Origin of the sequence: Streptomyces sp. NPDC088732 (genome assembly GCF_044751205.1) — a bacterium.
Classification (GTDB): Bacteria; Actinomycetota; Actinomycetes; order Streptomycetales; family Streptomycetaceae; genus Actinacidiphila.
Map to the genome: position 1 here is coordinate 112,711 of NZ_JBIVLI010000012.1, position 111,225 is coordinate 223,935.

Annotated in this window: 103 protein-coding genes and 1 riboswitch (2 of these 104 cut by a window edge); of the genes, 57 read left to right on the plus strand and 46 right to left on the minus strand. The window is 73.0% G+C overall.

Translation table 11 applies throughout. The annotated features are described in order from the left end of the window. Positions 1-493 carry the 5' portion of an NAD-dependent epimerase/dehydratase family protein gene (locus ACIP9H_RS21335; RefSeq protein ID WP_401594272.1) on the minus strand. The gene continues 371 nt to the left of window position 1, outside the view, so the window shows 493 of its 864 coding nt (coding positions 1-493); its start codon is at positions 491-493; its stop codon lies beyond the left edge, outside the window. Between the two features lie 120 nt (positions 494-613). Here ACIP9H_RS21335 and ACIP9H_RS21340 point away from each other — a divergent pair, with 120 nt between their 5' ends. After that, positions 614-1,486, plus strand: a complete 873-nt coding sequence (locus tag ACIP9H_RS21340; protein ID WP_401594275.1) for a helix-turn-helix transcriptional regulator — start codon at positions 614-616, stop codon at positions 1,484-1,486. A gap of 594 nt (positions 1,487-2,080) precedes the next feature. Here the strand turns inward: ACIP9H_RS21340 and ACIP9H_RS21345 are convergent. Both ACIP9H_RS21345 and ACIP9H_RS21350 read right to left on the minus strand, forming a co-directional pair. Beyond that, positions 2,081-2,617, minus strand: a complete 537-nt coding sequence (locus tag ACIP9H_RS21345; protein WP_401960197.1) for a GNAT family N-acetyltransferase — start codon at positions 2,615-2,617, stop codon at positions 2,081-2,083. 10 nt (positions 2,618-2,627) lie between these two features. Then, the gene (locus ACIP9H_RS21350) at positions 2,628-3,845 is read right to left on the minus strand and encodes an MFS transporter (RefSeq protein WP_401960199.1); all 1,218 of its coding nucleotides are present in this window, start codon (positions 3,843-3,845) and stop codon (positions 2,628-2,630) included. Between the two features lie 127 nt (positions 3,846-3,972). On the opposite strand from ACIP9H_RS21350, the gene ACIP9H_RS21355 reads away from it, so the two are divergent. The 11 genes from ACIP9H_RS21355 (at position 3,973) to ACIP9H_RS21405 (ending at position 14,376) form a co-directional block, all read left to right on the plus strand. Then, positions 3,973-5,181 (plus strand): ROK family protein, encoded by a 1,209-nt coding sequence (locus tag ACIP9H_RS21355; protein ID WP_401594285.1) that lies wholly within the window; start codon positions 3,973-3,975, stop codon positions 5,179-5,181. 325 nt (positions 5,182-5,506) lie between these two features. Then, positions 5,507-5,637, plus strand: a riboswitch (FMN riboswitch). Positions 5,638-5,834: 197 nt separating this feature from the next. Then, on the plus strand, positions 5,835-6,899 hold the full coding sequence (gene ribD, locus ACIP9H_RS21360; RefSeq protein WP_401594360.1) for a bifunctional diaminohydroxyphosphoribosylaminopyrimidine deaminase/5-amino-6-(5-phosphoribosylamino)uracil reductase RibD: 1,065 nt from the start codon (positions 5,835-5,837) through the stop codon (positions 6,897-6,899). Next, a complete protein-coding gene (locus ACIP9H_RS21365; protein ID WP_401594288.1) occupies positions 6,900-7,517 on the plus strand; it encodes a riboflavin synthase in 618 nt (205 codons plus the stop codon). It abuts the gene before it with no gap. Next, a complete protein-coding gene (locus ACIP9H_RS21370; RefSeq protein WP_360914799.1) occupies positions 7,514-8,170 on the plus strand; it encodes a nicotinamide mononucleotide transporter family protein in 657 nt (218 codons plus the stop codon). The genes ACIP9H_RS21365 and ACIP9H_RS21370 overlap by 4 nt, the downstream gene beginning before the upstream one ends. Beyond that, positions 8,167-9,456 carry a bifunctional 3,4-dihydroxy-2-butanone-4-phosphate synthase/GTP cyclohydrolase II gene (locus ACIP9H_RS21375; RefSeq protein ID WP_401594292.1) on the plus strand — a complete coding sequence of 430 codons (1,290 nt, stop codon included), beginning with the start codon at positions 8,167-8,169 and terminating at the stop codon, positions 9,454-9,456. The genes ACIP9H_RS21370 and ACIP9H_RS21375 overlap by 4 nt, the downstream gene beginning before the upstream one ends. A gap of 84 nt (positions 9,457-9,540) precedes the next feature. After that, a complete protein-coding gene (gene ribH / locus ACIP9H_RS21380; RefSeq protein ID WP_401594295.1) occupies positions 9,541-10,026 on the plus strand; it encodes a 6,7-dimethyl-8-ribityllumazine synthase in 486 nt (161 codons plus the stop codon). Positions 10,027-10,058: 32 nt separating this feature from the next. Continuing rightward, a complete protein-coding gene (locus ACIP9H_RS21385; protein WP_401594298.1) occupies positions 10,059-10,331 on the plus strand; it encodes a phosphoribosyl-ATP diphosphatase in 273 nt (90 codons plus the stop codon). 117 nt (positions 10,332-10,448) lie between these two features. Continuing rightward, positions 10,449-11,303, plus strand: coding sequence for an ATP phosphoribosyltransferase (hisG, locus tag ACIP9H_RS21390; protein ID WP_401594301.1), 855 nt, complete (start codon positions 10,449-10,451; stop codon positions 11,301-11,303). Next, positions 11,300-11,806 carry a PH domain-containing protein gene (locus tag ACIP9H_RS21395; RefSeq protein ID WP_401594304.1) on the plus strand — a complete coding sequence of 169 codons (507 nt, stop codon included), beginning with the start codon at positions 11,300-11,302 and terminating at the stop codon, positions 11,804-11,806. The genes hisG and ACIP9H_RS21395 overlap by 4 nt, the downstream gene beginning before the upstream one ends. Before the next feature lie 135 nt (positions 11,807-11,941). Continuing rightward, the gene (locus tag ACIP9H_RS21400) at positions 11,942-13,282 is read left to right on the plus strand and encodes a hemolysin family protein (protein ID WP_401594307.1); all 1,341 of its coding nucleotides are present in this window, start codon (positions 11,942-11,944) and stop codon (positions 13,280-13,282) included. Further along, positions 13,279-14,376, plus strand: coding sequence for a hemolysin family protein (locus ACIP9H_RS21405; RefSeq protein ID WP_401594310.1), 1,098 nt, complete (start codon positions 13,279-13,281; stop codon positions 14,374-14,376). The genes ACIP9H_RS21400 and ACIP9H_RS21405 overlap by 4 nt, the downstream gene beginning before the upstream one ends. 69 nt (positions 14,377-14,445) lie before the next feature. On the opposite strand, the gene ACIP9H_RS21410 is transcribed toward ACIP9H_RS21405, so the two are convergent. Together ACIP9H_RS21410 and ACIP9H_RS21415 are read right to left on the minus strand one after the other, a co-directional pair. Next, the gene (locus ACIP9H_RS21410) at positions 14,446-16,350 is read right to left on the minus strand and encodes an AAA family ATPase (protein WP_401594313.1); all 1,905 of its coding nucleotides are present in this window, start codon (positions 16,348-16,350) and stop codon (positions 14,446-14,448) included. Between the two features lie 381 nt (positions 16,351-16,731). After that, positions 16,732-17,358 (minus strand): uridine kinase, encoded by a 627-nt coding sequence (locus ACIP9H_RS21415; protein WP_401594316.1) that lies wholly within the window; start codon positions 17,356-17,358, stop codon positions 16,732-16,734. A 76-nt stretch (positions 17,359-17,434) separates the two neighbouring features. Between ACIP9H_RS21415 and ACIP9H_RS21420 the strand changes: the two genes are divergently transcribed. Then, positions 17,435-18,601, plus strand: coding sequence for a M24 family metallopeptidase (locus ACIP9H_RS21420; protein WP_401594319.1), 1,167 nt, complete (start codon positions 17,435-17,437; stop codon positions 18,599-18,601). A 134-nt stretch (positions 18,602-18,735) separates the two neighbouring features. Next, positions 18,736-19,131, plus strand: a complete 396-nt coding sequence (locus ACIP9H_RS21425) for an STAS domain-containing protein (RefSeq protein WP_401594322.1) — start codon at positions 18,736-18,738, stop codon at positions 19,129-19,131. A 3-nt stretch (positions 19,132-19,134) separates the two neighbouring features. Here ACIP9H_RS21425 and ACIP9H_RS21430 read toward each other — a convergent pair whose 3' ends face one another. From ACIP9H_RS21430 to ACIP9H_RS21440, 3 genes are all read right to left on the minus strand, one after another. After that, the gene (locus ACIP9H_RS21430; RefSeq protein WP_401594325.1) at positions 19,135-20,208 is read right to left on the minus strand and encodes a DUF3048 domain-containing protein; all 1,074 of its coding nucleotides are present in this window, start codon (positions 20,206-20,208) and stop codon (positions 19,135-19,137) included. Positions 20,209-20,560: 352 nt separating this feature from the next. Then, positions 20,561-21,301, minus strand: a complete 741-nt coding sequence (locus ACIP9H_RS21435) for a lysophospholipid acyltransferase family protein (RefSeq protein ID WP_401594328.1) — start codon at positions 21,299-21,301, stop codon at positions 20,561-20,563. Positions 21,302-21,443: 142 nt separating this feature from the next. Further along, positions 21,444-21,860, minus strand: coding sequence for a DUF4395 domain-containing protein (locus ACIP9H_RS21440; protein WP_401594331.1), 417 nt, complete (start codon positions 21,858-21,860; stop codon positions 21,444-21,446). Positions 21,861-21,947: 87 nt separating this feature from the next. On the opposite strand from ACIP9H_RS21440, the gene ACIP9H_RS21445 reads away from it, so the two are divergent. From ACIP9H_RS21445 to ACIP9H_RS21465, 5 genes are all read left to right on the plus strand, one after another. Then, a complete protein-coding gene (locus ACIP9H_RS21445; protein ID WP_401594334.1) occupies positions 21,948-22,361 on the plus strand; it encodes a TlpA family protein disulfide reductase in 414 nt (137 codons plus the stop codon). A 195-nt stretch (positions 22,362-22,556) separates the two neighbouring features. Continuing rightward, positions 22,557-23,162: a flavin reductase family protein gene (locus ACIP9H_RS21450; protein ID WP_401594337.1), complete on the plus strand. Its 606-nt coding sequence runs from the start codon at positions 22,557-22,559 to the stop codon at positions 23,160-23,162. 200 nt (positions 23,163-23,362) lie between these two features. Further along, on the plus strand, positions 23,363-24,148 hold the full coding sequence (locus tag ACIP9H_RS21455) for an electron transfer flavoprotein subunit beta/FixA family protein (protein WP_401594340.1): 786 nt from the start codon (positions 23,363-23,365) through the stop codon (positions 24,146-24,148). Positions 24,149-24,192: 44 nt separating this feature from the next. Then, a complete protein-coding gene (locus ACIP9H_RS21460) occupies positions 24,193-25,155 on the plus strand; it encodes an electron transfer flavoprotein subunit alpha/FixB family protein (RefSeq protein WP_401960210.1) in 963 nt (320 codons plus the stop codon). Between the two features lie 154 nt (positions 25,156-25,309). Beyond that, positions 25,310-26,584: a DUF6986 family protein gene (locus ACIP9H_RS21465; RefSeq protein WP_401594024.1), complete on the plus strand. Its 1,275-nt coding sequence runs from the start codon at positions 25,310-25,312 to the stop codon at positions 26,582-26,584. Positions 26,585-26,783: 199 nt separating this feature from the next. On the opposite strand, the gene ACIP9H_RS21470 is transcribed toward ACIP9H_RS21465, so the two are convergent. Beyond that, the gene (locus tag ACIP9H_RS21470; RefSeq protein ID WP_401594031.1) at positions 26,784-27,770 is read right to left on the minus strand and encodes a LacI family DNA-binding transcriptional regulator; all 987 of its coding nucleotides are present in this window, start codon (positions 27,768-27,770) and stop codon (positions 26,784-26,786) included. 86 nt (positions 27,771-27,856) lie between these two features. Between ACIP9H_RS21470 and ACIP9H_RS21475 the strand changes: the two genes are divergently transcribed. Beyond that, entirely contained in the window at positions 27,857-28,864 is a 1,008-nt protein-coding gene (locus ACIP9H_RS21475) for an ROK family protein (RefSeq protein ID WP_401594022.1), read from the plus strand. Between the two features lie 370 nt (positions 28,865-29,234). After that, entirely contained in the window at positions 29,235-30,275 is a 1,041-nt protein-coding gene (locus ACIP9H_RS21480; RefSeq protein WP_401594019.1) for an NUDIX domain-containing protein, read from the plus strand. A gap of 98 nt (positions 30,276-30,373) precedes the next feature. Here the strand turns inward: ACIP9H_RS21480 and ACIP9H_RS21485 are convergent, their stop codons facing one another. Next, the gene (locus ACIP9H_RS21485) at positions 30,374-31,735 is read right to left on the minus strand and encodes a dipeptidase (RefSeq protein ID WP_401594016.1); all 1,362 of its coding nucleotides are present in this window, start codon (positions 31,733-31,735) and stop codon (positions 30,374-30,376) included. Positions 31,736-31,889: 154 nt separating this feature from the next. On the opposite strand from ACIP9H_RS21485, the gene ACIP9H_RS21490 reads away from it, so the two are divergent. Together ACIP9H_RS21490 and ACIP9H_RS21495 are read left to right on the plus strand one after the other, a co-directional pair. After that, complete coding sequence (locus ACIP9H_RS21490; RefSeq protein ID WP_401594013.1) at positions 31,890-33,119, plus strand: geranylgeranyl reductase family protein; 1,230 nt, start codon at positions 31,890-31,892, stop codon at positions 33,117-33,119. 75 nt (positions 33,120-33,194) lie between these two features. Beyond that, positions 33,195-33,848 carry a DUF4230 domain-containing protein gene (locus tag ACIP9H_RS21495; protein ID WP_401594010.1) on the plus strand — a complete coding sequence of 218 codons (654 nt, stop codon included), beginning with the start codon at positions 33,195-33,197 and terminating at the stop codon, positions 33,846-33,848. Here the strand turns inward: ACIP9H_RS21495 and ACIP9H_RS21500 are convergent. Continuing rightward, positions 33,841-34,290, minus strand: coding sequence for a nitroreductase family deazaflavin-dependent oxidoreductase (locus ACIP9H_RS21500; protein WP_401594008.1), 450 nt, complete (start codon positions 34,288-34,290; stop codon positions 33,841-33,843). The genes ACIP9H_RS21495 and ACIP9H_RS21500 overlap by 8 nt on opposite strands. A 127-nt stretch (positions 34,291-34,417) precedes the next feature. Between ACIP9H_RS21500 and ACIP9H_RS21505 the strand changes: the two genes are divergently transcribed. Genes ACIP9H_RS21505 through ACIP9H_RS21515 form a run of 3 tightly spaced genes read left to right on the plus strand, consistent with a single transcriptional unit; the run spans position 34,418 to position 37,138 of the window. Then, positions 34,418-35,140 (plus strand): TetR/AcrR family transcriptional regulator, encoded by a 723-nt coding sequence (locus ACIP9H_RS21505; RefSeq protein ID WP_401594005.1) that lies wholly within the window; start codon positions 34,418-34,420, stop codon positions 35,138-35,140. A gap of 58 nt (positions 35,141-35,198) precedes the next feature. Then, the gene (locus tag ACIP9H_RS21510) at positions 35,199-36,476 is read left to right on the plus strand and encodes a sensor histidine kinase (protein WP_401594003.1); all 1,278 of its coding nucleotides are present in this window, start codon (positions 35,199-35,201) and stop codon (positions 36,474-36,476) included. Continuing rightward, positions 36,473-37,138 (plus strand): response regulator, encoded by a 666-nt coding sequence (locus ACIP9H_RS21515; protein WP_401594001.1) that lies wholly within the window; start codon positions 36,473-36,475, stop codon positions 37,136-37,138. The genes ACIP9H_RS21510 and ACIP9H_RS21515 overlap by 4 nt, the downstream gene beginning before the upstream one ends. Positions 37,139-37,193: 55 nt before the next feature. On the opposite strand, the gene ACIP9H_RS21520 is transcribed toward ACIP9H_RS21515, so the two are convergent. Continuing rightward, positions 37,194-38,687: an MFS transporter gene (locus ACIP9H_RS21520; RefSeq protein WP_401593999.1), complete on the minus strand. Its 1,494-nt coding sequence runs from the start codon at positions 38,685-38,687 to the stop codon at positions 37,194-37,196. Positions 38,688-38,773: 86 nt separating this feature from the next. On the opposite strand from ACIP9H_RS21520, the gene ACIP9H_RS21525 reads away from it, so the two are divergent. Next, complete coding sequence (locus tag ACIP9H_RS21525; RefSeq protein WP_401593996.1) at positions 38,774-39,166, plus strand: MarR family winged helix-turn-helix transcriptional regulator; 393 nt, start codon at positions 38,774-38,776, stop codon at positions 39,164-39,166. A gap of 35 nt (positions 39,167-39,201) precedes the next feature. Here ACIP9H_RS21525 and ACIP9H_RS21530 read toward each other — a convergent pair whose 3' ends face one another. The 4 genes from ACIP9H_RS21530 to ACIP9H_RS21545 form a co-directional block, all read right to left on the minus strand. Continuing rightward, positions 39,202-39,669 (minus strand): DUF4442 domain-containing protein, encoded by a 468-nt coding sequence (locus ACIP9H_RS21530; RefSeq protein ID WP_401593993.1) that lies wholly within the window; start codon positions 39,667-39,669, stop codon positions 39,202-39,204. 57 nt (positions 39,670-39,726) lie between these two features. Continuing rightward, on the minus strand, positions 39,727-40,473 hold the full coding sequence (locus ACIP9H_RS21535) for a maleylpyruvate isomerase family mycothiol-dependent enzyme (RefSeq protein ID WP_401593991.1): 747 nt from the start codon (positions 40,471-40,473) through the stop codon (positions 39,727-39,729). 47 nt (positions 40,474-40,520) lie between these two features. After that, the gene (locus ACIP9H_RS21540) at positions 40,521-40,877 is read right to left on the minus strand and encodes an SCO4225 family membrane protein (RefSeq protein ID WP_401593988.1); all 357 of its coding nucleotides are present in this window, start codon (positions 40,875-40,877) and stop codon (positions 40,521-40,523) included. 81 nt (positions 40,878-40,958) lie between these two features. After that, entirely contained in the window at positions 40,959-42,203 is a 1,245-nt protein-coding gene (locus ACIP9H_RS21545; RefSeq protein ID WP_401593986.1) for an MFS transporter, read from the minus strand. Positions 42,204-42,220: 17 nt separating this feature from the next. Between ACIP9H_RS21545 and ACIP9H_RS21550 the strand changes: the two genes are divergently transcribed. Continuing rightward, positions 42,221-43,444 (plus strand): ROK family protein, encoded by a 1,224-nt coding sequence (locus ACIP9H_RS21550; protein WP_401593983.1) that lies wholly within the window; start codon positions 42,221-42,223, stop codon positions 43,442-43,444. A gap of 17 nt (positions 43,445-43,461) precedes the next feature. Here the strand turns inward: ACIP9H_RS21550 and ACIP9H_RS21555 are convergent, their stop codons facing one another. Next, positions 43,462-44,358: a DUF2797 domain-containing protein gene (locus ACIP9H_RS21555; RefSeq protein ID WP_401593980.1), complete on the minus strand. Its 897-nt coding sequence runs from the start codon at positions 44,356-44,358 to the stop codon at positions 43,462-43,464. Positions 44,359-44,506: 148 nt separating this feature from the next. Here ACIP9H_RS21555 and ACIP9H_RS21560 point away from each other — a divergent pair, with 148 nt between their 5' ends. From ACIP9H_RS21560 to ACIP9H_RS21570, 3 genes are read left to right on the plus strand one after another with little or no spacing between them, the layout of a single operon-like run. Then, positions 44,507-44,818, plus strand: coding sequence for an SHOCT domain-containing protein (locus tag ACIP9H_RS21560; RefSeq protein WP_401593977.1), 312 nt, complete (start codon positions 44,507-44,509; stop codon positions 44,816-44,818). After that, complete coding sequence (locus ACIP9H_RS21565; RefSeq protein WP_401593975.1) at positions 44,815-45,585, plus strand: ABC transporter ATP-binding protein; 771 nt, start codon at positions 44,815-44,817, stop codon at positions 45,583-45,585. The genes ACIP9H_RS21560 and ACIP9H_RS21565 overlap by 4 nt, the downstream gene beginning before the upstream one ends. Next, complete coding sequence (locus ACIP9H_RS21570; RefSeq protein ID WP_401593972.1) at positions 45,582-48,146, plus strand: ABC transporter permease; 2,565 nt, start codon at positions 45,582-45,584, stop codon at positions 48,144-48,146. Before ACIP9H_RS21565 ends, ACIP9H_RS21570 begins: the two co-directional genes overlap by 4 nt. Positions 48,147-48,213: 67 nt before the next feature. On the opposite strand, the gene ACIP9H_RS21575 is transcribed toward ACIP9H_RS21570, so the two are convergent. Both ACIP9H_RS21575 and ACIP9H_RS21580 read right to left on the minus strand, forming a co-directional pair. Beyond that, positions 48,214-48,765 carry an ATP-binding protein gene (locus tag ACIP9H_RS21575; protein ID WP_401593969.1) on the minus strand — a complete coding sequence of 184 codons (552 nt, stop codon included), beginning with the start codon at positions 48,763-48,765 and terminating at the stop codon, positions 48,214-48,216. Positions 48,766-48,957: 192 nt separating this feature from the next. After that, positions 48,958-49,269, minus strand: coding sequence for a hypothetical protein (locus ACIP9H_RS21580; RefSeq protein ID WP_401593967.1), 312 nt, complete (start codon positions 49,267-49,269; stop codon positions 48,958-48,960). 102 nt (positions 49,270-49,371) lie between these two features. On the opposite strand from ACIP9H_RS21580, the gene ACIP9H_RS21585 reads away from it, so the two are divergent. The 3 genes from ACIP9H_RS21585 to ACIP9H_RS21595 all read left to right on the plus strand — a co-directional run bounded on the left by ACIP9H_RS21585 (position 49,372) and on the right by ACIP9H_RS21595 (position 53,307). Next, complete coding sequence (locus tag ACIP9H_RS21585; RefSeq protein ID WP_401593964.1) at positions 49,372-50,532, plus strand: PLP-dependent cysteine synthase family protein; 1,161 nt, start codon at positions 49,372-49,374, stop codon at positions 50,530-50,532. A gap of 92 nt (positions 50,533-50,624) precedes the next feature. Next, on the plus strand, positions 50,625-52,004 hold the full coding sequence (locus ACIP9H_RS21590) for a hypothetical protein (protein ID WP_401593961.1): 1,380 nt from the start codon (positions 50,625-50,627) through the stop codon (positions 52,002-52,004). A 136-nt stretch (positions 52,005-52,140) separates the two neighbouring features. Continuing rightward, entirely contained in the window at positions 52,141-53,307 is a 1,167-nt protein-coding gene (locus tag ACIP9H_RS21595) for a hypothetical protein (RefSeq protein WP_401593959.1), read from the plus strand. A 39-nt stretch (positions 53,308-53,346) separates the two neighbouring features. Here ACIP9H_RS21595 and ACIP9H_RS21600 read toward each other — a convergent pair whose 3' ends face one another. Continuing rightward, the gene (locus ACIP9H_RS21600; RefSeq protein ID WP_401593957.1) at positions 53,347-54,216 is read right to left on the minus strand and encodes a DeoR/GlpR family DNA-binding transcription regulator; all 870 of its coding nucleotides are present in this window, start codon (positions 54,214-54,216) and stop codon (positions 53,347-53,349) included. Between the two features lie 282 nt (positions 54,217-54,498). On the opposite strand from ACIP9H_RS21600, the gene ACIP9H_RS21605 reads away from it, so the two are divergent. After that, positions 54,499-56,805, plus strand: coding sequence for a hypothetical protein (locus tag ACIP9H_RS21605; protein ID WP_401593954.1), 2,307 nt, complete (start codon positions 54,499-54,501; stop codon positions 56,803-56,805). Here the strand turns inward: ACIP9H_RS21605 and ACIP9H_RS21610 are convergent. The 4 genes from ACIP9H_RS21610 to ACIP9H_RS21625 form a co-directional block, all read right to left on the minus strand. Beyond that, complete coding sequence (locus tag ACIP9H_RS21610) at positions 56,775-59,213, minus strand: right-handed parallel beta-helix repeat-containing protein (protein ID WP_401593951.1); 2,439 nt, start codon at positions 59,211-59,213, stop codon at positions 56,775-56,777. The two genes, ACIP9H_RS21605 and ACIP9H_RS21610, sit on opposite strands and share 31 nt — an antisense overlap. A gap of 111 nt (positions 59,214-59,324) precedes the next feature. Beyond that, positions 59,325-59,930 (minus strand): hypothetical protein, encoded by a 606-nt coding sequence (locus ACIP9H_RS21615; protein WP_401593948.1) that lies wholly within the window; start codon positions 59,928-59,930, stop codon positions 59,325-59,327. Positions 59,931-60,068: 138 nt separating this feature from the next. Beyond that, positions 60,069-60,905, minus strand: a complete 837-nt coding sequence (locus tag ACIP9H_RS21620; RefSeq protein WP_401593946.1) for an MOSC domain-containing protein — start codon at positions 60,903-60,905, stop codon at positions 60,069-60,071. Positions 60,906-60,972: 67 nt separating this feature from the next. Next, the gene (locus tag ACIP9H_RS21625) at positions 60,973-61,512 is read right to left on the minus strand and encodes a DUF6643 family protein (protein ID WP_401593943.1); all 540 of its coding nucleotides are present in this window, start codon (positions 61,510-61,512) and stop codon (positions 60,973-60,975) included. Positions 61,513-61,861: 349 nt separating this feature from the next. Here ACIP9H_RS21625 and ACIP9H_RS21630 point away from each other — a divergent pair, with 349 nt between their 5' ends. Beyond that, complete coding sequence (locus ACIP9H_RS21630) at positions 61,862-62,977, plus strand: glycosyltransferase (RefSeq protein WP_401593940.1); 1,116 nt, start codon at positions 61,862-61,864, stop codon at positions 62,975-62,977. Here ACIP9H_RS21630 and ACIP9H_RS21635 read toward each other — a convergent pair. Further along, the gene (locus ACIP9H_RS21635; protein WP_401593937.1) at positions 62,950-64,176 is read right to left on the minus strand and encodes a glycosyltransferase; all 1,227 of its coding nucleotides are present in this window, start codon (positions 64,174-64,176) and stop codon (positions 62,950-62,952) included. The two genes, ACIP9H_RS21630 and ACIP9H_RS21635, sit on opposite strands and share 28 nt — an antisense overlap. Positions 64,177-64,284: 108 nt before the next feature. Between ACIP9H_RS21635 and ACIP9H_RS21640 the strand changes: the two genes are divergently transcribed. Both ACIP9H_RS21640 and ACIP9H_RS21645 read left to right on the plus strand, forming a co-directional pair. Beyond that, positions 64,285-65,082 carry a glutamate racemase gene (locus tag ACIP9H_RS21640; RefSeq protein WP_401593935.1) on the plus strand — a complete coding sequence of 266 codons (798 nt, stop codon included), beginning with the start codon at positions 64,285-64,287 and terminating at the stop codon, positions 65,080-65,082. A gap of 88 nt (positions 65,083-65,170) precedes the next feature. Beyond that, entirely contained in the window at positions 65,171-65,698 is a 528-nt protein-coding gene (locus ACIP9H_RS21645) for a hypothetical protein (RefSeq protein WP_401593932.1), read from the plus strand. 57 nt (positions 65,699-65,755) lie between these two features. On the opposite strand, the gene ACIP9H_RS21650 is transcribed toward ACIP9H_RS21645, so the two are convergent. Continuing rightward, the gene (locus ACIP9H_RS21650) at positions 65,756-67,153 is read right to left on the minus strand and encodes a GH1 family beta-glucosidase (RefSeq protein WP_401960226.1); all 1,398 of its coding nucleotides are present in this window, start codon (positions 67,151-67,153) and stop codon (positions 65,756-65,758) included. Positions 67,154-67,198: 45 nt separating this feature from the next. After that, the gene (locus ACIP9H_RS21655; protein ID WP_401593925.1) at positions 67,199-68,242 is read right to left on the minus strand and encodes a LacI family DNA-binding transcriptional regulator; all 1,044 of its coding nucleotides are present in this window, start codon (positions 68,240-68,242) and stop codon (positions 67,199-67,201) included. Between the two features lie 146 nt (positions 68,243-68,388). Between ACIP9H_RS21655 and ACIP9H_RS21660 the strand changes: the two genes are divergently transcribed. Then, complete coding sequence (locus tag ACIP9H_RS21660) at positions 68,389-68,919, plus strand: hypothetical protein (RefSeq protein WP_401960228.1); 531 nt, start codon at positions 68,389-68,391, stop codon at positions 68,917-68,919. A 39-nt stretch (positions 68,920-68,958) separates the two neighbouring features. Here the strand turns inward: ACIP9H_RS21660 and ACIP9H_RS21665 are convergent, their stop codons facing one another. Then, a complete protein-coding gene (locus ACIP9H_RS21665) occupies positions 68,959-70,023 on the minus strand; it encodes an O-antigen ligase family protein (protein WP_401960231.1) in 1,065 nt (354 codons plus the stop codon). A gap of 155 nt (positions 70,024-70,178) precedes the next feature. Here ACIP9H_RS21665 and ACIP9H_RS21670 point away from each other — a divergent pair, with 155 nt between their 5' ends. The 3 genes from ACIP9H_RS21670 to ACIP9H_RS21680 all read left to right on the plus strand — a co-directional run bounded on the left by ACIP9H_RS21670 (position 70,179) and on the right by ACIP9H_RS21680 (position 73,548). After that, entirely contained in the window at positions 70,179-70,664 is a 486-nt protein-coding gene (locus ACIP9H_RS21670) for an NUDIX hydrolase (protein ID WP_401593917.1), read from the plus strand. An 85-nt stretch (positions 70,665-70,749) separates the two neighbouring features. After that, positions 70,750-71,544 (plus strand): 3-hydroxybutyrate dehydrogenase, encoded by a 795-nt coding sequence (locus ACIP9H_RS21675; RefSeq protein ID WP_401593914.1) that lies wholly within the window; start codon positions 70,750-70,752, stop codon positions 71,542-71,544. Positions 71,545-71,640: 96 nt separating this feature from the next. After that, positions 71,641-73,548, plus strand: a complete 1,908-nt coding sequence (locus ACIP9H_RS21680) for a helix-turn-helix domain-containing protein (protein ID WP_401594029.1) — start codon at positions 71,641-71,643, stop codon at positions 73,546-73,548. Here the strand turns inward: ACIP9H_RS21680 and ACIP9H_RS21685 are convergent. Beyond that, the gene (locus ACIP9H_RS21685) at positions 73,539-73,931 is read right to left on the minus strand and encodes a VOC family protein (protein WP_401593910.1); all 393 of its coding nucleotides are present in this window, start codon (positions 73,929-73,931) and stop codon (positions 73,539-73,541) included. The two genes, ACIP9H_RS21680 and ACIP9H_RS21685, sit on opposite strands and share 10 nt — an antisense overlap. Positions 73,932-74,046: 115 nt before the next feature. Continuing rightward, a complete protein-coding gene (locus tag ACIP9H_RS21690) occupies positions 74,047-75,423 on the minus strand; it encodes an MFS transporter (protein ID WP_401593907.1) in 1,377 nt (458 codons plus the stop codon). A gap of 302 nt (positions 75,424-75,725) precedes the next feature. On the opposite strand from ACIP9H_RS21690, the gene ACIP9H_RS21695 reads away from it, so the two are divergent. Next, the gene (locus tag ACIP9H_RS21695; protein WP_401593905.1) at positions 75,726-77,945 is read left to right on the plus strand and encodes an NADP-dependent isocitrate dehydrogenase; all 2,220 of its coding nucleotides are present in this window, start codon (positions 75,726-75,728) and stop codon (positions 77,943-77,945) included. Between the two features lie 75 nt (positions 77,946-78,020). Here ACIP9H_RS21695 and ACIP9H_RS21700 read toward each other — a convergent pair whose 3' ends face one another. Both ACIP9H_RS21700 and ACIP9H_RS21705 read right to left on the minus strand, forming a co-directional pair. After that, positions 78,021-78,752, minus strand: a complete 732-nt coding sequence (locus tag ACIP9H_RS21700) for an SRPBCC domain-containing protein (protein WP_401593902.1) — start codon at positions 78,750-78,752, stop codon at positions 78,021-78,023. Between the two features lie 86 nt (positions 78,753-78,838). Continuing rightward, positions 78,839-79,480, minus strand: coding sequence for an ArsR/SmtB family transcription factor (locus tag ACIP9H_RS21705; protein ID WP_401593899.1), 642 nt, complete (start codon positions 79,478-79,480; stop codon positions 78,839-78,841). A 301-nt stretch (positions 79,481-79,781) separates the two neighbouring features. On the opposite strand from ACIP9H_RS21705, the gene ACIP9H_RS21710 reads away from it, so the two are divergent. From ACIP9H_RS21710 to ACIP9H_RS21725, 4 genes are all read left to right on the plus strand, one after another. Then, on the plus strand, positions 79,782-80,624 hold the full coding sequence (locus ACIP9H_RS21710) for a nitrilase-related carbon-nitrogen hydrolase (protein WP_401593896.1): 843 nt from the start codon (positions 79,782-79,784) through the stop codon (positions 80,622-80,624). 17 nt (positions 80,625-80,641) lie between these two features. Beyond that, a complete protein-coding gene (hydA, locus tag ACIP9H_RS21715) occupies positions 80,642-82,042 on the plus strand; it encodes a dihydropyrimidinase (protein WP_401593893.1) in 1,401 nt (466 codons plus the stop codon). Positions 82,043-82,072: 30 nt separating this feature from the next. Next, positions 82,073-83,095: a TIGR03842 family LLM class F420-dependent oxidoreductase gene (locus tag ACIP9H_RS21720; protein WP_401593891.1), complete on the plus strand. Its 1,023-nt coding sequence runs from the start codon at positions 82,073-82,075 to the stop codon at positions 83,093-83,095. A gap of 70 nt (positions 83,096-83,165) precedes the next feature. Beyond that, on the plus strand, positions 83,166-84,698 hold the full coding sequence (locus tag ACIP9H_RS21725) for an NCS1 family nucleobase:cation symporter-1 (protein ID WP_401593888.1): 1,533 nt from the start codon (positions 83,166-83,168) through the stop codon (positions 84,696-84,698). A gap of 40 nt (positions 84,699-84,738) precedes the next feature. On the opposite strand, the gene ACIP9H_RS21730 is transcribed toward ACIP9H_RS21725, so the two are convergent. The 6 genes from ACIP9H_RS21730 to ACIP9H_RS21755 form a co-directional block, all read right to left on the minus strand. Beyond that, positions 84,739-86,382: a PucR family transcriptional regulator gene (locus ACIP9H_RS21730; RefSeq protein WP_401593885.1), complete on the minus strand. Its 1,644-nt coding sequence runs from the start codon at positions 86,380-86,382 to the stop codon at positions 84,739-84,741. A gap of 104 nt (positions 86,383-86,486) precedes the next feature. Continuing rightward, positions 86,487-87,341, minus strand: a complete 855-nt coding sequence (locus ACIP9H_RS21735) for an amidohydrolase family protein (protein WP_401593882.1) — start codon at positions 87,339-87,341, stop codon at positions 86,487-86,489. Further along, the gene (locus tag ACIP9H_RS21740) at positions 87,338-87,649 is read right to left on the minus strand and encodes an L-rhamnose mutarotase (RefSeq protein WP_401593879.1); all 312 of its coding nucleotides are present in this window, start codon (positions 87,647-87,649) and stop codon (positions 87,338-87,340) included. The genes ACIP9H_RS21735 and ACIP9H_RS21740 overlap by 4 nt, the downstream gene beginning before the upstream one ends. Further along, positions 87,646-88,650 carry an aldo/keto reductase gene (locus tag ACIP9H_RS21745; RefSeq protein ID WP_401593877.1) on the minus strand — a complete coding sequence of 335 codons (1,005 nt, stop codon included), beginning with the start codon at positions 88,648-88,650 and terminating at the stop codon, positions 87,646-87,648. The genes ACIP9H_RS21740 and ACIP9H_RS21745 overlap by 4 nt, the downstream gene beginning before the upstream one ends. 11 nt (positions 88,651-88,661) lie before the next feature. Further along, a complete protein-coding gene (locus ACIP9H_RS21750; protein ID WP_401593874.1) occupies positions 88,662-89,426 on the minus strand; it encodes an SDR family NAD(P)-dependent oxidoreductase in 765 nt (254 codons plus the stop codon). Continuing rightward, positions 89,423-90,763 carry an enolase C-terminal domain-like protein gene (locus ACIP9H_RS21755; RefSeq protein ID WP_401593871.1) on the minus strand — a complete coding sequence of 447 codons (1,341 nt, stop codon included), beginning with the start codon at positions 90,761-90,763 and terminating at the stop codon, positions 89,423-89,425. The genes ACIP9H_RS21750 and ACIP9H_RS21755 overlap by 4 nt, the downstream gene beginning before the upstream one ends. A 260-nt stretch (positions 90,764-91,023) precedes the next feature. Between ACIP9H_RS21755 and ACIP9H_RS21760 the strand changes: the two genes are divergently transcribed. From ACIP9H_RS21760 to ACIP9H_RS21770, 3 genes are all read left to right on the plus strand, one after another. Beyond that, on the plus strand, positions 91,024-92,076 hold the full coding sequence (locus ACIP9H_RS21760; RefSeq protein WP_401593868.1) for a sugar ABC transporter substrate-binding protein: 1,053 nt from the start codon (positions 91,024-91,026) through the stop codon (positions 92,074-92,076). Positions 92,077-92,191: 115 nt separating this feature from the next. Beyond that, the gene (locus tag ACIP9H_RS21765; RefSeq protein ID WP_401593865.1) at positions 92,192-93,778 is read left to right on the plus strand and encodes a sugar ABC transporter ATP-binding protein; all 1,587 of its coding nucleotides are present in this window, start codon (positions 92,192-92,194) and stop codon (positions 93,776-93,778) included. 2 nt (positions 93,779-93,780) lie between these two features. Beyond that, on the plus strand, positions 93,781-94,827 hold the full coding sequence (locus ACIP9H_RS21770) for an ABC transporter permease (protein ID WP_360911771.1): 1,047 nt from the start codon (positions 93,781-93,783) through the stop codon (positions 94,825-94,827). A gap of 30 nt (positions 94,828-94,857) precedes the next feature. Here ACIP9H_RS21770 and ACIP9H_RS21775 read toward each other — a convergent pair whose 3' ends face one another. Together ACIP9H_RS21775 and ACIP9H_RS21780 are read right to left on the minus strand one after the other, a co-directional pair. Further along, positions 94,858-95,289: a nucleoside deaminase gene (locus tag ACIP9H_RS21775; protein WP_401593862.1), complete on the minus strand. Its 432-nt coding sequence runs from the start codon at positions 95,287-95,289 to the stop codon at positions 94,858-94,860. Between the two features lie 2 nt (positions 95,290-95,291). Next, on the minus strand, positions 95,292-96,167 hold the full coding sequence (locus tag ACIP9H_RS21780; protein WP_401593859.1) for a TIGR03619 family F420-dependent LLM class oxidoreductase: 876 nt from the start codon (positions 96,165-96,167) through the stop codon (positions 95,292-95,294). Positions 96,168-96,261: 94 nt separating this feature from the next. Here ACIP9H_RS21780 and ACIP9H_RS21785 point away from each other — a divergent pair, with 94 nt between their 5' ends. Further along, positions 96,262-96,741: an Lrp/AsnC family transcriptional regulator gene (locus ACIP9H_RS21785; RefSeq protein WP_401593856.1), complete on the plus strand. Its 480-nt coding sequence runs from the start codon at positions 96,262-96,264 to the stop codon at positions 96,739-96,741. Between the two features lie 67 nt (positions 96,742-96,808). On the opposite strand, the gene ACIP9H_RS21790 is transcribed toward ACIP9H_RS21785, so the two are convergent. Beyond that, complete coding sequence (locus tag ACIP9H_RS21790; RefSeq protein ID WP_401593853.1) at positions 96,809-98,872, minus strand: phosphocholine-specific phospholipase C; 2,064 nt, start codon at positions 98,870-98,872, stop codon at positions 96,809-96,811. Between the two features lie 300 nt (positions 98,873-99,172). Between ACIP9H_RS21790 and ACIP9H_RS21795 the strand changes: the two genes are divergently transcribed. The 4 genes from ACIP9H_RS21795 (at position 99,173) to meaB (ending at position 105,107) form a co-directional block, all read left to right on the plus strand. Then, entirely contained in the window at positions 99,173-99,943 is a 771-nt protein-coding gene (locus tag ACIP9H_RS21795; protein ID WP_401593850.1) for a potassium channel family protein, read from the plus strand. 97 nt (positions 99,944-100,040) lie between these two features. Further along, positions 100,041-101,936 carry a methylmalonyl-CoA mutase family protein gene (locus ACIP9H_RS21800; protein WP_401593848.1) on the plus strand — a complete coding sequence of 632 codons (1,896 nt, stop codon included), beginning with the start codon at positions 100,041-100,043 and terminating at the stop codon, positions 101,934-101,936. Beyond that, positions 101,936-104,119 carry a methylmalonyl-CoA mutase gene (scpA, locus tag ACIP9H_RS21805; protein ID WP_401593845.1) on the plus strand — a complete coding sequence of 728 codons (2,184 nt, stop codon included), beginning with the start codon at positions 101,936-101,938 and terminating at the stop codon, positions 104,117-104,119. Before ACIP9H_RS21800 ends, scpA begins: the two co-directional genes overlap by 1 nt. Before the next feature lie 4 nt (positions 104,120-104,123). Further along, entirely contained in the window at positions 104,124-105,107 is a 984-nt protein-coding gene (gene meaB, locus ACIP9H_RS21810) for a methylmalonyl Co-A mutase-associated GTPase MeaB (RefSeq protein ID WP_401593843.1), read from the plus strand. 16 nt (positions 105,108-105,123) lie between these two features. On the opposite strand, the gene ACIP9H_RS21815 is transcribed toward meaB, so the two are convergent. From ACIP9H_RS21815 to ACIP9H_RS21835, 5 genes are all read right to left on the minus strand, one after another. After that, positions 105,124-105,414, minus strand: coding sequence for a hypothetical protein (locus tag ACIP9H_RS21815; RefSeq protein WP_401593840.1), 291 nt, complete (start codon positions 105,412-105,414; stop codon positions 105,124-105,126). A 155-nt stretch (positions 105,415-105,569) separates the two neighbouring features. Next, positions 105,570-106,169: a CGNR zinc finger domain-containing protein gene (locus ACIP9H_RS21820; protein WP_401593837.1), complete on the minus strand. Its 600-nt coding sequence runs from the start codon at positions 106,167-106,169 to the stop codon at positions 105,570-105,572. Positions 106,170-106,239: 70 nt separating this feature from the next. After that, positions 106,240-107,133, minus strand: a complete 894-nt coding sequence (locus ACIP9H_RS21825; protein ID WP_401593834.1) for an alpha/beta hydrolase — start codon at positions 107,131-107,133, stop codon at positions 106,240-106,242. A 27-nt stretch (positions 107,134-107,160) separates the two neighbouring features. After that, positions 107,161-107,592 carry a flavin reductase family protein gene (locus ACIP9H_RS21830; protein ID WP_401593831.1) on the minus strand — a complete coding sequence of 144 codons (432 nt, stop codon included), beginning with the start codon at positions 107,590-107,592 and terminating at the stop codon, positions 107,161-107,163. A 316-nt stretch (positions 107,593-107,908) separates the two neighbouring features. Next, positions 107,909-108,718, minus strand: coding sequence for a DUF6597 domain-containing transcriptional factor (locus ACIP9H_RS21835; protein WP_401593828.1), 810 nt, complete (start codon positions 108,716-108,718; stop codon positions 107,909-107,911). Between the two features lie 74 nt (positions 108,719-108,792). Here ACIP9H_RS21835 and ACIP9H_RS21840 point away from each other — a divergent pair, with 74 nt between their 5' ends. Then, a complete protein-coding gene (locus ACIP9H_RS21840; RefSeq protein ID WP_401593825.1) occupies positions 108,793-109,272 on the plus strand; it encodes a TIGR03086 family metal-binding protein in 480 nt (159 codons plus the stop codon). A 381-nt stretch (positions 109,273-109,653) separates the two neighbouring features. Continuing rightward, positions 109,654-111,225, plus strand: partial view of an FAD-dependent oxidoreductase gene (locus ACIP9H_RS21845; RefSeq protein WP_401593822.1) — the 5' portion only. Its footprint extends 456 nt past the window's final position; only the first 1,572 of its 2,028 coding nucleotides appear in the window; the start codon lies at positions 109,654-109,656; its stop codon lies beyond the right edge, outside the window.

Below are 111,225 nucleotides of genomic sequence, written 5' to 3' on the forward strand. Positions count from 1 at the left end.
GCACGTCCAGGCCCGCCGTGCGGTGCAGGTCCAGCAGGCCCCGCTCGGCCTCCGCCTTCGACTCCGGGTACGGGCCCCACAACGGGCCGCCCGGCAGCGGCTCGTCGTCCTCGAGCGACGGCCGGCCCCGGCCCGGTCCGTACACCAGGTTCGTGCCTGCCTGCACGAAGCGTGCCGCCCCGGCCCCGGCCGCCAGCCGGGCCAGCGCCAAGGTCGCCTCCCGGTTGACCGCCCACGCCCCGTCCCCCGCATCGCCGCGGAACACCGCGGCAAGATGCAGCACGGCGTCCGCCCCCGCGAGCGCCTTCCGCACGTCCTCCTCGTCCCGCAGATCGCCCGTCACCACCTGCGCTCCCCGCCGGGCGAACGGTGCGCCGCGCTCCGCGTCCCGCACCAGCACCCGCACCTCGTCCCCCGGGCGCCGCCACTGCAGCAGCCTCGGCACCAGACGGCTGCCCACCCGTCCCGTGGCGCCCGTCACCAATGTCAGCATCGATGTCTCCTCTCGCGACGGGCCCAGCCTCCAGCGGTCCGGTGCGGCAGGGGAGAGACCTCCTGATCCCGGGACCGGCACGCCCTGGATACGGCCGCGCCCCGGGGCGATCCTGGAACCGTGGACCCGCACCCCGACCTCAGCCCCGTCCTCGACCGCGCAGGACTCGCCGACTTCCTGCGCCGCCGCCGCGCCCGCCTGGCCCCCTCCGACGTGGGCCTGTCGGCCGGCGCCCGGCGGCGCACGTCGGGACTGCGCCGTGAGGAGGTCGCGCAGCTGGCCGGCATGTCCCCCGACTACTACACGCGGCTGGAACAGGCCCGCGGCCCCCGGCCCTCCCGGCAGATCCTCGGCGCCCTCGCCCGGGCCCTGCGGCTCTCCGACGACGAACGCGACCACCTCTTCCACCTCGGCGGCGAGGAACCGCCCCGCGACGCACACCGCTCCACCCACGTACGGCCCGGGCTCCTGCTCGTCCTGGACCGTCTCCACGACACGCCCGCGCAAGTCGTCGGCGACCTCGGCGACGTGCTTGCCCAGAACGCCATGGCCGCCGCCCTCGTCGGCGACGTCTCGGCCCGGCCGCCCGCCGAGCGCAACCTCGTCCGCCGCTGGTTCACCGACCTCGCGGCGCGCGAACTCTTCCCGCCCGAGGACCACCACGACCTCGGACGCGCCCACGTCGCGCATCTGCGCGCCGTCCTCGCCGCCCGCCCCCACGATGCGGCCGCGGCCGCCCTCGTCGCGGAACTCCGTGCCGCGAGCCCGGAGTTCGCCGCCCTGTGGGCCACGCACGAGGTCGCGGTCCGGCGCTTCGCGACCAAGCGGTTCCGGCACCCGGTCGTGGGGATGCTCGAACTCGACTGCGAGGTGCTGGTCAGTGCGGAAGGGGGGCAGCGGCTCATTGTGCACAGTGCGGGGGTGGGGACGGAGTCGTACGAGCGGTTGCGGTTGCTGAAGGTCGTGGGCCTGCAAGACCTGGCGGTCGGCTGACCTGGCTGCGTGAGGCTTCTGCCTGGGTTTTTTCCCCACCCGCCCTCCCGAGTGCCCGGCGCGGTAAGTGCGGGCCCTGCGCTGCGTGCGTTGTGGGGTCGGCGCCGCTCCGGGATCCGTCCTCGGCGCTCGCGGTTTACGCCTGCAATTCGTGTACTGCGGTCGCCGCTCGTCGCCTGCGGGCGGACCCCGGCGCACCCCCTCCCGGGGTCGTTGGGGCGACTTACGGCCGGTGGGGGTGCTGTAGGCGGTGACGGCTGCGTACTTGGACGGCGCGGCGCCTACGGGTGCCCGAGCACGGTGCCGCTTCAGACCACCCTCCGCGGATCAGGCGCATGGCGAGACGGAGGGGGCGGGGGAGGTGGGGGCACCTCCCAGCGGTAGCTGGGGGAGGGTGGCGTTCTGGACACTGGAGCATATTTGGGTGCACAACCCGGGGCAGGCAGCGGAGAGCGCCTGAGGCACCTAAATGTGCTGTCCAGAATGGCAGCCCCGGAGGGCCCGCACCCGGCCCCCCAATAACTTGCGTCGGGGCGCCCTGACTTCACAGGGCACACGGGCGGGAGGGCGGGGGAAAAACCCGGGGGAAACGCCCTACGGGGAGGGCCAGTCCGTGCGGAGGAGGGCGTACTCGACCTCCCCGTGTTCCGCGCCCGCCAAGGGCACCTCCCACTGCTCGTGAAAGACCCGCACAAAGGACAGCCCCGCGTTCTCCATCACGCGCCGCGACCGCGCGTTGACGAACATCGTCTCCGCGTACACGCGCCGCGCCCCCAGGTCCGTGAAGGCCTTGGCCACCAGCGCGCGGGCACCCTCCGTGCCGTAGCCGCGGCCCCACGCGGCGCGCCGCAGCCGGTAGCCGAGTTCGAGGTCGTCGGCGGGGCCGCCGTCGCGCGGGGTGAGGGCGAACCAGCCGATGAACTGCCCGGTGGTCCGCTCCTCGGCGGCCCACACCTGGGAGCGCGCGAAGCGCGGGAGGACGTCGTGGCGGATGACGTCGGCGGGGGTGGGGCTGCCGAGGTAGCGCATGACCTCGGGGTCGCTGTCGAGGCCGATGAGGTGGTCGGCGTCGGTGTCGCTGTCGGTGAAGTGCCGTAGGCGCAGCCGCTCCGTCTCCAGGAAGATCCGCATGTCGTGCAGGCTAGACATGGGGCGCGGCCACGGCGACGGGTTTGTCGGCGGGTTGGGCTGCCGACGTGCCGGCGGCGCGCAGGACGCCCGCGCCGAGGGTGAGCCCGGCGGCCAGCAGGGTGACCAGGCCGAAGGAGGCCTGGAGGGAGCTGGCCTGCGCGATGGAGCCGATGGCGGCGGGCGCGACGAGGCCGGAGGTGTAGGTGACGGTGGCGACGCCCGCGATGGCCTGGCTGGGGTTGGGCCCGCTGCGGCCGGCCGCGGCGAAGCACAGCGGTACGACAACGGCTATGCCGACGCCGAGGAGGGCGAAGCCGGCGATGGCCGCGATCTGGTTGGCGGCGGTGGCCACGAGGACGCCGCCCGCGGTGGCGAGGACGCCGCCGACGCGGACCGTGCGGACCGGCCCGAAGCGGCGTACGACGAGGTCGCCGAGGAGGCGGGAGACGGCCATGGTGCAGGCGAAGGCGGTGTAGGAGGCGGCGGCGACGCCGGGGGAGGCCGCGGTGATGTCACGGAGGTAGACCGCGCTCCAGTCCATGCTGGCGCCCTCCGCGAAGACGGCGCAGAAGCCGATCGCGCCGATGACGAGGGCGGAGCGCGGCGGCAGCGCGAAGCGGGCGGGGGCCTCGTCGTGCTGGGCGGGCCGCAGGTCCAGGACGCCGCCGCAGACCAGCAGCCCGGTCGCGACGAGTACGGCGGCGACGGTCGCGAGGTGGACGCGCGCGTCGAGTCCGGCGTGGGCGGCGACGACGCCGACGAGGGAGCCGATCAGCGCGCCCGCGCTCCACATGCCGTGCAGCCCGGACATGATCGACCGGCCGAGGCGTTCCTCGACCTCGACGCCCTGGGCGTTCATGACGACGTCCGCCATGCCCGCCGAGGCGCCGTAGACCAGCATCGCCCCGCACAGCCAGGGCAGTCCGGGGGAGAGGGCGGGCAGCGCCAGCGAGGCGCACCACAGGCCGATCAGGACGCGCAGCGCGGCGCGCATGCCGAGCACGTGGGCGATGCGCGCGGCGAGCGGCATGGCGGCGGAGGCGCCTACGGCGGCGAAGACGAGGGCGAAGCCGAGCTGTCCGGCGCTGAGGCCCGCGTGCTCCTGGATCCAGGGGATGCGGGTGGCGAAGCTGCCGCTGACGGAGCCGTGCACGGCGAAGATCGCGGCGACGGCCAGATGGGCCCGTCGCAGCCGCGGCTCGGTCTTCCTCGTCGTGGTCGTCGCCATGGTGATCCCTCCCAGTGTCCCGCCCCGTGGTCCCGCTTCTGTAAATTAACAGGCAGGCTTCCTGAAAGATAGCCGGAATGCAGCCGTTCCCGGCCCTCGGGCCGGGGCTTCTGGAAGGATCCCCGTCATGAGTGCCCTCCGCCCGCTCGTCGGCCGTACCGCGTCCCCCCGTACGGCCCGTGCGATCAACGACCGGCTGGCACTCGAACTGCTCCAGGGTCAGGGCCCGTTGACCGCGTCCCAGCTCAAGGAGCTGACGGGGCTGTCCCGGCCGAGCGTCGCCGACCTCGTCGAGCGGCTGCAGGAGGCGGGCCTGGTGGCGGTCGTCGGGGAGACGGGCGCCGACCGGCGCGGCCCCAACGCGCGGTTGTACGGCATCGTCGCCGACCGGGCCCATCTGGCCGCGTTCGACGTGCGCACGCACAGCGTCGCCATCGAGGTCGCCGACCTGCTGGGCGTCACGATCGGCAGCGCCGTGCTGCCCGTCGACCCGCTCGGCGACCCGCGGCGGACGGTCACCCGCTCGGTCGCCCTGCTGGAGCGCACCGCGCGGCGCGCGGGCGCCACGGCGCTGCACACGATCGCCGTCGGCGCGCCGGGCCTGGTCGACCCGGCCACCGGTGAGCTGCGCGCCACCGGCCAGCTGCCGGCCTGGCACTCCGCCCTGGTGGCCGAATTGCGCCGGCGGATCGACGCGCCGGTGCTGCTGGAGAACGAGGTCAACCTCGCCGCCGTCGCCGAGCAGCGGCTCGGTTCGGTCCGCGACCGCGAGACGTTCGTGCTGCTGTGGCTCGGCCACGGTGTCGGCGCCGCGGTGGTGCTGGGCGGTGTGCTGCGCCGCGGTGCCTCAGGCGGCACGGGGGAGATCGGCTTCCTGCCGGTTCCCGGGACGTTCGAGCTGCCCACGGCGAGCGGGTGCGGGGGCGGCTTCCACTCGCTGGCCGGGAGCGCGGCCGTATGCGCGCTGGCCCGCGCGCACGGGCTTCCGGTGCCGGGGGAGGAGGACGACGCGCCGGCGGCGGAGGCGGTGGTCGCCGGGGCGCGGACGGGCGGCAAGCGGGGCGAGCTGTTCCTGGACGCCCTGGCGGACCGGGTGGCCATAGGCGTCGCGGCGGTCTGCGCGGTGCTCGACCCGGGATGCGTCGTCCTGGGCGGCGAGGTGGGCCGGGCCGGGGCCGGGGACCTGGCCGCCCGGGTCGCCGAGCGGCTCGCGCGCATGTCCCCGCTGCCGACCGAGGTGCGGGCGGGGACGGTCACGGGCAGTGCCGTGCTCCGCGGCGCCCTGCTGTCGGCGCGGGACGCCGCGCAGGACGCGCTGTTCAGTCCGGACGTGTGACGTCCGGCCCGACGGCGGGGGAGACGCCCTTCCGCCGCCGGGCGTGTGTGGGGGGATGTGTCGGCGGTCCGCGGGAGCCCGCGGTCGGGGCGGAGTCGGCGTCTGCGGTCGGGTCCGTCCTGGTGCCGGGCCGTGGCGGCGCGGGTGCGTGGGGCACCGCGGACCTCCGAAGGGGGCTGCCCGGCAAGGGCGTTGGCGGCAGACTAAGAGGACTAGACCAGTGGCGTCAATGGGTGCGGGCCACCGGTGTGTGAGAGACCCCACAGCAAGCCATTGCATATGCATCGATCGTCCGTGGCAGACTGAGTGCAGTACCAGTGACGTTCAGCGCACTCCGGGGTCGGTGAAACTCCGAACCGGCGGTTACAGTCCGCGACCCGTCCGCATCCAGCGGCCGGTTGACCAGGTGAGATTCCTGGACCGACGGTTAAAGTCCGGATGGGAGGCAGTGCGCGGCGGGCAGGAACCGGTACGCCGCCGTCGGCGGCAGCGCGAGTGCGTGTCCCCGGATACGACGACACGGACCTGCGCGGCCACCCCTCCGACCCGGCGTCCCCCGGATCCGTATCCCCGTTCCGTTTCCCGCGCAGCCCCGGAGTCCGTGCCCGAAGAGGCAGGAGGACCCGGTGGCCACACCAGGTGAAGCCGACGCGATGCGCCGGGCCGTAGAGCTCGCCGCCCGCGGACTGGGCTCCACCAGCCCCAACCCCGTCGTCGGCGCCGTGATTCTCGACGCCCGCGGACAGGTGGTGGGAGAGGGCTGGCACCAGCAGGCCGGAGGCCCGCACGCGGAGGTCCACGCACTCCGCGCCGCCGGGGACGCCGCCCGCGGCGGCACCGCCGTCGTCACCCTGGAACCGTGCAACCACACCGGCCGCACCGGCCCCTGCGCGCAGGCGCTGATCGCCGCCGGGGTCTCCCGTGTCGTCTACGCCGTCGGCGACCCCACCCCCGCGGCCACCGGCGGCGGCGCCACCCTGCGCGCCGCCGGGGTCGACGTGGAGAGCGGCCTGCTGGCCGCCGAGGCCGCCCGCGGCAACGAGGTCTGGCTCACCGCCACCCGTGAACGGCGCCCCTTCGTGGTGTGGAAGTACGCGAGCACCCTCGACGGCCGGATCGCGGCCGCCGACGGCACGAGCCGCTGGATCAGCTCCGCGGCCTCCCGCGCCGACGTCCACCGGCTGCGCGCCGAGTCCGACGCCGTCGTCGTCGGTTCCGGCACCCTGCGCGCCGACGACCCCCATCTGGCCGTACGCGGTCTCACGGGCTCCTTCACCCAGCCGCTGCGCGTCGTGGTCGACACCAACGCCAAGATCCGGCCCGGCGCCCGCGTCCTGGACGACGCCGCCCCCACCCTGATCGCCGTCGCCGAGGACGCCGACACCGAGCACCTGCCCGGCGTCGACATCGCGCGGCTCCCGCGCACCGGCAACGGGATCGCCGTGCACGCGCTGCTCGGCGAGCTCCACGGCCGCGGCGTCCGCTCCGTACTCCTCGAGGGCGGGCCCACGATGGCCGGCGCGTTCGTCGCCGCGGGGGCCGTCGACAAGGTCGTCGGCTACCTCGCCCCCGTCCTGCTCGGCGCCGGAGCGGCCGCTCTCGGCGACGCGGGAATCACGACCATCTCGCAGGCGTTGCGGCTCGACGTCGCCGCGACCGAACACATCGGCCCCGACCTGCGTATTACCGCATACCCGAGCCGAATTGAGGAGAACTGAGTGTTCACCGGAATCGTCGAAGAGCTGGGCGACGTCGTCGCCGTCGAGGACCTGGGCGACGCCTCCCGTTTCCGTCTGCGCGGCCCGCTCGTCACCGAAGGCGCCAAGCACGGCGACTCGATCGCGGTCAACGGCGTGTGCCTCACCGTCGTCGAGACCGGCGAGGGCGAGTTCACCGCGGACGTGATGGCCGAGACGCTCAAGCGGTCCAGCCTCGGCGCGCTGCGCGCCGGCGGCAAGGTCAACCTGGAACGCCCCATGGCCCTCGGCGGCCGCCTCGGCGGCCACCTCGTCCAGGGCCACGTGGACGGCACCGGCGCGATCGTCGAGCGCGTCCCCGCGGAGCACTGGGAGATCGTCCGGATCTCGCTGCCGCAGGAGCTGTCCCGCTACGTGGTCGAGAAGGGCTCCATCACGGTCGACGGCATCAGCCTGACCGTCGTCGAGGCCGGCCCCGACTCCTTCACCGTCAGCCTGATCCCCACCACCCTCGGCCTGACCACGCTGGGCTTCAAGCAGCCCGGCGACCCGGTGAACCTCGAGGTCGACGTCATCGCCAAGTACGTCGAGCGGCTGTACGGGGACCGTGCCACGACACCGAGGGCGGCGGAGCGGTGAGTGCCCTCGACGCCCTGAACGGGTCCGCCTTCTCCGCGTTCGGCCAGGACTTCCTGTGGACCGACGTGGTGGGCAACAGCCTCGGCCTGGCCGGGCTCGCGTTCGGCTGGCGGCGGTCGGTGTGGGCCTGGCCCGTCCAACTGCTGTCCGGCGTCGTCCTGGTGGCGGCCAACTGGTCCGCGCACCTCACCGGCGGCGTCGGCAAGCAGCTGCTGGTGATCGGTGTCGCCGTGTGGGGCTGGGTCCAGTGGCGCCGCGGCGCCCGCGGCTCCGGAGGGATCGCGATCCGCTTCGCCACGTGGCGGGAGCGGGGCCTGCTCGCCGGCGGAACCGTCGCCGGCCTCCTCGCGGTCGTGGGGCTGTTCACCCTCTACCCGTCGCTGTCCTGGAACCCCTGGCCCGACGCATACATCTTCGTCGGCACCGTCGCCGCGATGGTCGCCATGGCCCGCGGCTGGGTGGAGTTCTGGTTCGCCTGGCTCGCCGTCGACGTCGTCGGCGTCCCGCTGGCCTGGAACAGCGGCCTGAAGTTCTCCGCCTTCGTCTACGTCCTCTACTTCGTCCTGGTGATCGCCGGCATGCACGCCTGGTGGCAGCAGACCCGCGTCCCGCGCCCCAAGGCGCCTGCCCTGGAAGGAGCGGCAGCAGCATGAGCACCGCACTGCACAGCCTGTACGAGGTGAAGGACGAGCCGATCGTCCTGGACACCGTCGAGCGCGCCATCGCCGACATCGCGGCCGGCCGCCCGGTCGTCGTCGTCGACGACGAGGACCGCGAGAACGAGGGCGACCTCGTCATCGCGGCCGAGAAGGCCACGCCCGAGATCGTCGCCTTCATGATGTCCGAGTGCCGCGGACTGATCTGCGTGCCGATGGAGGAGGCCGACCTGGACCGGCTGGAGCTGCCGCAGATGGTGGCCTCCAACAGCGAGTCCATGAAGACCGCCTTCACCGTGTCCGTCGACGCCAGCGCCGCCCACGGCGTCACCACCGGCATCTCGGCCGCCGACCGGGCGACCACCATCCGGCTGCTCGCCACCGGCGGCACCGCGCCCGGCGACTTCGTCCGGCCCGGCCATGTCTTCCCGCTGCGCGCCCGGGCCGGCGGTGTGCTCACCCGCAACGGCCACACCGAGGCCGGTGTGGACCTGGCCCGGCTGGCCGGTCTGCGCCCCGCCGCGGCGATCGTGGAGATCGCCAACGAGGACGGCACCATGGCCCGTCTTCCCGACCTGATGACCTTCGCCCGCAAGCACGGTCTTGCCATCATCTCGATCGAGGACCTCATCGACCACCGCCGTTCCGCCGAGCCCACCGTCCGCCGCGAGGCGGAGACCCGTCTGCCCACCGCCTACGGCGACTTCCGGGCCTACGGGTACCGCGACTCCGCCGACGGCATCGAGCACATCGCGCTCGTGGCGGGCGAGATCGGCGACGGGGAGGACGTGCTGGCCCGCGTCCACTCCGAGTGCCTGACCGGCGACGTGTTCGGCTCCCAGCGGTGTGACTGCGGCCCGCAGCTCCAGGCCTCGCTCGAACGAGTGGCGTCCGAGGGCCGCGGCGTCGTGGTCTACCTCCGCGGCCACGAGGGCCGGGGGATCGGGCTGCTGTCCAAGCTGCGCGCGTACGAACTCCAGGAGCGCGGCCGCGACACCCTCGACGCCAACCTGGAGCTCGGCCTGCCCGCCGACGCCCGCGACTACGGCGCCGCCGCCCAGATGCTCACCGACCTCGGCGTGGTCTCCGTGCGCCTGATGACGAACAACCCCGACAAGACCGACGCGCTGACGCGCCATGGCCTGAAGGTCACCGAGCGGGTGGCCATGCCCATCGCCGCCGGCGAGCACAACCTGCGCTATCTGCGCACCAAGCGGGACCGCATGGGCCACGACCTGCCGTGGCTCGACCCGGCCCCGAGCGCCGCCTACCACAACCAGTAGTCCGGTCCCGGTACGGCGGCCCGGGCCACCAGCACCACCAGCAGCACCAGTACATCGACAGCATCGAGCAAGGAGAAGACGCACGTGAGCGGTAAGGGCGCCCCCGAACTGTCCGTGAAGAACTGCGGCGACCTGCGTGTGGCCGTCATCGCGGCCCAGTGGCACGAGCAGGTGATGGACGGGCTGGTCGACGGCGCCGTACGCGCGCTCAGTGACCTGGGCATCGACGAGCCCACCCTGATCCGGGTGCCCGGCAGTTTCGAACTGCCGGTCGCCGCCAAGGCGATGGCCGACCGCGGCTACGACGCGATCGTCGCACTCGGCGTCGTGATCCGCGGCGGCACGCCGCACTTCGAGTACGTGTGCCAGGGCGTCACCCAGGGGCTGACCCAGGTCTCGGTGGACACCGGCGTGCCCGTCGGGTTCGGCGTGCTGACGTGCGACACCGAGGAACAGGCGTTGGACCGGGCCGGACTTCCCGGTTCCAACGAGGACAAGGGGCACGAGGCGGTCACCGCCGCGGTCGCCACGGCGACGATCCTGCGTTCGGTGTCCGAGCCGTGGCGGTGAGGTAGGGCAGTTCCGCGTAGGGTGGGACCACCATGGCCAAGAAGACATTCGAGGAGCTCTTCGCGGAGCTCCAGCAGAAGGCCGCCACTGGCGACCCCAGCACGTCCCGCACCGCCGAACTGGTCGGCAAGGGCGTGCATGCGATCGGCAAGAAGGTGGTCGAGGAGGCCGCAGAGGTGTGGATGGCCGCCGAGTACGAGGGCGCCGACCGCACCGCGGAGGAGATCTCCCAGCTGCTGTACCACCTGCAGGTGATGATGGTCGCCCGGGGCATCGCCCTGGACGACGTATACGCTCATCTGTGAGCAGCGCCACCCTGCGCGTCCCCTCCCCGACCTCACCGTCCTTCTCGTCCTTCTCGTCATTCCGGTTCTTCCGGTCCCTCCGTCCCGCCCTACGCCGAGCTGCAAAGGAACTCGCTCATGCTGCGCATCGCCGTCCCCAACAAGGGTTCACTGTCCGGACCTGCGTCGGCGATGCTGCATGAGGCCGGCTACCGGCAGCGCAAGGACACCAAGGAACTCGTCCTCGTCGACGGCGAGAACGACGTCGAGTTCTTCTACCTGCGCCCGCGCGACATCGCCGTGTACGTCGGCTCCGGCCGCCTCGACATCGGCATCACGGGCCGCGACCTGCTGCTGGACTCGGCCGCCAACGCCGAGGAGATCCTCCAGCTCGGCTTCGCCCGCTCCACCTTCCGCTACGCCACCGTGCCGGGCACGGTGACGGACGTGAAGGAGTTCGGGGGCCTGACGATCGCCACGTCCTATCCGACGGTCGTTCAGCGGCACCTGGCCGACCACTCGGTCGAGGCCTCCGTCGTCCGGCTGGACGGCGCGGTCGAGACCGCCATCCAGCTCGGTGTCGCGCAGGTCATCGCCGACGTCGTGGAGACCGGCACGTCGCTGCGCAACGCGGGCCTGGAGGTCGTGGGCGAGCCGATCCTGGACTCCGAGGCCGTCGTCATCCGCCGCACCGGCAAGGCCGACACGACGGCCGAGCCGAAGGTGCAGCAGTTCCTGCGGCGCCTCCAGGGCGTCCTGGTGGCCCGGCGCTACGTGATGATGGACTACGACATCCGGGTCGAGCACGTCGAGCGGGCCATCGCCCTGACGCCCGGCCTGGAGTCGCCCACCGTCTCCCCGCTGCACCACGAGGGCTGGGTCGCCGTGCGCGCCATGGTCCCCAGCAAGGACGCCCAGCGGATCATGGACGAGCTCTACGACCTGGGGGCCCGGGCGATCCTGACCACGGGCATCCACGCCTGCCGCCTGTGAACCCCGCCCATCGCGCCCCGGCCGCCGGCCCCGCCGTGTCCGCGGACCTCCCCGAGCTGCCCGTCACCTTCCGGCCCACGCGTACCCGCGCGGTGCTGCTGACCCTGGGTGCCGGGCTGCTCGCGGCGTTCGTCGCGATCGCCGTCCTGCTGCCCTCCGACGGGGCCCGGCCCTGGCACACCTCGGACCGCGCCTGGATGGTCCTCACCGGTGTGCTCGTCACCGGTGTGCTCGTGCTGCTCAGCCGTCCCAAGGTCGTCGCCGACCGCGACGGCGTCACCGTGGTCAATCTCACCACCAGGCGCCGACTGGAATGGGCGCAGGTGATCCGGGTGAATCTGCGCCCCGGCGATCCCTGGGTCTACCTCGATCTGGCCGATGGAACGAGCCTGGCGGCCATGGGCATTCAGCCCGGCATCGGCCGCGCCGGCGCCCTGCGCGACGCGCGGGGGCTGCGCGCGCTGGCCGAGGTCCACGGCTCGGGCGGGACCTCGGCGCAGTAGACCTGCCGCCCCGCCCCGATTCTTCATTACTCTGGAACCCCGCAACGACCCGAGGAGTGACACCCAAGCCACGATGGACGGACCGTCCGGTAGTACCTGCGCCGCCCCTCCGCACCGACATCCCGGAGCGGCGGCATGAACACCTCGTTGCTGCTCCTCGGGGCAGCCTTTGTCCTCATCCTCGCGAACGGCTTCTTCGTCGCCGCCGAATTCGGCCTGGTGACCGTGGAGCGGCCGGCTGCGGAACGCGCGGCCGCCGAGGGCGACCGACGGGCGCTCAGCGTCGTCGAGTCGCTGCGCAAGCTCTCCTTCCAGCTCTCCGGCACGCAGCTCGGCATCACGATCACCTCGCTGGTCGTGGGCATGCTCGCCGAGCCCGCGCTGGCCCACCTGCTGTCCGGGCCGCTCACCGCGGTCGGCGTGCCCTCCGGGGCCGCGCCCGCCATCGCGGTGGTCATCGGCATGATCCTCGCCTCGGCCGTCCAGATGGTCGTCGGCGAACTGGTGCCCAAGAACTGGGCGGTCTCCCGCCCGCTCCAGGTGGCCCGTTTCGTGGCCGGACCGCAGCGGGTCTTCTCCGCCGCGTTCCGCCCGGTGATCGAACTGCTCAACGCGGCCGCCAACCGCCTGGTGCGCGCCCTCGGCGTCGAACCGGCGGAGGAGCTCGCCTCCGCCCGCACCCCGACCGAGCTGGTCTCCCTCGCCCGGCACTCCGCGCAGGCGGGGGTGATCGAGCAGGACACCGCGGATCTCTTCGTCCGCACGATCTCGCTCGGCGACCTCACGACGGAGAACGTGATGACACCGCGCGTGCGGGTCAGTGCCCTCCAGGACACCGCCACCGCCGCCGACGTGGTCAACCTCACCCGGGCCACCGGGCTGTCCCGCTTCCCGGTCTACCGGGAGCGGCTGGACGACATCGTCGGCATGGCGAGCCTGAAGGACGCCCTCGCCGTCCCGGCCCACGAGCGCGACCGCACCCCGGTCGGGCGCATCACGGTGGCGCCGCTGCTCGTCCCGGAGACGCTGCCCGTCCAGCCGCTGCTGGAGCGGCTGCGCCGCGAGCAGCCGATCGCCGTCGTGGTCGACGAGTACGGCGGCACGGCCGGCGTGGTGACCCTGGAGGACATCGTCGAGGAACTCGTCGGCGAGGTCCGCGACGAGCACGACTCGGCGGACCTCCCGGAGCTGGCCCAGGTGCCCGCCGAGGGCGGCCGGCCCGCGTGGGACGCCGACGGCGGCTGCCGCGTGGACCTGCTGGAGCGCATAGGACTCGAGGCGCCCGAGGGCCCGTACGAGACCGTTGCCGGTCTCGTCGCCGACCTGCTGGAACGCATCCCGGAACCGGGTGACACGGCAGTGCTGCCCGGCTGGGAGCTGCGGGTGCGCGAAGTGGCGCACCACCGTGCCGAAAGGGTTCGCCTGGTGCGCGTCGGGTTCGACGAGCCGCAGGCGGGGCAGGAGCGCGACCGATGAGCTTCCTGCAACTGTTCCTCGCCGCCCTGCTGGTGCTGGGCAACGGCTTCTTCGTCGGTGCCGAGTTCGCGCTGGTCTCCGTACGGCGCAGCCAGATCGAACCCCTCGCCGGCACCCACCGGCGCGCCAGAACCGTGCTGCACGGTCTGGAGAACCTGCCGCAGATGATGGCGGCCGCCCAGTTCGGCATCACGGTGTGCTCCCTGACGCTGGGCGCGGTCGCCGAGCCGACCGTGGCCCATCTGCTGGAGCCGCTCTTCGTGGCCGTCCACCTCCCGGAGGGCCTGGTCCATCCGGCGGGGTATGTGATCGCCCTGGCCGTGGTGGTCTTCCTCCACCTGGTCATCGGCGAGATGGTGCCGAAGAACCTGGCCATGGCCGCGCCCGAGAAGACCGCGCTCTGGCTGAGCCCGGGCCTCGTGGGCTTCGCCCGGCTGTTCCGGCCCGTCATCGCGGTGCTGGGCTGGAGCGCCAGGATCATCCTGCGGCTGTTCCGGGTGGAGCCCAAGGACGAGATCGACGCGGTCTTCACCAGCGAGGAGCTGACCGCGCTCGTCGAGGACGCCCGGCAGGCCGGACTCCTCGACGACGACGCGCAGGAACGCCTGGAGGACGCGCTGGAGCTGGGCAGCCGCCCGGTCACCGACGTCCTGCTGGCCCCGGAGGAACTGGTCACGGTCGATGCGACGGTCACCTCCGCGGAGATCGAGGAGCTGACGGTCCGCACCGGCTACTCCCGCTACCCGGTGGCCGGGCCGGACGGTGTCTACCTCGGCTATCTGCACGTCAAGGACGTCCTCGACCTGGACGACCCGGACCGCCCGGTGCCCTCGCGGCTCTGGCGGCCGATGGCCACCCTGCGCGCCGAGCTGCCACTGGACGACGCGCTGACCCAGATGCGGCGCGCCGCGTCGCACCTGGCGGCGGTCGCGGACGCGAGCGGGCGGGTGCTGGGGCTGGTCGCCCTGGAGGACGTACTGGAGATGCTGGTGGGCGAGGTCCGCGACCCGGCCCACCGGGAGACGGACGCCGACCGGGAGCCCGCGGCTCCCGAGCGGGAGAGCGTCCACGCCTCCCAGGCGCTGGCGAGCTGACGCGGAAGGGCCCGGGCGACCGCCCGGGCCCTTCTTCGTGCGCGGGCCGTACGGGCCGGCCCGGAACCCTCAGTCCAGCGGCTCCGGCGGAGACAGCCCCGGACCGCGGCCCGACAGCACCTCGCCGTACGCCTGCATCAGATCGGGCAGCCGCAACGTCGACAAGTCGTCGCGTGACGGCGGGCCCGCGTAGCCGGACAGGCGCAGATCCCGGTAGGCGCAACTCTTCTCGTAGAGCGTGCGCAGGAAGCGCCCGTTGCCGAGTTCGTCGATCCAGCCCTGGTCGACGACATGGCCGCTGATCGCCAGCAGTTCCTCCAGCGCCTCCTCGTCCCACCGGTCGCCGTTGTCGGCGGCGAGGACCTCGCCGATGTCCGTGAGCTCCTGCGGGCGGTAGCTCGGGAAGTCGACGCGGGTGGTGAAGCGCGAACCGAGCCCCGGGTTGGCCGCCAGCAGGCGGTCCATGCCCTCCGGGTAGCCCGCCAGGATCACCACGAGGCGGTCGCGGTTGTCCTCGGCGCGCTTGAGCAGCACCTGGAGGGCCTCGTCGCCGTACGCGTCGCCCTTGCTGTAGCCGGAGTTGGACAGGGCGTACGCCTCGTCCACGAACAGCACCCCGCCGAGGGCGGAGTCGATCAGCTCATTGGCCTTCACCGCGGTCTGGCCGAGGAACTCCCCGACCAGGTCCGCCCGTTGGGCCTCCACCAGATGATCGCCGCCGAGCAGCCCCAGGGCGTAGAAGACCCGGCCGAGGATGCGGGCGACGGTGGTCTTCCCCGTGCCCGACGGTCCCGAGAAGACGAAGTGCCGCTTCGGGGGCTGCACCGGCAGACCCTGCCCGGCACGCAGCCGGGCCATGCGCAGCTGCGCCGACAACGCGCGGACCTGGCGCTTCACCGGTTCGAGACCCACCATGCGGTCCAGCTCCGCCAGCGCCTGGGCGAGCAGCACCGGGTCGGGCGCGATCACCGGCACCTGGGGCGCGATGGGGGAGACGGGCAGGACCGCCTTCTCCCGGATGTCGTCGTCGATCGGGCCGGTGCCGCCGAGCGGGTCGTCCAGCACCGAGCCGCCCGTACCGCCGCCCGCGACGCCCATCGTGCCGCCGCGCGCGTCCAGGGGATCGGGGTCGGGCAACAGCCCCTCGGGGGCGGTCTGCCCGAAGCCCGGCATGGCCACGGAGGCGTAGTCGGCGGACTCGTCGCCCAGGCCGTCCGCCTCGTCGATGGCCGTGAGGCGTGCGGAGGTGTCCATGAAACCGGGGTCGACGCGGTGCACGGCCCGGTACAGCGGCAGCGCGGCGGCGGTGCGGCCGGTGCCCTCGTAGGCGCGGGCGAGCCAGTAGCGCAGCTCCTTGCGCTGCGGCTGCTCGCTGCGGCACCGCATCAGCGCGGTGACCAGCAGCGGTTCCGCCTGTCCGTACAGCTCCAGACGCACCCTGGCCATGCCGCCGAACAGGCCCGCCTCGATGCCGAGGACGCCGTCGCCGAGCAACGGCTCGGTGTGGCGCACCAGTTGGTCCCAGTCCTTGACCAGGTAGGCCCGGCAGGCGTGCAGGAAGCGGACGTGCGGGTCGGTGTCGACGGGCGGGCACTCGGCCAGCGCCCGGTCCAGTTCGGCGATGTGGCGTCCGTCGAGCCAGTGCGAGGCGTGCGCGAGCAGCAGGTCGCGCCGGGTCTCCAGGACGGGCTGCACCCACCAGCCCAGCCAGTACCAGGAGTTCATGGAGCGGCGGCGGGCCCGGCGCTGCTCGCCGAAGCGGTCGCGGTGCCGGTACATCTGCAGCAGCGCGGTGGCGGTGTCCGCACGCAGGGCGTGCAGCCCGAGCCAGGCGTCGGCCATGCCCGGGTCGAGCCGGACGGCCGCCCGGAACTCCTCCTCGGCCTGGGCGTACGCACCCATGGTGTAGGCGTCCACTGCCCGCACCCAGGCGAGATCGGCAGGGGAGCCGGGGTGTTCCGTGCCGAAATCCATCAGGTCCCCACCAACCGTTCCCCCCGGTGTCTCCCACCGCCCCAACCACACGTCCCGGGGCGGGAGTTGATACAGGGTGCGCACCGCGGACGCATCTCCTCGCACCCCGATCGCATGGTACCCGTGCAGGCGGGACAGGCCGTAGAGCCACGCGGACCGTGACGTTGGGTGAGCAATTCGCTGCCGTACGGGGCCGGATCACCCGTCCAGGGCAGAACGAAGCCCCCGGTCACGGGGGAACAACCGGGGGCTTCGCGTCGTGGGGCGGTCGTACATGACCGCGCATTCAGAACGTAAGTCCTGTACGGCCCCCGGGTCAAGCCGCCCCGGAGCCCCGCCCGGGGGCCTGCCGGAGGGGGCCGGCGCGGCCGCCGAGCGTGGTCACGCTGGGTGAGTGGCCGTGTGCGCCAGGGGTGTTCCGGAGGGTGATTCACGTATCTCGTACCCATTTGCCACCTGCCGCACCAGCAGGTCGGCGAAGGGACGCGTGGGGTCGGCGGCGAAATGGGCGTCCTGCGCGCGCATCCATCCGGCCCAGAAACCGGCGAGTTGCGGGCCGTCCCGCCGTTCACCGCGCTCCCTGGCCGTGTCGCGGGGCACGTCCAGCCACATGGTGCGCGTCAGCCACGGCCGCACCGCCCGACGTCCCGCGCCCACTCCCTCGACGAGGACCACCGGTGCCGGGGGCACTTCAACGAGCGGGCCGAAGCGCCGCGCCACCCAGTCGTACTTCGCGGGCCGCGCCGTCCTGCCCCGGCTCAGCGGTTCCAGCACCTGTTCCCGGAGCCGGTCCGTCCAGGCGAACAGCTCGTCATGGGTGGCCAGATCGTCCAGGTGCACCACGGGCGCCCCGCCGAGCGCCCGGGACAGCGCGGCGGAGAAGGTCGTCTTCCCGGCGCCGGCGTGCCCGTCGACCGCGACCAGCCGCACCGGCCCGCAGGACGGCGGCAGCGAGCGCAGCAGGGCGGCGAGCGCCGGGAGCGGATCGGGAGCGGTGTGATCGTCCATCCTGGCAAGCCTACGACCTGCGCCGACGCGGGCGGCCGACGCGGGCGGCCTGCGCCGGGCGCCAGGGGCGTCTACGGTGAGAGTCGTGACCGACACCCCCCTTGCTCCCGGCCATGGCGCCCCCTCGGCGCCCCTCTACCCGGCCGAACGCCTCGAACTGGCCCGCAAGGCCGCCGCAGACGCCGGCCTCGACGCGCTCCTTGTGTCCCCCGGGCCCGATCTGCGCTATCTGACCGGCTACCACGCCCATCTCACCGAGCGCCTGGTCTGCATCGCGCTGCCGGTGCTCGGCGAGCCCTTCCTCGTCGTGCCGGAACTGGAGAAGCCCGGCGCCGAGCTCTCGCCGCTCGGCAGTCTCGGCGTGGAGATCGTCGGCTGGGCCGAGACCGAGGACCCGTACGCGCTCGTCGCCCGCCGTCTGCCGCGGACCGCGGGCGGCGGTCGCGTCGCGGTCGACAACCACATGTGGGCGGAGAAGGTGCTCGCCCTGCGCGCCGCGCTGCCCGGCGCCGAGCAGAGCCTGGCCGGCGAGGTGCTGCGGGAACTGCGCATGCGCAAGACACCCGCCGAGATCGACGCGCTGCGGCGCGCCGCCGCCGCCATCGACCGCGTGCACCGCCGCATCGGCGAGTGGGTCACCGCCGGGCGCACCGAGCGGGAGGCCGCCCGCGACATCGCCGAGGCCGTGCTCGAAGCGGGCCACACCACGGTCGACTTCGTGATCGTGGCCTCCGGTCCCAACGGCGCCAGCCCGCACCACGAGGTCTCCGACCGCGTCATCCGCGGCGGCGACCCCGTCGTGGTCGACATCGGCGGCACCACGCAGGAGGGCTACTGCTCCGACTCCACCCGCACCTACGCCGTGGGCGAGCCGCCCGCGGAGTTCCGTGAGCTGTACGAGGTGCTGCTCGCCGCCCAGCAGGCCCAGACCCAGGCCGTTCGCCCGGGGGTGACGGCGGAGGAACTGGACGCCGTCGGGCGGGACATCATCGCCGCGGCCGGGTACGGGGAGCACTTCATCCACCGCACGGGCCACGGCATCGGCCTGGAGACCCACGAGGAGCCGTACATCGTGGCGGGCAGCGCGCGACCCCTGGAGCCCGGCATGGCCTTCTCCATCGAGCCGGGGATCTACCTGCCGGGCCGCTTCGGCGCCCGCATCGAGGACATCGCGGTCTGCACCGCCGAGGGCGGGGAGCGGCTCAACCAGACCGCCCGGGAACTGGTGGTCCTGCCGGGTTAGTCCCGATGTGTTGACGCCGGGTACCGCTGGGGGGTATCCCGGACGCACGGGGGTGTGCGCGGCGCGCCGAAATGCGCGCGGCGTACGCCGGAGCGTCAGGGGCCCAGCAGGGTGCGGGAGTCGGGGGGCCGGCTTTGTTCGACAACGAGCACGACTTCGGGGTGCGTCAGTGGGTGGTGGGCGGCGCCACCGTGGTGGAGGTGTGGGGGGAGCTCGATCTGTACGCGGGGGAAAGCGTCGGCGCACGCCTGGACGAGGCATGCGCCGGGCCGCACCTCGACCTCGTGGTGGACCTGCGAGGGGTGGGCTTTCTCGACTGCGGCGGCCTCTCCGTGCTGATCCGCGCACGCCGGCGCACTCTGGAGCGCGGCGGGCGTTTCGGCCTCGTCGCCGACAACCCGCCCGTGCTGCGGCTGTTACGGCTGACGCGGACGACCGGGGTCTTCACCGTCCACGCCGACCTCGCCTCGGCGCTCGCCGCACGCGGCACCCCCGGCCCGTCGGCCGCCACCGGGGGCGCGATCGCCTGAGGTCTACGAGGGACGCGGCGCCAGCACGATCCACACCGGGCCGCGCGCGAACGCCATCGGCGCGCCCTGCCCGGTGGTGAACCGCGTCCCGTCGTCCGCTTCGGGACGCGACCAGTGCGCCCGGAACGCCTTCCCGTCGCGCAGCACTTCCGCGTCGCCCGAACCGACGGTCTCGCTGTACGGCGAGATGCTGCCCCAGCGGTCGTGGTAGCGCGAGGCACGCACGGTCACGTACTGGATCACGACCGTCGGCGCGCCGAGCTGCCCCGAGCCCGTCGCCGAGGCGGGCCTGCCGTCGAACGAGACCAGCCAGCGCTGACGTTCGGCCGACCAGCGCAGGCCGGCCGAACCGGCGGGGAACCGGACGGTGCGGGTGGTCGCGGCCGTGCCGCCGGAGGGCGCGGGGCCGAAGCGGAAGCCGATGTCGTGTGCGGTCGAGGCGTCCGGGGCGGCGGCGAGCAGCCGCGCCGGAGAGGCGTAGAGGTTGTGCGGCGCGGGACGGGAGCCGTCGCGCGCGTAGGCCCCACCGGCGTGGGCGGGTGAGACGTCGTGCACCGGTGCGGCCGCGATCACCGGCAGCAGCCTGCTCTGCGCGCCGGAGAAGGCGAGCGCGGGCCGGCCGAACTGGCGCAGCAGCTCCAGGTCCGACTCGCGTGCGCTGCGCACCGGCCCCACGCGGTCCGGCAGGTCGGCGGGGGGCCCGGAGAACACGGCCAGGATGCGGGTGAGTCCCGCCTCGACCTCCTCCACGTACACCAGGTCGGCCCGGTCGATCCCGGTCTGCGGCCGGGCCGGGCCGACGTTGTCGATCTTCACGGCGAGCACGGGGTGGGCCCGGTCCTGCGGCAGTCCCGTGAACGGCGAGCGCTCGCCCACGGCCGACCGGGACGGCAGCGGGGACGCGGACGGCGTGGCCGCCGGGGGAGTGCCGCGGCCGGGCGCGTCCGACGCCCGGTCAGGGCCGCCGTGGCGGGCGAGTATCCCCCAGACGAGCACGATCAGCACGGCCAGCACCGCGAGCACGGCCAGTGCGCCCGTGACGGTCGGGTTCGTGGCGCGTCTTCCTCCACGGTCCACCACAGCCACCTCTCGGACTGCATAGATATACCGCTACAGGAAAATCAATTGCCGAACTGCCTTGCCTTTTCCAGTATCCGTCACAGGGAGCCGGTTCCCCAGAGCGCCACGTCGGCCGACCGGGCGGCGGCGGACAGGGTGCTCGGCCGTGCGCGATACGACCGCCCGGCGGGAGGCGGCGGCAAGCGCCGGCAAGCGGCGGCCCCGGCTCCGCATGACTATGCCGGGGCCGACCATGCCTCCATGCGTCGTACGGCGCGCACGCCGCCCATCGGGACCGGCGCGGCAACAAGCCCGGGATCGACGCCCGTTGGTCCGCCGCACGCGATGACGCCGCAGCGCGGGCGCCCTGTCAGCCCTCCGCGGCGGTCCGCTCCTGGGCGGCCACGGCCTCGGGGGTGGGCGCGGTACCGCCGAGGTGCGCGGGCAGCCACCAGTGGTCGTCGGGACCGGACGGGCGGCCGGTGTAGGCGCGCTGCGCGTCCTCCAGCAACTCCTGGATGCGCAGGCGCAGACGGCGGGTGAGCGCACCGGGCTTCTCGTTCTCGCCCGCCTCCATCTGCTCGCCCACGCGGATCGAGATCGGGAAGCGGTTGCGGCCGAGCTGGCGCGGCTGCCCCTTGGTCCACATGCGCTGGGTGCCCCACAGGGCGACCGGCAGCAGCGGCACCCCGGCCTCCATCGCCAGGCGCGCCGCGCCCGACTTGAAGGACTTGAGCGTGAACGACTGCGAGATCGTCGCCTCGGGGAAGACCCCGATGATCTCGCCGGAACGCAGCGCCGACAGGGCGTGCTTGTACGCGTGCATGCCTTCCGAACGGTCCACCGGGATGTGCTTCATCGCCCGCATCAGCGGCCCGGACACCTTGTGCCGGAACACCGACTCCTTGGCCATGAAGCGCACCAGGCGCTTGGCAGGGAGCGCCGTGAGACCCGCGAAGATGAAGTCAAGGTAGCCGATGTGGTTGCTGACCAGCAGCGCGCCGCCGTTGCGCGGCACGTGCTCCGTACCGGAGATGTCGAAGCGCAGGCCCTGCACCCGGAACATCGTGCGCGCGAAGCCGATGACGGGTGGGTAGACGAGTTCGGCCATGCGTGGGGCCCCTTTTCTTCGTAGGGGGTGGCCCCCGGTGGAAGTTACGCGGCCGTAGGTTTGCGACCGCGGGCTGATCGTGCACCGTAAACGGGTGCCGTGTCATCCCGCGTGCCCGCGCCCGGGCGAGATTCTCATCACGTCACCCGGTCGTACGACGCACCAGCAGGTACATCTCGCAGCCGAGGCAGTAGGCGAACACCGCGTTGAGGAACGCCGCCGCCAACGCGCAACCGGTAGCCGCCATCCCCAGCCACTGCGGGCCGGCGAACCAGCCGACCAGCCCGATCACCGCGAACACCAGACCCACCGCCTGCGCGAAGCGCGGGGGCGCCGGGTCCTCGGTCTCGGTCGGCGGGCCCAGCCGGGGGCGGACCACCGTGCGGAACAGCAGGCCATAGGGTGAGTGCTGCACACCCAGCGCGGCACCGACCGCGAACACGAGCGCCTGGACGGCGAGCAGCCAGCCGCTGCCGGTGACGAGAACGGCGGCCAGCACGACCGTCGTCAGGCTTGCGGCGAACCGCGGTCCTCGGGCATCAATGGCGTGAGTGCTCATGGCAGTCATGATTCCGGACGGCGGCCCGGCTGGACCCCCGGGAATCATGGCAGTCCTGTGAACGCTGCAATCGCGGGGAGGACGGACATGACGGGACTGGTGGTCTGCGTCGCGGTGCTGGCCGCGGCCGGGGTCTTCGGACTGGTGCACCGGCGGCGCGACGGAAGGATACGTGTGCGGGACAAGGACACCGCGGAACTGCTGACGGCCGGTGAGATCGGCGCGGCGCTCGGCGAGCGGGCCACGCTCGTCCAGTTCTCCAGCGCGTTCTGCGCCCCCTGCCGGGCGACGCGACGCACCCTGGAGGACGTCGTCCGGATGGTCGACGGGGTCGCGCACGTCGAGATCGACGCGGAGGCGCGCCTCGACCTCGTCCGGCGGCTCGGCATCCTCAAGACCCCGACCGTCCTGGTGCTCGACGCGGACGGCGCGATCGTCCGGCGCGCGGCGGGGCAGCCCCGCAAGGCCGACGTCATCGCGGCCCTCGGCGCCGCGGTATGACGCCCGTCCCACCCCTCCGTGCGCTCTTGACGGCGCGGCACCCTGATTGTCAGTCTGACGTTATGTCGCGAGACCTCTTTCTCTTCGCCCGCTTCGACGTCGACCTCGGTCGGCACGCGAGCGCCCGCTGTCACCGCCGCTGAGCATCCGCAAGCCAGCACGCCTCCGGCTCGACAGCACCAAGAGGACAACTCCATGACCGCGTCCCCCGATCTCGGCACCCAGGCCAGTCCCGCCCCGACCGAACTGCCCGCAGCGGCGCACCCGGAGGGCGCTGTTCCCGTTTCCCCGGGATCCGCCGCCGGCGAGGAGAGCCCGGCGTCCGACGTCTTCGGCTCCGACGCCTTCCGCTCGGTCTTCCGCCGCCACGCCGCGGGCGTCGCCGTCATCACCGCGGCCGGCACGCGCCCGGTCGGCTTCACCGCCACCTCGCTCACGTCCGTCTCGGCGGAACCCCCCCTCGTGTCGTTCGGCATCAGCACCACGGGCTCGGCCTGGCGGACGGTCGCCGATGCCGCGTACCTCGGGGTCCACATCCTGGGCGAGCACCAGGAGGACCTCGCGGCCACCTTCGCCCGCAGCGGCGCCGACCGCTTCGCCCCGCCCACGGCGTGGGCCCCCGGTCCGTACGGCGTGCCCCTGCTGGAGGACGTCTCGGCCTGGCTCGTCGCCCGCGTCGTGTCCCGGATACCCGCCGGCGACCACCGCGTCGTGATCGCGCAGGCCGTCGCCGGCGCCCCGGACGGCCCCGCCCGGCCGCTCCTCTACCACCAGGGCAGATTCAACACGTTGCGCCACTGAGCATGGCCGCGGAGCCGCCCGGCCGCGTCGGCAACGTCACAGTCCACCACCCTTGCGAAGGGGGAGGGGGCGGACTGTACTGGCGAGTAATATTTCTGCCGGAGCGCCGCAGCGTCCCGGCGGGGAGCAGCCGTCCAAGGCGCCTATGCTGCCCTTACTGGGCAGTTGACGTACCCCGACGCAGTAGTAGGAGAGCACACGTGAGCTTGAGGATCGTTGTAGCGGTGAAGTACGTGCCCGATGCGACGGGGGATCGTCATTTCGCGGGGGATCTGACGACGGATCGTGATGCGGTGGACGGGCTGCTGTCGGAGTTGGACGAGTATGCGGTGGAGCAGGCGCTGCAGATCGCGGAGGCGTCGGGGGATGCTGAGGTGACGGTGGTGACGGTGGGTCCTGAGGATGCGAAGGACGCGTTGCGCAAGGCGTTGTCGATGGGTGCGGACAAGGCGGTGCATGTCGAGGACGAGGGCTTGCACGGGTCTGATGTGATGGCGACGTCGCTGGTGCTGGCGAAGGCGGTCGAGCACGTGGGGTTCGATCTGGTGGTGACGGGGATGGCGTCCACCGATGGGACCGGGGGTGTGGTGCCGGCGTTGGTGGCGGAGCGGTTGGGTGTGCCGCAGGTGACGTTGCTGTCGCAGGTGGCGGTCGCCGGTGGGACGGTGTCGGGGCGCCGGGACGGTGACACTGCCAGTGAGCAGGTGGAGGCGGCGTTGCCGGCGGTGGTGTCGGTGACGGACCAGTCGGGTGAGGCGCGGTATCCGTCGTTCAAGGGGATCATGGCGGCGAAGAAGAAGCCGGTGGAGTCCCTGGACCTGTCGGACCTGGGGATCGATGCGGGTCAGGTCGGTCTGGCGGGTGCGTGGACCGAGGTTGTGGAGGCGGCGGCGCGTCCGGCGCGTTCGGCCGGGACGATCGTGAAGGACGAGGGCGAGGGCGGCAGGCAGCTCGCGGAGTTCCTCGTGAGCCAGAAGTTCATCTGAGCAGTCGTCGCAGTCTTCGTTTCTGATCCGCTGGGAGTTTTCTGATGGGTGAAGTCCTGGTCTTTGTGGACCATGTGGATGGTGCGGTGCGTAAGCCGACGCTGGAGTTGTTGACGATCGCGCGTCGGCTGGGTGAGCCGGTGGCGGTGGCGTTGGGTGCTGGTGCTGGGTCGACTGCGGGTGTGCTGGGTGCGCATGGTGCGGTGCGGGTGCTGGTGAGTGAGGCTTCGGAGTTCGCGGAGTATTTGGTGGTGCCGAAGGTGGATGCTTTGGAGGCGGCCGCGAAGGTGGTGGGTCCGGTGGCGGTGCTGGTGGCGTCGTCGGGTGAGGGCAAGGAGGTCGCGGCGCGGTTGGCGTTGCGGCTGGGGTCGGGTTTGATCACGGACGCGGTGGATGTGGTGGCCGGTGATGGGGGTGCGGTGGCCACGCAGTCGGTGTTCGCTGCGTCGTTCACGACGCGTTCGCGGGTGACGTCCGGCGTGCCGGTGATCACGGTGAAGCCGAATTCGGCGCCGGTGGAGGCTGTCGGGGCGGCGGGTGCGGTGGAGGAGCTTGCGGTGACCTTCGGTGCGCTGGCTACGGGTGCGCGGGTGGTGTCGCGGACGGCGCGGGAGGCGACGGGTCGTCCGGATCTGACGGAGGCGGCGATCGTGGTCTCGGGTGGTCGTGGTGTGGGGGGTGCGGAGAACTTCTCCGTGGTCGAGGCGTTGGCGGATGCGTTGGGTGCGGCGGTGGGTGCGTCGCGTGCGGCGGTGGATGCGGGCTGGTATCCGCACGCGAATCAGGTGGGTCAGACGGGTAAGTCGGTGTCGCCGCAGTTGTATGTGGCGGCGGGTATCTCGGGTGCGATTCAGCACCGGGCGGGGATGCAGACGTCGAAGACGATCGTGGCGGTGAACAAGGATCCGGAGGCGCCGATTTTCGAGTTGGTGGATTTCGGGGTGGTGGGTGACCTGTTCCAGGTGGTGCCGCAGTTGACCGAGGAGGTCACTGCCCGCAAGGGCTGATCTTCGTTTCCCCGCGGGCGGCTCCCTCACAGCCCGCCGCGACGGAGCCCCGTGGCGCCACCCGGCACCACGGGGGCTCCGCACGTCATTGACGGCCCGGCGAGGCACACCTAGCGTTGCTTCAACGAATTGTTGAAGCGTTGGAGGGCGGCAGATGACGCAGGACGGGACGGTCCGCACCTCGCTCGGCGACGCGGTACGCCAGGACATCGGTGCGTCCCTGGCCGGTGTCGACGCCGAACTCGCCCGCCGCTACCCCGGGGACCCGGGCACCCGGCAGCCCGTGCACACCGTCTACGTCCCCGCCGACGTCTTCGCCGCGGACACCGTGCGGACCTGGGGGGACCGCGCCCTCGCCGCCCTCGACGAGCACGCGCCGGACGCGGACTCCTTCGCCGAGGTCCTCGCCCTGCCGCCCGAGTCCGCTGCCGCCGTGCACGACCGCGTCCGCGCCAAGCTGCGGCGCGAACCCGTCGAGGACCTGCGCATCGACTTCGAGGACGGCTACGGCCCCCGGCCCGACGCGGAGGAGGACGCCGACGCGGCCGCCGCGGCACGCCTCGTCAACGCCGCCGTGACGGACGGCAGCGCGCCCCCGTACGTCGGCATCCGCATGAAGTGCCTGGAGGCGGCCGTACGGGACCGGGGGATCCGCACCCTGGACATCTTCCTCACCGGCCTCATGGACGCCGGGGAACTGCCCCGGGGGCTCGTGCTCACCCTGCCGAAGGTGACGTTCCCCCAGCAGGTCACGGCGATGGTGCGGCTGGTGGAGGAGTTCGAGAAGGCACGCGGTCCGGAAGCGGGGCGGATCGGCTTCGAGATCCAGATCGAGACGACGCAGTCCGTCCTGGGCCCCGACGGCACCGCCACCGTCGCCCGGTTCATCGACGCGGCCGAGGGCCGGCTCACGGGACTGCACTACGGCACCTTCGACTACAGCGCGGCCTGCGGGGTCAGCGCGGCCCACCAGTCGTTGGACCACCCTGTCGCGGACCACGCCAAGGCCGTCATGCAGGTGGCCGCCGCGGGGACGGGCGTCCGGCTCTCCGACGGCGCGACGAACGTCCTCCCCGTCGGGCCCACCGCGCAGGTCCACGACGCCTGGCGCCTGCACTACGGCCTCGTCCGCCGCTCCCTCGCCCGTGCCTACTACCAGGGCTGGGACATGCACCCCGGGCATCTGCCCACCCGCTACGCCGCCGTCTACGCCTTCTACCGCGAGGGCCTCCCCGCGGCGGCCGCCCGCCTCGCGGCGTACGTGGCCCGGGCCGGCGGCGACATCATGGACGAGCCCGCCACCGCCAGGGCCCTGAGCGGCTACCTCCTCCGCGGCCTCGACTGCGGCGCCGTCGACCCGGACGAGGTCACCGCCGCCGCGGGACTCTCGCGGCGCGACCTCGACGTACTGGCGGGACGCACGCGCTGACGGCGGCGCAGGATCCTGAGCCTGCTCGGGGCCCCCGATGCACGACGAGGGCTCCGGGCAGGTCCGCCGAGGCTCGTGTGCGCGCCGAACGAACCTTCAGAGCGTCGCCGCGACTGTCTGCGGCAAGAAGCCGCCGAGATCCTCCTAGGCCCACGGGCCGGTGAGCGGCCCGGTGCCGGGCCGCTCGGGACGGCCGCCGTCAGGCCATGGGCGGGAGTTCGCCCGAGCCGCGGGCGATGAGCCGGCAGGGGAGTTCGAGCCGGTCGGGCGTACCCACGGCGCCGTCGAGCCGCTGGAAGAGCAACCGTGCGGCGGTTCGGCCGAGTTGTGCCGGGTCCTGGGCGACGACGGTGATCGCGGGCCGGAGGAGGTCCGCGAGCTCGAAGTCGTCGAAGCCGACGAGCGCGACGAGCTGCGGGCGGTCGGCCAGCACCCGTACCGCGGTCACGGTGATCCGGTTGTTGCCCGCGAAGATCGCCGTGACGGGCTCCGGCCCGGCCAGCATCCGGTCGAGTTCCGAGCGCACGCGCTCCGGCACCGTCGTGCCGCAGGAGACCCAGCCGTCGTGGACGGGGAGCCCGGCGTCCGCCATGGCCTCGCGGTAGCCGCGCAGGCGCTCCGCGGCCGTGTGGATGCGGGGGAGGTCACCGATGAAGCCGATGCGCCGGTGCCCGTGGGCGATGAGGTGCGCGACGCCTTCGCGGGTGCCCCCGGCGTTGTCGCTGACGACCACGTCCGCGTTGATGCCCCCGGCGGGCCGGTCGACGAAGACCGTGGCGACCCCTGCCGCTATCTCCGGCTCCAGGTAGCGGTGGTCCTCGCTCGCCGGGACGATGACCAACCCGTCGACGCGCCGGGCGCAGAACGCCAGCACAAGTTCCTGCTCGCGTTCGGCGTCCTCCGCGCTGGACCCCGTGAACAGCAGCGTCCCGTGCGCGCGGGCGAGGTCCTCGACGGCGCGGCTGAGCGGCGAGTAGAAGGGGTCCGCGAGGTCTTCCAGGACGAGCCCGATACTGGCGGTCCGGCCCTTCCGCAGCAGGCGCGCGCTGTCGTTGCGGCGGAAGCCGAGGGCGTCGATGGCGGCCTGTACCCGGGCGATCGTGTCGTCGGTGACCCCCGGCTCCTCGTTGACGACGCGGGAGACGGTCTTCAGGCCGACACCGGCCCGAGCGGCGACGTCCTTCATGGTGGGCCGGGCGGTTCGCGGAATATCGGTCACGCCCGGATCCTATGGGCTGGACAACGTTGTCAACAAAGGGCGACACTACGCCCATGCCGTTCGAGAGCACAGCTGAACCCACCGCACCGCCGTTGCACGCCGCCGACCGGGGTCCGCTGGTCGCCGCCGTCGACGTCGGGGGCACGAAGATCGCGGGCGCCCTGGTGGATCCCCAGGGGCGGCTGCTGCTGCGCGCCCTGCGTCCGACGCGAGCCGACCGGGACGCGGAGACCGTGATGGGCTCGGTCGCCGAGGTGCTCGACGAGCTGCGCGCCGCCGCCGAGTGGCCGCGCGTCGTCGCCGTCGGCATCGGCAGCGCGGGTCCGATCGACGCCTCGCGCGGCACGGTCAGCCCGGTCAACATCGGCTCCTGGCGCGACTATCCGCTGGTGGCGGAGGTCGCCGCGCGCGTGGACGGACTGCCGGTCGTGCTGACCGGCGACGGCATGGCGATCACCGCCGCCGAGCACTGGCAGGGTGCGGCGCGCGGTCACGACAACGCCCTGTGCATGGTGGTCTCCACCGGGGTCGGCGGCGGCCTGGTCCTCGGCGGGGCGCTGCACCCCGGGCCGACCGGCAACGCGGGCCACATCGGCCACATCAGCGTGGATCTCGACGGCGACTTGTGCCCCTGCGGCGGCCGCGGCTGTGTCGAGCGGCTGGCGAGCGGGCCCAACATCGTGCGCCGCGCCCAGGAGGCGGGCTGGCTCCCGGCGGCCGGAGAGGCGGCCGACGCCGCCGCCGTGGCCCGTGCAGCCCGCGCCGGGGACGCGGTGGCGCTGGCGTCCTTCGACCGCGCCGCACAGGCGCTGGCTGCGGGCATCGCCGCGACCGCGACGCTGGTGGAGATCGACATCGCCGTGATCGGCGGAGGCGTCGCCGGCTCGGGGGCACTGCTGTTCGATCCCCTGCGTACCCATCTGCGCCGCTATGCCACGCTGTCGTTCGCGGCCGGCGTGAAGGTCGTCCCCGCGGTGCTCGGCACGGACGCGGGCCTGGTGGGCGCCGCCGCGGCTGCCGGGGAGGCGCTGGGGCTGGAGGCGTTCGGCGCGGTGCGCTGACGGCCAGGGGGTGCCCCGGCCTGGGTGCCCCGCCGCGCCCGCACGGTCCTCGTCCTCAGCTCGTGCCCGATATCAGGCCGATGGACGGGGGGACGCTTACCGCCTCCGGTGGCGGGTCGATGCCCTCCGGGCGGTCGTGCTCGCCGCCGCACCGGTGTTCCCAGTACTGCCGTTCGCCGCCTCCGCGGTCACCTGGCCCCGAGTCGGCGGTTCACGGCCCGGTTCAACCTGGAGGCCGACAAGGGCTGAGCTCGGGGTACGCGGGTTCTGAGGCCGCCGGTATGCGCCGATGGCCGGGTCTGCGCGTTTGCCGACGCCGATGATCCGGGCAATTCGTAGGGGGCTACCGGGCTACGGAAGAGGGGGCACCGTGATCGTCTGGCTCAACGGCACGTTCGGCGCGGGCAAGACCACTGCGGCACGCGAACTGCTCGATCTGCTGCCGGGAAGCGTGCTCTACGACCCGGAACTCATCGGCACCGGGCTGCGGCTCATGCTCCCCGATAAGCGGTTGGGCGAGGTCTCCGACTACCAGGACCTGCCCTGCTGGCGGCGGCTGGTGGTCGACACGGCCGCCGCGCTGCTGAGCGAGATCGGCGGCGGGCCGCTGGTCGTCCCGATGACGCTGCTGCGGCAGGAGTACCGGGACGAGATCTTCGGGGGCCTGGCCGCCCGCAGAATCGAGGTGCGGCACTTTGTGCTCGATGCTGAGGAAACGGTTCTGCGGGAGCGGATCGAGCAACGCGCGGAGATCCCGGGCGACCCCGGAGCGAGCGCCGAGGTGCGCGCCTGGTGCCTGGACCAGCTCGCCGCCTATCGCGAGGCGCTGCCCTGGCTCACCGCGGACGCCCTTGTCGTCGACACCGACGGCCTGAACCCGCGGGCCACCGCGGAGCGTGTCGCCGAGGCGATACGCGAGGGCGAGGGCGTCTGCGACATCGTGCAGACCCCGGAGCCCACGTCGGAGACGCTCGCCGCGGGCGTGCTCCTCTTCGACGAGGAGGACCGCGTGCTGCTGGTCGACCCCACCTACAAGCCCGGATGGGAGTTCCCCGGCGGGGTCGTCGAGCCCGGTGAGGCTCCCGCCCGGGCCGGGATGCGCGAGGTTGCGGAGGAGCTCGGCCTGCACCTGCCCACGGTTCCCCGTCTGCTCGTGGTCGACTGGGAACCGCCCCTGCCGCCCGGCTACGGAGGCCTGCGGCTGCTCTTCGACGGCGGCCGCCTCGGCGCCGCCGAGGCCGAGCGGCTGCTTCTGCCGGGGGCGGAACTGCGCGGCTGGCGTTTCGCCACCGAGGACGAGGCCGCCGCCATGCTCCCGCCCGTCCGGCTGACGCGCCTTCGCTGGGCTCTGCGGGCCCGTGAGCGCGCCACCGTGCTCAACCTGGAGGCGGGAGTGCCCGTGGGCGCCTGACCCGGGACGGCGCCGGGCCTGCCCGGCGCCGGAGGCCCGGCCGGGCAAGCCGACGCGAGAACGCGCCGGCGCCCGGCCGGGCCTGACCGGGACGGCTGTCAGACGGCTTTGCTCTCGGCGTAGCCGCGCAGGAACAGCGCCTCGGCGAGCGAGAGCTTCTCCAGCTCCTCCGGGGAGACGCTCTCGTTGACCGCGTGGATCTGCGCCTCGGGCTCGCTGAGCCCGATGAGCAGCATCTCCGCCTCGGGGTAGAGCGTGGCAAGGGTGTTGCACAGCGGGATGGAGCCGCCCATGCCGGCGATCTCGAGGTCCTTGCCGTAGGCGGCGCGCATGGCCTCGGCCATGGCCGAGTACGCCGGGCTGGAGGTGTCCGCGCTGAACGCCTGCCCGCTGCCGGTCTGGGTGACCTCGACGTGGGCACCCCAGGGGGCGGCCGCCTTGAGGTGGGCGATGAGGAGATCCGCGGCCTCCTGGGCGTCCACACCCGGCGGGACGCGCAGACTGACCTTGGCGGCCGCCGTGGCCTGGACGGACGGGGTGGCGCCCACGACGGGCGGGGCGTCGATGCCCAGCACGGTGACCGAGGGACGGGCCCAGACGCGGTCGGCGACCGTGCCGCCGCCCAGGAGGGAGACACCGTCGAGGACCTTGGCGTCGCCGCGGAAGTCCTCCTCCGGGTACTGCAGCCCGTCCCACGAGGCGTCCATGGCGAGCCCCTGGACCGTGGCGGCCCCGGTCTCGTCGTGAAGCGTGTGCAGGATGCGGATCAGGGCGCTGAGCGCGTCGGGCGCGGCGCCGCCGAACTGACCGGAGTGCAGGTTGCCCTGGAGCGTGCTCACCTTGACCTCGACCAGCGCCATGCCGCGCAGCGTGGCCGTGACGGTGGGCAGGCCGCAGCGGAAGTTGCCGGTGTCGCCGATGACGATCGCGTCGGCGGCGAGCAGTTCGGGGTGCTCCTCGGCGTAGCGTTCGAGGCCGCCCGTGCCCTGCTCCTCGGACCCCTCGGCGATGATCTTCACGCCGACCGGCACCCCGCCGTTGTCACGCAGCGCGCGCAGGGCCATGAGGTGCATGATCAGACCGCCCTTGCAGTCGGCCGCGCCGCGCCCGTACCACCTGCCGTCGCGCTCCGTCAGCTCGAAGGGCGGGGACAGCCAGCCCGCCTCGTCCAGCGGCGGCTGCACGTCGTAGTGCGCGTAGAGCAGCACGGTGGGCGCGCCCTCAGGGCCGGGCAGGTAGCCGTAGACCGACTGCGTGCCGTCGGGGGTGTCCAGCAGCGCGACGTCCTGGAAACCGTCCTCGGTCAGGGCGTCCGCGATCCACTGCGCGGCCTGCTCGCACTCGCTCTTCGGGAACTGCCTCGGGTCGGCCACCGAGCGGAACGCCACCAGCTCCGCCAGCTCGGCCCGGGCCCGCGGCATGAGGGCGGCGACGGTTGCGGCGAGTGGTGCGGCGGACATGGGCGCTCCTTGTGGGTGCGTGTTCGGTCGAACGCGTGGATCGTGTACAGGTGCTCGGGATCGATGGTGCCACAGTCGTGCCCGCGCACCCGCGGATTAGGATGCGCTGAGCAGGGGTGACAGCAGCCTGCGGGTCGGACGGGAGCGGGAGCACGTGAGCAGCGAGTACCAGGCGCAGGACGGCGGTTCGGCGGACGGCGCCGAGGACGCATCGGTGTGGGACGTCGTCGTGGTCGGGGCGGGGCCCGCCGGGGCGTCCGCGGCCTATGCCGCGGCCACGGCCGGACGCCGCGTCCTGCTGTTGGAGAAGGCCGAACTGCCCCGCTACAAGACGTGCGGCGGCGGCATCATCGGACCCTCCCGCGACGCCCTTCCGCCAGGCTTCGAACTTCCGCTGCAGGATCGTGTGCACGCGGTCACCTTCAGCCTCAACGGCCGCCTCACGCGGACCCGCCGGTCCCGGCACATGCTCTTCGGGCTGATCAACCGGCCCGAGTTCGACGCCCAGCTCGTCGAGGCGGCCGTCGCCGCGGGCGCCGAGCTGCGTACGGGCGCCGCCGTCTCCCGGGTCGAGCAGCACGGCACCTCCGTCCCCGACCGGCGCACGGTCGCGGTGGTGCTCGCAGGCGGCGAGACGGTGCTCGCGCGGGCGGTCGTCGGTGCCGACGGCTCCGCCAGCCGCATAGGCGCCCATGTCGGCGTCAAGATGGACCAGGTCGACCTGGGCCTTGAGGCCGAGATCCCGGTCCCCCCGGAGGTGGCCGAGGACTGGGCGGGCCGCGTACTGATCGACTGGGGCCCGTTGCCGGGCAGTTACGGCTGGGTCTTCCCGAAGGGCGAGACCCTGACGGTCGGTGTGATCTCCGCGCGCGGTGACGGCGGTGCCACCAAGCGCTATCTCGAGGAGTTCATCGGCCGGCTCGGTCTGGCCGGGTTCGAACCGAGCATCTCCTCCGGGCACCTGACGCGCTGCCGTGCCGACGACTCCCCGCTCTCCCGCGGCCGGGTGGTGGTCTGCGGCGACGCCGCGGGCCTGCTGGAGCCCTGGACCCGCGAGGGCATCTCCTTCGCCCTGCGGTCGGGCCGCCTCGCGGGCGAGTGGGCGGTGCGCATCTCCGAGTCGCACGACGCGGTCGACGCCCGGCGCCAGGCGCTCAACTACGCGTTCGCGGTCAAGGCCGGACTCGGGGTGGAGATGGGGGTGGGCCGACGCATGCTCGGCATCTTCGAGAAGCGCCCCGGTCTGCTGCATGCCGCCCTCACCACCCTCCCGCCGGCGTGGAACACCTTCGCCCGCATCACTCGCGGTTCGACCTCGCTCGCCGAGATCGTTCGCACCCATCCGCTGGCCCGTCGTGCGCTAGAGTCTTTCGACCGCTCCTGATCTTCATCTGTCCATCTACTGCCTGCCTTAAAGAGGGTGTTGAGGGGCAGACACCTTCTTGGAGGTAGCCCTGACATGCCGTTGAGGAATGAAGAAGGCCGACTGCCCTGGTGGGCCCGGTGGTTGACCGGGCTCATAGTGCTGGCGGGCCTGCTGCTGCTGGTCGCCAAAGCCGACCTGATACCCGGCCTGCCCAACCCGTTCGCCGAGGAGACCCACGACCGCACCGGCCCGGTGGTGCTCAAGGCGATCCAGGACATGAACCGCTTCGAGGGAGCCAGCGGCGACTTCCAGGTCGTCGTCGACCTGGAGAAGGACGCCAAGTTCCTCCCCGACGCCGTGCGCGGCCGGCGCACGCTCTACGTCGGCGCAGGCAGCGTCGACGCCTATGTGGACCTCGGGGATGTGGGCCCTAAGGGCGTCGAGATCACCGACGACCGCAAGTCGGCGGTGCTGACCCTGCCGCACGCCCAGTTGGAGCGCACCTCGCTCGACCCCGACCGTTCCTACATCGTCGCCGAGGAGCGGGGCTTCTTCGACCGTCTTGGCGACTTCTTCTCCTCGCACCCCAATGACGAGCAGCAGATCCAGCAGCTGGCAGCGAAGAAGATCCAGGACGCGGCCAAGCAGACGGAGCTGGCGAAGCGGGCGGAGACCAACACCCGCGCCATGCTGGAGCGTCTGCTGATCTCGCTAGGGTTCGAGAAGGTGGAGGTCCGGTTCAGCTGACGGCCGTGATCCGGAAGACGGGGTGCTTGGGGGCTATCGCGCGCAGCTCCTCGTCGGTGGAATCGGGCCCGACGCCTCCGAAGAACACGCCGACCTCCGCCTTCCAGCGCTTGAGGTAGGCACGCAGCACCTCGGGCTTGACATCGTCGGCCACCTCGGTGGCGGTGAACTCCTCCACGTTCTTGCCCAGCAGGAGTTGACCGCCACCGGCGGCCCGCATGTTGTGGGTCCACTGGACGTGGCCGCGGGGAGCGACGAGGAAGCGCTCCCCGTCCACGGTGAGCAGGTTCACCGGCGTACGGCGCCATTCCCCGCTCTTGCGGCCCTTGACCGCCAGCACGCGCGAACCCCACACGCTCAGACCGCGCCGGGTGAGCCAGGCGACGAAGCGGTTGAAGACGTGGACGGTGAACCAACCCGGCTTCATGACGTGCTCGGACACGGTGACTCCTCCGAAAAGTGTGAGCGGTGCTCTCGTCTGAGAACAGTGTGCAGCAGTCGGTGAGGCAAAAGCAAGAGCACTGCTCTGAATCTTGGTCGATCTCTCCGATCCGTTTACACTGATCCGCATGGGTGTGATCAAGACGGCCAGGGAACGGGCTCGCGGCGAAGTGACCGCCGCCATCAAGGAAGAAGCGCGCCGGCAACTCGCCGACGAGGGAGCCGCGCGTCTGTCGCTCCGCTCGGTGGCCCGGGAGCTGGGCATGGTCTCCTCGGCCCTCTACCGCTACTTCCCCAACCGGGACGTGCTGCTCACCGCGCTGATCGTCGACGCTTACGACGCCGTCGGCGCCGCCGCCGAGACCGCGTTCGAGGGCGTGGGGGACGCCGACCCCGTCACGAGCTGGACCGTCGTCGGCCGTGCCGTGCGCGGCTGGGCGCTGGAACATCCCCATGAGTACGCCCTGATCTACGGCTCTCCGGTGCCCGGCTACAACGCCCCGCTCGACACCATCGGCCCGGCTTCCCGGGTCGCGCTCGTGCTCCTCACGGTGGCGGAAAGGGCCCACGCCACCGGCCGGCTCGCCCTGCCCGCGCCGGACGCGCCGATCAGCGAAGGGGTGCGCGCCGACGCCTGGCGGCTCGTCAAGGATCTGGACCAGGACCTGCCACCGCAGGCGCTCCCGGCGCTGATCGCCGCATGGGCCCAGCTCTTCGGCCTCATCGGCTTCGAGCTCTTCGGCCAGTTCAACAATGTCGTCGAGGCGCGGGACGAGTTCTTCGACCACGCGATGGCGGCTCTGGCGCACCAGGCCGGTCTGCGCAGCGACCCCGTACTCCCGGGGGAGTAGACGAGGTCACCGCCGTGATCGGACGCCGACCCCCGGCCCGCCGTTCTAGCGTGGCGGCATGAGCGACGACGAAGCCGGACACACGCCGTCCGGCGGCAGCCTCCGCCGGCGTCCGCCGTGGGCCCGCCAGGACGACCCGCGGCGCGGCGGCGGGGACGGCCTGCCGCGCCGCCCCTGGATCGCGTCGGTCGTCCTCGCGTTCGTCCAGGTGGTCGGCACGACCGCCGCTTCGCACAACGGCACCGGTCATGTCCCGCTGGACCACTTCGGCTACCCGCTGCTGCTCGCGGGCCCCATCGCCCTGCTGTGGCGCCGGCGCGCGCCCGTCGTGGTCGCCGCCGTCGTGTCCGCGGTGACGCTGGTCTACCTCGCCGCGGGCTACGCCTACGGGCCGGTCTTCCTCAGCGTCGTCGCCGCCTACTTCTCGGCTGTGGCCGCCGGGCGGCGCCGTTCCGTCTTCGTCGTGGCGGCCTGCCTTTACACGGCCTACGTGCTCGTCACGTTGTGGCTCTACCGCTATCTGCCGCCCAGCGGGGACCACCGGGCCTCATGGGCGCAGGTGTCCGGCGCGGCGGCGTGGCTGCTGGCCATCCTCGCCGTGGCCGAGCTGTGGCGGCTGCGCCGCGAGAGCTATGTGCGCGAGCGACGGGAACGGGCCGAGGAGGCCCGCCGGCGGGCCGACGAGGAGCGGTTGCGGATCGCCCGTGAACTCCACGACGTCCTGGCGCACAGCATCTCGGTGATCAATGTGCAGGCGGGTGTCGCCCTCGCGCTCATGGACGAACGCCCCGAACAGGCACGCCAGGCCCTCACGACCATCAAGGCTGCCAGCAAGGAGGCGCTCGGCGAGGTCCGCCAGGTCCTCGGCACGCTCCGGGCGCCGGGAGAGGCGCCCCGGTCGCCGGCGCCGGGCCTGGACCGCCTGCCGGAACTGCTGGAACAGGCGGCCGGCGCCGGACTCGGCGTCGAAGTGACGCGCGAGGGAACCGCCGTCCCCCTGCCTCCCGGCGTCGACCTCGCGGCCTTCCGCATTGTCCAGGAGGCGCTGACCAACATCATCCGGCACTCGGGGTCGCGCGGGGCGCGGCTCACGATCGTCCATCGCGCGCGCGAGATCGAACTGTGCGTCGTCGACGACGGCCCCGCCACGGCGACCGCCGCGCCGTCCCAGGAGGCCGGTGGCGGCAACGGGCTGCTCGGCATGCGGGAACGCGCCGCCGCGCTGGGCGGCGACGTGGCGGCGGGCCCCCGTCCGGGCGGCGGCTTCCGGGTGCTGGCCCGGCTGCCCTTCGACACCGTCGCGGCGCCGGCCGTCCACGACAAGGAGATCAGATGATCCGGGTGGTGCTCGCCGACGACCAGGTGCTGGTGCGCGCCGGATTCGCCGCACTGCTGGACGCCCAGCCCGACATCGAGGTCGTCGGGGAGGCCCCCGACGGCTCGGAGGCCGTCCGACTGGTGCGCGAACTGGCCCCGGACGCCGTGCTGATGGACATCCGCATGCCGGTCATGGACGGCTTGGAGGCCACCCGCCGGATCACCGAGGACCGGGCGCTCGCGCAGGTCAAGGTGGTCATCCTCACCACCTTCGAGCTGGACGAGTACGTCTTCGAGGCCATCCGGGCCGGTGCCTCGGGCTTCCTGGTCAAGGACACCGAGCCCGAGGAACTGGTGCGCGCGGTCCGGGCGGTGGTGGACGGCGACGCGCTGCTCTCGCCGGGGGTGACCCGGCGCCTGATCGCGGAGTTCGCGGCCCGCTCCAAGGCACCCGCGGCCGCGACGGAGCTGGAACGGCTCACCGAGCGCGAACGGGAGGTGATGGCCCTGGTGGGGATCGGGCTGTCGAACGAGGAGATCGCCCGTCGCCTGGTGGTCAGCCCGCTGACCGCCAAGACGCACGTCAGCCGGACCATGGTCAAGCTCGGCGCCCGCGACCGGGCCCAACTGGTGGTCCTGGCCTACGAGTCCGGCCTGGTACGGCCCGGCTGGCTCGGTTAGGCCGTCCGGACCCGCGCCCCCGTTCGCCGCGCGGGTCCGGACGGTGTTCCGGGCGTCAGTCGCCCACGGAGACCCGCTCGGCCCCGGCGGCCTTCCGCGAGCCGTCGGAGGAGGCGACGACGAACCCGTACGAGGCCCGGCGGCGCAGCCCGGTCAGCGTGATCAGCAGACCGGCCAGCGCGATGACGCTGACGACGACCAGTCCGGGCCGGAAGCTGTCGAGCACCGCCTGCGGAGTGGCGGGGTCGTGCCCGCCGCCCGCGGTGATCGCCGCCGTCACGACGGCCAGGAAGATCGCGCCGCCCACCTGGAACGAGGTGTTGAGCAGTCCGGAGACCATGCCCTGCTCCTCGTCGCGCACGCCGTTGGTGGCCTGGATGTTGAGCGACGGGAAGACCAGCGCGCAGGCCGCGCCGAGCAGCAGCATCGAGGGCAGGATGACCGCGGCGTAGTCCGGGGACAGGTCGATCCGCAGGAAGAGCGCATAGCCGACGAAGAGCAGGGTGAACCCCGTGGCGATCACGCGGGGTGTGCCGAAGCGGTCCACCAGCGGCCCGATGCGCGTCGAGGCGAGAGCGACGAGGCCGCCCGCGGGAAGGAAGGCGAGCGCCGTCTGCAGCGCGGACCATCCGAGCAGGGACTGCATGTACTGGGTGACGAGGAACTGGAAGCCCACGTAGGAGCCGAAGAACGCGGCGCCTCCGAGGTTGGCACGGATCTGCTGCGGCGAGCGCAGGACGCCCAGCCGGATCAGCGGGTGGCTGCTGCGGTGCTCGATGACGACGAACGCGGTGAGCAGGACGGCGACGGCGGCGAAGGAGAGCAGGGTGCGCGCCGAACTCCAGCCCGCCTCGGGCGCGGATACAACCGTGTAGACGAGGAGCAGCATCGAGGTCGTGCCGGTGAGGGCGCCGGGCAGGTCGTAGCCCCGGCCCGCGCCCTTCTCGCGCGGACTCGACGGGATCAGGCGCAGTCCCGCGACGAGCGCCAGGATCGCGACGGGGGCGGGCAGCAGCATGGTCCAGCGCCACCCCACCTCGGTGAGCAGCCCGGAGAGCACCAGGCCCATCGAGAAGCCGGTCGCGCCGCAGGTGGTGTAGATGCTGAGGGCCCGGTTGCGGACCGGGCCCTCCGGGAACGTCGTGGTGATGATCGACAGTCCGGCGGGGGCGGTGAACGCGGCGCTCAGGCCCTTGATGAAGCGGGTGGCGATGAGCAGTTCGCCGGAGTCGACGAGGCCGCCCAGCAGGGAGGCGGCGGCGAACACGCCCAGCGCGATCAGGAAGACCCGGCGCCGGCCGAGCAGGTCGGCGGCGCGGCCGCCGAGGAGCAGCAGGCCCCCGTAGCCGAGGATGTAGCCGCTGACGACCCATTGCAGGGACGAGGTGGTCAGATCGAGGTCCTGGGCGATCGACGGCAGGGCCACGCCGACCATCGAGACGTCCAGGGCGTCGAGGAAGAGCGCGGCGCAGAGCACGAGCAGGGTGCCCCACTGGCGAGCGCTCCAGCGGCCTTCCGTACCGGGGACGGTGGTGTCGGGAGAGGTCATGCCGAGGAGACTACATGCACATGCATCAAATGCAAATGCATTTAATGTGTGTACATCGAATGGTGGAATTCTGCTATCCTGCGCGCATGACCGGCGTGAAAAGTGAGCATGTGCTCGTGGAGCGGTGGCGGGAGGTCCTTGCCCTGCACGCGCGGACCGCGTGCGAGCTCGACCGCGAACTGCACCAGCTGGGCCTCGGCGCGAGCGACTTCGAGGTGCTCGACATCCTCGCGGAGGGCGGCCCGGAGGAGGACTGCACCTTCCGCGTCCAGGAGCTCGCCGACCGCGTTCACCTGAGCCAGAGCGCGCTGTCCCGCCTGGTCGGCCGGCTGGAGAAGGAAGGGCTGGTCAGCCGGGGGATCTGCAGTGAGGACAGGCGGGGAGTCCGGGTCGGGCTGACGGACGCCGGGCGCGTGCGCCACGAAGAGGCCAGGCCCCTCCAGCGTGCCGTCCTGGAGCGGATCCTCGGTGAGTCCTGACCCTCGGCGGGTCTGCCTGGGCGGTTCCCGGGCGTTCAGCGGGCGGCGGGCTTGCGTCGCACGTAGAGCTGCTTGCGCACCTTGGCGACGGTCGTGCCGTCGGCGGCGACGACGTCGTTCTCGAACCACATCAGCGCCTTGTCGCCGTCCGCGGTGAGGGCGCGCATCTCGTCCAGACGGTCCTCGGTGAGCTTGAAGTCGGCGAACACGTCACCGCGGCCGGGCGAGACGAAGTCGATCTCGGCGGCGCGGTGCCACACCAGGTAGTCCCGGCCGAGGCGGTTCATCGCCAGCAGCATCCAGAACGGGTCGGCCATCGAGAAGAGCGAGCCGCCGAAGTGGGTGCCCACGTAGTTGCGGTTGAACCGGTGCAGGCGCAGCCGCACCCGGGCCGAACTCCAGTCGTCGGCGATGTCGAGCACCCGGATGCCCGCGAAGAGGTAGGGCGGCCACCAGTTGATCGCGCGGCGAAGGGTCGCGGGTGCGAGGGAGCGTCGTGCCATGGGGTGACGGTAGCACGCGAAGTTACTCGTCGGTAATGCGGCGCCTGCCGGCGTCCGTCAGGTGACGGCCCCCGTGCGCCGCCACAGCGCCACCAGCGAAATGTCGCCGCTGACCTGGAGCTTCTCGTACGGAGCCCGGTTCCACAGGGCGAGATACAGGTCGGCGGCGGTGCCGCTCACCGTGCAGTCCGCGGCCCCCTCGCCCGCCTGCTCGACCACCAGGGGTTCCGCGGAGAGGCGGGCCAGCCAGTCCGCCCGCCCCTCCGGCAGGTCGACCGCGCGGACCCGGAGCGTCCCCGGGGCCTCGGTACGTACCCGGCTCTTCGGCCGCGTGTGGAAGCCCGTCAGCAGCTCGTCGATGCCGTCGGCAGCGAAGGCGGGGTCGACGGGGGAGGGGGCGCGGCCCGCCGCGATCTCCGCGTCGACGCGGTGCACGGCCGTCTCGTGCGCCTGCCGCCGGGCCCAGAAGCCGAGCGGGGAATCGGCCCGCAGGAAGTACCAGCACTCCAGGTCCTGCGGGGCGGTCTCCAGCGCGGTCACGAGCCGCTCGTGCCCGTCCCTGAACCAGCCGAGCAACTCCCGGTCGTCCGCCGGAGTCTCGGCCGTGATCGGCTCCGGCCGCATCCGTCCCTCGGCGACGAACCGGGTCGCCCAGCGGTGCACGGTCCCCTGATGGCGGACCAGGTCGCGCACCCGCCAGTCCGGGCACGGCGGCACGGCGGCGTCCAGACCGGCACGCTCGGCGGCGTCCGCCAGCAGCGTGCCGTTCCGCCGGAGCGTCTCGATGAACTCGGCAGTCTCCATGACGCGATTGTGGCACCGGGGTCGGACAACGGGGCTCCGCACGACGGTCAGCGCGGCTGCGGACGTCGCTTCCTGGCCCGTGCGACGATCCCCAGCACCACGGCGTTCAGCACGGCCGCGAGCAGCGCGGCGAGGACGGCGGTCCACCAGCCGCCCCAGCCGTACGCGGCGTCGGCCGCGTCCTGCCCGCCTGCGGCGGCGAGCAACCGCCAGAACATGGGCATCCAGGGCAGGGTCAGCAGCACGAGCCAGACCCCGGACAGCGTCGCGTCCTCGTGCGAGACGAAGGCCGTGTCGACCAGCAGGAACACCAAAGCCGCGGCCACCAGGCCCAAGTACACGCGCGAGAGGCGCTCTCGGTACACCGACCGGGCCGCTGCCCGGAGCCGGTGAGGAATCGACATGTCTCCTCCAGGCGGCTGCGCGCGATCCACAGAGCCCACCACGATGGCTCTGCCGGCGGCCCCGTGGGTGGAGATGATGCGTCAGTTTCCGTCGGATCCCGCGAGGTGCCGCGCCGCGCCCGCGATGGCGGCGGCCGTCGCGGCGAGCGCGGCGACCGTGGTCAGCGCGACGGGCAGGCCGAAGGCGTCGGTGAGGAAGCCGATCGCCGGCGGACCCAGCAGGAAACCGCCGTACCCCAGCGTCGAGGCCGTCGCCACGCCGCTCGGCCCGCCCAGGGCGCCTGCCCGGGCGATCGCCACGGGAAAGATGTTGGCCAGGCCGAGGCCGGTCAGCGCGAACCCCGTCAGCACCAGCCACACCGCCGGTGCGAGGGCCGCGACCAGCATGCCGGCGCAGGCCGTCAGCCCGCCCATGACGACCGCGCGCGTCGGTCCGAGGCGCATCAGCAGGGCCGTTCCCGACAGGCGGCCGACCGTCATGGCGAGCGTCACCGCGGCGTAGCCCGCCGCGGCCAGGGCGGGTCCGGTGTGCAGATCGTCCTGAAGGTGCAGCGGGCCCCACTCGGCGAGCGCGCCCTCGCCGTAGGCCGTGCAGAGGGCGATCAGCCCGAACACCGCGACCGGCCACGCCGTGCGCGCGCGAGATCCCTTCGCGCCGGGCGTGTCGCGTGTGCCCGTCGCCGTTGCGCCTGAGGGGGTTTCCGCAGGTCCCGCCGGGGTGTACGCGAGCAGTGCCCGCCCGAGGAGCGCCGTTGCCGCCAGGCCGAACGCCGCGACCGCGTACAGGTGCTGCGTCGGCGTCAGATGAGTGGCCAGCGGGCCGCCCACGGAGGCACCGATCAACCCGCCCAGGCTGTACGCCGCGTGGAAACCCGGCATGATGGGGCGCCGCAACGCGGCCACCACGTCGACCGCGAGGCTGTTCATCGCCACATTCATGCCGCCGAAGCCCACGCCGAGGAGCAGCAGCACCAGGCCCAGGGCCAGAGGGGAGTGGGTCATCGGGGGCAGCGCCACGCTCAGTGACAGAACGACGGCCGTGGCGATCGTGACCGGGCCCGCGCCGAAGCGCCGGCACAGCCGGCCGCTCGGGATCATCGTTCCCAGGGCGCCCGCCGACACGCCGAGCAGTGCGAGGCCGAGCGCCCCGGCGGACGCGCCCACCTGCTCCTTGACCGCCGGGATGCGCACCACCCAGCCGGCGAAGACGAAGCCGTCGAGGGCGAAGAAGGCCGTCAGCGCGATGCGCAGCCGTCGAAGAGGGGCCGGGGTGGGGATGTGATCTTGCCCGGCGAGTACGCTCCGTATTTTGTTTACGCTCGGCACAAAGTGAGAATAGGACTGTGACCCAGACTCGGACAAGGTTGGAGAGAGGCCGGGGCGCGCTCGGTCCCGCGCTGGCGCTTGTGCACACGGGACGCGCGCCCACCCGCGCCGTGCTCACCGCCGAACTCGGCGTGACCCGGGCGACGGCGGGTGCCGTCGCCTCCGAACTCGAGGCGCTGCGGCTGATCCAGGTCGACACCCGGCCGGGCGGCCCGGTGGGTGCCCAGGGACGTCCCTCGCACCGCCTGGCGGTCAACCCCGAGGGCCCGGTCGTGCTCGCCGCGCAGATCCACACCGACGGATTCCGGGCCGCGCTCGTCGGGCTGGGCGGTCACATCGTCGCGACGGCGCCGGTCACCATGGCCGTGCCCGCCGATCCCGCCCATGTGCTCGCCGACGTGGTCGCGGCCGGCGCACGGCTGTTGAGCGAGCACGGGCGGGTCTGTGTCGGGGCCGGCCTCGCCGTGCCCTCGGCGGTCGCCGAGCCCGAGGGCACGGCGCTCAACCCGCTGCACCTGGAGTGGCCGGCCGGTGCGCCGGTGCTGGAGATCTTCCGGGAGCAGGTCGCCCGCGGCGGCATCACGGCACCGGCGGGCACGCCGCCGCTGTGCTTCGTCGGCAACGACGTCAACGTCGCCGCGCTCGCCGAGCACCGCCATGGTGCGGGGAGCGGCGCCGAGCACCTGCTGGTGGTCGCCACCGGCCACCGCGGTGTCGGCGGCGCCCTGGTGCTGCACGGCAAACTGCACACCGGCAGTGCGGGGCTCGCCCTGGAGGTCGGTCACCTCACGGTCAACCCCGAAGGGCGCGCCTGCCATTGCGGCAGCCGGGGATGCCTCGACGTCGAGGTCGACCCGCTGGCCTTCCTGGAGGAGGCGGGCCGGGCTCCCGGACCGGAGGTCTCGCTCCTCGAGCAGTCGGTCACGCTGCTCCGTGAGGAGTACGAGGACCCGGCCGTCCGCCGGGCCGCGCACGTTCTGATCGACCGTCTGGGCCTGGGCCTGGCCGGACTGGTCAACGTCCTCAACCCCGACCGGATCCTGCTCGGCGGCCTCCACCGTTCGCTGCTCGACGCCGACCCCGAACGTCTGCGGGCCGTCATCGCCGACCGCAGCCTGTGGGGACGCAGCGGCAGCGTGCCGGTGCTCGCCTGCGCCCTGGACCACAACAGCCTTGTCGGCGCGGCGGAACTGGCCTGGCAGCCGGTCCTCGACGACCCGCTGACGGCCCTCGGCGTATAGTCCCGCCGGAGCGGCGGTCAGAACAGCGGCTCAGGGGGCTCGTCCGTCCGGCTCAACGGCCGCATCGGCGGGGTGGGCAGGCCCTGGGCCGCGGCCGTGAGGGGCCAGCCCGCGGCCAAGTGGGCGTCCAGGAGCACCACATCAGCGGCTCCTTCCGGCAGCCGGACGTAGAGGTCGGCGCCCGCCACCGCCTCCACGGTGCCGACGAGGGCGGTGCCGGGGCGGAGGCCGGACACCGCCGTCGCGGCGCGCGGCGGACGAGGCTCCAGCCCGAACACGGCGGCGTGGTCAACCACTTCGAACGGGCACGGCGCCAGCGTGTCGCACCAGTCGGGCACGGCGAAAGCGGCCTCGCGCACCGCGCGCAGCTCCGCGTGCCGTACGTCCGGCGGTGACGGCGTGTCACGGGCGGCGCGCTTCGCGGAGGTGCTCACCCGGTCGGGTACGCCCAGGGCCGTGCCGAGCACGGACTCCGCGCGCCGGGCCGCGATCAGCGGTCCCCGGCCGAGGAACGAGAAGCACAAGGCGGCCTGTTCGAGCAACCGGGCGGTACCGCGCTCGGCGGCGGTGATGCCGACCTTGCACAACCCGGGCCCGAACCAGGCCAGATACAGCGCGTAGGGCCGCGGGTCGTCCAGCCGGGTGTCGGCGGCCACCGACCGCGAGCGGTCCAGCGCCGCGCACTCCTCGCACTGGTCGCGCCGGGCCTGCGGCGGCAGCGTCCGCGCCCGCGGGCAGGGCGTCCACCGGCCGGACCGCCGCACCCCGAGGCACAGCCGTTCCGCGTCCGGTTCCACGGCGAGGGCCAGCGGCTCGCCCAGGCGCACCGGACTGCTCCGGTCGCCGTGCCCGGGGTGCCACCACGCCCAGGCCGGGCCGTCGGACCGCCATCGCAGACCTGCGCACCGCCACATGATCCGCATGCTAGGCGCAGCCACTGACAGCCGGCGTACTCCACAGGGGGTAGCCGCGGTGCCGCTGGCCGTACGACGACCCGGCGGCCCCCGGCGACCAGGCTCGGTGACGGCACACGATCCGCCGTCACCAAGGAGATGAGTCCGCATGGACACCACCGCACTGATCCCGCTCGCCGACCACTGGGACGGCGGCGGCCCCGGCCCCTGGATCCTGTTCTTCCCGCTGATCTGGGCCGCCGTCATCGCGGGCGTCATCCTGCTGCGCCATACCCTCTGGCGCACGTCCGGGCGCGGGAGCGGCCCCTGGCACACCCGTGCCGCACTCACCGAGCACTCGCCCATCGCGATCCTGGGGCGCCGGTTCGCCTCAGGCGAGATCGACGAGGACGAGTACTGGCGCCGTCTGTCCGTCCTGGACGAGCAGTTCGGCCGCGGCGCCAAGGGCGGCGACCGATGACCGCCGCCCGCGTCGTCGACGCGGTCAAGCTCTACGGCTCGGGCGACGCCCGGGTCCGGGCGCTCGACGGCGTCACCGTCGACTTCCCCGCGGGGCGCTTCACCGCGATCATGGGGCCGTCCGGATCCGGCAAGTCCACGCTCATGCACTGCGCGGCGGGACTCGACACCCTCAGCTCCGGCAGCGCCTTCATCGGCGACACGGAACTCGGCACCCTGGGCGACCGGCAGTTGACGCTGCTGCGCCGCGAACGGATCGGCTTCGTCTTCCAGGCGTTCAACCTCGTGCCGACGCTCGACGTCGCGGAGAACATCACGCTCCCGCTGGACCTGGCAGGTGCCCGGCCCGACCGCGCCTGGGTGGACGCACTCATCGACGTCGTGGGCCTGGGTGACCGGCTGCGCCACCGCCCTGCCGAGCTCTCCGGAGGCCAGCAGCAGCGGGTCGCCCTCGCCAGGGCGCTGGCCGGCCGCCCTGACGTGGTGTTCGCCGACGAGCCGACCGGGAACCTCGACTCGGGCTCCGGGGAGGAGGTGCTGCGGCTGCTGGGCCGCGCCGTGCACGAGATGGGCCGCACGGTCGTCATGGTCACCCACGACCCGGTCGCCGCAGGCCACGCCGACGAGGCGGTCTTCCTCGCGGACGGACGCCTGGTGGACCGGATGCCCGACCCCACCTCGCAGAAGGTCCTGGACCGGATGAAGGCCTTCGACGGCACCAGGGGCACGGATTCCCGCCTGCCCATGGCCCAGGGAGCGGGGTCGTGAGCGGTTCCGCGCGCGCTTCGCTGCGCCTGAGTCTGTCGTCCTTGCGGGCGAACAAACGGCGCTTCGCGGGCACCTTCGCGGCGGTGTTCCTCGGCGTCGCCTTCCTCGCGGGCACCATGGTCATGGGCGACACCCTGAGGGCGAGTTTCGGCGTTTTGTTCGCGAATGCCAACACGGGTGTCTCCGTCGTCGTGCGCAGTGCGGACGTCGTGACCGTCGCGGGAGAGGGACTGGGGACACGAGAGCCCGTCGACACGTCCCTCGCCGCACGGCTGCTCGGCGTACCCGGCGTGGCCGCCGCCGCCCCGGACATCGAGGGCGCGGGACAGCTGATCGGCGGCGACGGGGAGCCGATCGGAGGGCAGGGCCCGCCCACCCTCGCCGGGAACTGGATCGACGACCCGGAACTCAACCCGTACGCCATGGTCGAGGGCAGGGCCCCCAGGACGGCCGGGGAGGCCGTGGTCAACCGCGGAGCCGCCAGGACGGGCGGCCTGCACGTCGGAGACACCACGGTGCTGCGCACACCGGACCCCGTTCGGGTGAAGATCGTGGGCCTGGTGACGTTCGGCGGTGAGGACGGGATGGGGCAGACCACCTTCACCGGTCTCTCCCGGGCCGACGCCGAGCGGTATCTGATGCCCGGGCCCGGCAAGGCGTCCGCCATCAAGGTCCGTGCCGGACCGGGGGTCGGTCAGCGGCAGCTCGCCGACCGGGTGACGCGCATACTGCCCGCCGGCGTGGAGGCCATCACGGGACAGCAGGCGACCGACGAGAACCTCGACCAGGTCTCCGGCCGCTTCCTGTCGCTGTTCACCACGCTGCTCACGGTGTTCGCCGGCATCGCGCTCCTGGTGGCGACCTTCAGCATCCACAACACCTTCGCGATCGTCGTGGCCCAGCGCACCCGCGAGAACGCCCTCCTGAGGGCGCTCGGGGCCTCCCGCCGCCAGGTGGTCGGCGCGACGCTCACGGAAGCCGTCGCCGTTGCCTGTGTCTCCTCCCTGGCAGGGCTGCTCGGGGGTATCGGCATCGCCGCCGGACTTCAGGCGCTGTTCCCCGCCGTCGGCTTCCCGTTCCCCGACGGAGGGCTGGTCGTCCACGCCGCCGCGCTGGCCGTGCCGTTCGCCGTCGGGCTGGTCGTCTGCGCCGGCTCGGCAGTGGTGCCGGCCGTCCGCGCGGGTCGCACCGCCCCGCTCGCGGCACTGCGGGAGACCGAGGCGGACCACTCAGGCGCTGTGCGGGGCCGGGCCGCGCTGGGCGCACTGCTCGGCGCCGCCGGTGCCGCCCTGACGGTCGCGGGGGCGACGGATCCGAACGTGTGGCTCACGGCGGCGGGCGCGGCCTCGGTCGCCGTGGCGTTCGTGGTGCTCGGCCCCGTCGCCTCCTCCTACGCCGTACGGGTCCTGGGAGCGCCAGTGGCCCGGCTGAGGGGTGTGACGGGTGCGCTGGCACGCCGCAACGCCTTGCGCAGCCCGAGGCGCACTGCGGCCACGGCGACCGCGCTCATGATCGGCGTCGCGGTGGTGTCGCTCTTCACCGTGTTCGGCGCCTCGCTCAAGGCGACCACGGACCAGACCGTTTCCCGCACCTTCGCGGGCGATGTCGCGGTGACGGCGTCCGGCTTCGGAGCCGGGGCCAACGGTCTGAGCCCGGGTCTCGCCCCGGCGGTGGCCGCGCTCCCCGAAGTGGCGACCGCGGTCGGGCTCGGCAAAGGTGTCGCCGAAGTCGACGGCGGTGGGCGGCGGCTGACCGTCACCGACCCGGGCGCTCTCTCCCGCGTCCTCGACCTCGGCGCCGTCGACGGCTCGCTCGGTGCCCTGGGACGCGACGGCATCGCGGTCTCCCGCCACGAGGCCGACAGGCGCGGCTGGACACGGGGCAGCACCACGGTGCTCACGTTCGCCGACGGCGACCGGCAGACGTTCACCGTGCGCGCGGTCTACCAGGAGACAGGGCTCACCGGCGACTACGTCGTCACGCGCGCCGCCTGGGCGCCGCACAAGGTGCAGGATTCCGACGACCTCGTCGCGGTCGCCTTCAAGGGCGGCGTCACCACGGACGAGGGCAAGGCCGCGGTCGCGAAGGTCGCCGGCCGCTACGGCAACCCGCGGGTGCAGACCCGAGCGGAGTACGCGGACTCCGCCGCCTCGGGCGTCGACATCATGCTCACCCTGGTCTACGCCCTGCTGGCGCTGGCCGTGCTGATCGCCCTGCTCGGCATCGCCAACACGCTCACCCTCGCCGTCCACGAACGCACCCGTGAACTCGGGCTGTTGCGGGCGGTGGGCCAGACGCGGGCACAACTGCGCGCCATGGTGCGCTGGGAGAGCGTGCTCGTCGCGGCCTTCGGCACCGCGGGCGGACTGGCCCTCGGCGCCTTCCTCGGCTGGGCCCTGGTGCGGGCCTCGGACAGCGCCGGCACCGGGGCTTTTGCGGTGCCCCCGGTGCAGCTCGCCGTCGTCCTGCTGGTCGGGCTGGTGGCCGGCGTCCTGGCCGGCTGGCGCCCGGCCCGCCGGGCCGCCCGCCTGGACGTGCTCCGGGCCATCGCCGCGGAGTGACTCCGCGGGCGACGACCTCGTGGTCCACGGCCGCCGTGCCCCACCCGGGGTGCGGCGGCCGCGTGGGTCACACCAGCAGCGGTACGGCGTCCGCGGCCTCGCGCCCGGCCTCGGGGGTCCAGTCCTCGGACGGCTCCGGCAGGGCGGTCTCCGCACGCGGCGAGAGCTTGCGTGCGGCCATCGCCGTCGGCTCGGCGTGCTGCCGCGCCGGGACCGTGGTCTCCGCGCGCAGGGTGAACCACACCACCTTGCCGCCGCCGGGCAGCGACTCGGTCCCCCAGCTGTCACTCATCGAGACGACCATGGCCAGGCCGCGGCCACAGGTGGCCAGCGGTTCGAAGTCACGGACGCGCGGCAGGCGCGGATCGTTGTCCGATACGGCGACGGTGAGCCACCCCGACGCAAAGCTCAGCTCGACGGAACAGCGCTTGTCCGGCCGGGCGTGCCGGTGGACGTTCGCGAGCAGTTCGGTGATACCCACCAAGGTGGGGTCTATCAGGGGATGCAACCGCCAGTACCGCAGCTGGGCGGCCACGATACGGCGGACCTGCTGGATCCGGGATGGCAGTGCCTCCAGCTCCAGAGCGCACTGCCGGTGGTTTCCTTCGGTGCTGATCACGGCTGCGACTCCCTCCGCGGGAGAGCGCGGCCCCTTTGACCGGGGCCGTGCCCCGCCCCGCATGGAATGGGAACACCTTTGCGGGATTGCTGTGAGTGACTGCTGCAGTGACTCCGTGATGCCCCTACAGGGTCACCCCGATGGATGCGGTCCGCAACTCCGTGTACGCGGAGAGTCCCATTCCGTTCCGGGTCAGTGCCGGTTGGTGACCTTTTGTCGGGCCGTGTGCAGCGCTTCCATGAAGCGGCCGGCCGAAGTGGCGCCCTGCTGGCGCAGAGTGAGCAGGTATCCGGTCCCGTTGAGTCTGGCCAGGGTCCGCCGCTTCACGGCGAAGCGCGTGGTCAGGGCCCGCACGTCCTCCACCGGGGCGCTGTCGATCTCCCGGCCGCGGCTGGTGAGCAGCACCAGCCGGCCGTCGCGGATCAGGACCTGACCGCCGCGGGTCAGCGAGCGCAGGCGCCGTCCGATGCGCACTCCTGTCGCGGTGAACTCCGCCTCGGCCACGGTGATCCCCTCCTCGGTCCGAAGGCAGTCTGCCCGGCCCGGGCTGCCGCGCACCAGGGGCTGCCTATGATCGGCACCACAGGACGGAAGGAAGGCGAGCGGGTGAGCACCATCGAGCAGGGCGACGACGGGACGGGCGCGGGCAAGGGAGCGGCCGTGCCACCGACGTCCACGCTGGACGTGGACCGCACCGATCCCGCGTACCGGGCCTGGCTGAAAGACGCCGTGCGCAAGGTGCAGGCCGACGCCAACCGCTCCGCCGACACGCACCTGCTGCGCTTCCCGCTTCCCGAGGCGTGGGGCATCGATCTGTACCTCAAGGACGAGTCGACCCACCCGACGGGCAGCCTCAAGCACCGGCTCGCCCGCTCCCTGTTCCTCTACGGCCTGTGCAACGGCTGGATCCGGCCGGGCAAGCCGGTCATCGAGGCGTCCAGCGGTTCCACGGCCGTGTCGGAGGCGTACTTCGCGGCACTGATCGGGGTGCCCTTCATCGCGGTCATCCCGCGCACCACGAGCTGGGAGAAGCAGCGGCTCATCGAGTTCCACGGCGGGCAGTGCCACCTGGTCGACGATCCGCGCACGGTGTACGAGGTGTCCGCCCGCCTGGCGCAGGAGACCGGCGGCCACTACATGGACCAGTTCACCTACGCCGAACGCGCCACGGACTGGCGCGGCAACAACAACATCGCGGAGTCGATCTACCAGCAACTGCGGATGGAACGGAACCCCTGCCCGGCCTGGATCGTGGCCACGGCGGGTACCGGTGGCACCTCCGCGACCATCGCGCGGTACGTCCACTACATGCAACTGGACACCCTTGTGTGCGTCGCCGACCCCGAGAACTCGGTCTTCTTCGACGGCTGGGTGAGCGGCGACGACTCCGTTGCCTGTGAACGCGGTTCGCGCATCGAGGGCATCGGCCGCCCCAGGGTGGAGCCAAGTTTCGTTCCGGGTGCCGTCGACCGGATGATGAAGGTGCCGGACGCCGCGTCGGTCGCGGCGGTGCGCACCCTGGCGGCGGCCATCGGACGCAAGGCGGGCGGTTCGACCGGGACCGGACTGTGGAGCGCCTTCAAGATCGTTTCAGAGATGGTCGCCGCCCACCGCACGGGCAGCGTCGTCACCCTTATCTGCGATCCGGGCGACCGGTACCTGGACAAGTACTATTCCGACGCGTGGTTGGCCGAACAGGGGCTCGACATCGCGCCGTACTCCGCCACCATGGAAGCGTTCCTCGCCACGGGCGTCTGGCGGGGCTGAGGCTTACGTCCGTTCCGTTCTGTGACGTCGTGGTCACCTGGGCGCCGCCGGAGTTCCGTATTCCCTTCCCCGTGCGCTCTTAGTTTCCGTGTATGACGATCTCTCAGGCGGCACCTCCGGCGGTCGTCCCGGCGTCCTCCGCCCCCGGGGCGGTTCCCGCGGTGGCCACCCGCGACGGCCGTCGTCGTATGCCCCCTCCGGTGCGACTGGTGGTGCAGGCCTGCGTGTCGCTGGCCGCGCTCGTCGCGCTCTGCGTGGCCACGGTGGTCGGAGCCCTCGCCGTGCGGTCCGACGCGGAGCAGTTGCGCGACGCCTCGGCGCAGCGTGCGTCCGCAGCCGCCGAACTGCGCTTCTGCCTGGCCGACCTGGACGCGCAGCGGGCCAACCAGCTGGTGCCCGGCTTCGACCCCAACGACAAGGAGGCCGTGGTCGGCAACCGCTTGGTCGCACTCATCACCGCCCATGAGCGCCGCGCCGAGATCAGCGACCTGCTGCGGCAGCTCGGTGGCGACGACACGCACGCGAACCAGGTGCGCGACCTCCTGAACGCGCTCGGCCGCTACGACGACGCCAGCGGTCGTGCCGCGTACCTGGACGAGAGGCAGCCCGATCGCCAGGCCGGCCACCCTCCGCGGGACGCCCTGGACTTCTCCGCCGAGGCGGGCGAGATCATGCACAGTCAGCTGCTTCCCGAAGCGGCCGCGTTGGCGAAGGCCTACGACGAGAAGGCCGGGGACGCCGCACGGGCGGCCAAGGACGCGGCGTTGCGCTCCGCGCTCACCGTCGGCGGGTTGGGACTGCTCACCGTGCTGATCCTGCTGTGGTGGCAGCGCGATCTGGCCCGCCGCCACCGCCGTCTGTTCAACCCGGCGCTCGTGGTCGCCACCGCGGCGGCCCTGGCCGTGGCCCTCGCCGGGGTGGTGTCCTTCACGTCCGCCGCCGACGACCTGGAGGCAGGTGTGTCGGACGGGCTCCGGCCCTGGTCCCGGCTGGCCGAGGCGCGGGCCGTCGCGGCCGAGTCGGCCGCCGCGCAGAGCCGCTGGGTGGTCAACGACGCCGATCCCGTGCGGCGCACCGAACTGGACTCCCTCTTGAAGAACCTGGACGGGCTGCTGGCACCCGGCACGTACGCCTCGGCCGCGGAACGGCCCGCCTATACCGACGTCTTCACGCGGTACGGCCACTTCCGGGCGGACGACAAGGAACTGCGGAACCTGATGGCCGGCAACGAGCTCCCCCGTGCCGTGGAAGTCCTGACCAATGTCGGGGGCAACACTGTCGGCTTTGACTTCTGGGACTTCGCCACCACCTTGGAGCGGCTCACGCAGGCGCAGCAGGCCGACTTCGTCACCCGCACCTCGCAGGCCCATGCGGAGCTGGACGGCTGGCCCGCGATCCCGCTGGGGGCGCTGGGACTCGCCGCGGTGCTCGTCGTGGCGGGTGTCCGTCCGCGACTGGCGGAGTACAGGTGAAGCCTGGGCGAACATCATCGTCGGCGCTTGTGGGGAACGTGTGTTCGTCGATAAAAAGTTCTGACCTTTTCGGCTTCTTTTGTTTGGACGAGCACCGGTGAACGCCTCCCCTCCGAATCCTGACGACATACCCTCCGTGCCCGATGACGTGTGGGACCGGTTCGTCGGTGACACGGAGGCGTCCATCAGGGCTTCCGCGCCCAAGGAGCCGTCCGCCCGGGCCCGGATGGTCACCGAGCGGCTGCGCCAGCAGGACGCCCTGGTCGCACGGGAGGCCAAGCGCCGTGGCCGCGGCGCGAAGTCCGCCGCGCGGCAGGCGCAGCCCGAGGCGTGGCGTGCCGGTCCCGATCCGTTCACGGAGGAAGTGCGCAGGCCCAGGCGGCGCAGGGGACTCGGCATCCTCGGCGTCCTGGTCGCGGTGGCCGTGCTGCTCGTCCTGCTCAACCCGGGCGCCGCGCTGTCGTGGCTGCGCGGTGGCGGGTCGGACTCCTCCGGCCTGGGACCGCTGCCGCCTGAGACCGCCCGCCCCACCGCCCCGCCGTCCGAACGGCCGGTGGTGGGCGCGGCGACGCTCGACGAGCCGTTCGCGGGTTCCCCCGCCGAGCGCTATGCGCACGGTGCGGCGGGAATCGTGCCCCCCAAGGCCAAGGCGGTCGGCTGGATGACGAGCGAGCAGGTCGCGGCGTCACTGGAGCAGGCGAAGGCCTTTCTGGTCAGCGCCAATGTCGACCCGGCCACCCTGCGGGGGGCACGTCCCGCGGCCGCGCTCGCGGCCGTCGATCCGCGACAGACGTCCATTCACTCGCTGTACGCCCAGGCCTTCAAGAAGCCGGACAAGAAGCACGACCCGCTGTGGATCGCCACCCGCTTCGATCCTTCGGAGGTGCGGGTCGTGGAGGACGCCGTGCGGACCCGCGGCCGCATGACCTTCCGGGAGGGCGAGGACCGGGAACTGGCGCTCCACGCCGACTACACCTTCGTCTATCCGCTGGTGAAGGCCGAGGGCGGTTCACGCGAGGTCGCCCGGACCATCGTGCGGCGCGTGATCGACTTCAAGGTGCCGGACCCCACGCGGTTCCAGGTCACCAAGGGGAAGCTGTACATCGCCGAGTACAACCAGGAACTGTCCAACTCCGCCTGTTTTGTGGACGACGGCTTCCTGCACCCGTTGTTCGCCTCGGATGCCCGCGCCGGCGCCGGCTCCGGCGGGCGCGGGACCGGCGAGCCCGTCGACCCCTACGACCGCAGCAGGGACATCAATGCGGGCCAGGAAGAGGGCTGCCTGAGCACCTCCCGGACCTGAGGCGGCACGGAAGGCAGCCGATCGTCGGTCGACCGTCCGTCAGGCGCTGTCGCCGTGACCGTCCGTCGCGGGGCGATCGGCACCCTCCGGCTCCCCGGCCACGATCAGGTGCGAGAGATGCTCCGAGATCTCGGCGCGCAGCACCTCGGGGATGCCCGCGTCGGTGACCAGGGTGTTCACGTCCTCAAGGGTGGCGAACGAGCTCAGGCCCACCGTGCCCCACTTGGTGTGGTCGGCGATCACCACCACGCGGCGCGCGGAGCGCACGAAGCGCCGGTTGGTCTCGGCCTCGGCGAGATTGGGCGTCGACAGGCCGGCCTCGACGGAGATGCCGTGCACCCCGAGGAAGAGCAGGTCGAAGTGGAGCGAGCCGATCGCCTGGTCGGCCACCGGGCCGACCAGTGAGTCGGAGGGCGTGCGCACGCCTCCGGTGAGCACGACCGTCGCGGCGCCCTCGCGGGTGCCCCCTGCCGTCCCGGTGCCCCGGGACGCGGAGTGGAAGACGTCCGCGACGCGCACCGAGTTGGTGACGACGGTGAGGTCGGGCACGTCGAGCAGATGATGGGCCAGTGCGTACGTGGTCGTACCGCCGGAGAGCGCGATCGCGCTGCCGGGCACGACCAGCCGGGCCGCCGCGCGCGCGATGGCCTCCTTGGCCCCGAGCTCCAGTCCGGCCTTGACCTCGAAGCCGGGCTCGTGGCTGCTGGCGGGCGCGACGGGGACGGCGCCGCCGTGCACCTTCTCCACCACGCCCTGGCGGGCGAGCGCGTCGAGATCGCGGCGGACGGTCATGTCGGAGACGTTGAGTCTCCGGGTCAGTTCGTTGACCCGGACCCCGCCGCGCCGCCGGACCTCGTCCAGGATCAGCGCGCGCCGCTGTTCCGCGAGCAGGTTCTGGTTGTCGCTCACCCCAGGTCCCGTCCCATCCTCCGAGGTCCCACGCCGTCCGCACCCGGCCTGTCCGGGCACCGGCGGACTCGCCATCCTTCCACGCCCGCGCACCGGTACGTGGGGGCGAGTGGCTCGGCGTGACGGGTCACACACACAACGCGCGTAACTCGATCGGGTGGGATCGGGACATACCCCTGTCCAATTCGCGTACGCGTGCCCGATTCTGAGTACGCGCGTTGCCGTACACGCATAACGGGGAAAGTACGGGAAAGTACGTGAAAATACGGGGAGGCGATCGCGATGCGGTCGGATGCGGTAAAAGCCGAGCTCTCGCTCGAACTGCTGGTGCACGGTGTCGGGGGCACGACGCCGCAGACGATGCTCAACGACCCGCGGATCACGCGGGTCTGCGGTGACGACACCGCCGGGATCTACCGCCGCGCCGACGACGCCGACGCCGAGAGCCGTCCGGGCGACTACAGGGACGCCCCGGTCCCCGATGCCTACTCCTGGTGCAATCTGACCTCGGGGGACGGCAGTCGCGCCCTGTGGCTGCTGCTGCTCCCCTTCATGGTCGTCAATCTCGCCCACTGGATGCGCCCACCGGTCGACCACGGCCGGCTGGACCGGGCCTACGACGTGCTCATGCGGCTGCTCGCGCTCACGCTGACCGTGCTGCTCGTGGCCGCGGCCTGCGAGGTCGCGATGGACCTGGTGGCCTGGCAGTGCGCGGGCAACGCGGCGTGCGTGGGCGGGAAGAGCTGGCTGTCCTTCCTCGCGGGCGGTGAGCCGGGGCGGCGCGTCGCGGCGGGTGCCGCGCTGCCGGTCGGCCTCACACTCCTGCTCTGGTGGCTCTCCCGGCACACCTGGTACGCGTACGAGTCCCAGCGCCCGCTGCCGCTCCCGCCGACGGCCCAGGCGCCGCCGGCGGATGCCGACGTCACCCCGCTGTCCCGGCGCGGCTTCTGGTACGGGCGGCGGCTGGTGGCCCGGTTGCGGGCCGCGCACACCGCGGCGGGACTACTGACGGTCGCGGTCGCGCTCGTGGTGCCCGCCCTCCAGCACGACATGGCACCGCGGGGCGGCCCGGTCCTCGCCTCCCTGGGATGGCTGCTCACCGGGGGCCTGGCCGGGCTGACGGTGGCCGTGGTCGCGGTGACCTGCGGGATGGGCCGCAGTGAGCACGCGCCGGACGAGGCGCTGGACCCGCGGCTGGCCCGGGCGATGCTGGGCGGCACGGCCGCCGCGGTCCTCACCGCGGCCCTGTACGCCTGCTGGCACCGCCCGGGCTGGATCTCCACCGGCAGACTCCCCGTCGGGGACGCCTTCGCCTGGCTGGCGCTGCTCCAGATGCTGCTGCTGGCGGTCCTCGGCACGGTCTCCCACCGGATGCACCGGGCCGGAGGCGGGCAGGGGGAACTGAGCGGGCTCGCGGGCCCCGTTGTGGCACTGCTGGCCTGCGCGCTCGGCGGGGTGCTCAGCGGGGGCATCGCCCAGCGCGTGGCGGACTGGCTCGACCGGGGCGGGATGCCCGGCGCCGCGGGCAGCACCGTCGCCGGGCCCCCGGTGGTGCTGTCCTGGCAGGCGGCTGTCATCCCCGTGCTGCTCCTCGTGCTGGCCTTGGTCGTCGTGCTGACCGCACGTCGTCTGTGGCACCGCGTGCGGGAGTTGATGCCCCGCGTCGAAGCGGACTACCCGGGCGAGGAGCACGAGGCGGCGCGCACCCGGCAGATCGCGACGGCCCGGGCCCGGGCCGAACTCACCGATCAGGCATCGGTCTTCATCGGGGTCACCGGAGCGGTGTCCTTCCTGCTCGGCGCGGGCGCGCTCGCCGGGGCGTGGCTGAGCGACGCGGTCCCGGGCCAGGCGAGCCACGGCGCCCCGGACATGGTGCGCACGGCGGCGCAGACCGCCCAGGCCCTGGGCTCCTGGCTGGTGGGCGCCGGTGTGGTCGCCCTGATCGCGCTGGGCCGCAGGGCCTATCGCGACGCGGGGGCACGCCGCACGATCGGCATCCTGTGGGACGTCGGCACCTTCTGGCCACGCGCGGCGCACCCCTTTTCCCCGCCCTGCTACGCCGAGCGGGCCGTCCCCGACCTCACCTGGCGCATGACGACCTGGACCGAGGCGCACCGCGGCCCGATCATCCTCTCCGGGCACTCCCAGGGCAGCGTGCTGGCCGCGGCCGCGGTGTGGCAGCTCGATCCGGCGACCAGAGGGCGGATAGCCCTGCTGACGTACGGCTCGCCCCTGTCACGGCTGTACGGGCGGTGGTTCCCCGCGTACTTCGGCCCCGAGGCACTGGCCGCGCTCCACCGAGACCTCCAGGCGTGGCGGAACCTGTGGCGCAGCACCGACCCGATCGGCGGCCCGGTGCACCTGGACGACCCCGGGCCGCCGGTGGACCGCGGGCCGCTGGCGGACCCGGCGGCGTACGGGCGTACGGAGCAACATCCGCTGCCCGCACCGCTGCTGACGCACTTCGACTACCAGGCCGATCCCGCCTTCGCCGCGGAGCGCGGCGCCCTGCTCACGTGGGTCTCCGAGCATCAGAAGGAGGTGGTGCCCGCGCAGGCTCAGGGCAGCGGCGGCAGATCCTCGGGGTAGAGCAGCTGGAGTTCCTCGTGGCTCGGCTCGCTCACCTGGGCGAGACGGCCGGCGTGGCGTTCCACCATGGCCTCGAAGGTCTGCCGGGCGGTGCGTCCGTTGCCGAACGCCGGGCCCTTGGGGATGGCGGTGAAGTACTTGTACAGCGCCTCGGCGGCGTCGTCGGCGAGCTGGTACTCGTGTTCCTCGGCCTGCGCCTGCACGATGCGCAGGAGTTCGACGGGCGTGTAGTCGTCGAAGGTGATGGTGCGGGAGAAGCGGGAGGCGACACCCGGGTTGGCGGACAGGAAGTGCTCCATCTCCGCCGTGTAGCCGGCCACGATCACCACCACGGCGTCCCGGTGGTCCTCCATCAGCTTGACCAGGGTGTCGATCGCCTCGCGCCCGAAGTCGCGCCCGGAGTCCTCGGGAGCCAGCGCATAGGCCTCGTCGATGAACAGCACGCCGCCGCGTGCCCGGTCGAAGGCCTCCTGCGTGCGGATCGCGGTGGAGCCGATGTGTTCGCCGACCAGGTCGACACGGGCGACCTCGACCAGGTGCCCGCGCTCCAGGACGCCGAGCGCCGCCAGGATCTCCCCGTAGAGACGGGCGACAGTGGTCTTGCCGGTGCCGGGGGAGCCGGTGAAGACCAGATGCCGGCGCGGGGAGGGTGCCTTGAGCCCGGCCTTCTGGCGGCGGCGGCCCACGGCGATCAGGTCGATGAGCGAGCGCACCTCGCGCTTGACGCTGTCCAGGCCGACCAGGGCGTCGAGTTCGCTCAGCACCTCCTCCGAGGGCCGGCTGTCGGGAGCCGGCGGCGCGGGCGCCGAGGACGCGGGCGTGGTGAAGGTGGGCTGCACCGGCACACCGCCCAGCAGCCCGAAGGACTGCGTCGCGGGCTGCCGTTCGGCGGCGGGCGAGCCGGCCGAGGGGGTGGTCTCGGCGGGGGTGCCGAGTTCGCCGCTCTGGTCGCCCGTGCAGTCCTCGGTGACGGGGCCGGGCTCGGCGAACTCGTAACCGCCGCGTGCGCAACGCTCGGTGCGGCAGCGGGTGAGGACGGAGCGGCACCCGTCGATGATGTGGAAGCCGTAGCCGCGGCTGCCCGTGACGCGGCACCCGGTGAAGGTGCCGCGCCCTCCGGCGGAGACGTAGAAGCCCGCCTCGGCGGGGTTGGTGACGACACATCGGTCGATGGAGGGGTCGGCGCCCTTGGTGACGATGACGCCCGTGGCGGTGTCGTCGATGGTGCAGCCGGAGAGGGTGCCGCCGCTGCCGTGGTCACGGAACCAGGCGCCGGTGGAGGCCTCGCGGATGCGGCAGTCGTCCAGTTGCACGGTGGCGCCGTCGCTGACCGAGACGGCCGTGTTGCGGACCTGGGTGATGTCGCTGTCGACGACGTCGGCGCGCGAGCCCCGGTCCAGGACGAACAGCGCGTCGGGCACGTCGTGGACGCGGCAGGACTCGAGGACGGCCGCGGCGCCGTCGCTGACCCAGACCGCCGGGTAGTCGCCCTGACTGTCGTGGATCTCGCACTGGTTGGCGTCGGCGCGGGTGCCGGGGTCCCAGACGGACAGGCCGTTGCGGCCGAAGCGGCGCACCGTGGTGCGGGTGAGCGTGAGCACCGAGCGCGAGCGCAGGTCGATGGCGTTCTCGGGGATGTCGTGGATGTCGCAGTCGGAGAGGGTCAGCACGGCGTCGGTGTCCAGCGTGATGCCGTCGCCCGTGGTGCGGTGCACCTGGCAGTCCGTGAGGTGCCCGGCCGCGCGGGAGGCGACCTGCACGCCCGTGCCCTTGACCTCGTAGATCTCGCACCCGATCGCCTCGGCGGTGGTCCCCTCACCGGTCAGCGCCAGCCCGGCGCCCGAGGTGTTGCGGATTCTGCAGCGCTCCAGGCGGGGGGAGGCCCCTCCGCGCACCGAGACGCCGCTCTGCCCGGCCGCGACGACCTCGCAGTCCTCGAAGAGGCCGCCCGAGGCCGCCTCCAGGACGCTGATGCCGAGCCCGGCGGGGTTGTCCACGGTGCAGCGGCGCACGGTGGGCCGTGCGCCGCCGCGGACCTCTATGCCCACGGCGGAGCGGGTGCTGACGCGCAGTCCGGACAGTTCGGGAGTGGCGGAGCCCTCGATCAGCAGGGCGGCGGCGGAGATGTCCTGGCCCTCGACGGACAGGTCCTGGACCGTCGCCGACGCACACACGGTGAGCGCGACCCCCGAGGGCGGGGCGATGCGCACCGACCCGGCGCCCTCGGCTCCGCGCAGCGTTATGGCCTTCTCCACGACGAGGTTTTCCCGGTAGGTGCCGGGGTTGATCGACAGCACGTCACCGTCGGCGGCCGCTTCCAGGGCGGCGGCCAGGCTCTCGTACTCTCCCGTGCGGCGGCGCCACCGTGAGCTGCTGGTATGCGTCACCTGAACCACGCCTTGTGCCATGGAGATGCTGTGCCCCGTCCTCTTGCGCTGCGCCGACCTGGGGGCCTCCACGGTAGCGTGCGCCGGGTGCCCGTCAGCACCGAGATGGAGATGGATCACCTGCCGGATATGTCAGCCGCCGGCGCCGGCCCGTCCCCAGCTCTGTCCGGCGGCGGCCCACTCGCGCTCCCACTCCACCAGGCGTCGTCGCATCAGGTGCCACAGGAGTGCCTGGCGTGCCATGAGCCCCAGAACGCAGGCGGCGATGAAGGTGCCGATCCCGGCGAGCGTCGCGTGGGTGTCGGCGGTGCCGGCGTCCAGCGGGGCCGGAGCCGGCGCCCGCCCGGCCCGGTCGGTCCACAGGGTGATCCGGTCGCCCTTGCCGCGGTCGGCCGCGATCAGGACGTGCGCGGTGCGGGCCCGGCCGTCGGCGGCGGTCCAGCGGACGACGGCGGGGCGGCGCTCCTCGCGCACCTGGCCGGACTCCGGGTCGCTGTCGGACACCGCGCGGGGACCGGCCCTGAGCACCACCGCCGGGAGCTGGGTGCGCTGCGCACGCTCGCTGCGCACGGTGTCCCTCAAGGTGCTGCCGACGGCGGCTCCCGCGGCCCAGCCGGCGGCGGGCGCGCCCAGTGCGATCACGCACGCGGAGGCGAGCGCCGCCCAGGACTCGAAGACATCCGACCGGCGGCGCAGCGGATTACGCCGCCAGCGCCATGCCAGCATGCTCACGGCCATCGCAACGCACCCCCTTCACCGTCCAAGTGCCGCACACGGCACGGGACATGTGTGGCACCGAACCGGCCGGAGAGAGCCATCCCACGCTCGGTCCGTCCGTTCGGACGCCCGGACCACGCCACGGGTACGTGACGCGCATCACTCCATGATGGTCAACGCGTCGCCGACCCGGAGTGTTCCGGTTCCGAGGGGTACGACATTCTGTCCGAACAGCAGGCCCGTGGGGGCCCTGCGGTGCCGGGCGAGCGTCCGCAGGGGTTCCTTGCCGCGCTTCGCGGTCCGCTGGTCCGTTGTGGTGACCACACAGCGCCCGCACGGTTTCGCGACACGGAATTCGACTTCCCCGATACGGATACGCCGCCATGTGTCCTCCGCCCATGCCTCGGTACCCGCAAGGACGGCGTTGGGGCGGAATCGGTTCATCGGGACCGGCCCCTCGTTCGCGTGATCGCCCGCGGCTATCAGCGTGTTGAGGGCGTCCAGCGACGCCTCGGTGGTCAGCAGCAGCGGAAACCCGTCCGCGAAACTCACCGTTTCCCCGGGGCGGGCGAAGTCCGGGTCGAGCGGGCGCCGCCGGGCCGGGTCGTCGAGATGGACAAGGGTGACCTCCATGCCCAGGTAAGCGCCGAACCAGGCGGCGGCAGCGGCCCCCGCGGCCACGGCCTCCACCTTGTCGCGCCAGATCGTCACCGGCGCGGTCGCCCCCGGGTCGGGCACGTCCACGGTCAACGGGTCCTGCCCCGGGGCGTGCAGCAGCAACCCGCCCTGCGGCAGCGACTCCGCGCGTGCCAGGGCCAGCCGGGGCTGCTCCCGCTGCGTGACGAACTTCCCCGCAGCGTCCACGAGCATCCACCGACGGTCCCCGGCGAGCCCCCACGGCTCCACCGTCGCCCAGGACAGCGGCACGCCCCCGGTCGACTTGACCGGGTACACGTGCAGTGCGCTCAGGCGTGGTGGCGGCGTCGGCGTCGTCATGCCGCCATCGTGCCAGCCGGCGCGGTCACCCACCCGTCGGCGGGGAACCGGCCGTCCGGCGTCCCGGTCAGCCCGGGTAGTACCCCTGGCCGAGGTTGCGGCGCTGCTGGTAGGGCTGCTGCTCGTCGTAGCCGCCCGGCGCCATCTGGCGCGGGGGCACGGGGCGCGGCGCGACCGGACGGGCCTGCTCGTAGCCGGCCGGGCCCTGGTACTGCTGAGGGGCCGGCGGCTGCTGCTGGTAGCCACCGTTGAACGCGGCGGGCCGCGGAGCGGTGGCCTGCTGCGGGATGTAGGGGGCGGGCGCCTGCTGCAGCGGGGGCTGCTGCTGGTAGCCGCCGGGCGCCTGGTAGCCCGAGTACGTGCTCTGGGGCGGCGCGCTCGGGGCCTGGTTGTACGAGGACGGTCCGGCGGGCAGCGCGAGGGGCGCCGCGGGCAGGGCCGGGAGATTGCTGCCGACGCTGCTGCCGACGTCGTAGGCCGACGGAACGCGGATCGGCGCGATCTGGGGGGTGCCCCGCTCCGCGACAAGACTGTCGTAGATGGGCGTGTCGGGAAAGAACGGCGACGTGTAGTAGCCACCGCCGTAAGAACCGCGGGGGGAGGTCATAGCCCATAAGTTAAGCCCACGATGTGCTGGTTGGGGAGACCGATTAGCGGGTCATTTCATGTGCAGTGAGTGACCAGCGAAGCCGATTGTGATCGAAAGGGAGAAAATCGGGCCGCGGTCGCCGTTTCGATCGCGTAAAAGCCCTGGGCCTGGGGTGTTACCGGTCGTCCGTGCGGCAGAGCGGGCGACCCTCCGCGGCATTTCCGGAAGCGTTTCCGCCCATTGCCCTGTGTGACGGAACGGCCACTCATTCGATCCAACAGCTCACCCGCACGGGGGAGCTGTCAAGCCCTTGGGATGACTCCGGCGAACTCCCCCGGGCCCCGGGCCCGGTGTGCCACAGTGGGCCATGCGCGTCGCCATGTTCTTCGGGCAGGCACGTCCGGCCAGGCCGGAGGAGTGGCACAAGGCCGCGGCCTCCGTCGCCGAGGTCGTGGACGTGGTCGCGGTCCGGGAGCTGACCCTTCCCGCCGTGCCCGGGCTCCCCTACGCCGGCCGCGATCCGGAGCGGCCCCACCACTACCAGGTGGCCCTTCCGCCCGGCGGTCTCGCCGCCCGTCGCGTCACTGTCGGGCGGATCGGGGACGTGCTGCGTCACGAGACGGCCGAGTGCGGCCGCGTCGACGTCCTGCACGGTCATGTCCCCGGCGCCGACGACCTCTTGCCGTGGGTCGCGCGCGCCGTGGGGCTGCCGTACGTGCTCAGCGAGGACGACGTGCGCTGGTTCGAGAGCCCTTCGCGCCTGCGCCGCGGGCGGGCCCGCGCCTACCGCGAGGCCGCCTCGGTGCTCGCGGTCAGCGACGCTCTGCTGCTGCGCCTCGGCGAGCAGCGGATGCCGGGGCGCCACCGCGTCGTGCCGCACCCCGTCGGCCCCGACACCCTGCCCCGCGTCCCGGCCCGTGCGCGGATCAGCCAGGACCCGGTGCGGGTGGCCGCCACGGGGGGCTTCGGGCCGCGCGAGGGATGGGAGACGCTCGTCCACGCCTTCGCCGCCGCCCGGTTGAAGGACCCCCGGCTGCGGCTGGACATCATCGCGGAGGGGCATGCCGAGGTTCCCACCGAGCTGCGCGGCCTGCTGCGGCGGTGCGGGGTCGACTCCGCCGTCACCGTGCGCCGGGCGCGCGGACGTGCCGAGGCGCTGCACGCGGTCGCCCATGCCGATCTGTACGCCGTCGCCGGCGATGCCGAGAGTTTCTGCCTGCGGGCCCTGGACGCGCTGGGCTGCGGCACCCTGGTGGTGGGCACGCGGACCGGTGCCCTGCCCGAACTCGTCGGCCACGACGGGGGATTCCTCGTACCCCCCGGCGACCCCGCGGCCTTCGCGCACGCTCTGGTGGAGGCCGCCGCGGCACTGCCCCGGCACCAGCCGGCGGCCCTCGCCGACCGCACCTTGCGCCGGTTCGGCACGGCCGCGGTCGGCGCCCGCCTTGCCGTCGCCTACGCCGAGGCGTCCGGCCGCGCATAGGTGCGGCCTTTCCATGCCGCTCCGCGGCCGCGGTAGTGCTGCACGGCGGAGTCGACCGTCATCAGCAGATAGACCACCGCGGTGAACGGCAGCAGCGGGACGAGCCACAGCGGCTGCCGGTAGTAGCGCACCATCGGCACATAGGTGCCGCACATCACCGCCCATGCCGCGGCTCCCGCGGCACACAGCCACCAGGCTCCCGCAACTGCCCCGCCGACGGCGGCGACCGGGGGCAGGACGTAGATCAGCAGCAGCCCCAGCACCGTGCCCGCGAGCAGGGCGACGCTGTGCCGCAGTTGGGCGTACGCGCTCCGCGAGACCATCCGCCACAGCTCGGACAACCCGGGGTAGGGGCGGACGCTGTCGACCCCGTCGGCCAGGCCGAGCCAGATCCGGCCGCCGCTGCCCTTCACCGCCCTGGCCAGCGCCACGTCGTCGATCACGGCGTGCCGGATGGACTCCGGGACACCGGCCCGCTCGACGGCCGAGCGGCGGATCAGCACGCAGCCGCCGGCCGCCGCCGCCGTCCTTGACCGGTCGCGGTTGACCCGGCGGAACGGATACAGCTGGGCGAAGAAGTAGACGAAGGCGGGCACGATCAGCCGCTCCCAGGGGGCGGCCACTCGCAGCCGCGCCATCTGCGACACCATGTCGAGCCCATGGGCCCGCGCCGCGGCCGTCAAGTGCCGCAGCGAATCCGGGGCATGGGCGATGTCGGCGTCCGTGAGCAGCAGGAACTCCGGTGCCACGGCGGACTGCCCGGCCACCTCGATGCCGTGCCGGACCGCCCACAGCTTGCCCGTCCACCCGTGCGGCGGCGGCCCGGGCGTGACCACCCGCAGCGGCAGTCCGCCGCTCTCCTCCGCCAGCCGCCGTGCCAGCGCCCCTGTGCCGTCCGTACTGCCGTCGTCCACGAGCACCACTTCGGCGCGGCCCGGATACCGCTGCGCCAGCACACTGGGCAGGCTGAGCGGCAGCACGCCGGCCTCGTCGCGTGCCGGTACGACGACGGCCACGTCAGGCCACGCCTCGGGCCCGCCGGCGTCCGCCGCAGGGGGCGGGGGCAGCCGTACGTCGGTTCGCCAGAACATCCCCTGCGCCAGCAGCAGCCAGAGCCATGCCAGCAGCGACACCACGGTCGCCCACGTCAGCCATGTCACCCCGGCAGTCTGCCGCCACGGCCCCCGCCTGCGCGGCATTTCCCCGGCGCACCCCGGAACCCGGCGGGCGGCAGGGCGGCACGGCCGCCGGACAGACGGGCCGCCGGGCCGCCGGGCCGACAATCGGATCACGTAAAGTGGTGACCCGTGAAGATCGCGCTGTTGGACTCCGGAATCGGGCTGCTCGCAGCGGCCGCCGCGCTCCGCCGGATGCGGCCCGACGCGGACCTCGTGCTCTCCTGCGACCCCGACGGCATGCCCTGGGGCCCGCGTACTCCCGAGGACGTCACCGAGCACGCGCTGGCCTGCGCCCGCGCCGCCGCGGCGCACGGCCCCGAGGCGCTGATCGTCGCCTGCAACACCGCGACCGTCCACGCGCTGCCAGCGCTCCGCGCCGAGCTGGAGCCCGCCATCCCGGTCATCGGCACCGTGCCCGCGATCAAGCCCGCCGCAGCCGGGGCCCGCACCGTCGCGATCTGGGCGACCCCGGCGACCACCGGCAGCCGCTACCAGCGCGACCTGATCCGGGACTTCGGCAACGGCGCGACCGTCACCGAGGTGCCCTGCCCCGGTCTCGCCGACGCCGTCGACCGGGCCGACGAGGCCGCCACGGCCGCCGCGATCGCCGCCGCGGCGGCGCTCACCCCTGCCGACGCCGAGGCCGTCGTGCTCGGCTGCACCCACTACGAGCTCGTCGCCGACCGCATCCGGGCGGCGCTGGGCACCACGGCCCCGCTGCTCGGTTCCGCGGACGCCGTCGCCGCGCAGACCCTGCGGCGGATCGGAGCGGCGCCCGCCCCGGACAACGCACCGACCGGCGGCCTCGCGGTCATTCTGAGCGGCCGGCCTGGCGCGATCACGCCGCAGGCCCTGGCCTACCCGGAGGGACGCTTCCTCGCGGAGACCGCCGCGTCCGCCGCCCCGGGCACGGCTCCTGTCCTCTGAGGGGCCTATGAGGCTCCACTGACGGTCCACCGCCACCGGTCCCGTTCGCACGGCTGCCATCCGCCCCGCGGATGAGTACCCTGCTCACATGACGGACGCGCAGCGTGACGACGCGCGTACACCCCAGGTGTGGACGGGCCACGCCAGCAACCGTTTCCAGTGGCTGCTGGCGGGCGTGGGCGCTGCCTGCATGGCGCTGGGCATCGAACTCGCCGTGGACTCCGCCTACACCTCGGGCGTCGCGCCGCTGATCATGTCGGTGGTCGGCTGCATCGCGGCCGGGCTCCTGGTGCTGTTCGGCACCATCGCCTTCACCCATGTGCGCGTGAAGGTGGACCGGGACGGACTCCAGGTGCGCTGCGGCCACATCGGCGTGCCGCGCCGCAGCATCCCGTGGCACGAGATCAACGACGCCCACCTCGCGCCCCTGGTGAGCCCGCGGCACTGGGGCGGCTGGGGGTACCGCTGGCGCCCTGAGCAGGGCACGGCGGTGGTCGTCCGGCGCGGCCCCGGTGTCGTGATCGACCTGGGCAACGGGCGGCACTTCACCGTCACCGTGGACGACGCCGAGGGCGCCGTCCGGGCCATCCGCACCCGGCTGGGCCTGCGCCCGTAGGCGGGCGGCCGCCCGCCCACGGGTTCACCCGGGTGGCCCAGCGCGGGCCGCCGCGCGTCAGGACCGCTGCCCGGTCCCCGCGCGGTGGGCGGCGATCAGGTCGCGGTACCAGGCGTAACTCGACTTGGGAGTCCGCTCGGCCCCGTTGCCGTAGTCGACGTGGACGATGCCGAAGCGCTGACCGTACCCGCGGGCCCACTCGAAGTTGTCCAGCAGCGACCAGACGTAGTAGCCGCGCACGTCCACGCCCGTGTCGATAGCAGCGGCGAGCGCGTGGAGGTGGTCGCGCAGGTACGCCACCCGGTCCGGGTCGTCGACTCCGCCGTCGGCGGAGCGGACATCGGCCTCGGCGGAACCGTTCTCCGTGATCAGGACGGGCGGCAGCGACGGGTAGCGGTCGCGCAGTTCCAGCAGGAGCGCCGTGAACGCCTCCGGCACGACCGGCCAGCCCATGGTGGTGTGCCGCGTCCCGTACGGATCGGTCTCCCGCACGCCGATGTCGACCGCGGTGCGCCGCGCCGGGTCGGCCTCGCGGTGCGGGGCGTCCTCGACGGTGAGCGGGCGGTAGAAGTTCAGGCCCACGAAGTCCAGGGGGGCGCCGATGACCTGGAGGTCGCCCTCGCGGCGGTACGAGCCGTCGGCGAGCGCGCCCCACGTCGCGGTCTCGCCCGCCGGGTAGCGGCCGGCGAACAGCGGCTCCGTCCATGTGTCGTTGTGCAGGGTGACGGCCCGGCTCAGCGCGCCCCGGTCGGCGGCGGAGTCGCTCGCGGCCTCGATGCGGTCGAGGTTGAGGGTGATGCCGATCTCGCGCGCTCCCGCCGCGCGCAGGGCCGGCACCGCGAGGCCGTGGCCGAGCAGCAGGTGGTGGGCGGCGGCGAGCGCGCCCGTGCCCTCGCGGGCGCCGGGGGCGTGCCGGCCCTCGGCGTAGCCGACGAACGCCGAGCAGTAGGGCTCGTTGAGGGTGATCCAGCGGCCGACGCGGTCCCCGAGCCGTTCGGCGACGACGGCCGCGTAGGCGGCGAAGTGCTCGGCGGTCGCGCGGCTGCGCCAACCGCCCTCGTCCTCCAGGGCCTGGGGCAGGTCCCAGTGGTAGAGCGTGACGGCGGGGGAGATGCCGGCGGCGAGCAGGTCGTCGGTGAGGCGGTCGTAGAAGTCCAGGCCCTTGGAGTTGACCGGGCCCCGGCCGTCCGGCAGTACACGCGACCAGGCGACGGAGAAGCGGTAGGAGCCGACGCCGAGGCCCTTGAGGAGCGCGACGTCCTCGGCGTGGCGGTGGTAGTGGTCGCAGGCGATGTCACCGGTGGCGCCGTCCGCGGTGTTGCCGGGGGTGTGGCTGAAGGTGTCCCAGATGGACGGCCCGCGGCCGTCCTCGTCGTGGGCGCCCTCGATCTGGTAGGCCGCGGTCGCGGCGCCGAAGAGGAATCCGGGCGGGAAGGACGGGAGTTCGGCGGGCATGGGAAGGGGCTCCCTCGGCTCGGTGCGGATGGGGGTGCGTGCGGTTCAGGGCCGGGCGGGGCGCGGCCGCGGGCGGGGAGGCGCGACGCGCTCCGGCGCCAGCAGGACGGGGGCGATCAGCCGCGAAGCGGCGGCGGGACCGGGCGGGACGCCCTGCGCACGGGCGTCGATCGCCTCCACGGCCAGGCGGACGACCTCGGCGGACATCTCCTCCACGGGCAGTTCGACGCGGGGCAGTTCGCGTCCTCCGACGTCGTCCGGGAGGTTGCCGACCGCCACGACCGACAGGTCCTCGGGGACGCGCAGCCCCTCGGCGGTGACGGCGGCCAGGATGTGCGGCAGCGCGGCGACGTGCTGCACGACCAGCGCGGTCGGCGGGCGTTCGCCGCAGAGCAGGGCGCGGAGCACCTGCGGCAGCCGCGGGATGTCGCCGGTCGACTCGCGGACCGCGACGTCCGCGCCGGTCCCGGCCGCGGCGCGGCGGGCGCCGGCGACGCCGCGGACCGCGTAGCCGCGCCGGGCCCGGAGTTCGTGGTCGGTGGTGGCGAGGAACGCCACGTCGCGGTGCCCGGCCGCCACGGCCGTGCGCACCGCCAGGGCGGTCGCGGCCTCCCAGTCCAGATCGGTCCAGGGCTCCCGGTCGTCGGCCGAACGTCCCAGCAGGGCGGTGGGGAAGGAGAGTTCGCGCAGCGCCTCGATGCGGGGGTCCTCCATCTCGACCGCCATCAGGATCGCGGCGTCGGCCTGCCGGCTGCCCGCGATCCGGCGCAGCCCCGGGACGCCCTCCCGCGCCGTCGTCAGCAGGACGTCGTAGCCGTGCGCCCGGGCCGCGTCGCTGATGCCGATGGCGAACCGCCCGTCGACCGCCCGGTAGCCCCCGGCGACCCGGGGCAGCGCGAGGGCGAGGACCTGCGTGCGCGTGCTGCGCAGCGTCCGCGCGCTCGCCCGCGGGTGGTACCCCAGTTCGTCGATCGCCTGACGCACCGCGCGGCGCGTGTCCTCGGAGATCTTGCGGGACCCGCTCAGGACGTACGACACGGTGCTCGGTGCGACCCCCGCGCGCTCCGCGACGTCCTTGATCGTGGCCATGCGGTTCCTTCCGGCGGTGGATCGGTGGAGCGAATCGAATGCATCGAATCGATTCGACAACATCACGATGGTAGGCCGCCGCCGGGACCCGCGGCAAGTGTCTGTCCGTGGGACCGTCGTCCGCCTAGAGTGGGACGTATCAGGCCATGGGGGGCGGGATCATGATGTGGTCGGCGGCCGGGGACACGGACATCGCGGCGGAATCGGTCATCGCGCTGATCGGCTTCGCCGCGGGTGTGGTGCTCGCCTCGGTCAACGCGGTCCATGCCCGTCACAACGAGAGCCGCCGCCAGCGGGCCGAGCGCGCGGGCGACGCACTGGTCGACTTCATGCGCGGCATCGCGGAGAACGCCCAGTACCGCGGCCGCCTCTACGGAGCGGGGCCCGCCGTGACGGCCGCACGAGCGGCCGAGCTGGAGGACCGGATCACCGAGTCCCTCGTGCTCGTCTCCTCCGCCAAGGCCCGCCTGGCGACCTACGGCAACGCGGAGGCAGGCCGGATACTCGCCGCGATCGAGCGGGACGGCGGCTTCGTCGGCTCCGATCCCGTGGCCCAGCGGCGCCTGTCCGAACTCGTCGCGGCGCTCCGTGCGGAGCTGCGGCTCAGCGGCAATCTGAAGGCCGAGGAGATCCGCGACGTGCTCTTCGGCCCGCCGCGGGGGCCGTCGTCGGCGTGAGCCGGTGCCGGTCGCGACGGGCGGCGGCATCGAGGGCCGTCAGCGGCCTGGCGGGGGCCCGTCGCGGGTGGGACGCGAGGTGGCGAGCCCGGCGAGCAGGCCCGCACCGGCGGTGACGGCGGCGTAGCTGAGGACGTGGTCGACGGCGGACTGCATGGCCAGGCCCGTCAGCGCGGCCGCCGCCGTGAGGACGACGGGTGTGCCGCGCGGTGAGCGGTGCAGGGCCCACAGGAGCCAGACGTAGCAGCCGGCGAGGAGCGCGACGCCGGGGACACCCTGCTCCGCGGCGAGTTGGAGCGGGGCCGACTGGGGCTTGCCGCTGCCGGCCGGGTTGTCCGCCGCCGGCTCCCCGCCGGCGTCCTCCACCTCCGCGAACCGTCCGGGACCGATCCCGCGCACCGGGCTGGTCGCCGCGGTGTGCAGGGCCTCGTGCCAGAGCCTGACGCGTGCGGGCGTGAGCTGGCCGGACAGGGACGCGGACAGGCCCGGCGGCAGGGCGTCCACGGCGACCGCGTACGTGCCGCCGACGGCCACGCAGGTGGCCAGCGCCAGTCCTGCGAGCCCGATCAGCCGCGGCGTGCGGTCGGCGGCCAGGGAGCACAGGAGCACGCCGAGCGAGGCGGCGAAGCCCGCCGCGGAGCCCAGCCCGAGGGCGATCAGGGCCGCCAGCACGCCGAGCAGCCGCAGCCCGAGCCGCACAAGGCCCGGGCGGGAGGCCCAGGCGGCGCAGCACGCGGCGCCGGTCGCCAGCACCATGAGGGCGGCGTCGGCATTGGCGTACCCCAGCGGCGGGGTGTGCGGTCCGTGCGACAGGCGTCCGGGCGGCAGCAAGGTGAGCGCGATCGCGCCCGCGGCCGCCGCGGCGGGCACGAAGACCGGCCGCAGGGCCCCGCCGATCCGTCCGGCCGCGAACCCGGCGGCGACCGCGAGGACCGCGAGCAGGAAGCCCTCGGGACGCGCGGGACGGCCGATCGCCGAGACCAGCGCCCACACCGTGCTCGTGACCAGGAGTGCCGCGCCGACGGCGTCGGTGCGCCCCGGTCGCGGGCTGTCGGGCGGGGCGTCGCCGGTGATGCCGGCCGCGTCGCCCGTTGTCGTCCTCATCCCGAACCCCCTGACGCCACCCCGCGCGGGCCCCGGGGGTCACGGTAACCGCTGTGATGTGGTGGTGTGGATATGTCGCGCGGTAACACCGGGGCGCTCGCGGCGTCCGGGCCGGCACGGCGGACATGATCCACGCGAGCACGTAGGCTCGAGGCGTGCCGATTCCCGAATTCCTCCGCGAGCTGCGCGCCCTCGTCGGCCACCGGCAGCTGCTGCTGCCCGGTGTCACGGCGGTCGTCTTCGACGACGACAATCGCGTCCTGCTCAACCGCCGTGCCGACAACGGACGCTGGTCCCTGATCGGCGGCATCAGCGAACCCGGTGAGCAGCCCGCCGAGACCGCCGTCCGGGAGGTGCTGGAGGAGACCGGCGTCCTGGCGGTGGCCGAACGCGTCGTCCTGGTGCAGACGATCAAGCCGGTGCGCTACCCCAACGGCGACCGCTGCCAGTACGTCGACATCACCTTGCGCTGCCGTGCGGTCGGCGGCCGGGCCCACGTGGCGGACGACGAGTCGCTGGAGGTCGGCTGGTTCGACGTGGACGGGCTGCCCGATCTCGGAGGGCACGGCCAGTTGCGCCTCAAGCACGCGCGCAGCGACGGGCCCACCTGGTTCGAGCCCGCGGGGCCGCCGGAAGAGTGAGTGTGGGGTGCGCCCACCAGCCCGTACGCGACTGTGGGCGTTGCCCACATCGGTGCGGGCGCCGTCGTTGCCTAGCCTCGTGGCCATGACGGACTCCACCTCCCAGCCGGGCGTCCCCGACCTGGGCGGCCGCACCGCTCTCGTCACCGGCGCCGCGGGCGGCATCGGCCGCGCATGTGTGCTGCGGCTGGCCGCCGCGGGCGCCAAGGTACGTGCCGTGGACCGCGACGCCGAGGGCCTGGCGGCCCTCGTCGAACGTGCCGCGGCCGACGGCCGCCCCGGTGCGGTCGAGGCGCTCACCTTGGACCTCACCGACCTCGACGCCGCCGAGCACGCCGCCGCCGGCACCGACATCCTCGTCAACAACGCGGGGCTCCAACTGGTGCGGCCCATCGAGGACTTCCCGCCGGAGGTCTTCTCCACTGTGCTGCGGGTGATGCTGGAGGCCCCGTTCCGGCTCCTGCGCGGCGCGCTGCCGCACATGTACGGGCAGGGCTGGGGCCGCGTCGTGAACATCTCCTCGGTGCACGGATTGCGCGCCTCGCCGTTCAAGAGCGCCTATGTGGCGGCCAAGCACGGTCTCGAAGGCCTCTCGAAGACCGCCGCGCTCGAAGGTGCCGCACATGGGGTGACCTCCAACTGCGTGTGCCCCGGCTATGTGCGCACTCCGCTGGTGGAGCGGCAGATCGCCGACCAGGCGGCCGCGCACGGCATCGCCCCCGAGCGGGTGGTCGGCGAGATCCTGCTCGCGGACTCCGCTGTGAAGCGGCTGGTGGAGCCCGAGGAGGTCGCCGAGATGGCCGCCTATCTGTGCTCCCCGCAGGCCTCCTTCGTCACCGGCGCCTCATTGACCATGGACGGCGGATGGACGGCACATTGATCTGCCGGTATCCCTGACACCGTGCCCGACCACGACGACCTCTCCGGCCACCACGACTCCTCCGCCCGGGACGACCACGAGGACACCAGCGGCCCCATGCCTCCGTACGGACCCGCCGACGCGCCGTACCTGCGGCTGCTGGCCCGTGGTGCCCCGGTGGAGGAGTACGAGCGCCCGGTCCTGGCCGCGCGGGCCGAGGGGGCCGCGCCCACCGCGCTCGCCGAGCTGGAGCAGGCCAAGCTGCTGGCGTTGCGGGTGCGGGCCGAACTGGAGGGCCGACGAAGGCGCGAGGCCGAGCTGTCGGCGCTCTTCGAGACGGCCGGCGACCTCGCGGGGCTGCGCGACCTGGACTCCGTGCTGCAGGCCATCGTGCACCGGGCGCGCTCCCTGCTCGGCACGGACGTGGCCTATCTGAGCCTGATCGACCGCAAGGCCGGCGACACCTACATGCGGGTCACCGAGGGTTCGGTCTCCGCGCGCTTCCAGCGTGTCCGGCTCGGCATGGGGGAGGGGCTCGGCGGGCTGGTCGCCCAGACCGCCATGCCCTACGTCACCGAGTCCTACTTCGACGACGAACGCTTCTGCCACACCTCCCCGATCGACTCCGCGGTGCACGACGAGGGCCTGGTCGCGATCCTCGGCGTGCCCCTTGTGCTGGGGACCGGGGTCATCGGCGTGCTGTACGCGGCCGACCGGCGGGCCCGGGTCTTCGAGCGGGAGCAGATCGCCCTGCTGGCCTCGCTCGCCTCGCTCGCGGCCGTCGCCATCGACACGGCCAACCTCCTTGAGGAGACGCGCTCGGCCCTCGCCGACCTGGGCGCGGCGAACGAGACCATCCGCACCCACAGTGCGGCGCTGGAGCGGGCCTCGGAGGTGCACGACCGGCTGACGGAACTCGTGCTGCGCGGCGGGGGCGTCGACGACGTCGCCGACGCGGTCTCCCATGTGCTCGCCGGAACGGTCCGCGTGGTGGGCCACGACCACGAGCCCGTCCCCGGCGAACTGGCCGACGCCGTCGCGCGATCCCGCAAGGACGGCCGCGCCGTCCGCCAGGGCGGCACCTGGACCGCCGCCGTCACCGCGGGCGGTGAACTCCTGGGCGCGCTGCTCCTGCGGGGCCACCCGGAACTCGGTCCCGTCGACCAACGCACCCTGGAGCGGGCCGCGATGGTCACCTCCCTGCTGCTGCTCGCCCGCCGCAACGCCGCCGAGGCCGAACAGCGCTTCCGCGGCGAACTACTGGACGACCTGCTCGACGCCCCGCACCGCGACCCCCGCCTGCTGCGCGAGCGCGCCGGACGGCTCCGCGCCGACCTGGACGCCCCGCACATCGTGCTGGCCGCGCGCATCGACGGCGAGACCGACGGCAGCGCCGACCGGCTCCGCCTGTGGTCCGCCGCCTCCCACATCGCGGCAACGCACCGCGGCCTGGCGGCGGCCAGGGACGGCGGCACCGTGCTGCTGCTCCCGCTCGAAGGAAACTCCGATGCCTCGTCCGCCTCGTCGACGGCGCGCCGCATCGCCCGCGAACTCGGCAGCGCGGTGCAAGCCGCCGTCACCGTAGGGGCGTCCAACCCGGTCGCCGCGCCGGCCGGCCGCCCGGGATCCGTGGCCCTCGCCTATGCCGAGGCCCAGCGCTGCGGCGACGCCCTGCGGGCCCTCGGCCGTGCCGGAGAGGGCGCCGCGGGGGCCGACTTCGGCTTCCTCGGCCTGCTGCTCACCGACGCCCGGGACGTCGACGGCTTCGTCCACCGCACCATCGGGAACGTCGCCGACTACGACGTGCGCAGGGGCACGGAACTCGTCCGCACCCTCGACGCCTACTTCTCCAGCGGCATGAGCCCGGTGCGCACCAAGGACACCCTCCACGTGCACGTCAACACCGTCGCCCAGCGGCTGGAGCGGATATCCCAACTCCTCGGCCCGGACTGGCAGTCGCCGGACCGCGCGCTGGAGATCCAGCTCGCGCTGCGCCTGCACCGGCTCTCCTCGGGTCAGGACTGATCCAGGGCCACGACCAGCTCCACCTCGAAGCCGTCATCGTTCTCCAGATAGGCGGCGCAGTGTCCCTCCCCGCCCGCGTGCGGGTGCCGGTCGGGGAACAGCAGCCGCCGGCCGATGCCTGCGGCGCCCTCCACCAGGCCGTCCGGCGCGACCCGGTCCGCGACGTGGAACGCCAGGTGGTTGAGCCCCGTCCGGCGCCGTTCGTACGGGCCGGGGACGAGATCCGGCGACTGCTCGACGACCACATAGGCCGGCCCGAGCCGCCAACTACGGCCCGCGGGCCACTCCTGGTACGGCTGGTAGCGCATCTCCTCCAGCAGCCAGCCCCATTCGGCACTCGCCCGCCCGAGGTCGGGCACCCACGACTCCACATGGTGCAGCACCTCCGTCCGCCCTCCGTGTCACACGCCGTCACTCACGGCTACGACGCTGGACCCCGCCACCGACAACGGTGGCGGGGTCCAGCGTCGTGAGCGTGTACGTCCGGGCCGGGGGGCCTCAGCCGGCCGGGGCCGACCGGGCCAGCGGCGTCTCGTCGGCGGTCTGCGGTTCCACGGCCGCGAGGTCGCGCCCGCGGGTCTCCCTGGCCACGGAGACCGCGACCAGGGTGATGACGGCGGCGAGGATGACGTACAGGGCGATCGGCGTGGCGCTGTCGTAGTCGGCGAGCAGGGCCGTCGCGATGAGCGGCGCCGGGGCGCCGGCCGCGACCGAGGCGAACTGGGCGCCGATCGAGGCGCCCGAGTAGCGCATCCGGGTCGCGAACATCTCCGAGAAGAAGGCGGCCTGCGGTGCGTACATGGCGCCGTGCAGGACCAGGCCGACGGTGACGGCCAGCAGCAGCGCCGGGAAGCTCTTGGTGTCGATGAGGGCGAAGAAGGGGAACGCCCACAGGCCCACCCCGGCGGCGCCCAGCAGGTAGACCGGCTTGCGGCCGATCCGGTCCGAGAGCGCGCCCCAGGCCGGGATCACCGCGAAGTGCACGGCGGAGCCGATGAGCACGGCGTTGAGCGCGGTCTGCTTGCCCAGGCCCGCCTGCGTCGTCGCGTACACCAGGACGAAGGCGGTGATCACGTAGTAGCTGATGTTCTCGGCCATGCGCGCGCCCATCGCCACCAGGACGTCGCGCCAGTGGTCGCGCAGTACGGCGACCAGCGGCATCCGCTCCACTGCCGCGGTCTCGGTCCTGCGGGCCTCGGCGCGCGCGAGGGCCTCCTTGAAGACCGGCGACTCGTCCACGGAGAGCCGGATCCACAGGCCGACCAGCACCAGGACGCCGGACAGCAGGAAGGGCACGCGCCAGCCCCAGGAGGTGAACGCGGCGTCGGACAGCAGGGCGGTCAGGGCGGACAGCACGCCGGTGGCCAGGAGCTGTCCCGCGGGTGCGCCGGTCTGCGGCCAGGAGGCCCAGAAGCCGCGCTGCCGGGCGTCCCCGTGCTCCGACACCAGCAGCACCGCGCCGCCCCACTCGCCGCCCAGCGCGAATCCCTGCACCAGGCGCAGCGCGGTGAGCAGCACTGGAGCGGCCGAGCCCAAGGTGGCGTGGGTCGGCAGCAGGCCGATGCAGAAGGTCGCGCCGCCCATGAGCAGCAGGCTCAGCACCAGGAGGCGCTTGCGCCCGAGGCGGTCCCCGTAGTGCCCGAAGACCAGCGCGCCGATGGGCCGTGCGGCGAAGCCCACCGCGTAGGTGAGGAACGACAGGAGGGTGCCGACCAGCGGATCCGAGCCGGGGAAGAACAGCTTGTTGAAGACGAGGGCGGCGGCGGACCCGTAGAGGAAGAAGTCGTACCACTCGATGGTCGTGCCGACCAGGCTCGCGGCGACGATCCGCCGGAGGCCGGCCGGCGGTGGGGGAGCGGTTACGGGGGAAGCCATGTGCACCACTTCCAGGCGGTTGTCGGGGACGTTTCCGTGTCGGCACAACGTAGGAAGACGCAGGTCACCGGCCCATGTGGTGGGACACCATAGTTAATGTGCGGGATATGCGCGCGGGCACCACGGCGCGGCTGCGGGGGAGGCCGGGAATGCGCCGGCAGGGGGGCGCCGGGAGTCCGGTGGCGGCATCCGGGCGGTGGGCGCCGCCGCCGTGGGCAGGGTCCCGTCGAGAGGGGTGCGGTCACGAGATATCTTGATGTCGAGCAATGTTGCAATGTTGCAGACGTGGAGCGGAGCACCCGGTGACTGACTCGACCATCATCTATACGCACACCGACGAGGCGCCGGCGCTGGCGACGTACTCGTTCCTGCCCGTGATCCAGGCGTACGCCTCCACGGCCGGCGTCGCCGTGGAGACCCGCGACATCTCCCTGGCCGGGCGGATCATCGCGAGCTTCCCCGAGTACCTGGAGGAGGGCCAGCGCATCCCGGACGCCCTCGCGGAGCTCGGCGAGCTGGCGAAGACCCCGGCGGCGAACATCATCAAGCTGCCGAACGTCTCGGCCTCCATCCCGCAGCTGAAGGCCGCGGTCGCGGAGCTTCAGGAGCAGGGCTACGCGCTGCCGGACTACCCGGACGACGCGAAGTCCGACGAGGACAAGGACGTCCGCGCCCGCTACGACAAGATCAAGGGCAGCGCCGTCAACCCGGTCCTGCGCGAGGGCAACTCCGACCGCCGCGCCCCCGCGTCCGTCAAGAACTACGCCAAGGCGCACCCGCACCGCATGGGCGCGTGGTCGGCCGACTCGAAGACCAATGTCGCGCACATGACCGGTGACGACTTCCGGTCCACCGAGAAGTCCGCGGTGATCGCCGAGGACGGCTCCCTGCGCATCGAGCTGCTGGGCGACGACGGCACGACCACGGTGCTGCGCGAGTCGGTCCCGGTGCTCGCGGGCGAGGTCGTGGACGCGTCCGTCATGCGGGTCGCGGTGCTCCGCGAGTTCCTGGGCGAGCAGGTCGCCCGCGCCAAGGCCGAGGGCGTGCTGTTCTCCGTGCACCTGAAGGCCACGATGATGAAGGTCTCCGACCCGATCGTCTTCGGCCACGTGGTGCGCGCGTTCTTCCCCAAGACCTTCGCGCAGTACGGCGAGGCCTTCGCGGCCGCCGGCCTGACCCCGAACGACGGTCTCGGCGGCATCCTCAAGGGCGTCGAGGCGCTGCCCGAGGGCGCGGAGATCAAGGCGTCCTTCGAGGCCGAGCTCGCCGAGGGCCCGGCGCTGGCGATGGTCGACTCCGACCGCGGCATCACCAACCTGCACGTCCCGAGCGACGTCATCGTGGACGCCTCCATGCCGGCCATGATCCGCACCTCCGGCCACATGTGGGGCCCGGACGGCCAGGAGGCCGACACCCTGGCGGTGCTCCCGGACAGCAGCTACGCCGGCATCTACCAGGCCGTCCTCGACGACTGCCGCGCGCACGGCGCCTTCGACCCGGCGACGATGGGCTCGGTCCCGAACGTCGGCCTGATGGCGCAGAAGGCCGAGGAGTACGGCAGCCACGACAAGACCTTCGAGGTCCAGCACACCGGCACCGTCCGCCTGGTCGACCGGGCCGGCAACGTCGTGCTGGAGCAGGCCGTCTCCGCGGGCGACATCTTCCGCGCCTGCCAGACCAAGGACGCGCCGATCAAGGACTGGGTCAAGCTCGCCGTCACCCGCGCCCGTGCGACCGGCGACCCGGCGGTGTTCTGGCTGGACGCGGAGCGCGCCCACGACGCGAACCTGATCGCCAAGGTCGAGCAGTATCTGCCGGAGCACGACACCGAGGGCCTGCAGATCGAGATCAAGTCGCCGGTCGAGGCGACGAAGTTCTCCCTGGAGCGCATCCGCCGCGGCGAGAACACGATCTCCGTCACCGGCAACGTGCTGCGCGACTACCTGACCGACCTCTTCCCGATCCTGGAGCTGGGCACCAGCGCCAAGATGCTGTCGGTGGTCCCGCTGATGAACGGCGGCGGCCTGTTCGAGACCGGCGCCGGCGGCTCCGCGCCCAAGCACGTGCAGCAGCTGGTCAAGGAGAACTACCTGCGTTGGGACAGCCTGGGCGAGTTCCTGGCCCTCGCGGTCAGCTTCGAGCACCTGGCGACCACCACGGGCAACGCCCGCGCCCAGGTCCTGGCCGACACCCTGGACCGCGCCACCGGCACGTTCCTCAACGAGGACAAGTCGCCCAGCCGCAAGCTCGGCGGCATCGACAACCGCGGCAGCCACTTCTACCTGGCCCTGTACTGGGCCCAGGAGCTGGCGGGGCAGACGGACGACCCGGAGCTGGCCAAGGCCTTCGCCCCGCTCGCCCAGACGCTGTCGGACAAGGAGCAGACGATCGTCGACGAGCTGATCGCCGTCCAGGGCTCCCCGGCCGACATCGGCGGCTACTACCAGCCCGACGCCGTGAAGGCCGCGGCCGTCATGCGCCCGTCGGCCACGCTCAACGAGGCTCTGGCGATCCTCGGCTGACCCGGCCCTCACGTACGCGAACGAACCGCCCCGGCTGGAGGATCAGCCGGGGCGGTTCGCTTCGTGCGGCGCGCGTCAGGCGAAGACGCCGTCGAGCCAGCGCTGCCAGCGCTCCGCGGCTTCCTTGCCGTCGGCGCCGGCCGAGAAGTCGTGCACGCTGATGCCGACCGGTGCGCCGAAGTGGTTGCGGCCGAAGACCCGGTACATGGCGTCGGTGGTGCGCACGCCGACGAAGTACGGGTTGCGGAAGTCCACGACGGCGTCCACGGGCGCCGCCACGCCGGGCAGCCGCAGGCGGACACCGGCGCCCTCTGCGGCGTCGTCGGGTACGCCGAGGGCGCGGCTGACGGCTTCCAGGGCGTCCGGCGCGGTGGAGGCGGCGGGGCCGTTGACGGTCGCGAAGGCGGCGGGGCGGCCCGCGAAGTGCGTCAGGTACTGACGCAGGGTGTGCAGGTAGAAGTCGGTGTGCTTGCTCGCGCCGTCGTACTGGGTGTCCCAGTCGTCGACGAAGATGCCGCTGTGCACGTAGCGGACCCGGCAACCGCCGTCCCCGCGGGCCTCGATGACGTGCTCGAGCTGGTTGAAGGCCTGGTTCCCGACGCCGTCGGGGAACTCCGCGCGGGCGGTCAGGTGGTGCGGCGGGTCCCAGACGGTGAGGACGCCGCCGAAGGGTGCGGCGCCGCCCTGGCGGGGCTCGAACTCCTGGGGCCAGAGCCAGCCCGCCGAGCCGGTGGTGACGGCCTCCCAGACCTCCTCCGGTGCCGCCTCGACCTCGAACTCGCGGACGATCTCGAATTCCTTGCCCATGGGGGTGCTCTCTCCTCGTGCCCGCTGACGTGCGGGGCGGATGTGGTGTGCGGAGGCGGTGGGGCGCTGCGGTGCGGGCACGGCTCCTACGCCTGCTCCTCGACGGCCGGCGGGGTTTCGGGCGTTGACTGCCCTGCGGTCACCGGGTCCTTGACGGTGGGATGGAGCGCGACGACGATGCGGTGCTCGCGGCCGCCCTCGGCGTCCGCGTCGTGGTACCGGGCGATCAGCGCGCTCACGCCGCGGGTCAGCTCCTCGACGAAGGCGGCCCGGTCGGCGGCGGACGCGAAGCGCACCTCGCCGTCCAGGGCGTAGGTCGCCAGCCGCTGGCGGGCCCTGGCCGCGCCGGTGATCAGGGTGCCGACGTCGCGCACCAGGCGGGCGGCGACGGCCAGCAGCCAGCGGGCGGACAACTGGTCGCGGAACCGGCCGGGGTCGGGCTGCACGGCGGCCAGCGCGAGCGGTGAGATGACGTACGAGGCGGCGGTCGCCTGCATCAGCCGCTCGGTGACATTGCCCTTGCGGCGTTCCCCGGCCAGTTCCACCAGGCCGTGCGTCTCCAGCGCCCTGAGGTGGTAGTTCACCTTCTGCCGGGGCAGCCCGACCCGGGCGGCGAGCATGGTCGCCGACGCGGGACCCCCGGCCAGCTCGGCCAGGAGCCGGGCCCGTACGGGGTCCAGGGAGGCGGCGGCGGCCGCGGAGTCCTCGATCACGGTCACGTCCAGCATGGCCCCAGACTCTCACCGAACAATATTTTTGTCCAGACTCATCACCTTGTCGGGCGCTCCCCGCGACACCCGCCGGTAACCGCGAAGGCGGTGACGAAACGCCGATTTCACCGGACGAGCGAGCACCCCTGACATCGCTCTGATCGGCATCCGCGCAGGTGACGCGACGGAACGCCCGGGCCCCCAGTGCGTTACAGCGTGGTACTCCACCCCGCGCCCCCCGGCTCCTAAGGTCAGCCGACAAGCGGCCCGGAGCCCGTCTCCGGGGTCCGCGCATCGCCGCGTGTCGGAGGGAAGACCGATGAGTCGAGTTGTGCGCGCAGCACTCGTGCAGACCAGGTGGACCGGCGACAAGGAATCGATGGTCGACCTGCACGAGCGGTACGCCCGTGAGGCCGCCGCCCGGGGGGCGCAGGTGATCGGGTTCCAGGAGGTGTTCAACGCCCCCTACTTCTGCCAGGTCCAGGAGCCGGAGCACTACGGCTGGGCCGAGCCCGTGCCGGACGGTCCGACCGTGCGGCGCATGCAGGCGCTGGCCAAGGAGCTGGGCCTGGTCATGGTCGTGCCGGTCTACGAGGTCGAGCAGGCGGGCTTCTACTACAACACCGCAGCGGTGATCGACGCCGACGGCTCGTACCTCGGCAAGTACCGCAAGCACCACATTCCGCAGGTCAAGGGCTTCTGGGAGAAGTTCTACTTCAAGCCCGGCAATCTCGGCTGGCCCGTCTTCGACACCGCGGTCGGCAAGGTCGGCGTCTACATCTGCTACGACCGGCACTTCCCCGAGGGCTGGCGCGCCCTCGGCCTTGCCGGGGCCGAACTGGTCTACAACCCCTCCGCGACCTCCCGCGGGCTGTCGGCCTACCTCTGGCAGCTGGAGCAGCCGGCCGCCGCCGTCGCCAACGAGTACTTCGTGGCCGCGATCAACCGCGTCGGCCAGGAGGAGTACGGCGACAACGACTTCTACGGCACCTCGTACTTCGTCGACCCGCGCGGTCAGTTCGTCGGCGACGTGGCCTCCGACAAGGAGGAGGAACTGGTCGTCCGCGACCTGGACTTCGGGCAGATCGAGGAGGTCCGCCGGCAGTGGGCCTTCTACCGGGACCGCCGTCCCGACGCCTACGGCCCGCTGACCGAGGCCTGAGGGGAGGGACGCGGGACATGAGCCGGATCCTGATCCGCGGCGGACTGGTCGTCACCGCCGCCGAGGAGACCCCCGCCGACGTGCTCGTCGAGGACGAGCGGATCGTGGCCCTGGCCGCCGCCGGCAGCACCGTCGCCGAGGGCTGGACAGCGGACACCGTGATCGACGCGACCGGGATGTACGTCATCCCGGGCGGCGTCGACGCGCACACGCACATGGAGCTGCCCTTCGGCGGCACCTTCGCCTCCGACACCTTCGAGACCGGAACGCGGGCCGCCGCGTGGGGCGGGACCACCACGATCGTGGACTTCGCCGTGCAGTCCGTGGGCGAGCCGCTGCGCGCCGGGCTCGACGCCTGGCACGCCAAGGCCGAGGGCAACTGCGCCGTCGACTACGCGTTCCACATGATCATGTCTGATGTCACCGAGGACAGCCTCAAGGAAATGGACCTCCTCGTGGACGAGGGCGTCACGTCCTTCAAGCTGTTCATGGCCTATCCGGGGGTGTTCTACAGCGACGACGGCCGCATCCTGCGCGCGATGCAGCGCGGCGCCGACAACGGCGGCCTGATCATGATGCACGCCGAGAACGGCATCGCCATCGACGTACTGGTCGAGCAGGCGCTGGCCGCCGGGAAGACCGACCCGCGCCACCACGGCGAGGTCCGGAGGGAGTTGCTGGAGGCGGAGGCCACCCATCGCGCCATCCGGCTCGCGGAGGTCGCCGGCTCGCCGCTCTACGTCGTCCACGTCTCCGCGCAGCAGGCCGTCGCCGAGCTGGCCACCGCGCGCGACCGCGGCCTCAACGTCTTCGCCGAGACCTGCCCGCAGTATCTGTTCCTGTCCACGGACAACCTGGCCGAGCCGGACTTCGAGGGCGCCAAGTACGTCTGCTCCACCCCGCTGCGTCCCAGGGAGCACCAGGCCGAGCTGTGGAAGGGCCTGCGCACCAACGATCTGCAGGTGGTGTCGACGGACCACTGCCCGTTCTGCTTCGTGGGGCAGAAGGAGCTGGGCCGGGGCGACTTCTCGAAGATCCCCAATGGTCTGCCGGGGGTGGAGAACCGGATGGACCTGCTGCACCAGGCCGTGGTGGACGGCCACATCAGCCGCCGCCGCTGGATCGAGATCGCCTGCGCCACCCCGGCGCGGATGTTCGGGCTGTACCCCCGCAAGGGCACCATCGCGCCGGGCGCGGACGCCGACATCGTGATCTACGACCCCGCGGCGGAGCAGGTCGTGTCCGCCGCGACCCACCACATGAACGTCGACTACTCGGCCTACGAGGGCAAGCGCCTGACCGGCAAGGCCCGTACCGTCCTGTCCCGCGGCACCGTGGTCGTCGACCAGGACCGCTACCTGGGCCGGGCCGGCCACGGCCGCTACCAGACCCGCGCGACCTGCCAGTACCTCGTCTGACCACACCCAGCCACCCCAGGGAGCAGAGCAATGGATTTTGGTCTCGTCCTGCAGACGGACCCGCCCGCCGCCGGGGTCGTCGAGCTCATGCGGCGCGCCGAGCGCAACGGCTTCACCCATGGCTGGACGTTCGACTCGACCGTGCTGTGGCAGGAGCCGTTCGTCATCCACAGCCAGATCCTGGCGCGGACCGAGCGGCTGGTCGTCGGGCCGATGGTCACCAACCCGGGTACCCGTACCTGGGAGGTGACCGCCTCCACCTTCGCGACGCTGAACGAGATGTTCGGCGACCGGACGATCTGCGGCATCGGCCGCGGCGACTCCGCGATGCGGGTCGCGGGCCGCAAGCCCAACACCCTCGCCCGAATAGAGGAGGCCATGCACGTCATCCGCGAACTCGCCGAGGGACGCGAGGTGGACCTCGGCGGCGGCACGGTGGTGAAGTTCCCCTGGGTGCGCCCCGGTGCCGAACTGCCGGTGTGGATGGCGGCGTACGGTCCGAAGGCACTGGCGATCACTGGGGCGAAGGCGGACGGCTTCATCCTGCAGCTCGCCGACGTCTATCTGACGGAGTGGATGGTCAAGGCGGTCAAGGACGCGGCGGTGGCCGCCGGCCGCGACCCGTCGGCGGTGAAGGTCTGCGTGGCCGCGCCCGCCTACGTCACCGAGGACGACTCGCCGCAGGCCCTGGCCCACGCCCGCGAGCAGTGCCGCTGGTTCGGCGGCATGGTCGGCAACCACGTCGCCGACCTGGTGACCAAGTACGGGGAGGAGTCCGCCGCCGTCCCCCAGGAGCTGACGGATTACATCAAGGCCCGCGAGGGGTACGACTACTCGCACCACGGCCGCACCGGCAACCCCGACACCGCGTTCGTCCCCGACGAGATCGTCGACCGCTTCTGCCTCATCGGCACCGCGGAGCAGCACATCGAGAAGCTGCGCGCCCTGAAGGCCCTCGGCGTCGACCAGTTCGCCCTGTACGACATGCAGGACGCCAAGGAGTCCGTGATCGACGTCTACGGCTCCACCGTCATTCCCGCACTCCGCGGCTGACCCCGGCCCCTTCATCCCCCCGCACGGCACGTTCGATCCCCGATCCCCGCCTCGAACGAAGGGGGCTGCCATGACAGCCACCGCTCCACCGCCGGCCGGCAGAGCCGGGGCCGACGGCCGCGTCGAGCTCGCGCCCGACGCGATTCCCTCCGGCCCCTACGCCAACCAGGACCTGCTTCCGGTACCGCTCGCCCAACGGAAGTGGACCACGTACAACTTCACCGCCCTGTGGGTCGGCATGGCCCACAACGTCGCTTCCTGGACCCTCGCCTCGGGCCTGGTCGCCCTCGGCATGGACTGGAAGCAGGCGGTCCTCACCATCGCCCTCGCCAATGTCGTCGTGCTGGTGCCGATGCTGCTCACCGGCCACGCCGGCCCCAAGTACGGCATCCCCTTCCCGGTGTTCGCCCGTGCGTCGTTCGGGGTGCGCGGCGCCAACCTGCCCGCCCTGGTCCGGGCCGCGGTCGCCTGCGTCTGGTTCGGCATCCAGACCTGGATCGGCGGCTCCGGCATCTTCCTGCTCGCCGGGAAGCTCTTCGGCGACTCGTGGGCGAGCGCCGGGACGATCGGCGGATACCCGTGGACGCAGTGGCTGTCCTTCGTCGTCTTCTGGATCATTCAGGTCGCGATCATCGTGCGCGGCATGGAGATGGTCCGCCGCTTCGAGAACTGGGCGGCGCCCTTCGTCATCGTCGGCGCCATCGCGCTGCTGATCTGGATGACGAACAAGGCCGGCGGCCTGGGCCCGCTGCTCGACCAGCCCTCCGCGCTCGGCTGGGGATCCGGGTTCTGGAAGGTCTTCTTCCCCGCGCTCATGGGCATGATCGGCTTCTGGTCGACGCTCTCCCTCAACATCCCCGACTTCACCCGCTACGCCGCCGGGCAGCGCGCCCAGCTGTGGGGCCAGTCCCTGGGCCTGCCGACCACGATGACGCTGTTCGCGCTGCTCTCGGTGCTGGTCACCTCGGGCTCGCAGGCCGTGTACGGGGAACCGATCTGGGACCCGGTGGCGCTGGCCGCGAAGCTGGACAACTGGGCCGGGGTGCTCTTCGCGCTGATCACGGTCCTGGTGGCCACCTTGTCGGTGAACATCGCGGCCAACGTGGTCTCGCCCGCCTTCGACCTGTCCAACATCGCGCCGCGCCGGATCAGCTTCCGCACCGGTGCCCTGATCACCGCCGTGGTGGGCGTCGTCATCTTCCCGTGGAAGCTGCTGGCGAGCCCGCAGGCGTACATCTTCACCTGGCTCGGCACGGTCGGCGGACTGCTCGGCACCGTGGCCGGCATCCTCATCGCCGACTACTGGATCGTCCGCCGTACCCGGCTCGAACTCGCGGACCTGTACCGGACGGAGGGACGCTACTGGTACGACGGCGGCTGGAACTGGCGGGCGCTGGCGGCCTTCACCGTGGGCGGCGTCCTCGCCATCGGCGGCTCGCACTCCGGGCTCGACGCCAAGGGCGTCAAGCAGGGGCCGTTCCCCGTCGACGGCATGATCCCGTTCCTCAAGCCGCTCGCCGACTACGGCTGGGCCGTCGGCCTGGCTGCGTCCCTGGTCGTCTACCTCCTGCTGACCCGGCTCGCCCCCGACCGCAGGAGCTGACCTCCGGCCGCCCGTGCGCGGGGCCCGGGCCCCGGCCGCCTCAGCGGTCGGCCCCGGGCCCCGCGGCGCGCTGCGCCTCGTGCGCGAGGAGCGCGACGTACAGCGAGGTCAGCTGCTCCCAGTCGTCCAGGTCGATGCCGAGCAGGGCCTCGATGCTCTGCAGCCGCCGGTAGAACGCCGGCCGGCTGACGTGGTGCATCTGCGCCGCCGCCGACTTGTTGCGGCCGGTGTCCAGATAGGCGCGCAGCGCCTCCAGCAGCGCCGGGTTCCGCAGCAGCGGGCCCAGCTCCCGCCCGATGAAGGCCTGGAGTTCCGGCTCGTCCCGCAGCAGCCGGACCAGGCCGCGCAGCCGCACGTCCCGCAGCCGGGCCACGGGTGACGCCGGGGGCCCGGCCACCGCCGCGTCCGCGACGTGCACCGCCTCGACGAAGGAGCGCCGCACCTCGTCCAGTTCGCGGCAGCCGAAGCCCGCCCCGGCGACCGCCGTGCGGCCCCGGGCCGCCAGTTCCTCGTGCACCTGGACCGCGACCCGCCGCACGGCGGCATCGGTGTCCTGCCCGTACGGGACGCTGAGCAGCACCGCCGTGCCCGCCGGGCCGATCCGGGCCACCAGGCCCGCCACGTCCGGATGCTCGGCCAGCGCGTGCTCGATCAGCTCGGGAAGGTCGTCCCTGCCGTCCGGCGCCGGACCGAGGGGGCGTACGACCACGGGAACGAAGACGCGCCGGTTGACCGGGAGCCCCGCCGCGCGCACCCGGGTCAGCAACTGCTCGGGGCGGGCGGTGCCCGAGGCCAGGTCGAGCAGCAGCGACTCGGCGGCCTGGTCCTCCCAGCCCCGGTCGCGGTCGCCCAGCAGGCGGTGCATGGCCAGCGCCTCGGCGGCGCGCGCCCCCAGCACCCGGCCCGACTCCTCCGTGCCCTGGTGGCCGACGAGCACCAGCCGGCCCCACTGCTGGCCCCGGGCCTCCAGCGGCGCCACGATCCAGCCGTCCGGTCCGACCGTCACCGCCCCGCTCCCCGCGAGCTCGGCCACCTGCCGGGAGACCCGCTCCCAGTCCCGCAGCAGGCCGTTGAGCGACCCCTGGTCCCCGGCCGAGGCCAGCACGCGCTGCGCGAGGTTGACCACGAGCGCCGGGCAGCCGCTCAGCGCGGCGATCTCGTCCAGCACCCGTTGCAGCGTCGCGCCGGAGAGATTGAGCACGGTCAGCGAGGACCGTATCCGTTCCGACAGGTCGAGGGCGGCGAACCGGCCGTGCACCAGGCGCGCGTGCACCTCCTCGGTGAGCCGGGCGAACGGCGCGGGCCGGTGCAGCACGATCAGCGGCACCCCGCAGCGCTCGGCGGCCCGCCGCATCGGCTCGGGCGTGGTGCGGAAGGCGCGGCCGAGGCCCAGGACCACGGCGGCGACGTCGGCCCGCTGCATCGACTCCACGTACTCGCGCTGGGCCCGTTCGTCGCCCGCCAGCAGCAGACCGGTGGTGAGCACCATCTCCCCGCCGCTGAGCATGACCCCGACGTCCAGCGCCTCGGCGACGTGCAGCCAGCGCACCGCGCGGTGCAGGTGCGCGGAGCCGGCGACGACCTCCGGCCCCCAGGGCGTGACGAGGTCCAGGTCCAGGACGTCGCGCACGGTCAGCCGACCCGCCGTGTGCGGCGGGGGTGCGTCCGGTCTGTCGTCGCCCACGCGATCACGCCCGTCCCTCGTCCTGCCAGGGGTGGGAGTCTAGTCACCGTCGCCGCGACCGGGCGGGTGAGCGGCCCGAGCTTCCCGGGCCGCTCACCCGCGGGTCAGATGCCGTAGACGCGGCGGGCGGTCCCGGAGAACACCGCGTCCCGCTCGGCCGGGGCGAGGCCGTCGGTCAGGGTGCGGGCGGCGTCGACGACCTCGGCGTAGGAGGCGGCGAGCCGCGAGACCGGCCAGTCGGAGCCGAACATCAGGCGGTCCGGGCCGAAGGCGTCCAGCACGGTGCCGGCGTAGGGCGCGAGGTCGGCGGTGGTCCAGGAGTCCCAGTCGGCCTCGGTGACCATGCCGGACAGCTTGCAGACGGCGTTGGGCAGCGCGGCCAGCGCCCGCAGGTCGTCCGCCCACGGCCGCAACGTTCCCGCGGCGATGGGGGGTTTGCCCAGGTGGTCCAGGACGAACACCAGCTCCGGCAGGAGCGCCGCCGCCTTGGTTGCCGCCGGCAGTTGCTCGGCCAGCACCACCAGGTCGTACACCAGACCCGCCTCGGCCACGGCGCGCAGCCCGCGCTGCACGTCGGCGCGGAGCAGCCACTCCGGGTCGGGCTCGCCCTGCACCTGGTGGCGGATGCCCACCAGGCGCTCCCCGCCGGGCAGTTCGCGCAGGGCCGCGAGCCGGTCGGCGACCGCGGGGTCCGTCAGGTCGGTCCAGCCCACGACCCCGGCGACGAGACCGCCCGGCGCGGCGAGGGCGAGGAACTCCGGTGTCTCCTCGGCGACGGTGACGGTCTGGACGAGGACGGTGGCGGTGACGCCCGCCGCCCGCGCCTCGGGTTCCAGGTCGGCGACGGAGAACGAGCGGCGCAGCGGGGCCAGCCGCTCGCCGGTGAGCCAGTCCTGGTCGCGGACGGCGAGGTCCCAGACGTGGTGGTGGGCGTCCACGACGCCGTGCGGCACGGTCACAGCTCCCACACCACCGGCAGGGTCGCCCCGGCGCCGTCCGCCGAGTAGTCGTGCGCGACGTCCAGGAGCTCCGCCATCCGCGCCTGCCAGGCGATGTTGACGGGCAGGCCCTCCAGCGCGGCGATCATCGCCGGGTAGTCGTCCACGTCCAGGAGGTGGAACAGATCGGTTCCGCTGCGCCAGATGGTCCACGCGCGCACGCCCGCGGCGCGGATCGCGGTGGTGAGCTCCTCGGGCACCTCGCGGTGAGCCGCCTCGTACTCCCCGATCCGGTCGGCGCGGACCGTGGTGTGCAGCGCGACCTTCACGACGCCTCCCCGGGGGGTACGGGCGTCTCGGCGCCGAGCAGTCCCTCGGCGCGCAGGTCGTCCCAGAGCGCGGCCGGCAGCGGGTGCTGGTGCATCGCCTCGGCGTCGCGCACCTCCGCGGGCGAGCGGAGCCCCAGCAGCACGCTCGCCACGGCCGGATGCGCGGCGGGGAAGCGCTGGGCCGCCGCGCGCAGGGGGACGCCGTGGCGGCCGGTGACGGACTGGAGACGGCGGGCGCGGGCCAGGACGGGGGCGGGGACCGGGGCGTACTCGTACCGGGAGTCCGGGCGCGGGTCGATCAGTAGGCCGGAGTTGAAGACCCCGCCGACGACCACGCTCTTCCCGCGCACCGCCGCCTCCGGCAGCACTTCGGCGAGGCCCTCCTGCTCCAGCAGCGTGTAGCGGCCGGCCATCAGCACCACGTCCACGTCGGTGTCGCGCAGGAAGCGCGCGAGCATGCCCGTCTGGTTCATGCCGGCGCCGATGGCGTCCACGACTCCCTCGGACCGCAGCTTCTCCAGGGCGGGGTAGCCCTGGCCGAAGGCCTCTTCCGCGTGGTCGTCGGGATCGTGCAGGAAGACGACGTCGATGCGGTCGAGGCCGAGGCGCCGCAGGCTGTCCTCGATGCTGCGGCGCACGCCGTCGGCGCTGAAGTCCCAGACCCGGCGGTGGTCGGCGGGGACGGCGAAGCCGTTCGCCAGGTCGTCGCCGACCGCCGCGCCGCCGTCCCCGGCGGGCTCCAGAAGGCGACCGACCTTGGTCGAGACCGTGTACTGCTCGCGCGGCCGGTCGCGCAGGGCGGCGCCGAGCCGCCGCTCGGACAGCCCCAGGCCGTAGTGCGGGGCGGTGTCGAAGAAGCGGATGCCCGCGTCCCAGGCGGCGTCCACGGCCTGCGCCGCCGCCTCGTCGGTGACCGGTGTGAACAGGTTGCCGAGGGCCGCGGAGCCGAAGCCCACCGCGGTCACGGGGACGCCGCTGCGGCCGAGGGTGTTGCGTCGCATCCCCGCTCCCCTCATTGCCCTGCCGGGCGCAGGCGCAGCCCGGCCATGCCGCCGTCGACCGCGAGCGCGGTGCCGGTGACCGAGGCCGCGGCGGGGCTCGCCAGGTAGGCGATGGCGGCGGCCACCTCGTCCGCGGTCACCAGGCGGCCCATGGGCTGCCGGGCCCGCAGCGCGGCGCGCTCGGCCTCGGGGTCGTCGGCGGCGTCCAGCAGGCGCGCCACCCACGGGGTGTCGGCGGTGCCGGGGTTGACGCAGTTGACGCGGATGCCCTCGCGGACGTGGTCGGCCGCCATCGCCAGCGTCAGCGACAGGACCGCGCCCTTGCTCGCGCTGTACAGGGCGCGCTGGGGCAGCCCCGCGGTGGCGGCGATCGAGCAGGTGTTGACGACCGACGCGTGGGCGGAGCGCCGCAGGTGGGGGAGGGCCGCGCGGGTGGTGCGGACCATGCCGAGGACGTTGACGTCGAGCACGCGGTGCCACTGCTCGTCGGGGTTGTCCTCGATGGTGCCCGCGGCGCCGATCCCGGCGTTGTTGACCACGATGTCGAGACCGCCCAGCTCCTGCGCCGCCGCGTCGACGGCGGCCCGCGTGGAGGCGTCGTCGGACACGTCCGCCTTGAAGGCCAGCAGCGGTTCCGGCAGCGCGCCGGGCGCGAGGTCGAGCACGGCGACCCGGGCGCCGCGCGCCGCGAGGAGCCGCGCGGTGGCCAGTCCGATTCCCGAGGCGCCGCCCGTCACCAGGGCGGCGAGCCCGCTCAGCCCGTCCAGTTCGCTCATGCCGTCTGTCCTTCCTGCCCTGCCCGGTCGGCCACCCAGAACGTACCGTCCGGGTAGCGGAATTCGTCGATCGATTCCGGTCTCATCTGCGCCGAGAAGCCGGGTTCCGCGGGAGCGGTGTAGTGGCCGTGCCGGATGACGACCGGGGTGACGAAGTGCTCGTGGAGGTGGTCCACGTACTCGATGACGCGGTCCTCGGTGGTGCCGGACAGCGCCACGTAGTCGAACATCGACAGGTGCTGCACCAGTTCGCACAGCCCCACGCCGCCCGCGTGCGGACAGACCGGCACACCGAAGGCGGCGGCCAGCAGCAGGATGGCCAGGTTCTCGTTGACACCGCCGACGCGCGCCGCGTCGATCTGGAGCACGTCGAGCGCCCCGGCCTGCAGCAACTGCTTGAAGACGATGCGGTTCTGCACGTGCTCGCCGGTGGCGACCCGCACCGGGGCCACGGCCTCGCGGACGGCGGCGTGGCCGAGGACGTCGTCGGGCGAGGTCGGCTCCTCGATCCAGTACGGCTCGAACTCGCCGAGCGCGTTCACCCAGGCCACGGCCTCGCCGACGTTCCAGCGCTGGTTGGCGTCGATCGCGATGCGCACGTCGGGGCCGACGGCGGCGCGGGCGGCGCGCAGCCGGCGGACGTCGTCCTCCAGGTCGGCGCCGACCTTCAGCTTGATCTGGGTGAAGCCGTCGGCGACCGCCTGCTTGGCGAGCCGGGTCAGCTTCTCGTCGGAGTAGCCGAGCCAGCCGGGCGAGGTGGTGTAGCCGGGATAGCCCCGTTCCCGCAGCCCGGCGGCGCGGGCGGCCGCGCCCTCCTTGCCGCGCCGCAGCAGTTCCAGGGCGCGTTCGGGGGTGAGGGCGTCGGCGATGTAGCGGAAGTCGACCTGGGAGACCAGCCATTCGGGTTCGGCGTCGGCCAGGAAGCGCCACAGCGGCTTGTCGGCGCGCTTGGCGGCCAGGTCCCACACGGCGTTGACGACGGCGCCGATCGCCATGTGCATCACGCCCTTCTCGGGGCCCAGCCAGCGCAGCTGGCTGTCACCGGTCAGGTCGCGGGCGACCGAGCCGGGGTCGGCGCACACCTCGTCCACCGGGCGGCCGATCAGGTGCGGGCGCAGCGCTTCGATGGCCGCGACCTGGACGTCGTTGCCGCGTCCGATGGTGAAGACGAAGCCGTGCCCCTCCAGGCCGTCGCCGGCGTCGGTGCGCAGCACCACGTACGCGGCGGAATAGTCGGGATCCGGGTTCATCGCGTCGGACCCGTCCAGTTCCCGTGAGGTGGGGAAGCGGATGTCGTGGGTGTCGATCGCGGTGATACAGGCGGAGGTCGCGGACAACTGGCTGCCTTTCACGCTCGGCCATGGGCGAGACATCGGAGGTCTCGCGCCAGGGTGACTGTAAGCGCCATCGGCCGGGGCTGGCAATCCATTCCTCGGATGTCTGTGACGGATGGGTGTGCCGCGCCCGATGGGCAACGGATTCGTCCGATCGTGTCCGTACAGGGGGTTGTCATGACAGCACGACGGACTTACTTTCCTTCTCGTCCGCGATACCTCGGATGAATCGCCCCCGCCCTGGGCAAGGAGAGAACACGGCCATGAAGCTCGCCCGTACGCGCTCCACCGCCGCGGTTGCCGCGGCCGCACTTGCGTTGGCCGCCCTCGCCACCGCCTGCAACCGCGGCAGCGACAGCACCGCCGGGGCAGGTGGTGACAAGAAGCCGGCCATCGGCATCGACCTGCCGCGCTCCGACTCCGACTTCTGGAACTCCTACGCGCAGTACATCGAGCAGGGCATCAAGGACGACGGCCTGAACGCCCTGCCGCGCAGCAACTCGCAGAACGACGTCACCAAGCTCGTGGCCAACGTCCAGGTCTTCGAGAACACCGGCGCGAAGTCCGTCGTGATGGCCCCTCAGGACACCGGCGCGATCGCCTCCACGCTCGACACCCTGGCCGGCAAGAAGATCCCGGTCGTCAGTGTGGACACCCGCCCCGACAAGGGCGACGTCTACATGGTCGTCCGCGCCGACAACAAGGCGTACGGCACCAAGGCGTGCGAGTTCCTCGGCGAGCAGATGGGCGGCAAGGGCAAGATCGCCGAGTTCCAGGGAGCCCTGGACTCCATCAACGGACGCGACCGCTCCGAGGCGTTCGCGGCCTGCATGAAGGAGAAGTTCCCCGGGATCCGGGTCTTCGAGCTGCCGACCGACTGGAAGGGTGACGTGGCGTCGGCCAAGCTGCAGAGCCTGCTCGCCCAGCACCCCGACCTCGGCGGCATCTACATGCAGGCCGGCGGCGTCTTCCTGCAGCCCACCCTCGCCCTGCTGAAGCAGAAGGGCCTGCTCAAGCCGGCCGGGCAGAAGGGCCACATCTTCATCATCTCCAACGACGGCATCCCGCAGGAGTTCGACGCGATCCGCAAGGGCGAGATCGACGCCACCGTCTCCCAGCCCGCCGACCTGTACGCCAAGTACGCGCTCTTCTACGCCAAGGCCGCCGCCGAGGGCAAGACCTTCCAGGCCGGCCCGACCGACCACGACTCCACCATCATCGCCATCCCCAACGGCCTGGAGGACCAGCTCCCGGCGCCTCTGGTGACCAAGGACAACGTCGACGACAAGGCCCTGTGGGGCAACAACATCGGCTGATCCGCGGCGGCCCGGGGCCGGTCCGGCCGCACCGGCCCGCTCCGGCCCCGCCCGCCGCCCACCCGTACGCACGCACCGCACCCGCACGCACCGCATCCGCAGAACGGAATCCACCATGGCGGACCCCGCCACCGCGCCGCCCCCCGTGGCCGAGGCGACCGGGATCGGCAAACGCTTCGGCGCCACCGTGGCGCTGCGCGACGCCCGCATCTCGGTCGCCGCCGGCGAGTCGCACGCACTCGTCGGCCGCAACGGCGCGGGCAAGTCCACCCTCGTCAACATCCTCACCGGCCTGTACCAGCCCGACGCGGGGAGCCTGCGCTTCTCCGGCGCGCCGGCTCCCTCGTTCGGGGACACCGACGCCTGGCGCGCCCGGGTCGCCTGCGTCTACCAGCGCTCCACGGTCATCGGGGAGCTGTCGGTGGCCGAGAACCTCTTCCTCAACCGGCAGAGCGCCGGCTCCCTGCGGCCCATCCGGTGGAGGACCCTGCGGCAGCGGGCCCAGGACCTGCTCGCCGAGTACGGGGTCGACATCGACCCCGCCGCCCGGGCCCGCGACCTCACCGTCGAGCAGCGGCAGTTCGTGGAGATCGCGCGCGCCCTGTCCTTCGGCGCGCGCTTCATCATCCTGGACGAGCCCACCGCGCGCCTGGACGCCGGTGGCATCTCGCGCCTGTTCGACAAGCTCCGTGACCTGCAACGGCAGGGCGTCGCCTTCCTGTTCATCTCCCACCACCTGCAGGAGGTCTACGACCTCTGCAGCACCGTCACCGTGTACCGGGACGCCCGCCACATCGTCACCGCGCCCGTGGCCGAGATCGGCCACGACGCCCTGGTGGAGGCGATGACGGGGGAGTCCGCGGGCGCCGCGCAGCCGTGGGCCGCCGCCGAGACCGCCCCCGCGGCAGCGGACGACGGGCCGGAATTGCTCTCCGTGACCGGACTGACCCTCGACGGGGCGTACGAGGACGTCAGCCTCTCGGTACGGGCCGGCGAGGTGGTGGGCCTCGCGGGAGCCACCGCGAGCGGCGCCGTGCGGCTCGGCGAGACGCTCGCCGGACTGCACCGCGCCGACACCGGGCGGATCGCCGTCGCCGGGCGCCCGGTGCGGGCCGGCGGGGTGCCCGACGCCCTCGCGGCGGGCGTGGGCCTGGTGCCCGAGGACCGGCACCACCAGGGACTGGTCGCCAACCGCAGCGTGGCCGAGAACGCGACCCTGACCGTGACCGACCAGCTCGGGCCGTTCGGCACCGTCCTCCCCTCGCGCACACGGGACTTCGCCGAGCGGATGATCGAGGACCTGGACATCAGGACCCCGGGCTTCGCCACTCCCGTCTCCGCGCTGTCCGGCGGCAACCAGCAGAAGGTCGTGGTCGCCCGCGCCCTCGCCACCGACCCGCACGTCCTGGTGGCGGTCCGCCCGACCAACGGCGTGGACGTGCGGTCCAAGGAGTTCCTGCTCGGCAGGATCCGCCAGGTCGCCGGCGCGGGCCGGGCGGCACTGATCATCTCCGACGAACTGGACGACCTGAGGGCCTGCGACCGGATCGTGGCGATGTTCCACGGCCGGGTCGTCGCGGAGTTCGACCGGGGCTGGCGGGACGAGGAACTGGTCGCCGCCATGGAGGGCGTGTCCCGCGCCCCGTCCGCCGGAGCGTCCGGCACCGCCGGTGACGCCGGCCCCTCAGAGCAGGAAAGGTAGTCATGTCCGCCACCACCGACGTCACCGAACCCCCGGTGCCCGCCGCGAAGAACTCCGCGGCGGACGAGCCGCGCCGCGGGCCCGGCGGCCTCGCGCGCTTCCGTGAACTCTCCCTCGTGCCGGCCATCTTCGTGCTCGGGGTCATCGGGTTCATCGTCTCGCCCGCCTTCCTGACCTCCGACAACCTGATCGGTGTGGCCCAGCAGTCCACCGAGCTGAGCCTGCTGGTGCTCGCCGAGGCGCTGATCCTCATCGCCGGGCGCATGGACCTGTCCCTGGAGTCCACCATCGGCGTCGCCCCGGTGATCGCCGTATGGCTCGTACTGCCCTCCTCCGGCGGCCGCTTCACCGGCCTGGAACTCCTTCCCGTGTGGACGGCGATCCCGCTGTGCCTGCTGGTCGGCGCGGTGATCGGTGCGATCAACGGCTTCCTGATCCTCAAGCTGCGCCTGAACGGCTTCATCGTCACCCTCGGCGCCCTCACCATGCTGCGCGGTCTGCAGATCGCCATCTCCGAGGGGCGTTCCATCGTCGAGCTGCCCGGCTCGTTCACCTATCTGGGGCACGCGTCCTGGTTCGGGGTGCCGGCCGCGATCTGGGTCTGCGCCGTTCTGTTCGCCGCCGGCGGCTGCGCGCTGGCCTGGCTGCGCCACGGCAGGGCGCTGTACGCGATCGGCGGCAACGCCGAGGCCGCCCGCACCGCGGGCATCCGCGTGGACCGGATCACCTGGGTCGTCCTGATCATCGGCGGGGTGCTCGCGGCCTTCGCGGGCATCCTCTACAGCGGGCACTACGGCTCGATCTCCGCCGACCAGGGCAGCGGCTGGATCTTCCAGGTCTTCGCCGCGACCGTCATCGGCGGCGTCAGCCTCAACGGCGGCCGCGGCACGCTGTTCGGGGCGCTGACCGGTGTGCTCACCCTGCAACTCGTCGTCAACGTGATGACGCTGGCGGGCGTGCCGCCGCTGTGGAACCAGTTCCTCAACGGCGCCATCATCATCGTCGCCCTGATCATCTCCCGCTTCGCCTCCGGCGAGAAGCAGGAGTAGCCGGGAGCAGGTCCCTCGCCCGTGTCCCGGTCAGTAGTAGCCCTCGACCGGGACGCGGGCCTCGTCGTAGAGGGCCGGGCCCTCCTGCGGAACCCGCGGGAACCCGGCCTTCGCGGCGGGCGACTTCAGGCCCGTGAGCTGCTCACCGGACAGGGCGTACACCACCCGGCCGAGGCCGGACCGCTCCAGGGCCCCCGCGCACATGCCGCAGGGCTGGCAGCTGGTGTACATCGTCGTGGCGGCCGCGGTCGCCGGGTCCAGCTCCCGCGCCGCCCACCGGGCCAGCTTGAGTTCCGGATGGGCGGTGATGTCGTCGTCGGTGATGCTGCTGTTGCGCTCCTCCGCGAGCACCGTGCCGTCCGGGCCGGCCAGCAGCGAGCCGAAGGGCGGATTGCCCGACGCGCGGGCCTCGGCCGCCAGCGCGACGGCCCTGCGCAGCAGGCGTGTCGTCTCGTCGTCCATGGTCACTCCGTCTCCCTCTCCGTTCCCGGTTCCACTTCTGTCTCCGTGCGCCGGGCGGCCAGCGCCGCGAGCGCGTACCAGGCCCCTTGCGGGTGCAGTGTCTCGCCGGGGTCGCCGCCGAAGGGGTCGAGGACCACCGACTCGGCTCCCATCAGCCGCAGTTGACGCAGGTCGTCCAGGATCTGGTCGAGCGTGCCCTCACCGGCACGCCGGTCGGGCGTGGTGACCGGGGCGTCGGTGAGCCGCAGGAGGACCCGGGGGGTGAACGCGGGGACCGGCCGTTCCGCCTCCCGCGCCGCCGAGACGAGCCGGTCGAGTCCGCCGCGCAGCCACGGCATCGTGGCGCGCAGCGGATGCCAGGCGTCGCCCAGCCGGACCGCCCGGCGGATGCCCGCGTCGCTGTTGCCGCCGACCCACAGCGGGATCCGGCCGCCGGCGTAGTCGGCCTCGTTCCGCCACGCCGCCCGGATCACCCCCAGGTGGTCGTCCGTCAGCCGGCCGCGGCGCTCGAAGGGGACACCGAGCGCCTCGAACTCCTGCCGCGCCCAGCCGACGCCCACCCCCAGCACCAGCCGGCCGCCGCTGAGCGCGTTGAGGTTGGCGGCCATCCGGGCCACGGCCAGCGGGTGCCGGTACGGGACGATCAGCACCGTGGTCCCCAGGCCCACCCGTTCGGTGACCCCGGCCAGCCACGAGAGCGCGGTGAACGGCTCGTAGAACGGGGCCGGGTACTGCTCGGCCACATCGGGGGTCACCGCGAGGTGGTCGGAGACCATCAGCAGGTCGAAGCCGAGCCCCTCCACCGTCCGGGCCCAGTCGCGCAGCACACCGGGGTCGGTACCCGGTCCAAAATTGGGGACGTTCACACCAAGGCGCACAACGGTCAGGCTATCCACCGCGGGCGGCAGACCGTAAGGCATTCCTCACGGTCTGCCGGGCAAGTCGCCGTGGATCCAACGGTATTCTGCGCGCATGGCCGAGACTCTTGACGGGACCGACTGGGCGATCCTGGACGAGCTGCAACGCGACGGGCGCGTCCCCTTCACCGAACTCGCGCGCCGGGTCAGCCTGAGCCCGTCGGCGACGACCGAGCGGGTCCGCCGGCTGGAGGCGCTGGGCATCGTCACGGGCTACCGGGCCGAGGTGGACCTGGAGAAGGCGGGGTTCCCGGTGCTCGCCGTCGTCCGGCTGAAGTACCCCGGCAGCCGGCACGAGCCGCTGCACCGCCTGCTCGGCGAGCGGCGGGAGATCCTGGAGTGCCTGCGGACCACGGGCGACGACTGCTACGTGCTCAAGGTCGCCGCCACCTCCATGGCCCATCTGGAGACGGTCATGGACGAACTGGCCGGCTTCGGCAGCACGGCCACCAGCGTGGTCTACCGGCAGACCCTCCCGTACCGCGGCCCCGGCGGCCCCGGCGGCCCCGGCGGCCCCGCGCCCGCGACGCCGTGACGGCGCCGGCCGCGACCCGGCGGGATGCCGGGCCGCGGCCGACGGAAGGCCTGCGGGTGACGGGCCGTCAGCGGGCGGCGATGGCCGGGTCGCTGGTGCTCGTGTAGCCGCTCTCCACGTGGGCGGCCAGACGGCGCACAAAGCCGGCGTCGTGGTCCGCGGTGACGGTCAGGTCATACCAGCCCTGGCTGCGCTTGGTCTCCGCGGAGTGCACGACGCGGGCGCCGGGACGCAGCTTGTAGGTGGCCGTCTTCTCCTTGCCGTAGCCGTCCGCCACCGTGAACTCCACCGTGGTGGGGCCGTCGTTGGTCAGCACCAGCCGCAGGATGCCGAGGTCGCCGTCGTGGCGGGCGCTGACCTCGGGGCCCGCGCCGGTGACCCCGCCGGCGAAGCGGCGCAGGAAGCCGTTGGGGCCGTGGACGGTGAAGTCGTAGCCCCCCTGCGCGTCCTCGGCGACGCTCCAGGTGTCGGACAGCGAGCGCCCGGACTCGACGGTGTACGTCCACGGGCCGGCGGCGTGCGACGCCGACGTCACGAGGAAGCCGGCCCCCGCGGTGCCGTGCGAGGCGAAGTCGATCCGCAGCGTTCCGGTGGCGGTGCTGACCCGGCCGTCCGCGGACAGGTCGTACGGCAGGGCCCGTGCCGCGCGCATGCCGCCCTCCTGGCGGGGGAGCGCGCCCTTGGCGGGCGGGGTCGGCACGTAGTCGGGGTGGCGCTTGTTGTCCGGCGGGAGGTAGCCGCTGGTGTCGGGCAGCTCCGCCGCGTCGGTGTCGCTGTGCCGGAAGTCGAACGCCGAGGTCAGGTCGCCGCACACCGCGCGCCGCCAGGGGGAGATGTTGGGCTCGGTCACCCCGAAGCGGCGCTCGATCAGCTGGATGATCGAGGTGTGGTCGAAGGTCTGCGAGCAGACGTAGCCGCCCTTGCTCCACGGCGACACCACGAACATCGGCACGCGCTGGCCGAGCCCGTACGGGCCCGCGGGGTGCGCGGCGGAGCCCGCGTACAGGTCGCCGGAGACGTCGACGGTGGACTTGCCCTGGGCGGCGGAGGCGGCCGGGAACGGCGGCACGACGTGGTCGAAGAAGCCGTCGTTCTCGTCGTAGGTGATGAGCAGCGCCGTCTTGCTCCACACCTCCGGGTTGGAGGTGAGGGCGTCCAGGACCTGCGCGATGTACCAGGCGCCGTAGTTGACCGGCCAGTTGGGGTGCTCGGTGAACGCCTCGGGCGCCACGATCCAGGAGACCTGCGGGAGCGTGCCCGCGGTGACGTCGGCGCGCAGGATGTCGAAGAAGCCCTGGCCGTTCTTGGCGTCGGTGCCAGTACGGGCCTTGTCGTACAGCGGGTCGCCGGGCTTGGCGTTGCGGTACTGGTCGAAGTACAGCAGCGAGTTGTCGCCGTAGTTGCCGCGGTAGGCGTCCTGGATCCAGCCCCAGCCGCCGGCCGCGTCGAGGCCGTCGCCGATGTCCTGGTAGATCTTCCAGTCCACGCCCGCCTGCTCGAGGCGCTCCGGGTACGTCGTCCAGGCGTAGCCCGCCTCCTCGTTGCCGAGGACGGGGCCGCGGCCCTTGCCGTCGTTGCCCGTGTAACCCGTCCACATGTAGTAGCGGTTCGGGTCGGTCGAGCCGATGAACGAGCAGTGGTACGCGTCGCAGATCGTGAAGGCCTCGGCGAGCGCGAAGTGGAACGGGATGTCCTCGCGGGTCAGGTGCGCCATGGTGGTGGCGGACTTGGCGGGCACCCACTTGTCGTACTTGCCCTGGTTGACCGCGGCGTGGCCGTCGTTCCAGCTGTGCGGCAGGTCCTGGAGGAACGCCAGCCCGAGGTCGTCGTGGTCGGGGCGGAACGGCAGGACGTCCTTCTTGCCGTCGGACTGGTACCAGACCGGCTTGCCGTTCGGCTGCGCCACCGGGTGGGGGTCGCCGAAACCGCGGACACCGCGCAGCGTGCCGAAGTAGTGGTCGAAGGAGCGGTTCTCCTGCATCAGGACGACGATGTGCTCGATGTCCTGGAGCGAACGCGTCCTGCGGTTCGCCGGGATCTCCGCCGCTCGGGCGATGCTGGTGGAGAGCACCGACAAGGCGGCGGTACCGCCCGCCAGTTGCATGAAGCGTCTGCGGTCGATGGCGTTCATGTAAGGCCTGTCTCCCGGGATGTCCGCGGCCGTAACAGGGGTGGCCAGTGTCACCAGGCCCGCGCGAACTCCCGTTGGCGGCGAGGAGAAGCAGTCGCGAAGCCTGCGCCAACCCGCTGCCGCCGGAGACGACTTCCGCCGGTCAACACCGCTTGCGACAGGCGTAGTTGAGCGTCGCTCCGTGCCGTCCTGTCCGCCTCCCGCGGACCGTACGTCGCCGCAGGTCAACGGTGGACACCCGGCCGGACGCAACGACGCTCGGACGCCCGCCGCGCCGGGGCCGCACGGGATACTGCCCCCATGAACCGTCTCGAACGCTGGGAGCAGCGGACCAGGGCGCCGCTGCTCGCGCTGGCGCTGGTGTTCGGCGCGGCGTACGCGTTGCCGATCCTGGTGCCGGGCGCCGACCCGGCGCTCATCACCACCGCCCACTGGACCGAGCGCAGTGTGTGGGCGCTCTTCGCGGGCGACTACCTGGTCCGCCTGGGGCTGAGCGAGCAGCGGTGGGAGTTCATCAGGCGCCAGCCGCTGAGCCTGGCCGTGGTCGTGCTGCCGCTGCTCGAGCCGCTGCGCCTGCTGCGCCTGGTCTCCGCGCTCTTCCTGGTGGGCCAGCGGGTGCGGCTGGCCGCGCAGGTGCGGCTGACGACCTATGTGGTGGGTGCGGTGCTGGGGCTGCTCGCCTTCGGCTCGGTCGCCGTCCTGGAGGCCGAGCGGCACTCGCCGCACGGGAACATCCGCACGATCGGCGACGCGCTGTGGTGGTCGTTCACCACCATGACGACCGTGGGCTACGGCGACCACGCCCCCACCACCGGCGTCGGCCGGCTCATCGCCGTCGGCCTGATGCTGTCCGGGATCGCCCTGCTCGGTGTGGTCACGGCCAACATCGCCGCCTGGTTCCTGGCCCGTTTCCAGGAGGACGAGGAGGAGGGCCGGATCCTCCAGGAGCTGACCGAGGAACTGCTGCGGGAGGTCAAGGAGCTGCGGCGCGAGGTCGCCGAACTGGGCGGCGCGCGGCACGGGACCGCTCCCGAAACGCCGGAACCGGCCCGCGGGGCGGGCGCCGGATAGGGCATCGGAGTGGAACCGATCAAGACGCCCCGGAATGGGCTAGGTCACAGGCGTTGCCCCTGCTGCGCGCCTGCGAACGCCCACTAACCTTTGAGGCATGACGGTCCTGCCTGACGACGGGCTTTCTCTGGCCGCCGAATTCCCGGATGCGAGCCGTGCGCAATGGCAGTCCCTCGTCGAGGGTGTGCTGCGCAAGGCGGGCAAGGACGTGTCGGGAGAGGCGGTGGAGGACGCGCTGTCCACCACCCTCGAAGACGGGCTCACCACGCGCCCCCTGTACACCGCGCCCGACGCGCCCGGAGCCTTCGGCGACGCGGTCGGACTTCCCGGCTTCGCGCCCTTCACCCGCGGCGCCGCGCCGGCGGGGGCCGTGGCCGGCGGCTGGGACGTACGCCAGCGCCACACGCGGCCCGACGCGGTCCGCACCAATGAGGCCGTGCTGAGCGACCTCGAGAACGGGGTCACCTCCCTCTGGCTCGCCGTCGGCGACCGCGGTGTTCCCGCTGCCGAGCTCGGCACCGCGCTGCGGGGCGTCCTCCTCGACCTCGCGCCCGTCGTGCTCGACGCCGGCCCGGACACCGGGGCGGCGGCCGACGCGCTGTTCGCGCTGTACGAGGAGCACGGCACGGCCCGCGAGGCCGCCCGCGGCAACCTCGGCGCCGACCCGCTGGGGCACGTGGCCCGCACGGGCGACCCCGGGTCGCTCGACGCGCACACGGCCGAGGCCGCGCGGCTCGCCCTGCGCTCCCATGAGGAGTACCCGGGGCTGCGCGCCCTGACCGTGGACGCCCTGCCGTACCACGAGGCCGGCGGTTCGGCGGCCCAGGAGCTCGGCGCCTCCCTCGCCACCGGCGTCGCCTACCTGCGCGCGCTCACCGGGGCCGGGCTGCCGGTCGACGCGGCCTGCGGGCAGCTGGAGTTCCGCTACGCCGCCACCGCGGACCAGTTCCTGACGATCGCCAAGCTGCGCGCGGCCCGCCGCCTGTGGTCCCGGGTCGCCGAGGTGTGCGGCGCGACCGCGGCCGCCGCGGCGCAGCGCCAGCACGTCGTCACCTCGCCGGTGATGATGACCCGCCGCGACCCGTGGGTGAACATGCTCCGCACCACCGTCGCGACGCTCGCCGCCGGTGTCGGCGGCGCGGACTCGGTCACGGTGCTGCCGTTCGACCACGCGCTCGGCCTGCCCGACGCCTTCGCCCGGCGCATCGCGCGCAACACCTCGGCGATCCTGATGGAGGAGTCCCACCTGGCCCGGGTCGTCGATCCGGCCGGCGGCTCCTGGTACGTGGAACGGCTCACCGCGGAACTCGCCGACGCCGCCTGGTCCTGGTTCCAGGAGCTGGAGCGCGCGGGCGGCCAGGCCGCGGCGCTGGCCTCCGGCCTGGTCGGCGAGCGGCTGGCGGCGACCTGGCGGGTGCGGGCCAAGGCGCTGGCCAAGCGCCGCGAGCCCGTCACGGGCGTCAGCGAGTTCCCGCTGCTCTCCGAGGCACCGGTCGAGCGCGACCCGGCGCCCGCGGTACTCTCCGGCGGTCTGCCGAGGGTCCGCCGCGATGAGGCGTACGAGGCGCTGCGCGCCCGCTCGGACGCCCATCTGGCCGCCACCGGGGCCCGTCCCCGGGTGTTCCTGGCCGCCCTCGGTCCGGCCGCCGCGCACACCGCCCGGGTCACCTTCGCCGCCAACCTCTTCCAGGCCGGTGGCATCGAGCCCGTCCACGACCCGCTCTCGGTGGACGCCGGGTCGGTGGCCGACGCCTTCGCCCGCAGCGGCGCGCAGGCGGCGTGCCTGTGCTCCAGCGACGCGCTGTACGAGGAGCAGGCCGCCGGTGTGGCCGCCGCCCTCAAGGCCGCGGGCGCGGGCCCGGTCTTCCTGGCCGGGCGGCCGGGAGAGCGGGAAGCGGCCTTCACGGAGGCGGGCGTCGACGCGTTCGTCTTCGCGGGCGGCGACGCGGTCGCCGTCCTGACCTCGGTGCTCGACCGGATCGGAGTGGCGTGATGCGGATCCCGGACTTCTCCGAGATCGAGCTGGGACCGGGCGCCGGCGGCGGCGCCACCGAGGACCAGTGGCGCGCGGCGGTCAAGGAGACCACCGGCCGCGCCGCCGAGGACCTGCTGTGGGAGACGCCCGAGGGCATCGGCGTCAAGCCGCTGTACACCGGACGCGACCTGGAGGGCCTGGACTTCCTGGGCACCTACCCGGGCATCGCGCCGTACCTGCGCGGCCCCTACCCGACGATGTACGTCAACCAGCCCTGGACGATCCGCCAGTACGCGGGCTTCTCCACCGCCGAGGAGTCCAACGCGTTCTACCGGCGCAACCTGGCCGCGGGTCAGAAGGGCCTGTCGGTCGCCTTCGACCTGCCGACCCACCGGGGCTACGACAGCGACCACCCGCGCGTCACGGGCGACGTCGGCATGGCGGGCGTGGCGATCGACTCGATCTACGACATGCGGCAGCTCTTCGACGGCATCCCGCTGGACCGGATGACCGTGTCGATGACGATGAACGGCGCCGTGCTGCCGGTGCTCGCGCTCTACATCGTGGCCGCCGAGGAGCAGGGCGTACCGCCCGAGAAGCTGGCCGGGACCATCCAGAACGACATCCTCAAGGAGTTCATGGTCCGCAACACCTACATCTATCCGCCGAAGCCCTCGATGCGGATCATCTCCGACATCTTCGCGTACACCTCGCAGCGGATGCCGCGCTACAACTCCATCTCCATCTCCGGCTACCACATCCAGGAGGCCGGGGCCACGGCCGACCTGGAGCTGGCCTACACCCTCGCGGACGGCGTGGAGTACCTGCGGGCCGGTCTCGGCGCGGGCCTGGACGTGGACGCCTTCGCGCCGCGGCTGTCGTTCTTCTGGGCGATCGGCATGAACTTCTTCATGGAGATCGCCAAGCTGCGCGCGGCACGCCTGCTGTGGGCCAAGCTGGTCCGGCAGTTCGAGCCGCAGAACGTCAAGTCGCTGTCCCTGCGCACCCATTCGCAGACCTCCGGCTGGTCGCTCACCGCGCAGGACGTCTTCAACAACGTCACGCGCACCTGCGTGGAGGCCATGGCCGCCACCCAGGGCCACACCCAGTCGCTGCACACCAACGCCCTCGACGAGGCGCTGGCGCTGCCCACCGACTTCTCCGCGCGCATCGCCCGCAACACCCAGCTGCTGCTCCAGCAGGAGGCGGGCACCAACCGGGTCATCGACCCGTGGGGCGGGTCCGCGTACGTGGAGAAGCTGACGTACGACCTGGCGCGCCGCGCCTGGCAGCACATTCAGGAGGTCGAGGCCGCGGGCGGCATGGCCCAGGCCATCGACGCGGGCATCCCCAAGATGCGCGTCGAGGAGGCCGCGGCCCGCACCCAGGCCCGCATCGACTCCGGCCGGCAGCCGGTGATCGGCGTCAACAAGTACCGGGTGGACAGCGACGAGAAGATCGAGGTCCTCAAGGTCGACAACTCCTCCGTGCGCACCCAGCAGATCGCCAAGCTGCGCCGGCTGCGCGAGGAGCGCGACGAGAGGGCCTGCCAGGACGCGCTGAGCGCCCTGACGGCCGCCGCCGGCGGCAGCGGCAACCTGCTGGAACTCGCGGTGAACGCCGCGCGGGCCAAGGCGACCGTCGGCGAGATCTCCGACGCCCTGGAGAAGGTGTACGGCCGGCACGCCGGGCAGATCCGTACGATCTCCGGTGTGTACCGCAACGAGGCAGGGGAGTCGCCGTCCGTGGACCGCACCCGCGCGCTGGTCGGCCGCTTCGAGGAGGCCGAGGGCCGCCGTCCGCGCATCCTCGTCGCCAAGATGGGCCAGGACGGCCACGACCGCGGCCAGAAGGTGATCGCCACCGCGTTCGCCGACCTGGGCTTCACCGTGGACGTCGGCCCGCTCTTCCAGACCCCGGCCGAGGTGGCCCGGCAGGCGGTGGAGGCCGACGTGCACATCGTCGGCGTCTCCTCGCTGGCGGCCGGACACCTCACGCTGGTGCCCGCGCTGCGCGAGGAACTGGCCGCCGAGGGGCGCGAGGACATCATGATCGTGGTCGGCGGCGTCATCCCGCCGCAGGACGTGCCCGAACTGCTGGAGGCCGGCGCGGCCGCCGTCTTCCCGCCCGGCACGGTCATCCCGGACTCCGCCCACGACCTGGTCACGCGGCTCGCCGCCGCGCTCGGCCACGAGCTGTGAGCCCATGCGCCGGCCAATCGACCCGGATGTCTACGCCAAAGGAGTCCTGGACGGCTCCCGGGCCTGGATCGCGCGCGCCATCACCCTGGTGGAGTCGTCGCGGCCCGACCACCGGGAGCTCGCCCAGCGGCTGCTGACCGAGCTGCTGCCGCACGCGGGCAGGGCCCGCAGGATCGGCATCAGCGGCGTCCCCGGAGTGGGCAAGTCCACCTTCATCGACGCCTTCGGCACGCTGCTCACCGGCCTCGGCCACCGGGTCGCGGTGCTCGCCGTCGACCCGTCGTCCACGCTGACCGGCGGCTCCGTCCTCGGCGACAAGACGCGGATGGAACGGCTGTCGGTGGACCCCGCGGCCTTTGTGCGGCCGTCGCCGTCGGCCGGGACGCTCGGCGGTGTCGCCAAGGCGACCCGTGAGTCGATGGTCGTGGTGGAGGCCGCGGGCTACGACGTGGTCCTGGTGGAGACCGTGGGCGTCGGCCAGTCGGAGACCGCGGTCGCCGGCATGGTCGACTCCTTCCTGCTGCTCACGCTGGCCCGCACGGGCGACCAGCTCCAGGGCATCAAGAAAGGCGTGCTGGAGCTCGCCGACGTCATCGCCGTCAACAAGGCCGACGGCCCGCACGAGCGCGACGCGCGCGCCGCCGCCCGCGAACTGTCCGGCGCCCTGCGGCTGATGCAGTCCGCCGACGCTGTCTGGACCCCGCCGGTGCTCACCTGCAGCGCCCGCGAGGACACCGGCCTCGACGTCGTCTGGGAACGGCTGGAGCAGCACCGCGCGCTCCTGGACTCCGGGGGGCGGCTGGAGGCCAAGCGTCGCGACCAGCAGGTGGAGTGGGCCTGGAGCATGGTCCGCGACGAACTGCTGGGCCGGCTGCGGGACCACCCCGAGGTCCGCCGTCTGGCCCCGGAGGTCGAACGCCAGGTCCGCGAGGGCACGTTGACGGCCACGTCGGCGGCCGGGCGCATCCTCGGCGCCTTCTCCGGCTGACGCACGGCCCCCGGTGTCAGGCCGCCTTCGCCTGGCTCCGGGGCACCGCGCAGCGCCCCGGCGCCCACAGCGCGCCCGGCATGTTGCAGTCCGACCCGACGCGATGCCGGTCTATGTAGGCGAACAGCCGCCGGGCCTCCGCCATGTGCGCATTGCACGCGAACGACCCGTGCCCGGGCAGCCATTGCACGTGCCACTCGGCACGGCCCCCGCAGGGCAGCGCGGCACCGGTCTCCAGGCGCCCGCACGGAGTCGTTCCGTCGATGGGGATCGGGGTCAGTCGGGGGGTGATCGGATGCTCTGCCACGGGGCTCGGCTCCCTTGTCGCAGGATGCAACGACACATGCGTACCTCGGCGGAAACGGGCGTATTCGCGCCCTCCACAAGGGGTGTGCCCGCTCAGGGGTGCCCCCGACGCACGTTCGGAGGTCAGGAGTTGGTAACCGCCCGCCCCGGCGGGGATCAGCCCTGCGGCCGGGCGCGGCGGCGCTCGCGCGAGGCCCGCAGGTTCACGGTGTTGCCGCAGACCCGGGCGTCGTGCCAGACGGCGCTGCTGTTGCGCGAGTGGTCGTAGAAGGCGACGGCGCAGCGGCCGTACCGGCAGATCTTCAGGCGCGGCCAGACGCCGCGTGTCTGCGCGACGAGACACTCCGCCAGCACCGCGGAGGTGACGCGCCGGGCGCCGTCGCCCCGGGGCTCCACGGTGACGGTGGCGTCCGCGGCCAGCCGGAGCGTCACCGCTTCCGCGGCCAGCAGCGCGTCCCCCGCCCCGGCTGCCGCCTCGGGTCCGGCGGCGGACAGGGCCTGCCGCAGCCGGGTGCGCAGCCGCTTGAGCTCGTCCAGGTCGCCTTCGATGAGCGCCACGCGCTCACGGCCGCGGCCCGAGGCCCCCGCCCAGGCGTCCATGACGCCGTCGAGCCAGGGCTGCGCGGAGGCGAGAGTGTCCAGCAGGTCGGGGTTGCGCGGCCGGCCGCCGGGCGCGGTGTTCAGCAGCTCCTGCACCAGGAAGAGTCCGCCCGGTGCGGGCCGCACCTCGAATCGCTCGCTCGCCGACCACGCCATGCCACCACCGTAGCCCTTCTCCCTGCGGATGACAGAAGTGAGGGACGTACGCCCCTGGCAGCCCGCCGACTCAGGCCAGGTGCTCGCGGAACCAGGCCCGGGCGGCGCCGCTCGCCTCCGCGAACCGGGCGACGTACGGGTCGAAGTGGCCGCCGGCGAGCGTCACCAGCCGCTTCGGCTCCAGGGCCCGCTCGTACGCGGCGAGCGCCAGATCGGTGACGGTCACGGTGTCGTTCAGCGCGACCACCATCAGCAGCGGGGTCGGCGAGACACGGGGGACCCAGGCGCCGGGCTCGTACATCCGGGCGGCGCGTCCGGAGCGGACGGTCGCCTCGTTCGTCCAGACCCCCTCGGGCAGCGGCTGGAGGTAGAAGTCGATCGCCTCCCTGGTGCGGTAGGAGGCGGGCACGGCGGGGTCGTCGCTCACGATCGCGGTCCGCCGGTGCGGTTCCCCGCGGAACCGGGCGCGCTCGTCCTCCGCGAAGGACTCCTCGAGCCCGGCGACCGCCTCCGGGGCCACGCGCCGCAGCCCCTGCTCGTAGCCGCTGATCGTCGGCACCTGGGCCACCACGCAGCGCAGCCGGCGGTCGGTCGCCCCCAGGACGATCGCGTGCCCGCCGGCGTAACTGGTGCCCCACAGGCCGATGCGCAGCGGATCGACCTCGGGCAGGCTCTCGAGGAACGAGACCGCCCGCCGCCAGTCGGCGATCTGGACCCAGGGGTCGACATCCTGGCGCGGCTCGCCGTCGCTCGCGCCGAAGCCCCGGTGGTCGTGGAGCAGCACGACGAAGCCGTCGTCCGCGAAAGCCCGGGCGAACGGTTCGAGGCCGTGGTCCTTGGTGCCCGCGTAACCGTGCGCCATTGTGATCGCGGGGTGCGGGCCGGGCCCGTCGGGCAGGAAGAGCCACCCGCGCAAGCGCACGCCACCCTCGGCCTGGAACTCGACATCCTTGCGTTCCGCCATGCGAAGAACCTCCTTGGTGTGCGTGACTCAGGACCTGACCGATCCGGAAGGGGACCATGCGTCGCCGTCGATGGGCGACCAGTCGGTGGGCCGGGCGTCGAGCCGGCTCACCCGGCGTCCGTGCCGGGCGCCGAGGATGCCGCCGTCCAGCGGTGTGGTGAAGGCGTTCTCGACCACCGTGTACTCGGCCGCGAGCCGCGCGACCGCGGGAAGGGCGTTGGTGCCGATGCGGCCCCTGTCGAGGTGGATGTCGTCGCGGATGTGGAATCGCACGACCTCCCCGAAGACGACGTGGTCGTCGAGGTCGCCGATCGTGATGATCCGCTCGACCCTGCACTCCATGGCGATCGGCGCCCCCTTCACCCGCGGCGGCCGCACCGCCTCGCACGGCCCCTTCTCCAGGCCCACCGCGTCGAACTCGTCGACCCCGGGGTCGAATTCGGCGGCGGTGCGGTGCATCGCGTCGGCATGGGGCGAGATCGGGGACGCCGTCCACCGACAGGGTGCTCACCCAGCCGATCGCCCGGGGAATGATGCTCCCGATGAGCAGTTTGTAGGCGGATGCCGGATCAAGAGTGGCGGAGTCGATGATCACGGTGGCCTCCCGTGGTTGCGGAGGTGGTCGCCGGGAGCGGACGCCGTGACGCCCTCCCGCAGTCGGGTGACTGTCCCGCTGACATGAGCGTAGATTTCTTGACTATGTCAGGCAAGGAGAAATCACCCCATTTGGGTGCGTTCCCTGTCACTCTTGGCATGCACCCGTGGACCCGCGCGCTCAGCCCGCGTAGGCGGTCGGAGGGACCCCCACCGTCGCGGTGAAGTCCCGGACCAGATGGGCCTGGTCGCTGTAGCCGAGTTCGGCCGCCAGGCCCGCCCAGTCGACGGCCTTCGCGGACTCGGCGCGCTCCAGGGCCTCGTGGATGCGGTAGCGGAGGATGACCCACTTGGGGCTGACGCCGACGTGGGCGGCGAAGAGGCGTTGCAGCGAGCGCACGGACAGCCCCTCGGCACGCGCGAACCCGGCCACGCGCAGGATGCCGCGGTCGTGCCGGATCCGCTCGGCGAGTGCCATCGCCAGGGCGGCCTGGGGATCGGGTGCGGGGGCGAGCGACAGCAGGAAGGCGTCCAGGGCGGCGACCCGGTCGTCCTCCCCGTCCGGCCCGAGCACGGCAGCGGGCGCGGCGGCGTGGCCGGGCAGCGCCTCGTCCAGCGCGACCCGGCGCCCGGTCCAGTGGGACACCGGCACCGCCGGGGCGAACGGCCGGAACCCGCCCGGGCGGAACTGCACCCCGCACACCCGCCCCGCGCCCTCCAACTTCTGCGTGAACAGGCCCAGTCCGACGCCGGCGACCTCCCCGAGGTCCGGCGCGCCCGCGAAGCGCTGGAAGACGACGTTGACCGAGGGGTGCGGCACGACGTGCGAGGCGTACGGCTCGCCCAGGTCCCAGTCGATGAGCCAGTAGTGCTCCAGGTACGGCCGCAGTTCCGGCGCGGGGGCCCGCCGCCGGAAGCGCACACGGGCGAAGAGTTCCGGGGCGGCGACGATGCCCCGGGTGTCGCGCCGCGGTGTGTCCTGACCGGCCATGAGGGCGATGGTACGGCGGCGGGGTGTCGCGTTTGTTCAAGCCGGGCGCTCGCGGCCCGCCGTAGCGTCGCGGCATGACAGACACCATCGGTGAATTGCCGGCAGCCGTCCGCGACCGGGCTCTGCCCGTGGTGGCAGGAGTGCCGGACGACCGGTTGGCGGCGCCGACGCCGTGCGCCGAGTACGACGTGCGGGACCTGCTGAACCACCTCTTCCACGTGGTCGTCGGCTTCCGGGCGATCGCGGCGAGGCAGCCGGCGGACTTCTCCTCCACGCCCGACCGTCTCGCCGCCCTCGGCGACGGATGGCGCGACCGTTTCGCGGAGGAGGCCGCGCTGTTGGTGGAGGCGTGGGCCGTGCCCGGTGCCGACGAGGGGGTGGCCGGCTCGATGAACCTCCCGGCGCGCACCGTCGGCGGCATGGTCCTGCTCGACCTGACCGTGCACGCCTGGGACCTGGCCCGGGCCACGGACCGCGCCTTCGTGCCCGGCGAGGACGCGGTTCGGGTGCTGGCGGCCCTCGTCGACGAGATGGGTCGACGGCGCGCTCCATGAAGTTCTTCGGTGAGCCGGTGTCGTTGCCGCCGGGGCAATCGGGCTTCGGACGGCTGCTCGCCGCGACGGGCCGCGACCCGCGATGGAGCCCGCCGCGGCCCACACCCTGAACCGCGGGCCGCGGCCGAGGCGCGCCACCTCGCGGCCGTCGCCGCCGAAGCCCGGCACCCCCGAGCCGGCCGGGGCCCTCGCAGCGCCGAGGCGACGTTCACGCGGTTCCTGAACCGGCTGGTCGACGGCCTCGACATCGGCTGACCCGGTGCGCTGTGCGGATCCCGCGGCGCAGCCGCCGGGTCTTGTGCAACTAGTTGCACAAATCAGGGCCCGCGGTCTACAAAGGACGGGCGGCACTCCGCCGCGCCGATGCCCGAGGAGACCTCGATGAGCCGCTACCCGCATCTGCTGCGCCCGCTCGACCTCGGGTTCCTCACCCTCCCCAACCGCGTCCTCATGGGCTCGATGCACGTGGGGCTGGAGGAGGCCGAGCGCGGCTTCGAGCGCATGGCCGCCTTCTACGCCGAGCGGGCCCGGGGCGGCGTCGGGCTGATCGTCACCGGTGGCATCGCACCCAACGACCCGGGCCGCCCCTACCCGGGCGGCGCGCGGATGACCACCGAGGAGGAGGCGGACCGGCACACCGTCGTCACGCGGGCGGTGCACCGCGAGGGCGGCCGCATCGCGATGCAGATCCTGCACTTCGGGCGGTACGCCTACCACCCCGAACTGGTCGCGCCGAGCGCGCTCCAGGCGCCGATCAGCCCCCACGTCCCGCACGCCCTCACCGGCGACGAGGTCGAGCAGACGATCGAGGACTTCGTACGCGCCGCCGGACTCGCCCGCGCGGCCGGCTACGACGGCGTCGAGATCATGGGCTCCGAGGGCTACCTGATCAACGAGTTCGTCGCACCCGCCACCAACCACCGCGAGGACCGCTGGGGCGGGCCGTTCGAGAACCGCACCCGCTTCCCGCTGGAGATCGTCCGCCGCACCCGCGAACGGCTCGGCACCGACTTCGTGATCGTCTACCGTCTGTCGATGCTCGACCTGGTCCCCGGCGGTTCGTCCCTGGAGGAGGTCGTCGCCCTCGCCCGGGCGGTCGAGGCGGCCGGCGCCACGATCATCAACACCGGCATCGGCTGGCACGAGGCCCGCATCCCCACCATCGCCACCTCCGTGCCGCGCGCCGCGTACACCTGGGTGACGAAGCGGCTCATGGGCGCGGTCTCGGTGCCGCTGGTGACCAGCAACCGCATCAACACCCCCGAGGTCGCCGAGCGGTTGCTCGCCGACGGCTACGCCGACATGGTGTCCCTGGCCCGCCCGATGCTCGCCGACCCCGAGTTCGTCGCCAAGGCCCGGCAGGGCCGCGCCGAGGCCATCAACACGTGCATCGGCTGCAACCAGGCCTGCCTCGACCACACGTTCAGCGGCCGGCTGACCTCGTGCCTGGTCAATCCGCGGGCCTGCCACGAGACCGAACTCGTCCTCCTGCCCACCCGGTTGCGCAAGCGTGTCGCGGTCGTCGGCGCCGGGCCCGCCGGACTCTCCTGCGCGGTCACCGCGGCCGAACGCGGCCACGCCGTCACGCTCTTCGACTCCGCCGACCGGATCGGCGGGCAGCTCACCGTCGCCCGCAACGTCCCCGGCAAGGAGGAGTTCGACGAGACGCTGCGCTACTTCCGCACCCGGCTGGCCGAGGAGGGCGTGGAACTGCGCCTGAACACCCTTGTTACGCCGGAGACGCTGGCCGCGCACGAGCCCGGCTTCGACGAGGTCGTCCTCGCCACCGGCGTCGCGCCGCGCACGCCGCGGATCGAGGGCGTGGACCACCCCAGCGTGCTGAGCTACCTCGACGTCCTCCGCGACGGCGCCCCGGTGGGCGAGCGGGTCGCGATCGTCGGTGCGGGCGGGATCGGCTTCGACGTGGCCGGGTTCCTCACCGACGGCGGCGAG

Bases quoted from the DNA above. Each gene is read 5' to 3' on its own strand.
- ACIP9H_RS21345 (WP_401960197.1), bottom strand. From the start codon at position 2,617: ATGCGGATCTTCCTGGAGACGGAGCGGCTGCGCCTACGGCACTTCACC.
- ACIP9H_RS21350 (WP_401960199.1), bottom strand. From the start codon at position 3,845: ATGGCGACGACCACGACGAGGAAGACCGAGCCGCGGCTGCGACGGGCC.
- ACIP9H_RS21355 (WP_401594285.1), top strand. From the start codon at position 3,973: ATGAGTGCCCTCCGCCCGCTCGTCGGCCGTACCGCGTCCCCCCGTACG.
- ribD (WP_401594360.1), top strand. From the start codon at position 5,835: ATGCGCCGGGCCGTAGAGCTCGCCGCCCGCGGACTGGGCTCCACCAGC.
- ACIP9H_RS21375 (WP_401594292.1), top strand. From the start codon at position 8,167: ATGAGCACCGCACTGCACAGCCTGTACGAGGTGAAGGACGAGCCGATC.
- ACIP9H_RS21385 (WP_401594298.1), top strand. From the start codon at position 10,059: ATGGCCAAGAAGACATTCGAGGAGCTCTTCGCGGAGCTCCAGCAGAAG.
- hisG (WP_401594301.1), top strand. From the start codon at position 10,449: ATGCTGCGCATCGCCGTCCCCAACAAGGGTTCACTGTCCGGACCTGCG.
- ACIP9H_RS21400 (WP_401594307.1), top strand. From the start codon at position 11,942: ATGAACACCTCGTTGCTGCTCCTCGGGGCAGCCTTTGTCCTCATCCTC.
- ACIP9H_RS21405 (WP_401594310.1), top strand. From the start codon at position 13,279: ATGAGCTTCCTGCAACTGTTCCTCGCCGCCCTGCTGGTGCTGGGCAAC.
- ACIP9H_RS21410 (WP_401594313.1), bottom strand. From the start codon at position 16,350: ATGGATTTCGGCACGGAACACCCCGGCTCCCCTGCCGATCTCGCCTGG.
- ACIP9H_RS21415 (WP_401594316.1), bottom strand. From the start codon at position 17,358: ATGGACGATCACACCGCTCCCGATCCGCTCCCGGCGCTCGCCGCCCTG.
- ACIP9H_RS21435 (WP_401594328.1), bottom strand. From the start codon at position 21,301: ATGGCCGAACTCGTCTACCCACCCGTCATCGGCTTCGCGCGCACGATG.
- ACIP9H_RS21440 (WP_401594331.1), bottom strand. From the start codon at position 21,860: ATGAGCACTCACGCCATTGATGCCCGAGGACCGCGGTTCGCCGCAAGC.
- ACIP9H_RS21445 (WP_401594334.1), top strand. From the start codon at position 21,948: ATGACGGGACTGGTGGTCTGCGTCGCGGTGCTGGCCGCGGCCGGGGTC.
- ACIP9H_RS21450 (WP_401594337.1), top strand. From the start codon at position 22,557: ATGACCGCGTCCCCCGATCTCGGCACCCAGGCCAGTCCCGCCCCGACC.
- ACIP9H_RS21460 (WP_401960210.1), top strand. From the start codon at position 24,193: ATGGGTGAAGTCCTGGTCTTTGTGGACCATGTGGATGGTGCGGTGCGT.
- ACIP9H_RS21465 (WP_401594024.1), top strand. From the start codon at position 25,310: ATGACGCAGGACGGGACGGTCCGCACCTCGCTCGGCGACGCGGTACGC.
- ACIP9H_RS21470 (WP_401594031.1), bottom strand. From the start codon at position 27,770: ATGAAGGACGTCGCCGCTCGGGCCGGTGTCGGCCTGAAGACCGTCTCC.
- ACIP9H_RS21475 (WP_401594022.1), top strand. From the start codon at position 27,857: ATGCCGTTCGAGAGCACAGCTGAACCCACCGCACCGCCGTTGCACGCC.
- ACIP9H_RS21485 (WP_401594016.1), bottom strand. From the start codon at position 31,735: ATGTCCGCCGCACCACTCGCCGCAACCGTCGCCGCCCTCATGCCGCGG.
- ACIP9H_RS21495 (WP_401594010.1), top strand. From the start codon at position 33,195: ATGCCGTTGAGGAATGAAGAAGGCCGACTGCCCTGGTGGGCCCGGTGG.
- ACIP9H_RS21505 (WP_401594005.1), top strand. From the start codon at position 34,418: ATGGGTGTGATCAAGACGGCCAGGGAACGGGCTCGCGGCGAAGTGACC.
- ACIP9H_RS21510 (WP_401594003.1), top strand. From the start codon at position 35,199: ATGAGCGACGACGAAGCCGGACACACGCCGTCCGGCGGCAGCCTCCGC.
- ACIP9H_RS21515 (WP_401594001.1), top strand. From the start codon at position 36,473: ATGATCCGGGTGGTGCTCGCCGACGACCAGGTGCTGGTGCGCGCCGGA.
- ACIP9H_RS21520 (WP_401593999.1), bottom strand. From the start codon at position 38,687: ATGACCTCTCCCGACACCACCGTCCCCGGTACGGAAGGCCGCTGGAGC.
- ACIP9H_RS21525 (WP_401593996.1), top strand. From the start codon at position 38,774: ATGACCGGCGTGAAAAGTGAGCATGTGCTCGTGGAGCGGTGGCGGGAG.
- ACIP9H_RS21530 (WP_401593993.1), bottom strand. From the start codon at position 39,669: ATGGCACGACGCTCCCTCGCACCCGCGACCCTTCGCCGCGCGATCAAC.
- ACIP9H_RS21535 (WP_401593991.1), bottom strand. From the start codon at position 40,473: ATGGAGACTGCCGAGTTCATCGAGACGCTCCGGCGGAACGGCACGCTG.
- ACIP9H_RS21540 (WP_401593988.1), bottom strand. From the start codon at position 40,877: ATGTCGATTCCTCACCGGCTCCGGGCAGCGGCCCGGTCGGTGTACCGA.
- ACIP9H_RS21555 (WP_401593980.1), bottom strand. From the start codon at position 44,358: ATGTGGCGGTGCGCAGGTCTGCGATGGCGGTCCGACGGCCCGGCCTGG.
- ACIP9H_RS21560 (WP_401593977.1), top strand. From the start codon at position 44,507: ATGGACACCACCGCACTGATCCCGCTCGCCGACCACTGGGACGGCGGC.
- ACIP9H_RS21565 (WP_401593975.1), top strand. From the start codon at position 44,815: ATGACCGCCGCCCGCGTCGTCGACGCGGTCAAGCTCTACGGCTCGGGC.
- ACIP9H_RS21590 (WP_401593961.1), top strand. From the start codon at position 50,625: ATGACGATCTCTCAGGCGGCACCTCCGGCGGTCGTCCCGGCGTCCTCC.
- ACIP9H_RS21605 (WP_401593954.1), top strand. From the start codon at position 54,499: ATGCGGTCGGATGCGGTAAAAGCCGAGCTCTCGCTCGAACTGCTGGTG.
- ACIP9H_RS21610 (WP_401593951.1), bottom strand. From the start codon at position 59,213: ATGGCACAAGGCGTGGTTCAGGTGACGCATACCAGCAGCTCACGGTGG.
- ACIP9H_RS21615 (WP_401593948.1), bottom strand. From the start codon at position 59,930: ATGGCCGTGAGCATGCTGGCATGGCGCTGGCGGCGTAATCCGCTGCGC.
- ACIP9H_RS21620 (WP_401593946.1), bottom strand. From the start codon at position 60,905: ATGACGACGCCGACGCCGCCACCACGCCTGAGCGCACTGCACGTGTAC.
- ACIP9H_RS21625 (WP_401593943.1), bottom strand. From the start codon at position 61,512: ATGACCTCCCCCCGCGGTTCTTACGGCGGTGGCTACTACACGTCGCCG.
- ACIP9H_RS21630 (WP_401593940.1), top strand. From the start codon at position 61,862: ATGCGCGTCGCCATGTTCTTCGGGCAGGCACGTCCGGCCAGGCCGGAG.
- ACIP9H_RS21635 (WP_401593937.1), bottom strand. From the start codon at position 64,176: ATGCCGCGCAGGCGGGGGCCGTGGCGGCAGACTGCCGGGGTGACATGG.
- ACIP9H_RS21645 (WP_401593932.1), top strand. From the start codon at position 65,171: ATGACGGACGCGCAGCGTGACGACGCGCGTACACCCCAGGTGTGGACG.
- ACIP9H_RS21650 (WP_401960226.1), bottom strand. From the start codon at position 67,153: ATGCCCGCCGAACTCCCGTCCTTCCCGCCCGGATTCCTCTTCGGCGCC.
- ACIP9H_RS21655 (WP_401593925.1), bottom strand. From the start codon at position 68,242: ATGGCCACGATCAAGGACGTCGCGGAGCGCGCGGGGGTCGCACCGAGC.
- ACIP9H_RS21660 (WP_401960228.1), top strand. From the start codon at position 68,389: ATGGGGGGCGGGATCATGATGTGGTCGGCGGCCGGGGACACGGACATC.
- ACIP9H_RS21665 (WP_401960231.1), bottom strand. From the start codon at position 70,023: ATGAGGACGACAACGGGCGACGCGGCCGGCATCACCGGCGACGCCCCG.
- ACIP9H_RS21675 (WP_401593914.1), top strand. From the start codon at position 70,750: ATGACGGACTCCACCTCCCAGCCGGGCGTCCCCGACCTGGGCGGCCGC.
- ACIP9H_RS21680 (WP_401594029.1), top strand. From the start codon at position 71,641: ATGCCTCCGTACGGACCCGCCGACGCGCCGTACCTGCGGCTGCTGGCC.
- ACIP9H_RS21690 (WP_401593907.1), bottom strand. From the start codon at position 75,423: ATGGCTTCCCCCGTAACCGCTCCCCCACCGCCGGCCGGCCTCCGGCGG.
- ACIP9H_RS21700 (WP_401593902.1), bottom strand. From the start codon at position 78,752: ATGGGCAAGGAATTCGAGATCGTCCGCGAGTTCGAGGTCGAGGCGGCA.
- ACIP9H_RS21705 (WP_401593899.1), bottom strand. From the start codon at position 79,480: ATGCTGGACGTGACCGTGATCGAGGACTCCGCGGCCGCCGCCGCCTCC.
- ACIP9H_RS21710 (WP_401593896.1), top strand. From the start codon at position 79,782: ATGAGTCGAGTTGTGCGCGCAGCACTCGTGCAGACCAGGTGGACCGGC.
- hydA (WP_401593893.1), top strand. From the start codon at position 80,642: ATGAGCCGGATCCTGATCCGCGGCGGACTGGTCGTCACCGCCGCCGAG.
- ACIP9H_RS21720 (WP_401593891.1), top strand. From the start codon at position 82,073: ATGGATTTTGGTCTCGTCCTGCAGACGGACCCGCCCGCCGCCGGGGTC.
- ACIP9H_RS21725 (WP_401593888.1), top strand. From the start codon at position 83,166: ATGACAGCCACCGCTCCACCGCCGGCCGGCAGAGCCGGGGCCGACGGC.
- ACIP9H_RS21745 (WP_401593877.1), bottom strand. From the start codon at position 88,650: ATGCGACGCAACACCCTCGGCCGCAGCGGCGTCCCCGTGACCGCGGTG.
- ACIP9H_RS21750 (WP_401593874.1), bottom strand. From the start codon at position 89,426: ATGAGCGAACTGGACGGGCTGAGCGGGCTCGCCGCCCTGGTGACGGGC.
- ACIP9H_RS21760 (WP_401593868.1), top strand. From the start codon at position 91,024: ATGAAGCTCGCCCGTACGCGCTCCACCGCCGCGGTTGCCGCGGCCGCA.
- ACIP9H_RS21765 (WP_401593865.1), top strand. From the start codon at position 92,192: ATGGCGGACCCCGCCACCGCGCCGCCCCCCGTGGCCGAGGCGACCGGG.
- ACIP9H_RS21770 (WP_360911771.1), top strand. From the start codon at position 93,781: ATGTCCGCCACCACCGACGTCACCGAACCCCCGGTGCCCGCCGCGAAG.
- ACIP9H_RS21775 (WP_401593862.1), bottom strand. From the start codon at position 95,289: ATGGACGACGAGACGACACGCCTGCTGCGCAGGGCCGTCGCGCTGGCG.
- ACIP9H_RS21785 (WP_401593856.1), top strand. From the start codon at position 96,262: ATGGCCGAGACTCTTGACGGGACCGACTGGGCGATCCTGGACGAGCTG.
- ACIP9H_RS21790 (WP_401593853.1), bottom strand. From the start codon at position 98,872: ATGAACGCCATCGACCGCAGACGCTTCATGCAACTGGCGGGCGGTACC.
- ACIP9H_RS21795 (WP_401593850.1), top strand. From the start codon at position 99,173: ATGAACCGTCTCGAACGCTGGGAGCAGCGGACCAGGGCGCCGCTGCTC.
- ACIP9H_RS21800 (WP_401593848.1), top strand. From the start codon at position 100,041: ATGACGGTCCTGCCTGACGACGGGCTTTCTCTGGCCGCCGAATTCCCG.
- scpA (WP_401593845.1), top strand. From the start codon at position 101,936: ATGCGGATCCCGGACTTCTCCGAGATCGAGCTGGGACCGGGCGCCGGC.
- meaB (WP_401593843.1), top strand. From the start codon at position 104,124: ATGCGCCGGCCAATCGACCCGGATGTCTACGCCAAAGGAGTCCTGGAC.
- ACIP9H_RS21820 (WP_401593837.1), bottom strand. From the start codon at position 106,169: ATGGCGTGGTCGGCGAGCGAGCGATTCGAGGTGCGGCCCGCACCGGGC.
- ACIP9H_RS21825 (WP_401593834.1), bottom strand. From the start codon at position 107,133: ATGGCGGAACGCAAGGATGTCGAGTTCCAGGCCGAGGGTGGCGTGCGC.
- ACIP9H_RS21830 (WP_401593831.1), bottom strand. From the start codon at position 107,592: ATGCACCGCACCGCCGCCGAATTCGACCCCGGGGTCGACGAGTTCGAC.
- ACIP9H_RS21835 (WP_401593828.1), bottom strand. From the start codon at position 108,718: ATGGCCGGTCAGGACACACCGCGGCGCGACACCCGGGGCATCGTCGCC.
- ACIP9H_RS21840 (WP_401593825.1), top strand. From the start codon at position 108,793: ATGACAGACACCATCGGTGAATTGCCGGCAGCCGTCCGCGACCGGGCT.